The organism is Rhodococcus sp. SORGH_AS_0303 (genome assembly GCF_030819335.1).
Lineage (GTDB): Bacteria > Actinomycetota > Actinomycetes > Mycobacteriales > Mycobacteriaceae > Rhodococcoides.
On record NZ_JAUTBO010000001.1, the window covers coordinates 1903388 to 2018730 of the forward strand.

A 115343-nucleotide genomic window follows, 5' to 3' on the forward strand; every position below is an offset into this window, starting at 1 on the left:
GAGCGCAACCGGGTGTGCTCGGCGACGAGAGCGGCGGCCTCGGCTGCCGCCCCGCGAACGGAGAACGGTCCGAGCGCGCCGGGCGCCGGTGTCCGGACGATGGAGATGCGCGGGAACGCCTCGCTCGTCAGGGTCAGCCACCAGCCCTTGCGGGGGTACTTCGATCGACGGTTGTACGGGGGCGTGTGCGCACTGATGAGCCTCAGTTCGCGCACGCCGGCCTCGATGGCATGGCTGCACTCGACGTGGTCGACCCGGGTCGCGAGGGCGACCATCTCCTTCATGCGTCCGCGGGTCTCGGATCCCGTGAAGTAGTTCCGTACACGGCGGTGGAGGTTCCGTGAGGTGCCGACGTAGAGCACCTCGTCGGACGGTCCGCGGAAGAGATAGACACCGGGGGCGTGCGGAAGGCCCGCCGCGAGCGTGCGTTTGGCGCGGTGCGCCGAGGACACCGTCGGCAGGTAGTCGACGAGTTCGGCGTAGCTGTGGACGCCCTGGTTGCCCACCCGTTCGATCAGCCCGTGCAGGACGTCGACGGTGGCCCGGGCGTCGTCGAGTGCCCGGTGGGTGGGCCTGGTGGACACCTGGAAGAGGGTGGCCAGCGAGGACAGCTTGACCGACGGTGCCTCGTCGCGCGTGAGCACCCGCCGGGCGAGCGTGACGGTGCACAGCACCCGGAACGACGGCCACGCCAGATCCATTCGCGTCGCCGCCGCGCGGAGGAACGCGGTGTCGAAGCGCGCGTTGTGCGCCACCAGCACGCTGCCGCGGGCGAACTCGACGAAGGTGGGCAGGACCCGCTCGATACGAGGGGCGTCGAGAAGCATCGCACCGGTGATGCCCGTCAACGCGACGATGGCGGGCGGAATGGACCGGCCCGGGTCCACGAGCGTCGCCATCTCACCGATCACCCGGCCGCCGCGAACCTTGACGGCACCGATCTCGGTGATCGCGTCCTCGCCCGGTCGGCCTCCGGTGGTCTCGAGGTCCACCACCACGAAGGTCGTGTCCCGCAACGACTGGTCCAGTTCGTCGAATGCGAGCTGCACACCGCGTGCATGCCCCGACACCACAGTCGCCCCATCAGTCACGTGCGTCACCGTAGGTGGTCCCACCGACAGGAACCCGGTCCGTCCACGACGAGCACGCCGTGTCGGTGCACGTCGTTAGCGTCCGTTTCCGAGGCGTGATCGAGCGTCGGATCGGGTGTGATCCGGGCTGAACATCACGGCGAGAGACCGTGAACCACAATGAGACGGAGATCACATGATTGTCGATTGCGGCGAGTGCACCGTGCGCGGAGACGCGTGTTCGGACTGTGTCGTCTCGGTGTTGCTGGGGGTGCCGGGCGTGCCCGCGGCGTCGGCCGGCGGCCCGCGTGACACCCCCTTCGCCACGCGCAGAATGCGTCTCGAGCAGGACGAACAGGAGGCGATGGCCGTGCTGGCGGAGGGCGGGTTGGTGCCCCGGTTGCGGTTGGTCGGCAGAGAAATTCCCTCGCCGCAGGAGACCGGCCACGACCGACCCGCTGCGGGGCCGGAGCACGCCGCGGGGTGAGTCGGACCGTGATCGTTTCGCGACACGAGTCGGCTGGGCTCGACATCGGGGATGCCGTTTCGTAATCTTTCCGAGACATTGCGGAGTCGAGCAGAGCCACCAGGGACTGCGCCGCAAGGTCACCGCCTAATCGGCCACCTCTTCCGGGTGGTCGTACCGGGAACCCACCGTTACACCGGGGTGAATCCCGTCGCAGTCGCACCAGCGGCTCGTCGGGTAGGGCTGATCTTCCCAGCCCGAACCCGTCAGCTAACTCGGTCGGCGGATATCAGGAAGAAACGGAGCACATCTTTTCGTGGCGAAACACCGCAAACCCAGCACTGCCTCGCGGCCGGTCCGCAATGTTCTCGTCGCCGGCGCGCTCACCGCAGGCGCTGTCGCCATCCCCGCCGCCCCCGCCTTCGCGGCACCGGTGGAGATCCCCGGTATCGGCACCTTCGAGGTCCCGGACCAGATCCTGAGCCAGCTTCCCCCCATGCCGCAGGTCCCCGCGCTTCCCGGCCCGGCCGCACCGCAGTCCAGTGCCGCGCAGGTCGCCGTGCAGGCAGCCGAGAGCAAGGTCGGCGCACCGTACGTCTACGGAGCCGCAGGCCCCAGTGCGTTCGACTGCTCCGGTCTCATGAAGTGGGCGTACCAGCAGGCCGGTATCGAGCTTCCCCGCACGAGCTACGACCAGGCCGCGGCCGGCGTGCCCGTCTCGCAGGCGGATCTGAAGCCCGGCGACGTCGTGTCCTTCTACGGCGGCTCGCACTCCGGTATGTACGTGGGCAACGGCAACGTCGTCCACGCGTCCACCGAGAGTCAGCCCGTCAAGATCGCTCCGCTGTCGTCGATGCCCTTCGACGGCGCACGTCGCTACGCCTGACGCAGCGACACCGTCGCTCGACACCCTGACGCCGCACGAAACCGATCGCCCGGTCGGTTCCGTGCGGCGTCAGTCGGTGAATCCGCCGTTTTCGACGGGTTCTCGGGCTTCGTGGACAGAACCATCGTTCGCGTCGTAATCTTTCCGTGACGTCCTCGGCCATCATCCGCGCCGCCGAGCGACCCGGACTCGTCCAGATCGGAGAACCGTTCATCGTGCCGTCATCGGTCCACCCCCGCGTTCGTCCCACTTCTCGTGCGAGACTGCGTGGACTGGTGATCGCGAGTGCGATGACAGCGGCGATCGCCGTCCTCCCCGTTGGTCCCGCCGGCGCCGACCCGGTTCCCGGCGCGTCCGCCTCCGAGGCGGTCACGAAGCTCACCGATCTCTCGCGCGAGTCCGAGCAGACCACCGAGGCGATGCACAACGCCCAGATCGAGCTCGACGCGAAGCTCGCCGCCCAGCAGGAGGCGGACGCTCGACACGACGCGGACCGTGCCGCTCTCGACGCGGCCACGGCGCAGATCGACACGGTGCGGCCCGCCGTCGACAAGATCGCCCGTGCCAACTACCAGGGCGCTCGGACGAACCGGCTCTTCGCGGTCATGGTCAGTGATTCCCCGCAGCAGTTGCTCGACCAGATGTCCGCTCTCGACATCATCTCCACCGACGCGGCCGCCACCGTCGGCACGTTCCGGGAGGCCAGCGACGCCGCAGCGGCAGCCGAGGCGGCGTCACAGCAGTCCGCCGACGCGGCCCGGGTGGCCACGGAGCAGGCGAAGGCTGTCAGCGACGACCTGCAGGGCAAGCAGAGCCGTCTGCAGAGCGAGATCGCCGATGTCGTCGCCGCGTTCGGTTCGCTGTCCGACACGGAGAAGCAGGGGCTGGCCGGCGCCGCGTTCCCGCCGGGCTTCGATCCCTCCGCCATCCTCGGCGCCCTCCCGCCGGGATCGCAGGCCGGAGCACTGTCGGCCGCGTTCACGCAGATCGGCAAGCCGTACGTGTGGGGTGCGACCGGCCCGGACGGGTACGACTGCTCGGGCCTCGTGGTGTGGGCCTACAAGCAGATCGGTAAGACTCTCCCGCGGTCGAGTCAGGCGCAGGCCGCCGGCGGCACCCCCGTCGACAAGGCGAACCTCCAGCCCGGCGACGTGGTCCTGTTCTATCCCGACGCATCGCACGTGGGTCTCTACGCCGGTAACGGCAACGTGGTCCATGCATCGACCTTCGGTGTTCCCGTTCGTGTCGAGTCGATGGCATCGTGGCCCTTCTACGGCGCTCGCCGCTACTGACGGTCCGCGCCCTGGCGGCGCTGGGCCTGGTTCTCTCCCTTCTGGTGGCGTGTTCGCCGTCGGCACCCGACGAGCAGACGCCCACGACGACTGCGGGCCCGGACGCCCGCACCGTCGGTGTCACGGCACTGCTCGACTCATGGACGGCCGCACTCCGCTCCGACGACGAGGCCGCGCTGCGCGAGTTGATCGACTCCGACGCTGACCCGGGATTCGCTGATCGCGAGATCGCCCGCGCGCAGGCGCTGCGCGGTCTGCCGCTGTCCGACTTCGGCTACGAGATCACTCCGGGTCCGGAGACTCCGGTGCCGGTCGATCGGGCGGATGCACTCGCGGCCACCGAGGTGTGGGCGCCGAACGTCGCACTGCGCTACGCCTGGGCCGACGCCGACATCGGTTCCACGAGTCGCGACATCGCACTCGTCGTCGCTCGTCGGGGCGACACGTGGCGTCTGGTCTCCGATGCCGACCTGCCGCAGTACGGGCGCACCACGTGGCGTGGCCCGTGGGACTTCGGGCCGGTGGTCACGGAGCGGGTCGCCACCGGGTCGACCACGTCGCTCGTCGTGGGTCACGAGGCGCAGCGCGCCTTCATCGACGACCTCGCCGCGGAGCTGCCCTCCGCGGTGGCGGCCGTGACCGAGTTCGCCGGGCTCGGATGGTCGCGCCGCGCGGTCCTGACGGTCACCGGTTCCGATGCCGAGTTCATCAGTGCGGCAGACGGATTCACGTCCACCGATGTCGCGGCCTCGACGATCGCGGATCCGGTCCGCGGGGGCCTGGTCACCGGCCAGCGCATCGTCTTCGGCCCGACTGCGCCGGACCGGCTCACCGACTCGACCCGCCGCACCGTGCTGCGCCACGAGCTCACCCACGTGGCCATGCGCGCGGTCACCGGGGAGGACGCGCCCCTGTGGATGCTCGAGGGTTTCGCCGACTACTCGGGCTATCGAGGCTCGGGACTGTCCTTCGACGAGATCGCGCCCACCCTCGCGGCCGTGGTCCGCGCGGCGGGACCGCCCAGGGTCCTCCCGGAGGACTCGGACTTCGCCGCGGGTGGCAGTCGCGGATCGATCGCGTACGAGTCCGCCTGGTCGGTGGCCTCGTTCGTCGCCGACCGGTTCGGGGAGCCGGTGCTCCGGCAGCTGTACGACCGTTTCGCGGCCGGACCGACCGATCCCACCGTGACCGACTCGGTCTTCTCGGCCACGCTGGGCTTCGGCACCGTCGACTTCCTCGCGCAGTGGGGGCAGTGGGTGGCGGAACAGGCCGCCGGGCAGAGCTGACGGCGGTCTCCGTCTACGGTGGTCCCATGCGTCGAACGCTGCTGGTGACCAATGACTTTCCTCCGCGGCGCGGCGGCATCCAGTCGTATCTGCACACCTTCGCCCAGCTGTTGCCCGCGGACGAACTGGTGGTCTACGCACCGCGGTGGCGTGGCGACTCCCACGTGCGGTTCGACGCGGAGCAGCCCTTCGAGGTGGTGCGGCACCCGACGACGTTGATGCTTCCGACACCGGCCGTTGCCCGTCGGGCGGCCAGGCTGGTGGCCGACCGACAGTGCGACACGGTGTGGTTCGGGGCCGCTGCTCCGCTCGCCGTGCTCGGACCGCACCTGCGCCGTGCCGGAGCCGAGCGTGTCGTGGCCTCCACCCACGGTCACGAGGTGGGCTGGTCGATGCTGCCGGCGGCGCGGCAGGTGCTCGGTCGTATCGGCTCGACGGCGGACGTCGTCACCTTCGTCAGCCGTTACACGCGGGGCCGATTCGCCGCGGCCTTCGGGGCGGACGCGGCCCTCGAACACGTGCCGCCGGGGGTCGACTCGACCGTGTTCGCGCCCGACACGTCGGCACGGGAGACACTGCGCGCGCGCTACGGCCTGGGTGATCGGCCGACCGTCCTGTGCCTGTCGCGGTTGGTGCCGCGCAAGGGACAGGACATGCTGATCCGGGCGCTACCGGGGATTCGCGCGGAGATCGACGGGGCCGTGTTGGTCGTCGTCGGCGGCGGTCCGTACGGCGACACCCTGCGGGCTCTGGCGCAGTCGTGCGGGGTGGCGGATCACGTCGTGTTCACGGGGTCGGTGCCGGCCGAGGACCTGGCGGCACACCACACCCTCGCCGACGTGTTCGCCATGCCGTGTCGCACCCGCGGTGCCGGTCTGGACGTCGAGGGCCTGGGCATCGTGTTCCTCGAGGCGTCCGCGTCCGGCGTGCCGGTGGTCGCGGGCCGGTCGGGTGGAGCGCCGGAGACCGTCGTCGAGGGCGTCACCGGCACAACCGTCGACGGCACCTCGGTCGACGACGTCCGGCGCGCCGTCGTGGACGTGCTGTCCGATCGTGACCGCGCCGCGGCGATGGGGGCCGCGGGACGCGAGTTCGTCTCCACCGAGTGGCGGTGGGACGACCTCGCCGCCCGACTGGCTCACTTGCTGTAGATGGCCTCGATGTCGCTCGCGTAGGACTTCTGGACCACGGCGCGCTTGAGCTTCATCGTCGGGGTCAGCTCGCCGCCCTCCTCGGTGAAGTCCGCCGGCAGGATCCGGTACTTCTTGATGGACTCCGCGTGCGAGACCGTCTTGTTGGCTTCGGCCACGGCAGCATCGATCTCCGCGACGAGGTCGGGATCCTTCGTCAGGTCGGCGACGGTGGCGCCCTCGTCCTTGCCGTTGCGCTGCTTCCAGCCGGGGAACGCGTCGGGATCGATGGTGATGAGCGCGCCGATGAACGGCTTCTGGTCACCGACGACCATGGCCTGACCGATGAGCGCACTGGCCCGCAGCGAGTCCTCGAGGCCGGCGGGTGAGACGTTCTTGCCACCCGCCGTCACGATGATCTCCTTCTTGCGCCCGGTGATGGCGATGAAGCCGTCCTCGTCCACGGCGCCGAGATCGCCGGTGTGGAACCACCCGTCGGTCAGCGCCTCGGCGGTGGCGTCGTCGTTCTTCCAGTAGCCCTCGAAGACCACGCCGCCCTTGAGCAGGATCTCGCCGTCGTCGGCGATGCGGACGGCGTTGCCCGGCAACGGCTTTCCGACGGTGCCGATGCGCTGTTCGTCCGGCGTGTTCACCGCTGCCGCGGCGGTGGTCTCGGTCAGGCCGTAACCCTCGTAGATGGTCACACCGATGCCGCGGTAGAAGTGCGCGAGGCGCTCACCCAGCGGGGCGCCGCCCGAGATGGCGAGTTCGCACTGCCCACCGAGCGCTGCGCGAAGCTTGCCGTAGACCAGACGGTCGAACACAGCGTGCTTGGCGCGCAGCACGATCGACGGGCCACCGGTGTCCCGCGCCGCGCTGTAGGCGACGGCGGTGTCGGCGGCCGCGTCGAAGATCTTGCCCTTGCCGTCGCCGTGAGCCTTCTGACGCGCGGTGTTGTACACCTTCTCGAACACGCGCGGGACGCTGAGGATGAAGTGCGGTCGGAACGAGCCGAAGTTGTCGACGAGGTGCGGGATGTCGTGGGTGTGCCCGAGTGTCGCGCCCTGGTCGAAGGCGGCGATGGACACCGCACGTGCCAGCACGTGGGCCATCGGCAGGAACATCAGGGTGGTGCGTCCCTCGGTGAGCATGCGGCCGATGGAACTGGCGGCGATACCGCGGGACTCGGCGATCAGGTTGGAGTGCGTGAGCACGCAGCCCTTCGGCCGTCCCGTGGTGCCGGAGGTGAAGACGAGCGTCGCCGGGTCCGAGGAGCGCAGCGCCGCGACGCGGTCGGCCACCGTCGCGTCGGTGATCTGGGCACCGGCGTCGGTGAGGACGTCGATGGCGCCGGGCCGCTCGGCGGAGGCGTCGATCTGCAGTACCGTCGCGACACCCGGCAGCACGGGAAGGATGTCGGTGAGGATGTTCGTGTGGGCCACCGTCTCGGCGATCATCGCGGCGGCGCCCGAGTTCTCGAGGATCCACCGCACCTGGTCCGACGACGACGTCTCGTACACCGGAACGGTGACGGCGCCGGCGGACCAGATCGCGTAGTCGAGCAGGGGCCACTCGTAGCGGGTCGACGACATGAGGGCGACCCGGTCGCCCTGCTTGACGCCGGATGCGATGAGCCCCTTGGCCACTGCGCGAACCTGGGCCGCGAAGTCCGCTGCGCGGACGTCCGACCACCCGTCGCGGGTGGCGCGGCGGTACACCACGACGTCGGGCCGGGTCTTCTCGTGCGCGAACACGGCGTCGACCACCGACGCGTCGTCCTCGATGGTGAATGGTGCCGGGACGGTGAACTCGCGCACGGATTCCTCCGATGTCGTAGCGGTTTCGGACGAGGCTTCACAGTAATCCTGTCCATTCCCCGGATGTCACCGGCACGTGCTCCTCGACCGAGGTCGTCGACGCCGTCGACGAGGGCACGTGGGATTCTGGTCCGCATGAGCAGTGTGCAGGTCGCCGACCAGACGTTCGTCGCAGCACGGGCCGAGGACGTCGCGGCGCTCGTGTCGGACACCCGTCGATGGCGGGCCTGGTTCCCGGGTCTCACCGTCACGGTCCAGGAGGACCGGGCCGAGAAGGGTGTCCGCTGGGTCGTCGGGGGACAGCTCCAGGGAACCATGGAGGTGTGGCTCGAGCCGATGCTCGACGGCGTCGTACTCCACTACTTCCTGCACGCGGAGCCGACCGACGGAGTGCAGGAACCGTCCACCCACCGCCGACGAGTACTGGGCAAGCAGATGTCGTTCGAGATCAAGGCGCTCCTCGAGGCCGGGCGGGCGGCGGGAGAACCGCCGGTCCCGGGGCTTCGGTCCTGACTCGCGGGTACTCGCGGCGACAGGAACCGACCCCGCCGTTCGGGCGGTGCCACCGGACGGTCGATCATGTGGGTACACGGACGCCGATCAGGTGACGGCACGCGGCGCGGAGGGAACGAGTTCCATGGCAGACAAGACCACGAAATCGATCGTCGTCGGAGCGGCGCCGGACGAGGTGATGGCGGTCATCGCCGATTTCCCCAGGTATCCGGAATGGGTCACCGCGGCCAAGTCGGTCGAGATCCTCGAGGAGGGGGAGTCGGGCCGGGCTCGCCGGGTCCGGTTCGTGCTCGACGCGGGCATGGTCAAGGACACCTACGAGCTCGAGTACGACTGGCGGCCGGACGGCACCGCGGTGTCGTGGACGCTCGTCGCGGGGGAGATGCAGAAGTCCCAGGTCGGGTCCTATGTGCTCACCGAGAAAGGTGCCGGAAGCACCGAGGTGACCTACGAACTGACGGTCGATCTCGCCATTCCCATGATCGGCTTGTTCAAGCGCAAGGCGGAGAAGGTCATCACCGACACCGCGTTGAAGGAATTGAAGAAGCGAGTCGAAGGCTGAGCGATCGCGTTCCCGAGACCGCCGCGCGGATCACGTTCGTCGTCGGAGCCGGCGGTGCGGGCAAGTCCACCGTCGCCGCGGCCCTGGCCGTCGACGCACACCGCGCCGGTCGGCGTGTGCTTCTCGCGTCCGTCGACGGCGCGGATCCGTCGGACCTGGTGCCCGACGTCGCCGTCGAGGTGCTGCGCATCGACCCCTCGGCCGTTCTCGAATCGCAGTACCGCCTGCTGACCACGGCTCTGGCGATGGCCGGACGCCACGACCACGGCGCCGGTCCGACGCTGCCGGATCCCGAGGAGCTGACGTCGCTGCCGGGCGCCGAGCCGCTCACCGCGCTGCTCGAGGTGGTGCGCGTCGCCGACAGCGGCGAGTGGGACGACGTGATCGTCGACTGCCCCGGACCGATGTCCTGGCGGGAGATCGTCGCGACCCCCGGAGCTGTCGCGGGGTACGTCGAACGCATCTGGCCACGTCATGCCCGCGTCGTGGCCTCGACGGGCCAGGACGTCCGCGCGGCCGTCCTGGTGGAGCTCGTCGATCGTGTCGTGGCGGCGGCGACGTCGGTCACCGCCGTGCTCGAGGACGACGGACGGACCTCTGCGGTCGTCGTCTCGCGTCCGACCGCGCGGTCCTTCGCAACGGCGCGAGAGCTGTTGGCAGTCACCAGTTTCCACGGCGTCCGCGTCGATCGTGTGGTGGCCGTGGGGGTGATCCCGGACCTCGGGGCCGGGGCGCCGTCGTCCGTGCTGGGCACGCATCCCGGCGTGTTCTGGATGGACCGGGCGCACGCGGAGCATCGCGCGGCGCTGGCGGAGTTCCGCGGCGCGGTGGGCGACCTCCGCGTCGACGTCGTGTCGGCCCAGCCCACCGAGCCGGTAGGGTCGACTGCTCTGGGGGCCGTCGCGGCCGACCTGAACGGGCAGGTGGCGGCCGGACACGGCGGCGCGCTGCCCGCGCTGTCGCCGCGGGTGCGGCACGAGTCCGGGCAGGGCCTGGACTCGGTGTACGTGATGGACGTCCCGCTGCCGTTCGTCGACACGGACTCGGTGGCGGTGGGTCGGGTGGAGGACGACGTGATCGTGAGTGCGCAGGGCAGTCGACGACGACTGCGGTTGGCGTCTGTGCTGCGTCGGTGCGTGGTCACCGGTGCCGGCGTCGACGACGGCGTGCTGTCCGTGACCTTCGCCCCCGACCCGGCGTTGTGGCCGGAGAACCTGCAGAAGGCGGACGTACCGGGGGAGTCCGGCGATGGATGAGGGCCGGCGGGACCTGGCGGCCGAGCTCCGGGTGCTGGCCGAGTTGCTCATCGACCGGGTCGAGCCGGTGCTGCGCCGCCTCGACACCGAGGACGCGCCCGAGTGGCAGGGCTGCTCCTGGTGCCCGTTCTGCGCTCTCGCCGCTGCCCTGCGCGGGGAACGCCACGATCTGCTGACGCTGGTCACCGGTGAGATGGACGGTCTGATCGACGTGCTCCGGGACTTCCTGCAGACCCACGGTTCGGGGCGACACACGCCCGGCGACGCGGAACGAGCCGACGCGCCGGAGGGCGCTGCGCCACCCGTCGTTCGCCCCGCGAGCTATCAGCCGATTACGGTGACCAGGACGCGTGAACCCGACCCGGCACGCAGACCCGATCGCGACCGGTGACACCGGTCGCCCGCCACCACGTGAGGATGCCGCAGACGTGAGCGCCCAGTCCCGGTCCAGCCGGCCTCTGACCATCGGCATCGACGTGGGCGGCACCAGCATCCGCGCGTCGGTGGTCGACGTCGACGGTCAGGTGCTCGACTCCACCCAGGCGCCCACGCCGCAGTCCTCCCGCGCACTCGAGAACGGCATCGACCGGGCCGTGCGCGAACTCGCGAGCCGCCACGACATCGCGGCCGTCGGTCTCGCCGTCGCCGGGTTCATCAACTCCGACCGCACCGTCGTGCGCTTCGCCCCCCACCTGCCGTGGGTGAACCGCCCGGTCGCGCGGGAGATGACGGAACGCCTCGGCATCCCGGTCATCCTCGAGCACGACGCCAACGCCGCCGCGTGGGCGGAACACCGCTTCGGTGCGGCCGCGGGCGGTGGGAACGTCGTCATGATCGCGATCGGCACCGGCATCGGCGCCGCACTCCTCATCGACGGCAAGCTCTACCGCGGCAGCTACGGCATCGCGCCGGAACTCGGCCACCTGCAGGTGGTTCCCGACGGGCGTCAGTGCGCGTGCGGCAAGCGCGGCTGCTGGGAGCGCTACTGCAGCGGGACCGCGTTGGTGGACACGGCGATCGAGCTCCTCGCCGCCAACCCGCGGGGATCGACGGTGCTCGCGCGTGAGGCCTTCCTCGATCCCGGATCCCTCACCGGTCGACGCATCGCCAACGCCGCGCAGGACGGTGACCTGGTGGCCATCGAGACGATGTCCGAGTTCGCACGGTGGCTCGGCATCGGTCTGGCGCTGGTGTCGGACGTCTACGACCCCGACCGCATGGTCATCGCCGGCGGCGTCGCCACGTCGTCCGCGCTGTTCCTGGACACCGCCCGTGAGCACTACGCCGCGCAGATCACGGGCGCCGGCCACCGGCCCCTCGCCCGGATACGCGGAACCCAGTTGGGGGAGGCCGCGGGCATGATCGGCGCGGCCGAGCTGGCGCGCGTCGAGGTGGGCGCGGCACGCGCCTGACCGCCTCGGCGGAGGGATTCGTGTCCGGCCGATGGCCGGGTGATGACAGCGGTGTGAGATGTGTCCGAGCTGACGCTCGAACTGTGGCTGGTGTCATAAAGCCCCGGTACAGTTACGCCCACGAGATGTCCGAGCGGGCCGCGGGCATCGCGGTGCGGGTCGCGGGTACTTCGAGAAAGGCATGTCGGGCATGTGGTACTGGATATTCAAGTACGTCCTTCTCGGGCCGGTGTTGCAGGTGATGGGCCGTCCTCGCGTGGAGGGCCTGGAGAACATCCCCGACGACGGGCCGGTGATTCTCGCCAGCAACCACCAGGCGGTGTTCGATTCGTTCTACGCGTGCCTGGTCGTGCCGCGTCGCATCACGTTCCTCGCGAAGAGCGAGTACTTCACCGGCAAGGGCCTCAAGGGCCGCTTCCAGAAGTGGTTCTTCTCGTCGGCGGGACAGGTCCCGATCGATCGCACCGGTGCCTCCGCCGCGCAGGACGCGCTCGACGCGGGACTGCGCGTGCTGGCGAAGAACAAGGTGCTGGGTATCTACCCGGAGGGCACGCGCTCGCCGGACGATCGGCTCTACAAGGGCAAGACGGGTATGGCGCGTCTGGCTCTCGAGAGCGGCGTCCCGGTGATTCCGGTCGCGATGATCGGCACCGCGAAGATGAATCCCATCGGCTCGCGGATTCCGCGCCCCACCAAGCTCGGCGTGAAGTTCGGTAAGCCACTGGACTTCTCGCGGTACGAGGGCATGGCCGGCAACCGGTTCGTCGAGCGCGCCGTCACCGACGAGGTGATGTACGAGCTCATGAAGCTGAGTGGTCAGCAGTACGTCGACGTGTACGCGGCGAGCATGAAGAAGACGCCCGCCCCCGTGGTGGATCCGGCTCCGTCGACCGAGGCCGCGCGCATCCCCGACACCCGCGCGGGCTGAGTCAGACCGCCTCGGCGGTCACCCCCGGGCGTTCGGGACTGCGTCGATCGCGCAGCGGCACCGCCGCCACCGCGATCACGAACACCAGTCCCCACCACACGTAGGACGAGGCCTGGATCTGGTCCCACAGGGGCCAGCCCAGGCCGTTCCATCGTCCGGGCGCGAGGCGCCAGTGCGACGGATAGTGCAGCAGCACTGCGCCGATCACGGCGAGGGCCACCAGTGCGGGGGCGCGCCGCGTCACGCCGACGTGCACCAGGACCATCAGCATCGGCACCGTCCACACCCAGTGATGCGACCACGACACCGGTGAGACCAGCAGGCCCAGAGCGGCATTGACGCACAGGGCCAGCAGGTACTCGTGTGCCGCCAGAGCGCGTCGCATCGCGACGAGGGCCACCAGCCCCACGACGGCGCTGCACACTATCCAGACGATCGTCCGCGGGCCGTCCGCGAGACCCAGCCGCGCGAGCATCCCGGTGAGGGACTGGTTCGAGATGTACCCCGGCCCGCCGATGCGGTCGGAGTCGAGCAGCACCTCGGTCCAGTACTGCACCGAGTCGCGGAACGTCGCGACGAATCCGAGTGCCGTGAACCCGAGGAACGACAGGCCGGTGACCACGGCCGCCCGGTACTGCCTGCGCAGCAGGAAGTAGAGGACGAACACCGCCGGCGTGAGCTTGATGGCCGTGACGAAGCCGATGAGCAGACCGCGCGGCCACGGGGTGCGCTTCAGCAGGACGTCGAGGACGACGAGGCACATCAACACGACGTTGATCTGCCCGTAGTCGAGGGTGGACCACACCGGTTCGAGCGCGAACGCCATCGCGGTGATGCCGCCCGTGACCCACGCCGTCGTCCCGGCCGACAGGTGCACCAGAGAGCGCAGGCACACCGCCACCGTGACGGCGAGCAGGATCATCGTCATCGCCGTCATGATCAAGGAGGCCGCCGGCAGCGGGAGGACCGCCATCGGCGCGAAGGACACCGCGGCCATCGGGGGATAGGTGAACGGCAGCGGGATGTTCACCGAGGTGCGCGGCAGGACTCCGTAGAGATTCACGCCGGCGAGCAGAGCCCGGCCACCGATGCGGTACACGTCGAGGTCGAGCCGGTAGATCGCACCCCACTCCCGCAGCGGGGGCAGACCGACCACGTTGAACGCGATGCCCGCCACGAGCCCGACGCACACCGCGACCTTCGCGATCACGGCGACCGGTCGGGGCAGCGACGCCCCCGGCCCGGTGTAGGGAGGGGCGGACGGCAGAGTCCACGTCATGGTCGGGGTGGATCCTTTCGGTGACCTAGGCTCGCAGACGTGCGTTATTTCTACGACTGCGAGTTCATCGAGGACGGCCGCACGATCGATCTGGTGTCCATCGGGATCGTGGCGGAGGACGGGCGTGAATATTACGCCGTGTCCACGGAGTTCGATCCCGAGCGCGCGGGCACCTGGGTCCGCCGCAACGTCCTGCCGAAGCTCCCGCCGTTCTCGTCGCCGCTCTGGCGCTCGCGCAGCCGCATCCGCGACGACATCCTCGAGTTCGTGTCGGCGCCGCACGGCACCGTCGGACCGACCGTCGAGATGTGGGCCTGGGTGGCGGCGTACGACCACGTCGCGCTGTGCCAGCTGTGGGGTTCGATGACGGCGCTCCCGCGGATCATGCCGCGGTACACGCGGGAGTTGAAGCAGTACTGGGAGGAGCACGGGTCGCCCGCGCTGCCGCCGGTGCCGGACGACTCGCACGACGCGCTCGCCGATGCCCGGCACAATCTCGCGAAGTTCCGGGCCGTCGAGGCCGCGAGAGCGTGGTCCGGTCGGGAGTGACACACCGCTGGTCCCGGCCGTCGGAGCGGGCGACTACTCTGTACGCGTGAACTGGACTGTCGACGTTCCGATCGAACGCTTGCCCGAGCTTCCCCCGCTGCCCGAGTCGATGCGCGAGCAACTCGACGTGGCGCTGGCCAAGCCGGCGGCGCAGCAGCCCAGCTGGCCCGCCGATCAGGCGGAGGCCATGCGCAAGGTCCTCGAGAGCGTGCCGCCCATCACGGTCGCCAGCGAGGTCGAGGCGCTGTCGGAGAAGCTCGCGTCCGTCGCCCGCGGCGAGGCGTTCCTGCTGCAGGGCGGTGACTGCGCCGAGACCTTCGTCGACAACACCGAGCCCCACATCAAGGGCAACATCCGCACGCTGCTGCAGATGGCCGTCGTGCTCACCTACGGCGCGTCGATGCCCGTGGTGAAGGTCGCGCGCATCGCCGGCCAGTACGCCAAGCCCCGCTCTTCCGACGTGGACGCCCTGGGCCTGAAGTCCTACCGCGGCGACATGGTCAACTCCCTCGTGGCCGACGACGCCGTCCGCCAGCACGACCCGTCGCGCCTGGTCCGCGCCTACGCCAACGCCAGCGCCGCGATGAACCTGGTGCGCGCGCTCACCGGCGCCGGCATGGCCGACCTGCACAAGGTGCACGACTGGAACCGCGAGTTCGTGCAGAACTCGCCGGCCGGTGCCCGGTACGAGCAGCTCGCCTCCGAGATCGACAACGGTCTCAAGTTCATGGACGCGTGCGGCGTCACGGATCCGAACCTGCACCAGGCCACCATCTACGCCTCTCACGAGGCGCTCGTGCTCGATTACGAGCGCGCGATGCTGCGTCTGGACAACGACGACGAGCACGCCAAGCTCTACGACCTGTCGGCACACTTCCTGTGGATCGGCGACCGCACGCGGCAGCTGGACGGCGCGCACATCGCGTTCGCCGAGCTGGTCTCCAACCCCATCGGACTGAAGATCGGTCCCAGCACGACGCCCGAGATGGCCGTCGAGTACGTCGAGCGGCTCGACCCGACCAACAAGCCCGGCCGGTTGACGCTGATCTCGCGCATGGGCAACGGCAAGGTTCGGGACCTGCTGCCGCCCATCATCGAGAAGGTGCAGGCCACCGGTCACCAGGTCATCTGGCAGTGCGACCCCATGCACGGCAACACGCACGAGGCGTCCACCGGCTACAAGACGCGCCACTTCGACCGCATCGTCGACGAGGTCCAGGGCTTCTTCGAGGTGCACAACGAGCTCGGGACGCACCCGGGTGGCATCCACGTCGAGCTCACCGGTGAGAACGTCACCGAGTGCCTCGGCGGCGCCCAGGACATCTCGGACCTCGATCTGTCCGGACGGTACGAGACGGCCTGCGACCCGCGACTGAACACGCAGCAGTCCCTCGAGCTGGCCTTCCTCGTCGCGGAGATGCTGCGCGGCTGATCGCCGGAGCAGAACTCAGGGCAGCGCGGTCAGAGTGACCGTGCTGCCCTTCTGCACTCGGTCGCCCTGACCGGGCGACTGGGCGATGACGAGCGAGCGATCCGTCTGCGCGACCTGGCGCACCACCACGGTGAGCCCCAGGCGTTCGAGTTCCGACCGCGCCGAGCCGACGGTACGTCCGAGCATCGAGGGTACCTCCACGGCCGTCGACACCCGCAGCGTGACGGTCGATCCCGCGGTCACGGACGTGCCGCTCGCCGGGTCGGTCCCGATGACACGGCCACCGTCGACGTCCTCGTCGAAGACGGAGTCCACCGTCGCCACGGTGATGCCGACCCGATCGAGTTCTGCGCGCGCCTGCTGCTCCGTCTCGCCCCGGACGTCGGGAACGTCGACGGGGGGAGCGCCCTTGCTGGTCACCACCCGGACCTCGCTGCCCACCGGCAGGACCGTCCCGGGCGCGGGGTCGAGTGCGGCGACCGCACCGACGGGTGCGGCGCTGCTGAAGGCGTCACCGCCGTCCACGGGGACGAACGTCCGCTCCCGCAGTGCCGCCTCCACCGTGGTCGAGTCCGCGTTCCCGAGGGCCGGAACGGTGGGCCTGCCCTGAGAAACGAGAAGGGTCACGGTCTCGCCCCGGGCGATCCGTGACCCTGCGGGAGGATCGGTTCCGAGTAATCGGTCCACGGGATCGCTGTCGGTGTAGCGGCCCTCGACGGTCGCCGAGAGATCGGCCGCCTCGATGGCGGAGACGGCGGTGGATCGGTCGAGCCCGTCGATGGCCGGCACCGCGGTGAAGCGGCCGGACCCGGCCCACCAGCCGACGGTGCCGAGCAGGACCGCCACGATCACGACGATCGCGAGCCACGTGAGTGCGACTCGACGCGACCTGCGCTTGTCCGCGTCGAAGTCCGGGAACGCGAAGGCTTTCCGGTCCACCGGCTCGGCGGCGGTGGACCGCGGTTCGTCGGCGCCGCGGGGAGTCGCGGTGGTCACCATCCGCGTGTGCTGAACGCCGCCGGTGGACGGCTGCCCGCGGTCGGAGGTGGTGGAGAAGTCGTCCGCGGGGACCGACACGATCTCCGTCTCCGGAGTACGCGGAGCCTGCGGAGCGTAGGGGCGCGGAGCGTTCAGCGTCTCGGCGCTCAGATGCTCGGCCGACCGTGACGGGGACGGCACCCGGTAGTGGGGCAGAGCGAGGGTCCTGGTGACCGAGCGCACCGCGTCGCCCATCGTGCCGGCGTCGCGGAACCGCTCCTCGGGCCGCCGCGCCGTCGCGTCGCGCACCAGCGCGTCGAAGTGGGGCGGCACCCCTGCGATCACCGAGCTCGGCGGCGGAACGTCGTTCTCGATGCGCTGGTACGCGATCGAGAGAGAGGTGTCTCCCTGGAACGGCGTGCGTCCGGTCAGCAGTTCGAAGAGCAGGATGCCCGCCGAGTACACGTCGCTGCGCGCGTCGGCCGATCCGGTGGTCACCTGCTCGGGGGAGAGGTAGGCGGCAGTGCCGAGGATGACGCTGTTGGACGTCGTCGTCGACGCGGCCACGGCGCGCACCAGACCGAAGTCGGCGATCTTGACCTCGCCCGCGTCGGAGATCAGCACGTTCTCCGGTTTGACGTCGCGGTGCACGAGGCCACCGCGGTGCGCGACCGCGAGTCCGTCGAGTACGGGTTGGAGAACGGCGGCGACGGCGTGCGGGGGCATGGGACCGCGTTCGCGGAGCAACTCGCGCAGAGTGCCGCCCTCGACCAGTTCCATGACCAGGAAGGCGTGCTGACCGTCGCGACCGTGATCGTGGACGGCGACCAGACCCGGGTGGCTGAGCCGGGCGACAGCGCGCGCCTCGAACTCGAAGCGACGCACGAACTCGGGGTCGGCGGCGAACTGGGGATCCATGATCTTGATGGCCACGGGCCGGTCCAGACGCAGGTCCAGACCCCGGTAGACCGTGGACATACCGCCGCGGGCGATCGGCGCGTCGACGCGGTAACGACGGTCCAGCAGCGCGCCGAGCAGCGACGGACCTGACGTTGTCACCTGCGTCCACTCTCCTGTCGTGTTCTCGCATCGATCGATGCCGATCATCCGATGGTAGCCAGTGTGACGGATGAGGTAGCAGTCACGTGTGCGGGAACACGGCGCGGGAGGCGGGCGTCGGCGAATTGTCCTGGCGGCGGGCCGTGACTACCTTTGACCGCGTGAGTGCCATTCCCTACTGCGACGACGTCCTGCCTGCCGACGAGGCCGTGATCGCGATTCCCGACGCCGCCGAGATCATGGGCGTCCCCGTGACGAAGCTCTACCAGATGGTGCGTGAGCACAAGCTGATCGCGGTGCGCCGCGATCGAGTGGTCTCGATCCCCGCGAAGTTCGTCGGCGAGGACGGCGAGCCGATCAAGTACCTCGCCGGTGCGATCGCGGTTCTGCTCGACGGCGGCTACAACCACCCGTCGATTCTGCGGTGGCTCTTCACCCCGGACGACAGTCTGCCGGGCATGCCGGCCGACGTGCTGCGCGGCGACCACGCCCGCGAGATCATCCGCCGCGCCCAGGCCATGGCCTTCTAGCGTTCGATCGGATCAGGCGGCGCGTGACCCTGGCCGCGGGAGCCGTTCTCCGGCTCTGACGAGAAGACCCCGACCGGCCGCGGTCGCGGCGACACGAGCGCGCCGAGGAGTGCCCACGCGAGAGCGGACGGACAACGACCGGTAACCGTCGTTCTCCACGGCCTCGAGGATGTCCTGGTACAGCGCGAACGCGACCCGGATGCCCTCGCGCGCCCGCGGTTCCAGCAGGGCGATGCCGGGCTCGGCGGTGCGGTAGAGCGCGCGGGTGGTGGCGATGATGTCGGCCAGAGCGCGGCGGACCCTCGGGTCGACGGAGTCCGTGCGGCGGCACCACCACAGCAGGTCCTCGTCGACGCCGTAGGCGGTGAGCACGTCGCCGGGCAGATAGATGCGGTCGCGCGCGAGATCCTCGCCCGCGTCGCGAACGAAGTTCGTGACCTGGAAGGCCTCGCCGAGAGCGGACGCCGTCGGGCGGGCCTCCTCGACCGGACACACGGTGCCGAGGACGGGGAGCATCTGCAGCCCGATCACGGCGGCGGAGCCGTACATGTACGTCGACAACTCGTCCATGGTGGCGTAGCGATCCTTGTAGATCGCCGAGTGCGGTACGTCCATGAGCATCGACGTCATGAAGGCTGTGAAGTACTCGGACGGGATGTCGTAGCGACGTGCGGTGTCGAACAGGGCCGCCAGGATCAGCTCGTTGCGCCGGTCGGGTCCGGGCGGGACCGACGTCGGCGGGGCGATGGTCGAGGCGAGACCCTCGTTCAGTCGCTCCTCGATGCGGGTGAGCAGCGCCAGGTCGAGTGCGACCGCCGTGTCGTCGCCGCGTTCGGCGATCATGTCGACGTCGATGATGTCGTCGACCATGCGTGCGAACGCGTACAGCGCGTGCACCGCGGGCCGACGGTCGGTCGGCAGCAGGCGGGTGGCGAGGAAGTACGTCTTACCGTGTTCGGCTGCCACGTCCCGGCACAGCGCGTAGGCCTCGGGAAGATCGGTCACTCGGTCAACTCCTGGCTGGGCTGGTCCGGACGGGGCTGGTCCGGGCGGGCGGTCTCGGCGCGGACGCGCGGGGCCGGGACGAACGTGTTCTCGTGCTCCGGGTGTGTGACGGCCCGCAGGCGGAGGGGATCGACCGTCCGGAGCGACAGCGCGGCGACCACTGCGGCGAACGTCGCCAGCACGACGTGCGGGAACGTGTAGAGACCGATGGACCCGTCCGGCTGGAACACCAACATGAGCCAGGCGGACAGGCCGACCAGCACGGTCAGAGTGGTCGCCGACATGGTGAGACCCGCGGCGACGGCGAGAGGCCACGAGTAGTACCAGGGGAGAGCGGCCGGGGACAGGATCACGATGGCCACCAGCGACACGAGGATGCCCAGCAGTGCGCCGCGCTCCGAGTGGCGAGATCGCCACCACGCCGTGGCCAGGATCGCGGCCAGAGCCACCGCGCACAGCATCCTGGTCACCTCGAGCACGGGGCCGAGCCGAGCGCCCGTGAACCACCCGGTGAAGACCGTGACCAGGTGGGCGAGGATGGTCGGCAGCGAGAGCCAGTTGATGATCTTGGCCGAGCCCGAGAGCGCCGTCAGCCAGCCGATGCCGACGCCGGCCACCAGGGACGCGACGACGAACACCGCGACGAACACGGCGAAACCGATACCTGCGGTCTTCGCGAACACCAGCAGGACGTGCTGGCGTCGCGGCGGGTCACCACGCTCGGCCCGCGCCTCGTTCTCGGTGCGGAGCCGGTCGCGCTCGTGGAGCATCCAGATCCACACCAGGAAGGGCAGCGCGATGCCCGCGGTGGCCTTGATCGCCACGGCGACCGCGACGAGCCCCATCCCGGCGACGTGGTGCCGGTCGAGGACGGCGGCGATGCCGGCCGTCATGAGACCGACCATGAGCATCTCGTTGTGGACGCCGCCGATCAGGTGGATCAGGACCAGGGGATTGAGCACGGCGAGCCACAGGGCCACGGCAGGATCCGCGCCGAAGTGTCGGGCGATGCGGGGGACCGCCCACATGGTGAGGGCGAGCCCCGGCAGCATGGTCAGGCGCAGGAGCATCGTCCCGGCGATCACGTTGTCGCCCGTGAGCGAGGTGATGCCCTCGCCCAGCAGGAGGAACAGCGGGCCGTAGGGCGCGGTGGTGGTGGTCCAGACGTTGCTCACGTTGTCCAGCAGCACACCGGGATTGGCGACGGGACCGACGGCGTACGGGTCGAACCCGTCCCGGAGGAGGGCGCCCTGTGCGAGGTAGGAGTACGCGTCGCGGCTGAACATCGGGACCGCGAGCAGGAGCGGCGCGATCCAGAGCGGCACCACCCAGCGCAGCTGCCGCACCGTGGTCCGGTGACCGAGAGTGGCGCGTCCGAGACGGACCCACGCGGCGATCATGAGCAGCACGCCGATCCACACCATGACGGTCGACAACACGAGTCCGTGCCCGAAGCGGAGCCAGGACAGGTGCATCGCCTCGAGCAGCGGGTCACGACGGCGCACGGCACCCGAGCCGAAACCGCCGAAAGTGATGAGCGCGGACCCGGCCAGACCCACCAACGTGGCGCGGCCGGCGCGTCCCCCGAAGAACCGTCGTGTCGATCGCCACGACGACTCGTCGGTGGCGTCCGCGGCCCGGAGTGGGGAGGACGTCGTCATGTTCCTCCCCGGAAGACGCGACATGCCGGCGACCGTGCGGAAGCCGGGCTGAACTCACGTGAGTTTAGAGGCTCCGGACCGGAAGACGAACCGGCCCGCCGTCAGACGGCCACACGGGCCGAGCGACGCACGGACGGATCGATGCGTTCGGCGGCCAGTCGACCCGAGATCAACACCGTCGGCACACCCACTCCGGGGGTGGTCCCACACCCGGCGAGGACGACGTTGTCGATGCCCTTGACCAGGTTGCGGCGCCGGAACGGGCCGGTCTGGCGGAAGATGTGCGACGCCGAGAACGGGGTTCCCGCGACCATCCCCTGCGCGAGCCAGGTGGCCGGCGTGTCGATGTGGTCGATCTCGAGGTGCTCGGACACGCCGGTGTAACCGCGGCGATCCATCTCGAGCAGGATCTCCCGCACGTAGGGGTCGGTGATGGCGGACCAGTCCAACGGCGCGCTGTCGAGATTGGGGCAGGGCGCGAGGATCGAGATGGGCTCCTGCTCGACGCCGTCGTGCGTGACGCGCAGAGCCGGATCGGTCAGCGAGGTCCGGGTGATGAGCAACGACGGGTCCGACATGAGTGTGCCGCGCCCGCGCGAGGCGGTGAGCTCCTCGAACGTCTCGTTCCAGTTGTGCCCGAAGTCGATGACGTGGTGCGAGCGGGACGACCACCGCGCGGTGACGTCCACCGGCACGCGGCCGTGCACCACGACACAGGACGGTGACGCCCGGATCTTGCGGCGCACGGTGATGCCGGCGGTGGCGAGAAGGCGATTCGTCACCAGGAGATCCGGCGTGAGGATCAGGGAGTCGCACGTGTGCCGCTCGCCGTTCTCGGTCACCACCGCGCGAGCGCGGGTCCCGCCCTTCTCGATGGCGGCCACGCCGGTGGAGAGCAGCAGCGTGCCGCCCGCACTCACGAACGCATCGGCCATCGCGTTCGCGATCGACTGCATTCCGCCGTCCGGGAACGACACACCCAACGACGTGTCCATGTGCGAGATCGCGGAGTAGACCCCGAGAGCTTTGGCGGGCGCGACACCGGCGTAGAGAGCCTGGAAGGTGAAGATGCGGCGCAGTCGCGGGTCGTCGATGAGCTTGTCGATCCGCTTTCCGAGTTTTCCGAACCCCCCGAGACGCAGCAGGGTCAGCGTGTTCGCTCGCGCCCTGCGCTCGCCCACGAGGTCGAGCGGTGAGTCGAAGTTGTCGTCGATGTAGCGGTCGAACTCCGCGTCGAACATCGATCCGATCCACGCGCGGAGCGTGCGGTAGCGCCGAGCCTCGTCCGGCCCGCACTTCTCGCCGACCTCCGCGATCATCCGCTCGGGATCGGAGTGGACGTCGATGGTGGTGCCGTCGGCGAAACGGGTGTGGTACGCCGGATGCAACGGTGTCAGACGCAGGGGAGGCGTGGTGGACTCGCGGGTCGCACCCACCGCGGCGAGCGCCTGATCGATCAGGTCGGGCATCGTGAGAACGCTCGCGCCCGTGTCGATGCGGTAGCCCGGCGCCGCGACGGAACCCACCCGGCCGCCGACGGTGTCGGACCTCTCGATCACGGTGACCTCGCGACCGGTGCCGCGGAGGTGGAGCGCCGCGGCGAGGCCGGACAGACCGGCGCCCACGACGATCACGTGATCGGTGGGTCCGGACACGGTGGCATGCGTCATGAGGTTCTCCTGGTGGCGGTGTAGGCCATGGCCGTGAGCCGCCTCTTGGCGTCCTCGGTGACATCGGACGCGTTCAGCGCCGCCAGGGCGCTGTCGGTCAGTGTGGTGATGCGGCGCTCGACGTCGTCGACGGCACCGAGATCGATCATGTGCGCACGCAGGTCGTCGACGGCAGCCTCGGAGAGGTCCGTGCCGATTCCCGCGCGCAGAGCAGCCGCGGTGGCGGGATCGCGTTCGTCCGCCGCGTCCAGGGCTGCGGCGAGGAGCACCGTCCGCTTGCCCTCACGCAGATCGTCGCCGGACGGCTTGCCGGTCACGGACGGATCCCCGAACACTCCCAGCAGGTCGTCCCGCAGCTGGAAGGCGATGCCGATGTCCGCACCGAACGTGCTGTAGACCTCCAGCAGGTCGGGGCCGGCGCCGGCGAGCGTGCCGCCGATGAGGAGAGGGCGTTCCACCGTGTAGGCCGCCGTCTTGTAGCGGTCGATCTGGAGCGCGGCCTCGACGGAATCGTCTCCACTGGCCTCCACGGCGATGTCGAGCAGCTGTCCGCCGAGCACCTCGGTGCGCATCGCGGACCACACCGGAGCGAGGCGTGCCGACGTGGCGGAGTCCAGTGCCGCCGCGCGGACGAGATCGTCGGCCCAGCAGAGCGCGATGTCGCCCAGCAGGATCGCGACCGACTCGCCGAACTTGTCCGAGTTCCCGCGCCACCCGGCCGCGCGGTGCCGTTCGGCGAAGGTGACGTGGACGGTGGGGAATCCGCGACGGGTCGAGGACGCGTCGATGATGTCGTCGTGCACCAGCGCGCACGCCTGAACGAATTCGAGGGCGGAGCACACGTCGAGGACGGCGTCGGCCTCGGCGGCGTGCGGATCGCCGCCCGCACCCAGGAAGCCCGTCCACGCGAAAGCGGGGCGGATCCGCTTGCCGCCGCGGAAGACGAAGGAGGTGAGCTCTGCCACGGCGTCGGTGTAGATGGGACCGACCGAGTCGACCGTGGCCTGTTGCGTCGCGACGAAATCGCGCAGGGACGTCTCGACCGCATCGACGAACGTCCCCAGCGGCCACTGATCACGGTCGTCCGCGGCGGACTCCACGTCGAGCGGTCGGTGGGCGGCGGGGCTGTGCGGTGCGGCGGACAGAGTTTCCTCCGGTGTTCGGGGCGGCGGACGGTGTCCGCAGGCAGTCGGTCGGCATGCGGTCGGGTCTCGGGCGCAGCGTCCTGGCACCCCCGACTCTATCCGGGTATTCGGACACGGCGCCGGTGCGGACGACCTGGGGGCCCGAGCAGGTCGGCGCGGGAATCTATGCTGTGAGGCGTGACAGACGAATCCTCCCGCGCGCGGGTCAGCCGCACTCCGTCGGTGATCGACCGGTTGAATTCCGCGGCGCACGGGAGTGTTCCGTTCTCCGTCGAGTTCTCGCCTCCTCGCGACGAGGCCGCCGAGGACCGCCTGTGGCGTGCCGTGCGCACCTTCGAGCAGATGCATCCCGCCTTCGTGTCCATGACGTACGGGGCGGGCGGATCCACGCGTGATCGCACGGTGCGGGTCACCGGCGAGCTGGCGGAGGTCACCAACCTGCTGCCCGTGGCCCACCTCACGGCCGTGGGGCACAGCCGCACCGAGCTGCGCGCGATGGTCGGGGCCTACGCGGACCGCGGCATCTCCAACATTCTCGTGTTGCGCGGCGACCCTCCCGGCGATCCGCTGGGTCCGTGGGAGAAGCATCCGGACGGCGTCGAGTACGCGGAGGAACTGGTGCGGTTGGTCTGCGAGCTGGGCGACTTCCACGTCGGTGTCGCGTCGTTCCCCGAGGGACATCACCGCGCGCCCGATCTCGACCACGACACCCGCCATCTGGTCGCGAAACTGCGTGCGGGCGCCGAGTACTCGATCACCCAGATGTTCTTCGACGTCGAGGACTATCTCCGCCTGCGTGACCGTGTCGCCGCGTTCGATCCGGAGCAGGGCGCCAAGCCGATCATCCCCGAGATCATGCCCATCACGTCGCTGCGCAGCGTCAAGCGTGCGATGGAGCTGTCGGGATCTGCGCTGCCCGCATCCGTCGAGAAGCGCCTGTCCGCCGCGGCCGGGTCCGACCCGGACGAGAACCGGGCCGCCGTGCGCGCGGTGGGCATCGAGATCGCCACCGAGATGGGGGAGCGACTGATCGCCGAGGGCGCCCCCGGCCTGCACTTCATCACGCTGAACTTCGCGAAGGCCACCAGTGAGGTCGTCGGCAATCTCGGGCTCGCCCGCCCGGTTCCGGAGGGCACGGGTGGGATCGGTACCGGATCAGTGCCGGGTGGCCAGAACGCGCGACTTCCACACGAGAGTGCCCTGGCGGCGTCCCCGGTCCGATGAGGCCAGCAGCGCCGAGCCCGCCGCGATGGACAGTGGGTGCAGCGCCGAGGTGACGACGTCGCGGGCCAGCGAGTCGTCGCTGCCCTCCGCGCGCCGCGCAGCGATGCGCGACACCCATCCCGCCAGGTACCCGGCGACTCCCCACCGGCGGGTCGATCCGCGTGCGGCCATCGCGATCGGTGGCAGGACCCATACGGCTGTGGCGATCGCCGAGACGGCGAGAGTGCCTGCAGCGCCGCCGAACTGGGACCAGAGCCACTTCGCGTGACCGGCACGCACCTGCGCGGCGTCGGTGTACATGCGGCACGTCGCGACGCGCCCGCCGTACGCCACTGCCGTCGGGAGACCGCGGGAGCGGACGTGCCGCACCAGCGTCAGATCGTCGGCCACCGCGAAGCGTGTGCACTCGTGTCCGCCGACCACGCGGTAGGACGGTGCGTCGAGCACGAGGAACTGCCCGTTGGCCACGCCCATCGACGGCCGACGGCCTCGATTGGCGGCCCGGACGAGGAGGGTCACCGACCACGACCACGACAGCAGAGGCTGGACGACCCGCTCGATCGTCGTCACCGCCGTCTCCGCGGGCCACGGGCAGAGCATGGCCACGTCGTGCTCGCGGAGAACGGACGCGGCGGCGTCCAGTGCATCAGGATGCAATCGCACGTCCGCGTCGAGGAAGACGACGAGGGTCGGATCGGTGGTCGCGAGCGCGCGGCGGCCGAGGTCGAGGCAGGCGAGGGACTTGCCCATTCCCGGCGCGTCGGCCGGCTCGGTCGTGCGGCCCGCCAGGATCCGGAAACGCGGATCGTCACCCACGACGGCCCGGGCGACGTCCGCGGTCCCGTCGGACGAGTCGTCGTCCAGCACGAGCACGGTCATCGCGGACCGGGAGCGCTGAGCCATCAGATCCCGCAGCAGGTCGGGGAGACGGTCTGCCTCGTCACGGGCAGGAATGCAGACCGTGATGCGCTCACCGGCCCGCACCGTCGCCGCGGACGAGGGCAGCACGCGGGGTGCGGTCGCTGCGTTGATCAGGGCGATGCCCGCGGTGGCGATCGAGGCGAGAGAGCCGACTCGAACCGCGTTCCGGGCTCGGCGCCGGGCGGTCACCGGCGGCCGGCCGACTCCGCATCGCGTCGGCGTCCGCCGGAAGCGTCGCGGGCGACGTAGGCCATGCCGCCGACGATGGCCGCGATACCCACGGTGACACCGAAGACGATGCCGGCCCACCCGGCGAAGCTGCGCGTGTTCGGATCCGAGTAGCGCACCTCGGCGCGCAGGGTGCTGCGCTCGCCGGCGGGGAGCTTCCAGGACACCACGTTGTCGCCCTCGCGGGCGCCGTTGGTGGTGGTGACACGAGCGGGGAAGGCGATGGTGAACTGCACGTCGCTGCCCTCGGCGGGTACGGAGCTCAGATCGACCTGGCCGGCGAGAGTGACGAGGTCACCCGCGCGGACCAGGGACAGCTGGTAGAGGCCGACCGACTGGTCGGACAGTGCCGCGAGCTGCTGCACGTCACCGAACGTGAGGTCGCTGAACAGCGCCTCGCTGCCGACGTACCCGTCCGAGTCGTACGGCTGCACCCGGATCTTGCTGCCCAGGCTGTCGGGGACCTCCATGCCCGGTCCGGTGTCACCCTCGGCCGTCGGCACCGTCGCGGCGACGATGCGGCCGGACACCCGATCGTTCGAGGACACGCCCATGGACACCTGTGCCCGGAGGCACCCGGCCAGCAGCGGAACCGTCAGCAGGGCGAGCACGAGGACGGAGACCACGCGGCGCGGTACGGAAACGCGCGGCGACGTGCGAGGAGCAGCGGGGTGGGGCACAGCGGTCATCGTGCCAGGCCGCCGCGACACCGTCAGTGAACGGGTCGGTCAGCGCGGCGTGGCGCGTCGCGAGCGATGTCCGACCGGGGTCGGGACAGGGCGAGGAGGAAGGGGACACCGACGACGCCCATGGCGACGAGGCCGTACAGAGCGGACCAACCGAGGTCCGGCAGGAAGACCGCATGGGCGAGAGCAGAGCCGAGCCACGTCCACACGAACAGCCCCCACGGCACCAGCGGGCTCACCGTGGGCGTGCGCATCGGTGACCGCCCCAGGACCTCCATGGCGGCGGCCATGAGCGCCGCGACGAGCAGCCATCCCACATAGTTGGTCCACGGGATGCCGTCGAGCCCGGGCAGGGGAGCGAAGGGACTGCACCAGGTCCACTGACCGTCGGCCACCATCTGAGGGTCGAGATACAGATCCCACCCCACGACGCCGACGGTCGTGAGTCCCACGCGGGTGAGCACCGGTCGGCGCATCCGCTGCGCGACGACGGTGGCGGCGCACCACACCGGGTACAGGCCGGCCGTCCAGGCGAACGGAACCACCACCGGCACGTGGGCCAGGGAGGGTCCGATGCGGTCCTGCGCGTACTCGTAGCACCCGAAGGGCATGCCGGTTCGCGTGCCGATGATCTCGGCCGTCAGACCGATCCCGGCGGTGAGCAGCACCATGAGCGTGGCCCACCCGGCCCCGCGTGCGCTCGCCGCGTGCGTGACGCAGGCGGCGGCGAGCAGAGCGACGACACAGAACGTCACGGCGTCCTTGACGCCGCCCGAGACGAGCGGGTAACTGATCTGCGCGAGGACGGCCGCGACGGCGAAGCCCACCGCGACGGGTGTGGCTCGCCCCGACGCGCGGAGAGTGTCTCCCGACCTCATCGGCGGCCCGGGAGAGCGGCGCCCAGACGCGACGCCACGCGCTTCAGAGGACTGCCCGCGCGTTCGGCGATCGCGAGCCGGGCGGCACTGCGGCCGCTGGATCCGGAGACACCGCCGCCGGGGTGCATCGAGGCGCCGGTCAGGAAGAACGACGGGGCTCCGGGCACGGTCATGTCCGCGAGCGCCGGCATGGGGCGCCACATCATCATCTGGTGCAGTGACATCTCGACGTGCATCACGTTGCCCCCGACGAGCCCGAGTTCCTGTTCGAGGTCCCACGGGGACTGGGTGTGCCGTTGCAGGATGCTGTCGGCGAAGCCGGGGGCGTACTTGTCCACCTCGGCGACGATCCGATCACCCTCGAGTTCCGCCACCTCGGGGCTGCTACCTCGCCAGCTCCGACCGTCGGCCAGTCGGTACGGGTGCCACTGCGACCACAGCGAGACCTGGTGTTCGCCGGGCTTCGCGATCGACGGGTCGACCGCGCTGAAGCTCATGGCCAGCACCACCGGCGCCGGCGGGAGATCGCCTGCCGATGCCGCTCCGTGCGCCCGACGGAGCTGGGCCCGGTCGTGTACCAGCAGTTGCAGTCCGCGGCTGGACGACTCGACGCCGGGAGCGCCGGGATACTGCGGCAGCGACGACGTCGACGCGCGGACCACCATGCCGATGCCCGGCCCCACGTCGATCTGCCGTCGCCACGACTCCGTCGTCGCCGTGTCGAAACCGCCGGCGTCGAGGAGGTCGAGCGTGGTCAGAATGTGGCACCCGGCGATGACCGTGCGTGCGCGCACCTCCTCGCCACTCGCGGTGCGGACCGACCATCCGTCTCCGACACGCGTGACCGACACGACGGCGTCACCGAGGGTGACGGTGCCTCCGTCGGCCTCGATCTTAGTCTGCAGCGCGACGCTCAGCGCTCCGCTGCCGCCGACGGCGCGGCCGGGCGGGGTCGTGTGCATCAGAGCGTTGAAGGCCACCATCGGGGCCGTGCCGGGCTCGGACATCGGCGGACCGGACTGGGCGCCGAACCACGCGAGAGCCGCTTTCAGTCGCTCGCTGTCGAACCACCGGTTCAGTAGCGAGTCGCCCGACGCGAGGAACTCGCGTGACAGTGCCGCCGCACCGTCGCTCGCGTCCATGCCCCAGAAGGAGGACAGCAGAGCCCTCCCGGTGGGCGGACTCCCGAACGACGTCATGACACGTGCGCTGCGGGGCCCCCACAGTGCGACGAACGCGCGGTACGCGTCCGCGTCCTTGCGTCCGCACGCCGCCTCGATCGAGGCACAGGTGGCGTCGAGATCCACGGAGAACACGATGCCCGGCTCGTCGGTGCCGGGCGGAGGCGGCGCGAACGCCCACGGGTCGCAGTCGAGATAGCGCAGGCCGTGATCGGCGAGACGCAACTCCTCGATGATGCCGGTCTGCCGGATCATGATGTGCGCGGACGAGCCCCGATCCACCTTGTGGCCGGGGAAGCGCTCGACCGTGGAGGCCGCGCCTCCGACGACGGTGTCTCGTTCGAGGACGCGGACGGACCATCCGGCATCGGTCAGGTAGGCGGCGGAGACGAGTGCGTTGTGACCCGATCCGACGACGGCGGCATCGATCACGTGGTCGGCCCCTCTTCTGTGGTGGTGTCGGGACCGAGTCCGGTCCCGGGTGTCAGGGGTAATTCGCGGCCGAGCACCGCGAAGGGTCGGGCGTCCCCGGCGAAGTGGAATCGGCGCACGACGTCCTGGAACCCCGTCCGCCGGTAGAGACGCCATGCTCGATTGTCCTCGCCGGTGACCTCGGGGGTGGAGAGCAGCACGGAACTCTCCCGGCGGCCCGCCATGAGGGCGAGCAGGAGCCGTTCGCCGAGACGGTGCCCCTGAGCCTCGGGGGAGACGTGCAGCTCGGTCAACTCGACGTAGTCCGAGAGGACCCGCTCGGCGTTCTCGGCGGACCACCCCGCTCGTCGCATCCCGTCGCGGACCTGCTGATGCCACCACTGATGTGGCGCTCCGCGATAGCAGTAGGCGATCGCCACCAGGTGGTCGTCGTGTGAGACTCCTCCCACCGCGCCCCACCCCGGCCGCAGGATGTGCTCCGCCCACATCGGCGCCCGATGCAACTCGGTTCCGCGCGGGTAGCCCATCGCGGCGACGTAGACGGACAGGGCTTCGGTCAACCGTCGGCGCATGTCCTGCGGGGTGAGTTCGATCAGACGAATGCCCTCGTCGGAGGGGCCGCCTCGGGCGTCGTGAACGGTACTCACCTCGATCCCTCGCATCGTGTCGGACGTCCGCGCTACAGTGAAGTCATCGAACACGCGTTCGAACGAATCGACCTCGGGTCGATCGGCCCGACATCGGGTCGATCGCGCGAGACGGTCCGGAGAACATGTCCGACCTCCATGCTTACATCGCGCTCGATCGGCCCGCTCAGGGGAGTAACCGACAGGCCGACGGTGTTGAGAAGGACGTGGGACGCCGATCGGTTCACGTGTCGGAGAGGGAGGTAGCGCAATGGCTCGGAGCACGGGTGGTCACACTGCGGCACGCCGCAGCTCTGCAGACCGCACGGAGGGTGGTGAGACGATGACGAACGGCACGGTGGTCTCGTTCGACGCCTCCGCGGCGCCGTCGCGCACGCACGCCCGCGCCCGCATGTTGCTGCGTCGTGCGGACGCCATTCTCGGTGACGCGGCCGGTGCACCGTCGGCGGCCGACATGTTCCTCGAGTCCTACGTCGCCGCGTTGCGCGGTGCCGGCGCCCTGCTCGACGCGGTCGATCCGGTGCCCAAGCGTGGGGCGTCCCGCAGCGCCTGGGTGCGCATGCGGACGGCTGCGCCGGAGTTCACGGAGTGGGCGTCGTACTTCGCCGCGTATTCCACGCTGCGTGCGTCCATCGAGGCGGGCTCGGCCGATCGGCTCGACGCGGCCGAGGCGGACGAGTTCTTCTTGCAGGTGGGACGCTTTCTGCACCGCGTCGAGGACCGTGTGACCTCGCGGTCCGACGCGGTCGCGGTGCCCGCGTAGACCTGGTCGCCACCACGGAGCGACTTTTTCTCGCATACTGGTGGTGCAGGTAGGTGGCTCGCCGCCGATTCTGCTCGTATCATCGACAACAGGTAGCCGGACCGATCGGCTACCTCTCACTTCTGGCCAAGAAGTGAGAGCCACCATCCAGTGCCGGGGGAGGTACCGTGCCACTCTCCGAGCACGAGCAGCGCATGCTCGACCAGATCGAGAGCGCTCTCTATGCCGAGGACCCCAAGTTCGCGTCGACCGTGCGCGGCGGACGGATTCGAGCCGCATCCACGCGGCGTCGTTTTCAGGCCGTCGCTCTGTTCGTGATCGGCCTCATTCTGCTCATTGCAGGCGTGGCCCTCCCGTTCAAGCCCGGTGGATTCCCGATCATCAGTCTCGTCGGCTTCGTGTTCATGTTCGGCTCCGGCGTTCTGCTCTTGCTGCGCAAGCCCACCGCGCCCCAGTCCGAGCAGTCCGAGGGCGACAACCCGCCGGCACCGGGAAGCGGCCCGCGCCGTTCCGGTTCCGCACCGCGCCGAGGTCCTCGCAAGGGATTCTCCTCGCGGATGGAGGATCGTTTCAAGCGACGGTTCGACCAGGAATGAGAGAGACCGGAGCGGTCACATCGATCGCTCCGATTCTCGCGTGAGGGGCAGCACGCCTCTCACACCGATGCTGTGACACATCAGCGCGGCACCCACCACGGGTGCCGCGCTGATGCCGTTCAGGGACCCGTGGGTGTCGATCCCCCCACCGCGCCCCACCGAGGGTGGTCTCGGCCCCCGGATCCCCACCACGCCCCACCCGGCACCCCTTGCGACTCTGCCGCGCGCGGTCACCCGGGCCCGTGACGCGCGAACGTGCCGTTCGACCTCGGATTATCCGGTTCACGGGTGCCGCGGAACGGTGGGGGAACACCTCCACCACGCGCACGTGGGTCCTCCCGCTGCCGGACCGACTTCGCTGCTCTTTGTGCGTACGACCTGGCCCTTTAGTGACGAGTCACTGAAATGTTCCGCCGTGTCGATTGAATGTGGGGGAAAGTGGGGTAATGTGGCGGACAGCGGGGATCGATGGAGTCCCGCGAACTGCACGACACAGGGTCGAGGAGGTGCCGAGTGTTTCTCGGTACCTACACGCCCAAGCTCGACGACAAGTTTCGACTGACGTTGCCGGCGAAGTTTCGCGAAGACCTGGCGGGAGGAGTGATGGTGAGCAAAGGGCAGGACCACAGCCTGGCCATCTACCCCCGTGACGTGTTCGCGGAGCGGGTGGCGAAGCTGTCGAAGGCCTCGCGGTCGAACCCACAGGCGCGCGCGTACATCCGCAACCTCGCGGCCGGTACGGACGAGCAGCGGCCGGATTCGCAGGGTCGCATCACCATCGGGTCCTCGCACCGCGAGTACGCGGCGCTGTCGAAGGACTGCGTCGTCATCGGCTCGATGGATCATCTCGAGCTGTGGGACGCCGCGTCGTGGGAGCGGTACTCGCAGGAGCACGAAGAAGATTTCTCGCAGGCAGTGGACGAATCGCTCATGGACATGTTGTAGCCACACCCGGCCGGCGGCGAGTGCCGCGTGGCCTCTGCCCGAACCGGGCCTTGACGTACTTCCCCAACGCCAAGTACCGGTCGGACCCTGACGTACTTCCCCAACGCCAGGTTCCACTGTCGGACAGAGACCTCGACGCACTCACCGCTCCACCTGGCACGACACACAGCTCGAATGCGAATCAGGCGGGAGATCACCACCATGGCGGAGGACGAGCAGGCATCCGCCTCGCCTTTCTCGCACGTTCCGGTCCGTCTTCCTCGGGCCGACGAACTTCTCGGACCGGCGTTCGTCGCCGCTGCTGCGAACGACCGCGATCCCGTCTACATCGACGCCACTCTCGGCCTCGGCGGTCACGCCGAACACTTCCTCACCGCGTATCCGCGGTTGCGTCTCGTCGGTCTCGACCGCGACCCGGACGCGTTGGCCATGGCCGGAGAACGGCTGGCTCCCTTCGGTGACCGCGTCTCGCTGGTCGCGACCACGTACGACGGTATCGAGGACGCGCTGGCGTCGGTCGGCCTCGGCGCGACGGACAGCGTCGACGGGATCCTCTTCGATCTCGGCGTCTCGTCGATGCAGCTCGACTCCACCGATCGTGGCTTCGCCTACTCCGTGGACGCACCGCTCGACATGCGGATGGATCCCACGACGGGTCGGACCGCCGCGGACATCCTCAACACCGCGTCGCACGGTGAGATCGCCCGCATCCTCAGCACCTACGGCGAGGAGCGCTTCGCCGGCCGCATCGCCTCGGCGATCCTTCGCCGCCGGGAGACGGAACCGTTCGTCACCAGCGGGCCTCTCGTCGAACTGCTCTACGCGAGCATCCCGGCGGCGACGCGTCGCACCGGCGGACATCCGGCGAAGCGGACCTTCCAAGCACTGCGGGTCGCGGTGAACGAGGAACTCGACTCGTTGCGAGACGCCATCGCACCGGCTCTCGACTCGCTGGTCGTCGGGGGACGCATCGTCTTCATGTCGTACCAGTCGCTCGAGGACCGCGTGGTCAAGCAGGAGCTGACACCGCGCACCCGGTCCACCACTCCGGAGGGGCTCCCGATGGAGCTGCCGGGAAGCGGACCCGAGTTCCGGCTGCTCACTCGCGGCGCCGAGAAGGCCTCGCAGGACGAGATCGACGACAACCCCCGCGCGGCTCCGGTCAGACTGCGCGGCGCAGAACGCATTTCCAGGAGGTCGTCATGAGTGTTCCGGTGGACGTGACCGGATCGGACGGCAGCCGCCGCGCCGGGTCCTCGCTCGAGACGGTGCGCGCACCGCGGCCTCCCGCTCGCACGGGCGCGGCCAAGCGCGCGTACGACAAGCGTCGCCAGCGTGCGATGTCCCACGAGTCCGACCCGCGCGCGCATCGACCCACCCGATCCGTCGCGGCTCGGATCCCGTTCGTGGCCAGCATCATCGGGCTCCTCGCCATCGGACTCGCCTCGACACTGCTGCTGAGCACACGCGCTGCGGAGGACTCGTACCTGCTCAGTGCGGGGCGTGCCACCAACCAGGAGCTGACGGAACGGGCCGCCGCGCTGCAACGTGACGTGGAGACAGCGAACTCGGCTCCCGAGCTGGCCCGTCGCGCGACCGCACAGGGAATGATCCCGACGAAGGACGTTCCGCGACTGGTGGTCCTGCCGGACGGCGTCGTCCAGGTGATCGGTACGCCGGCACCGGCCGCCGGTCCACCGGCTCCCGACTTCGCGGCCGCCACCCCGTCGGGCGGTGCGGCGACTCCGAGTGCGCGCCCCGGGGCACCCGCGTCCGGCGGGGAGGCGCTCACACCCGTCGGGCGCCCGGGTACGTCGCCGAGTGCGTCCGCGACCCCGACCACGTCGGCACCGGCAGCATCCACCACGCCGGCCCCCACGACGTCCGCACCCGCGGCACCGACGACCACGCCAGTGCCGGAGAATGCTGCGCCGCAGCCTCTTCCGGCTCCCACCGCCGCGGTGGGCGAGCAGCAGGTACCCATCGCAGGAGGCGCTCGGTGACCACTCGACAGCCGTACCGGAGCACTGGCCGCGACCACGGCGACCCACGCGCTCGGCCGGCCACCGGGTCCGGTCCTCGCGGTCCTCGTCCGCCGCGTCGACAGGGTCCACGCAAGTCCGAGACGTTCGACTTCCGGTTCCGCTACGGCCGTTTCGCGATGTTCGCGATCCTGGGCGTCGCGACGCTGCAGTTGCTGTGGATCCAGGGCATCGACGCCCCGTCGCTGTCGGCGCAGTCGGCCAGTCAGCGCACCACCACCATCGTCGATCCGGCGACGCGAGGGTCCATCACGGACCGGGACGGCAATCCCATCGCGTTCACGATGGAGGCGAAGGCGCTGACCTTCCAGCCGCAGCGAGTGCGTGTGGAGCTCGAGGAGGCGAAGGCGAAGGACGACACGAAGCCGGATCCGGACGATCGCATCCGCGAGGTCGCTGCCGGTGTCCACGGCATCCTGGGCGACCTGGTGTCGGAGAAGGACCTTCTCGACAAGATGACCGGATCCTCGTCGTTCGAGTACCTCGTGCGCAGCATCGATCCCGCCGTCGCGGCGACCATCGCCGAGCAGTACCCCGAGGTCGGCCTCGAGCGGCAGGACATCCGCGAGTACCCGGGTGGGGCGCTCGCCGCCAACATCGTCGGGGCGACCGGCTGGGACGGCCACGGCCTGCTCGGCCTCGAGGACTCCCTCGACCCGGTGTTGGCCGGTACCGACGGCTCCCGGACCTACGACCGCGGCAGCGACGGCGCGGTGATTCCCGGTAGTTGGCGCGACCAGCAACCCGCCATCGACGGCTCGAACGTGGAGCTGACGCTCGACAGCGACATCCAGTACTACGTTCAGCAGCAGGTCCAGCAGGCCAAGGATCTGTCGGGCGCCAAGAACGCGTCGGCCGTCGTCCTGGACTCGCACACCGGCCAGGTGCTGGCCATGTCGAACGACGGCACCTTCGACCCGGCCATCGGCGTGGGCAACAACTCGCCGACGGCGCAGATGGGCAACCTCGCGGTGTCCAGCCCGTTCGAGCCGGGATCGGTGAACAAGATCGTCACGGCGGCGGCCGCCGTCGAGGACGGTCTGACGAACCCCGACGAGGTGCTGCAGGTTCCCGGCAGCATCACGATGTCCGGTGCGACGGTCAAGGACGCCTGGGATCACGGCGTCGCGCCGTACACGACCACCGGTGTGTTCGGTAAGTCCTCCAACGTGGGCACGCTGATGCTCGCGCAGCGGGTCGGCGAGGATCGCTACGCGGACATGCTGGACAAGTTCGGGCTGGGACAGCGCACCGACGTGGGCCTGCCCGGCGAGAGTGCCGGCAGTGTCCCGGCCCGCGACCAGTGGTCCGGCGGCACGTTCGCGAACCTCCCGATCGGGCAGGGCCTGTCCATGACCCTGCTGCAGATGACCGGTATGTACCAGGCGATCGCCAACGACGGCGTGCGCATCCCGCCGCGCATCGTGTCGGCGACCGTCGGCAAGGACGGTCAGCGCACCGCGGAGCCGCAGCCCGAGGGCGTGCCGGTGGTCAGTGCCGAGACCGCGCGCACCGTGCGCGACATGTTCCGGGCCGTCACGCAGAACGACACCGGCAACCAGCGCGGCACCGGTGTCGCCGCCGGTATCGAGGGATACCAGGTCAGTGGCAAGACCGGCACCGCGCAGCAGGTCGATCCGGAGTGCAAGTGCTACTCCAACTCGAACTACTGGATCACCTTCGCCGGCATCGCGCCGGCGGACGATCCGCGCTACGTGATCGGCATCATGCTCGACGCCCCGACCCGCAGCTCCGACGGATCGGGCGGGCAGTCCGCCGCTCCGCTGTTCCACTCGATCGCGTCCTGGATGCTGCAGCGTGACGCGGTGCCGCTCTCGCAGGAAGGTCGTCGGCTCCTCCTGCAGGCGGACTGATCCGACGACGGTGCAGGGCGTTCACCTGCACCGGGGCGGACTTCGCCATGGCACGTCTCGTGGCGTGCCGACTCGCCGGTAATCTGATGCGTCGGCCGCCGACCACCGGTCGGCGGCACTCGCATGTTCGGCGCCGAGGCAGTCACCGCACCGGCCCGAACACCCACCGTCCGCCCGTCACCACAGCAGAGGAGCGTCTCGAAGTGCCCAGCTCGACTCTCCGCCCGCAGCGGCCCACGGTCACGTCGGCGACCGAGCTGGCCGGAGAGATCGGTCTGCGCCACGGAGTGCTCGTCGACGGTGCGCTGGTCGACGCGACGGACGACGTCGGCGTCACGGGCATCGAACTGCGCGCGCAGAGCATCCTGGCGGGCGATCTCTTCGCGGCCCTGCCGGGCGCTCGGTCGCACGGCGCCGCCTTCGCGGGCGAGGCGCTCGAACGCGGAGCGATCGCCGTGGTCACCGACGACGAGGGTGTGGCCCTCATGATCGGTTCCGGCGTGCCCGACGGCACTGCCGTCCTGGTGCATCCGCAGCCCCGCTCGATCCTCGGCACGCTGTCCGCGGCGGTGCACGATCGGCCGTCCGACAAGATGACGGTCATCGGCATCACCGGCACCTCGGGGAAGACCACCACGTCCTATCTGGTGGAGGCGGCGCTGCGCGCTGCCGGACGCACTCCCGGGCTCATCGGCACCATCGAGACCCGTATCGGCACCGAACCGGTGCCGTCCGCGCTGACCACGCCCGAAGCTCCGAATCTGCACGCGATGTTCGCGGCGATGTACGAGCAGGGGGTGGACACGGTCGTCATGGAGGTGTCCTCCCACGCGCTGTCCCTCGGCCGGGTCGACGGCACCACCTTCGCGGTGGGCGCGTTCACGAACCTCTCGCAGGACCACCTCGACTTCCATCTCACCTTCGAGGACTACTTCGCGGCCAAGGCCCGGTTGTTCGCCGAGGACTCGCCGGTCCGCGCGGATCGCGCCGTCGTCTGCGTCGACGACCGGTGGGGCCGGCGCATGGCGGAGATCGCGGCGGCCGGGGGCCGAGCCGCCCCGCTCACCGTGGCGACCACGACCGAGGGGACGGCCTCCTGGTCGGTGACGTCCTGGTCGTCCGGGCCGGACGGCACCCAGCAGTTCGAGGTCGCCGCACGGGACACCGTCGTGTCGGCGTCACTCCGGATGCCGGGGCGCTACAACGTCGCCAACGCCGTGGTCGCCGCCGCCGTGTGCGCGGAGGTCGGGGTGGATCCGGCGGTCGCCCTCGCCGCGATGGCCGAGGTCGACGTGCCCGGCCGCATGCAGCGCGTCGAGCGTGGTCAGAACTTCCTGGCCGTCGTCGACTACGCCCACAAACCCGCCGCACTCGAGGCGGTGCTGGCCACTCTGCGCGCTCAGACCGACGGCCGCATCGCCGTCGTCGTCGGCGCCGGCGGAGACCGCGACGCCGAGAAGCGGCCGCTGATGGGCGAGGCCGCGGCGCGCGCCGCAGACCTGGTCGTCATCACCGACGACAACCCCAGATCCGAGGACCCGGCCGCCATCCGCGCGGCCGTTCGGCGAGGCGCCGACGCCGTCGGCGGTAGCGCCGAGGTGCGCGAGATCTCTCCGCGCGACGAGGCGATCCACGCCGTGGTGCAGTGGGCGAAGGACGGCGACGGGGTCCTGATCGCCGGCAAGGGCCACGAGGTGGGGCAGGACGTCGGCGGCATCAAGTACCCCTTCGACGACCGCCGTGTGCTCGCCGACGCCCTCGACCGACAGAAAGGCTCGATGTGATCCGACTGTCCCTGTCCGCCGTCGCGGACATCGTGGAGGGCACACTGCACGACGTCCCCGATCCCTCCGTGGAGATCACCGCCGGCGTCGAGTTCGACTCCCGGAAGATCACCGAGGGCGGACTGTTCCTCGCTCTGCCCGGCGAGCGCGTGGACGGCCACGATCATGCCGCCGGTGCCGTCGCCGCCGGTGCCGTCGCGGTGCTCGCAGCGCGGCCGGTGGGCGTTCCCGCCATCGTCGTCGAGCACGAGGACGGACCCGGCGCGGCCGTTCTGGACGCACTCGGGAAGCTGGCCGCGGCGTCCGTCGCCGAACTGGCCGCCGGCGATCTCACCGTCGTCGGTGTCACCGGAAGCTCGGGGAAGACATCGACCAAGGATCTGATCCGCGCGGTGCTCGAGCGTGCGGGCACCGTGGTCGCACCGCCCGGCTCCTTCAACAACGAGCTCGGGCATCCCTGGACCGTGCTGCGCGCGGACGCCTCGACACGGTTCCTCGTCCTCGAGCTGTCGGCGCGGGGACGCGGCCACATCGCCGCGCTAGCCGCGATCGCACCGCCGCGGATCGGTGTGGAACTCAACGTCGGCACCGCGCACCTCGGCGAGTTCGGCTCGCGCGAGAACATTGCCGAGGCCAAGTCCGAACTGGTGCAAGCGCTTCCGGCTGCGGAGGCCGGTGGTCTGGCGATCCTCAACGCCGATGATCCGCTGGTGGCAGCGATGGCGTCGAAGACCACCGCTCGCGTCGTCACTTACGGGTCGGACACCAGTGCCGACGTCCACGCGCTGGACGTCCGCCTCGACGAGACCGCGCGCGCGTCGTTCACCATGGTCACGCCGTCGGGGAGCGCTCCGGTGTCGCTGCTGGTCCACGGCGAGCACCAGGTGGGCAACGCATTGGCGGCGGCGGCCGTCGGCCTGGACTGCGGCATGGACGTCGAGACCGTCGCGGCCGCGCTGTCGGGCGCGGAGGCCGCCTCGGCCCGGCGCATGGACGTGCGCACGCGCGCCGACGGCGTCACCGTCGTCAACGACTCCTACAACGCCAACCCGGATTCGGTACGCGCCGCGCTGAAGGCGCTCGTCACGATGGCGCGCAGTGGCCGCGACAGGGGTCGGCGGTCCTGGGCCGTGCTGGGTGAGATGGCCGAACTCGGCGACGAGTCGGTGATCGAGCACGATCGGATCGGGCGCCTCGCGGTGCGTCTGGCCGTCAGCAAGATCATCGTCGTGGGAACGGGTCGCCCGTCGCACGGCCTGTACCAGGGTGCCGTCATGGAAGGGTCCTGGGGCGAGGAGGCCCACCTGGTTCCCGACGCCGACGCCGCGATCGCGCTGCTGCGCGACGAGGTGGAGCCGGGTGACCTGGTGTTGGTGAAGGCGTCCCAGTCGGTGGGGTTGTGGACCGTCGCGGAGGCATTGCTGAGCGAGCAGGGGGAGACTCGGTGAGACAGATTCTGTTCGCGGGCGGTATCGCGCTGGCGGTGGCGATCCTGCTGACGCCCGTGTTGATCAAGGCGTTCTCGAAGCAGGGGTTCGGCCAGGAGATTCGGGTCGAGGGTCCTGCGAGCCACCAGTCCAAGCGCGGCACGCCCACCATGGGCGGCGTCGCGATCCTCGCCGGTCTGTGGGCCGGCTACTGGGGCTCGCACCTCATCGGCATCGGCTACGACGCGGACGGGCCGTCGGTGTCGGCGCTCCTGGTGCTGGGTCTGACGACGGTGCTGGGCGTGGTGGGCTTCCTCGACGACTTCATCAAGATCCGCAAGCAGCGCAACCTCGGACTGAACAAGACGGCCAAGCTGGTGGGTCAGCTGTTCGCCGCGGTGATCTTCGGTGTCCTCGCACTGCAATTCAACGGTGCCGGCGGACTGACGCCGGGCAGCGTCCAGCTGAGCTACGTGCGCGACATCGCGACCGTCTCCATGGGCGGCATCGTCTTCATCCTGTTCTGCTACCTCCTCGTCAGTGCCTGGTCCAATGCGGTCAACCTGACCGACGGCCTCGACGGACTCGCGGCCGGATCGATGACCCTCGTGCTGGGTGCGTACACCGTCATCACGTTCTGGCAGTACCGGCAGGCGTGCACCACGAGTCCGGGACCCGGCTGCTACGACGTCCGTGATCCGCTCGACCTGGCCCTGATCTGTGCCGCTGCGGCGGGTGCGTGCATCGGCTTCCTGTGGTGGAACGCGGCGCCCGCCAAGATCTTCATGGGCGACACGGGCTCGCTCGCGCTCGGTGGCCTGCTCGCCGGCCTGTCCATCGTCACCCGGACCGAGCTGCTGATGGTCGTCATCGGTGCGCTCTTCGTGGCCGAGGCCGCGTCCGTCGTGATCCAGGTGGCGGTCTTCCGGTCGAGCCGCCGACGAGTGTTCCGGATGGCCCCGTTCCATCACCACTTCGAGCTCGGAGGATGGGCCGAGACGACGGTGATCATCCGTTTCTGGTTGTTGGCCGCCATCTCGTCGGCAGTCGGACTGGCTCTGTTCTACAGCGAGTACCTCTCGGCGATCGGCGACTGACGTGGTGTTGCACGATCCCCGCGAACCCCTCACGTCACCGCTCGACCTCCGGGGTCGCCGGGTTCTCGTCGCCGGTGGTCGGGTGTCCGGTCGCGCCGTGATTCCCGCGCTGCTCGAGGTGGGAGCCTCGGTGACGGTGGCCGACTCGGACACGTCCTCACTCGAGGCCTGCGCCGATCTCGGCGTGGACACGGTGTCGATGGACGCGATCGCCACCGACCGCGACGCGGTGGCCGAGAGCGCCCTCGTCGTCACCAGCCCGGGATTTCGCCCCGATTCGCCGTTGCTCACCACCGCGCTCACGGTCGGCGTGCCGGTGTGGGGCGACATCGAGTTCTCCTGGCGTATCGATCAGGCCGAGGTCTACGGGCCGCCGCGCACCTGGTTGGTGGTCACCGGGACCAACGGCAAGACCACGACGACGTCGATGCTCGCGGCCGTCCTCGACGCGGCGGGAGTGGCGTCCGCGGCGTGCGGCAACATCGGCGTACCGGTCGTGGACGCGCTGCGGCGCGACCCCCGGGCGGACGTGCTCGCCGTGGAACTGTCCTCCTTCCAATTGTTCTGGGCGCCGTCGGTGCGACCGGCGGCCGGAGTGGTGCTCAACATCGCCGAGGACCATCTCGACTGGCACGGCGGCATGGAGGCCTACGTCCAGGCGAAGCTCCAGGCGCTGCACGGCGACGTCGCCGTGGTGGGGCTGGACGACGCGATCGCGTCCACGCTGCGAGCGCGCGCCGCGGCTCCGATCACGGTCGGGTTCACTGCGCACGACCCCGCTGCCGGCGATGTCGGTGTCGTGGACGGCACGATCGTGGACCGTGCGTTCGGTGACGCCGAGTCGCTGGTGGAGACGGACGCCATCGAACCCGCAGGGCCCGCGGGACTGCAGGACGCGCTCGCCGCGGCGTCGCTCGCGCGCGCGGCCGGGGTCTCGGCCGAGCACATTTCGGCCGGTCTGCGGTCGTTCCGCGTCGGACCGCACCGCGCCGCCGTGGTGCGTGAGCTCGGTGGGGTGCTGTTCGTCGACGACTCGAAGGCCACCAATCCGCACGCCGCGAGGTCGTCGATCCTCGCGCACGAGCGCGTCGTGTGGCTCGCGGGCGGTCTGCTCAAGGGCGCGGAGGTCGACGATCTCGTCGCCGAGGTCGCCCCGCGGCTCGTCGGTGCCGTGGTGTTCGGCCAGGACGGCGACGTGATCGCGGCAGCACTCGGGCGACACGCGCCGGATGTGCCCGTGGATCGGGTGCCGCCGGGAGACGATGCTGGAGTGGCCGATGCGACTGATGTGACTGACGGTGACGAAGTGATGGCACAGGCGGTGCGGGCAGCCGCGCGCCGCGCCGAGCCGGGAACCACCGTGCTCCTGGCACCCTCGACCGCCTCGTTCGATCAGTTCCGGGACTACGGGCACCGCGGTGACAGCTTCGCCGCCGCCGCCGCGAGCCTCGGCCCCCACGATCTCGCTCCCACCGCCGACCACGGCACGCCGGCATGAGCCCGGCCCGCGGCGCCACGACACCCCCGTCGCGCGCCGGCGGACCCGTGACCGAGCCGGTCACCTCCGCCCGCCCCGGCCGTACGGCTCCGCGTCGACGACCCGTCCGCGCAAAATTCGAGACATGGGTGGACCGGCCCCTCGCGTCCTTCCACCTCATCGTCACCGTGGCGGCGCTGCTCACCATCCTCGGACTCGTCATGGTGCTGTCCGCGTCGTCGGTCGAGGCCTACGCCGAGGACGGTTCCGCGTACACGATGTTCACCCGGCAGGCCATCTTCACCGTGGTCGGCCTGGTGCTGTTCGTCGTGGCGCTGCGCCTCCCCATCCGGATCTTGCGCAAGATGTCGTTCCCGATGTTCGTGGTGTCGGTGATCCTGCTGGTGCTCGTGCTGATCCCCGGCATCGGAACGGTCGCGCAGGGCACCCGCGGATGGTTCACCATCGGCGGAGTCGGACTCCAGCCGTCGGAGATCTCGAAGGTGACCTTCGCCGTGTGGGGCGCGCACCTGCTGGCGTCGCGCCGGGCGGAGCGTGCCGACCTCAAGGGTCTGCTGATTCCCCTGGTGCCCGCCGCGATGGTGATCTTCTTCCTCATCGTGATGCAGCCCGACCTCGGTACCACCGTGGCCCTGGGCATCATCCTCATGGCTCTGCTGTGGTTCGCGGGTCTGCCGGTCAAGGTGTTCGGATCGGTCGTCGGCGGCCTCTTCCTGGCGGCGGTGGTGCTCGCCCTGACGGCTGGGTACCGCTCCGCGCGTATCCAGCAGTGGCTGAACCCCGGCAGCGACCCGCAGGGCACCGGATACCAGTCGCGGCAGGCGCTGTACTCCCTGGCCGACGGTGGGTTGTTCGGTCTCGGCCTGGGTCAGAGCCGAGCCAAGTGGAGCTATCTTCCCAACGCGCACAACGACTTCATCTTCGCGATCATCGGCGAGGAACTCGGCCTGGTCGGGTGCATCGCGGTCATCGGACTGTTCGGGCTGCTGGTCTTCACGGGCCTGCGCATCGCGGCGCGGGTGCCCGATCCGTTCATGAAGATCCTGGTGGCGACGTTCACTGTCTGGATCCTCGCGCAGGCCGCCATCAACATCGGCTACGTCATCGGGCTCCTGCCGGTGACGGGACTGCAGTTGCCCCTGGTGTCCGCGGGCGGAACGTCCACCGCCATCACACTTCTGGTGCTCGGGCTGCTCGCCAACATCTCGCGACACGAGCCCGAGGCGGTGGCAGCACTCGCGTCGGGTCACGACGGGAAGTTCGGCAGACTGCTCAGACTGCCGGTGCCCGAGCCCTACTCGCCGGTCAAGGCGTCGCAGGCGCGAGGCGGACCGCGTGGTCCGGGCCGACAGGGGGTGGCGGGACCCGCTGCGCGCCAGGCGTTGCCGCCACAGGCGCGACGACGCGAGTCCGAGGCCCGCGCGGCACGCCCCGCTCCCGAGCGACACACGTCCGGACGCCCGTCCGCGCGGGATCCCCGACGGGGCGCCGCGGACATGGCACGCAGCGCCGCTGCCCGCGACGCACGATCACGAGAACGGAGACATCACCGGTGACAGGCTCTTCCGGCGTGTCAATCGTCGTCGCCGGCGGCGGCACGGCGGGACACATCGAACCAGCTCTCGCGGTGGCCGACGCCCTGCGGGAGCTGGACCCGTCGATACGGGTGACGGCACTCGGAACCGAACGCGGGCTCGAGACGACGCTGGTGCCCGCTCGCGGTTACGAGTTGGCGCTCGTTCCGCCGGTGCCGTTGCCTCGCAAGCTGACCCGGTCGCTGTTCGCGTTGCCGGCGAACGTCGTGCGATCGGTCCGCGTCACGCGTGCGGTCCTGCGCGACGTCGACGCCGACGTGGTGATCGGCTTCGGCGGGTACGTCGCGCTGCCGGCCTACCTCGCCGCTCGCGGCACGGTGCCCGTGATCGTGCACGAGGCGAACGCGCGCGCCGGTATCGCGAACAAGGTGGGCGCCCGCCTGGCGACGAGAGTCCTCGCCGCCGTCGCCGGCTCCGGGATCCACGGCCGCGGGTCGTCGGAGGCCGAGATCGTGGGCATCCCCGTCCGGCCGACCATCACCGAGCTCGACCGCGCCGGACTGCGCGCCGAGGCGCGTGCGCACTTCGGACTGCCGCAGCACGGTCCCGTGCTGCTCGTGTTCGGTGGGTCGCAGGGCGCCCGATCGCTCAACCTCGCGGTGTCCGGCGCGTCGGCCGCGCTCGCGGCCGCCGGCGTGTCGGTGCTCCACGCGCACGGCCCGAAGAACACCCTCGACGTCGCCACGGCCGATCCGGACGCCCCGTACGTGGCGGTGCCGTACCTGACCCGCATGGACCTCGCCTACGCCGCCGCCGATGCCGTCGTGTGCCGGTCCGGCGCGATGACCGTCGCGGAGGTCTCGGCCGTCGGTCTGCCCGCCTTCTACGTACCCTTGCCCCATGGCAACGGGGAACAAGAACTCAACGCGGGCCCGATCGTCGCGGCCGGCGGTGGTGTCGTGATCGCCGACGCCGACCTCACGCCGGAGTTCGTGGCCACCGACGTGGTGTCGCTGCTGACCGATCCCGATCGCGTGTCGGCCATGAGTGCGGCCGCCGCGGGCGCGGGTCATCGAGGCGCCGCCGCGGAGGTCGCGCGCATCGTTCTCGAGGTCGCCGGACGAGGTGGTCGGGCATGACGCGACACACCGTCGACGCGACCCTGCCGCCCGAACTGCAGCGCGTGCACATGGTCGGCATCGGGGGAGCGGGCATGTCGGGGATAGCCCGGATCCTGCTCTCGCGCGGTGGCCAGGTGTCGGGCTCCGACGCCAAGGAGAGTCGCGGCGTGAAGGCGCTGCGCGCCCGCGGTGCCCAGATACGGATCGGGCACGACGCGTCGGCGCTCGACATGCTCGAAGGCGGCCCGACGGCGTTGGTCACGACGCACGCGGCCATCCCGAAGACGAACCCGGAGCTGGTCGCGGCCGCCGAGCGTGGTGTGCCCGTCCTCCTGCGTCCGGCCGTGCTCGCCTCGCTGATGAAGGGTTTCCGCACCGTCCTGGTGTCGGGGACGCACGGCAAGACCTCCACCACGTCGATGCTCGTCGTCGCGCTGCAGCACTGCGGTGCGGATCCGTCCTTCGCCGTGGGCGGCGAGCTGAACGAAGCGGGTACCAACTCTCATCACGGCACCGGCGAGGTCTTCGTCGCGGAGGCGGACGAGAGCGACGGGTCGCTGCTGCAGTACGACCCCGACGTCATCGTCGTCACCAACGTGGAGGCGGATCACCTCGACTACTTCGGCAGCGAGGACGCCTACGTCCAGGTGTTCGACGACTTCGCCGCTCGTCTGTCCGCCGGCGGTGCCCTGGTGGTGTGCACGGACGACCCCGGGTCGCGGGAGCTGGCGCGTCGGGTCGCCGCTAAGGCGACCGACGGTGTGCGGGTTCTGACGTACGGCTCCGAGGACGCGCAGGTCGACGGCGCCGAGCTGTCCGCGACGCTGCTCGGGTGGGAGCCCGAGGACACCGGCGGCGTGGTGCAGTTCCGGCTGGCCGGCGAGGACCGTGCCCGCACCGTGCGCCTGGGTGTGCCCGGCCGGCACATGGCGCTGAACGCGCTGGCCGCCATCGTCGCCGCGCGCGAGACCGGGGCCGGAGTCGACGAGATCATCGAGGGGCTGGCCGGGTTCGCCGGTGTGCACCGACGGTTCCAGTTGCAGGGCCGTGAGCGCGGCGTGCGCGTGTTCGACGACTACGCCCACCATCCCACCGAGGTCCGCGCGGTGCTCGGTGCCGCGGCGGACCTGGTGCGCACCGCGGACACCGCGACCCCCGGTCGCGTGATCGTCGTGTTCCAGCCCCACCTGTACTCGCGCACGGTGACCTTCGCGGACCAGTTCGCGGCCGCCCTGGATCTGGCCGACGAGGTGGTCGTGCTCGACGTCTACGGCGCGCGCGAGGAGCCGGTTCCCGGTGTCAGCGGAGCGACGGTGGCCCGGTCGGTGACCAAGCCGGTGCACTACCAGCCCGATCTGTCCGCCGTGCCGCGTCAGGTGGCGCACCTGTGTGTCGCCGGCGACATCGTGGTGACGATGGGCGCGGGCGACGTGACCATGCTGGGAAGCCAGATCCTCGACGCTCTCCGCTCCACCCCGGCGCGGCGCTGAGTTCGGGACGTGACATGGCAGGACGACAGACCGTGAACGCGCGCGGTACCGGCCGCACCCGACCCGCGGCCACACCGCGTCGTGTCGGTGCGGAGCGGTCGACGCGGTCGCGCACGTCGACGCGGGCGCCGGCGCGCGAACCGCGTGTCGGTCGCCGCGGCAAGCTGTTGATCCTTCTCGCGCTCGTCGCCTCGGTCGCCTTCGTGGCGGTGTCGTACTTCGGTCCGCTGTGGGCGGTCTCCTCCGTGCAGGTGAACGGCAACGCCGCGGTCTCGCGCGAGCAGGTCGTGCAGACGCTGCAGGTCGCGGAGGGGACACCCCTGCCGAGAGTGGACACGGATGCTGCCGCGGCGCGGGTCGCCGCCATCCCGAAGGTCGCGTCGGTCCGGGTCCAGCGCGTGTACCCGTCCACGGTGCGGGTCACGGTCGAGGAGCGCGTTCCCGTCGTCTTCTTCGACGCGGCGGACGGTACCCATCTGATGGACGCCGAGGCCGTCGACTTCGCGGTGGAACCGCCCCCGCCGGGGGTGGTGCGCATGGTGGTGGCCAGCCCGTCCTTCGGCAACCTCGAGACCCGTGCGGCCCTGTCGGTGCTCACCGCGCTGCCCGGTCCGCTGCGATCGCAGGTGGCACAGATCGACGCGCCGACCATCTCGGCGGTGTCGTTGACGTTGTACGACGGCCGGGTCGTGGTGTGGGGGAGCAGTGAGGACACGGAGTACAAGGCGTCCATCGCTCTGCCACTGCTCACTCAGCCGGGTCAGACCTACGACGTGTCGAGTCCGGATCTGCCGACCATTCGGTGACGGTGACGTCCCACATATTTTTCCTGCGCGTGTCGGCGCGCCTAATGGAACCCGCCGAGCGGTGTCTCTAGCGTTTCACCCAGTCGATCACTTGACATAACTATGAACCTATGGTTCAGGTTGAGGGTTTGCCTCGACTGCATCATGCACACCAACCACGGAAGGCGAGAGCCCATGACGCCCCCGCACAACTACCTCGCCGTAATCAAGGTCGTCGGCATCGGCGGCGGCGGCGTCAACGCGGTCAACCGCATGATCGAGCAGGGACTCAAGGGAGTCGAGTTCATCGCGGTCAACACGGACGCGCAGGCGCTGCTCATGTCGGACGCCGACGTCAAGCTCGATGTCGGTCGCGAACTCACCCGAGGCCTCGGCGCGGGTGCCGATCCCGAGGTGGGCCGCAAGGCCGCCGAGGATCACAAGGACGAGATCGAAGAGGTGCTCAAGGGTGCCGACATGGTGTTCGTCACCGCGGGCGAGGGTGGCGGTACCGGCACCGGTGGAGCCCCCGTCGTCGCGAGCATCGCGCGCAAGCTCGGCGCCCTCACCGTCGGTGTGGTGACACGCCCGTTCTCCTTCGAGGGCAAGCGGCGCGGCGGTCAGGCCGACGTCGGCATCCAGGGTCTGCGCGAGTCGTGCGACACCCTCATCGTCATCCCGAACGACCGGCTGCTGCAGCTCGGCGACGCGGCCGTCAGCCTCATGGACGCGTTCCGCTCCGCCGACGAGGTGCTGCTCAACGGTGTCCAGGGCATCACCGACCTCATCACCACTCCCGGCCTCATCAACGTGGACTTCGCCGACGTCAAGGGCGTCATGTCCGGTGCGGGCAGCGCCCTCATGGGCATCGGGTCCTCGCGCGGCGAGGGGCGCGCCATCAAGGCGGCCGAGTCGGCCATCAACTCGCCGTTGCTCGAGGCGTCCATGGAGGGTGCACGCGGAGTCCTCCTCTCCATCGCCGGCGGATCCGATCTCGGTCTGTTCGAGATCAACGAAGCGGCATCGCTGGTGCAGGAGGCCGCGCACATCGACGCCAACATCATCTTCGGCACCGTGATCGACGATTCGCTGGGCGACGAGGTGCGCGTCACCGTCATCGCCGCCGGTTTCGACGGCAGCGGTCCGGCCCGTCGCCCCATCGAGGCACCGCAGAGTCAGTCTCGCGGCGCCACCGTGGGAACGGCCCGCGCGGGCGAGACGCGTACCGAGGACGACGGTCCCGCCGTCTTCCGCGACGCGCCGTCCTCGTCTCTTCCCCCCATCGGCGAGCGCGCCGCGCGTGCCACCGGACATCCCGTCCGGGTGGAGGACGAGGGCGACGACGACGTGGACGTGCCCTCCTTCATGCGTCGGTGAGCATCTCCGACCGCGGCTACCGTGTCCGGCGCGTGACGACGTCACGCGCCGGAGGCGTGTCCGAACCGCCCTACGATTCCTTCAATCTCGGTGATCACGTCGGTGACGACCCGGCGCACGTGGAGGCCAATCGGCGTCGTCTCGCCGAGAAGATCGGTCTGTCTCCCGAGCGTCTCGTGTGGATGGACCAGATTCACGGTCGATCCGTCGCGACGGTGGACGGACCGGTCTCCGGACCGGTCGAGGCCACCGACGCCCTCGTCACCACCCAGCGCGACCTCGCGCTCGTCGTCCTGGCCGCCGACTGCGTGCCGCTCCTGTTGTCCGACGATGCCGCGGGCGTCGTCGCCGCCGTTCACGCCGGCCGCGTCGGTGCTCGGATCGGCATCGTCCCGCGCGTTCTCGACGCCATGGTGGCCGCGGGCGCCGCCGTCTCCCGGATCGAGGCGTTCCTCGGCCCGGCGGCCGGGGGAGACGACTACGAGGTGCCGCGCACCATGCAGATCGACGTCGAGACCCACCTGCCGGGCAGTGCGACGCGTACTCGCAAGGGCACACCCGGTCTCGACATCCGGGCGGGCCTGCGTCGCCAGTTGCTCGAGGCCGGCGTCGCCGGAGTGGCCGCGGATCCGCGCGAGACCATCACGGACCGTTCGCTGTTCAGCCACCGCCGGGGGTCGCCCACGGGGCGGCACGCCGGTGTCGTGTGGATGGACACGACCTCGTGACCGCGCCGGACGATCGGCGGACGTATCTCGAGGACCATCTCGCCGAGGTCCGCGATCGGCTGTCGCGCGCCTGTGCGGCCGCGGATCGCGCACCCGATTCCGTGACCCTGCTTCCCGTCACCAAGTTCTTCCCGGCCTCCGACGTCGCACTGCTGCGCGAGCTCGGGTGCACCGAGTTCGGCGAGTCGCGCGAGCAGGACGCGTCTCCCAAGGTCGCCGAGATCGGCACCGACGGTGTGCGCTGGCACATGATCGGCCGCCTGCAGCGCAACAAGGCGAAAGCTGTTGCCGCCTGGGCACATGCGATCCACTCGGTGGACACCGACCGTCTGGTCACCGCACTCGGCAAGGCGGTCGCGGGTGCGGTGGACAACGGTGACAGGACTGCGGATCTGGACGTCTACGTGCAGGTGAGTCTGGACGGTGACACGCATCGCGGAGGCGTGGACCGCGAAGACCTGGAGGCACTCACCGCGCAGGTGTCCGAGACCTCGGGTCTGCGACTCGCCGGGCTCATGGCGGTGCCACCGTTGGGTGCGGACGCCGACGCGTCGTTCGAGGATCTGCAGCGTCTTCACACGCAGGTCCTCGCCTCGCATCCGGGCGCGACCGGACTCTCGGCCGGGATGACGGGCGACCTGGAAGAGGCTGTCCGACACGGGTCCACGTGTGTGCGTGTCGGAACCGCAATCCTCGGTCCACGGCCGATAACCTCGCCTTGACGACATGAACACCATCGTCACCACGGACTTACTCCAGTCACACGAGTACCAGCCACACCGCCACGCCAGGAAGGTCGACCGATGAGCACGTTGCACAAGTTCAAGGCTTACTTCGGCATGGTCCCACTCGACGATTTCGAGGACGACTACCTCGACGACACGGATGCGCCCGTCGCATCCCGGTCGTCGCGTGGCGGATACGGAAAATCGATGGACGACCATGACTACGCCGATCGCGACTACGCCGAGCCGGCGTTCGTCGGTGGTCGCCGGGACGAGGACGACGACTACGAGCGTCCCGAGCCCCGGCACAGTGCTCGGGTGGCGCCGCTGTCGTCGCGCTCCGGTGGCGGATCCCGCTCCGGCGGCGCGATGCGTACCTCCACCCGCGGCGCCCTCGCGATGGACACTCGCATGGACCCGCACTCGGAGCTGCGTCGCAGCGAGCCCCGTCACGCCGAACCGCGCGTGTCCGACCGCCGCCAGGCCGCACTCGACGACGGGGGCCCCATGTCGACCATCACCACGCTGCGTCCGCGCGACTACAGCGAGGCGCGCACGATCGGCGAGCGCTTCCGTGACGGCACGCCCGTCATCATGGATCTGGTCGAGATGAGCAACGCCGACGCCAAGCGCCTCGTCGACTTCGCCGCGGGCCTCGCGTTCGCGTTGCGTGGTTCGTTCGACAAGGTCGCCACGAAGGTGTTCCTGCTCTCACCCGCCGACGTCGACGTCTCCGCCGAAGAGCGTCGCCGGATCGCCGAGACGGGCTTCTACAACCAGCAGTGACGTCTCACACGGCGCGGTGGGCCGGTCTCGCGGTGCGAGATGGCCTCCCCGTGTCGCGAGATGGCCTCCCCGTGTCGCGAGATGGCCTCCACGTGTCGCGAGATGGCATTGTGGTGTCGTGCGTGATCAGAAAGTTGTGTCGGTGTCGGTCTCTCCTGCGTCTCGCAGGACGGTGAGCTGAGTGTTCGCGGTCCTGTACTTCATCCTCTTCGTCTTCTGGCTGTTGCTCATCGGCCGGATCATCGTCGAGTTCATCCGTTCGTTCGCACGTGACTGGCGTCCGACGGGTGTGGTCGTGGTCGTACTCGAAGCGATCTTCACGGTCACCGATCCGCCGGTCAAGCTGCTGCGGCGCATCATCCCGCCACTGAATCTGGGCGGTGTCCGGCTCGACCTGTCCATCATGGTGCTGCTCTTCATCGTCTTCATCCTGATGCGCGTGGTGCAGGGCGTCGGCTGACGGTGAGTTCCGTCGACGGCGACAGTGTCCCGTGTGACAGAATGTTGCTCGAAGGTGCACGATGAGTGACCATCGCTCTTTGTGCGATATAACTGAATGTCCTGGTTGCCCCCACTACGGCAGCCGGGTGCCACTGCCACTGTTGATCGAACGAATGCTCGCGTACATCGCTTGTCGATGCTCCACCGCTCTCGAGACGCGTGAAGGGACCCTTCCATGCCGCTGACTCCCGCCGATGTGCACAACGTCGCGTTCAGCAAGCCGCCCATCGGTAAGCGCGGATACAACGAGGACGAGGTCGATGCATTTCTCGATCTCGTCGAACAGGAGCTGTCGCGCCTGATCGAGGAGAATGCCGACCTGCGTCAGCGGGTCGGAGAGCTCGATCAGGATCTCGCCGAGGCCAAGAGCTCGGCAGCGTCGCGTCAGAGCACCCCTGCCCCCGCGCCTGCTCCCACCCCCGCACCGGCACCGCGTCCGGAGCCCGCCAAGCCGGCACCGGTCGTCCAGGCCGCTCCGGCACCGGCTCCTGCCCCCGCCGCGGCGTCGTCCGCCGGCGATTCGAACATGCAGGCTGCGAAGATCCTGGGTCTCGCCCAGGAGATGGCCGATCGCCTCACCGGTGACGCGAAGACCGAGTCCGAGCAGCTGCTCGGGAGCGCTCGCGCCAACTCGGACCGTCTGGTCAGCGAGGCGCAGAGCCGCGCCGAGTCCCTCGTCTCCGAGGCTCGCCAGAAGGCCGACGCACTGCTGTCCGACGCACAGACGCGCTCGGAGACCCAGTTGCGCCAGGCCAAGGAGAAGGCCGACGCGCTCGAGAGCGATGCCGAGCGCAAGCACACCGAGATCATGGCGACCATCAACCAGCAGCGTTCGGTCCTCGAGGAGCGCATCGAGCGCCTCAAGACGTTCGAGCGCGAGTACCGGGTCCGCCTCAAGTCCTACCTCGAGTCCCAGCTGCAGGAACTCGACCAGCGTTCGTCCGCACTGCCGGTCGACAGTGGTCAGGATCCGTTCAGCAAGGACAACGGCCAGTCGTCGAACTTCGGACAGTCGTACGCCAAGGGCAACAACTGATCCGTCCTCGTCGAGGCTGTTCCGGGGGGGAACCAGCGGGGGGATCGAGGGTGAACGGATGAGTGCGTGCTTGTTCTGACGCTGGTTCTGGCGGGCGTCGGGTTCGCGTTACTCGTCGTCTCGCTCGTCACGGGATCCGTGGTGTGGGCCTGGGCCTGCATCGCGGTGTGTCTCGTGGGTGCGGTCCTGCTGCTCGCCGGTGCCCTCGCGGGACGGCGGCGGTAGACTGCCTCACGTCGAAGTACAGGTAGGTCCAGCGATGATCCGGCCATCACCGGGGAGCTGTCCGGAAGAACGGTCTCGGCCCGCACGGGTCGGTGCTCAGTAGAACCGGACGGGTCGAGCCCGTCACAGCTCGATCGGAGAGTGGGTCGCCTCGGCGGCCAAGCGGGGTGGTACCGCGGCTTCCGGCGCAGAGTGCCGGTCGTCGTCCCCGTGCCGCATCGAACGGGCACAGGAGCACCGCAGCCATGACCACCACCGACGACACCACGACGCCCGACGCGGGGTATCCCCGCGTCCGCTACGTCTCGGAGTCCGGCAGTCCCGATTTCCCGGCTCTCGAGCAGCAGGTCCTCGCGCACTGGGACGCGGACGGCACGTTCCGAGCCAGCGTCGACGCGCGTGCCGACGCGGATGAGTTCGTCTTCTACGACGGGCCGCCCTTCGCCAACGGCCTCCCGCACTACGGCCATCTCCTCACCGGCTACGTGAAGGACCTGATCCCGCGTTTCCAGACCATGCGCGGGCGCAAGGTGGAGCGACGGTTCGGCTGGGACTGTCACGGTCTCCCCGCCGAGCTCGAGGCGGAGAAGCAGCTCGGCATCACCGACAAGAGCCAGATCGACACGATGGGTCTGGCGGAGTTCAACGCGTACTGCAAGCAGTCCGTTCTGCGGTACACCGGCGAGTGGCGCGACTATGTCACGCGCCAGGCGCGGTGGGTGGACTTCGACAACGACTACAAGACGCTCGACCTGGACTTCATGGAGTCGGTCATGTGGGCGTTCAAGGAACTGCACGACAAGGGCCTGGTGTACCAGGGCTTCCGCGTGCTGCCCTACAGCTGGTACGAGCAGACGCCGCTGTCGAACCAGGAGACCAGGCTCGACGACGCCTACAAAATGCGTCAGGACCCAGCGGTCACGGTGCGGATGACGCTGAGCACGCCCGGCTCCCCGCTCGACGGTGCGGACGCACTGATCTGGACCACCACCCCGTGGACCGTGCCGTCCAACCTGGCGATGGCCGTACGCCCCGACATCGACTACGTGCAGATCGAGGACGGCGCGGGCGGCCGTGTCGTGCTCGCCCGAGATCGGGTGTCGCACTACGCCCGTGAGTTCGGCGACGAGCCCGTGGTGGTGTCCGAACACACCGGTGCCGATCTGATCGGTCTCGCCTACGCGCCGCCGTTCGATTTCTTCCTCGGTCACGAGAACAGTCACCGTGTGCTGTCGGCCGACTACGTGACCACCGACTCCGGTACCGGAATCGTCCACCTCGCACCGGCTTTCGGTGAAGAGGACATGGACGTCGCCACGGCCAACGGCATCGAGGTGGTGCAGCCGCTCGATGCGGGCGGCAAGTTCACCGCGATGGTGCCGCCGTACGAGGGGCTGATGATCTTCGATGCCAACCCGGTGATCATCAAGGACCTCAAGGCGTCGGGAAAGCTGGTGCGGCACGAGACGATCGAGCACTCGTACCCGCACAGCTGGCGTTCGGGTCAGCCGCTGATCTACATGGCGGTGCCGTCGTGGTTCGTCTCCGTCACCAGTTTCCGCGACCGGATGGTCGAGCTGAACCAGGACATCACGTGGGTGCCCGAGCACATCCGCGACGGCCAGTTCGGCAAGTGGCTCGAAGGTGCGCGTGACTGGAACATCAGCCGAAACCGGTACTGGGGCAGCCCCATCCCGGTGTGGGTGTCGGACGACCCCGCGTACCCGCGCACCGACGTGTACGGCAGTCTCGACCAGATCGAGGCGGACTTCGGCGTCCGTCCGAACGACCTGCACCGGCCGTTCATCGACGAGCTGACCCGTCCCAACCCGGACGACCCCACGGGCCGGTCCGTCATGCGTCGAGTCCCCGAGGTACTGGACTGCTGGTTCGAGTCGGGCTCGATGCCGTTCGCCCAGGTGCACTACCCGTTCGAGAACGCCGAGTGGTTCTCCACGCACAACCCGGGCGACTTCATCGTCGAGTACAACGGTCAGACGCGTGGGTGGTTCTACACCCTCCACGTCCTGGCGACGGCGCTGTTCGACCGGCCCGCCTTCCGGACGGTCGCGGCACACGGCATCGTGCTGGGCGAGGACGGGCTCAAGATGAGCAAGTCCAAGGGCAACTACCCGGACGTCAACGAGGTGTTCGACCGCGACGGCTCCGATGCCATGCGGTGGTTCCTCATGTCGTCCCCGATCCTGCGGGGCGGCAACCTGATCGTCACCGAGCAGGGCATCCGCGAGGGTGTGCGGCAGGCACTGCTGCCGATGTGGAACGCGTGGAGTTTCCTGCAGCTGTACGCGTCGAAGCCGGGGACGTGGCGGACCGATTCCACCAACGTGCTCGATCGCTACATCCTGGCCAAGTTGGCCGAGACCACGCGCGTCATCACCGAGGCGTTGGAGGCGGTCGACATCGCGGGGGCGTGCGACGAGTTGCGTCAGTTCTGCGACGCGCTGACCAACTGGTACGTGCGGCGTTCGCGTCAGCGCTTCTGGAACGAGGACGCCGACGCGATCGACACTCTGCACACGGTGCTCGAGGTGCTCACCCGCGTCGCGGCCCCGATGCTCCCGCTCGTCAGCGAGGTCGTCTGGCGGGGACTCACCGGTGGGCGCTCCGTGCATCTCGCGGACTGGCCGGTGGTCGGTACCGAGTTGCCGGCCGATCCCGAGCTGGTCGCGGCGATGGACGAGGTCCGCACCGTCTGCGGCGCGGCACTGTCGCTGCGCAAGGCGAAGAACCTGCGCGTCCGCCTGCCGCTGCAGGAGCTCACCGTCGCCGCCGACGACGCCGAGCGGCTGCGCCCGTTCGCGGACCTCATCGCCGACGAGGTGAACGTCAAGCGTGTCGATCTCACCGAGAACGTCGACGTGCACGGCCGTTTCGAGCTCGTCGTCAACGCCCGCGTGGCCGGTCCGCGTCTGGGCAAGCAGGTGCAGGCGGTCATCAAGGCGGTCAAGGCAGGGGAGTGGAGCGAGACCGACGGCGTCGTCACGGCAGCAGGTCTCGAGCTGCTGCCCGAGGAGTTCACCCGGCGCCTGGTCGCGGCGGAACCGGAGTCGACGGCGGCGCTCCCGGGCAATGCCGGGCTGGTCGTGCTCGACTCGGAGGTCACCGAGGAGCTCGAGGCCGAGGGGTGGGCCAAGGATCGCATCCGCGAGTTCCAGGACGCCCGACGCTCCGCGGGTCTGGACGTGTCCGACCGCATCGCGGTGACGGTCGACGTTCCCGCCGAGCGCCGGTCCTGGTTCGACACGCACCGCGATCTCATCGCCGGCGAGATCCTGGCCACCGATCTGCAGGTCGGCGATCCGGGTTCGGCAGCAGTCGATCTCGGCGACGGAGTGCGGGCATCGCTGGTGAAGGCCTGACGGTGTGAGCGGCGGGTCGGCCGAGCGCAGCAGACGCTGGGTGTTGCATCTCGACATGGACGCGTTCTTCGCGTCGGTCGAGCAGCTCACCCGGCCGACGCTGCGGGGCCGACCCGTGCTCGTCGGCGGTGGCGGTGGTCGAGGCGTCGTGGCGGGATGCAGCTACGAGGCACGCGTGTTCGGTGCCCGGTCGGCGATGCCGATGCACCAGGCTCGACGACTCGTCGGATCCGGTGCGGTGGTGGTGCCGCCCCGCGGCAAGGTCTACTCGGCTCTCTCCACCGTCGTCTTCGACACCGTGCGGCGCGTCGTGCCGGTGATCGAACAGCTCTCGCTCGACGAGGCGTTCGGTGAGCCCGCGGAGTTGGCGGGAGCGACCGTCGCCGAGGTGGAGGAGTTCTGCGCCGCGCTGCGTGCGTCAGTCCTGGACGCGTCCGGGCTCGTCGCCTCCATCGGAGCAGGAGCGGGCAAGCAGATCGCGAAGATCGGCTCGGGTCTCGCGAAGCCGGACGGCATCCGGGTGGTCTCTCCGGCGGACCAGGCCGCTCTCCTCGAGACTCTGCCGGTGCGGAAGTTGTGGGGCATCGGGCCGGTGGCCGAGGACAAGCTCCGCCGACTGGGAGTGCACACGGTCGGTGCATTCGCCGCGATGCCGGAGGCGGAGGCCGCGTCCGTACTCGGTTCCGCCGTCGGCCCCAGCCTGCACCGTCTCGCACGTGGTCTCGACGATCGACCCGTGGCGGAACGCGCCGAGTCCAAACAGGTCAGTGCCGAGACCACCTTCGCCACCGACATCGTCGACATGGCCGGGTTGCGATCCGCCATCGTCGCCAGCGCGGAGGCCGCCCACACCCGATTGACGAAGGACGGGCGGGCGGCCCGCACCGTCGTCCTCAAGCTCCGCAAGTCCGACATGAGCATCGTGACCCGTTCGGCCACACTGCCGTACGCGACGGTCGATCTGGCGACGATCGTGGCCACCGCGCAGCGGCAGGCTCTCGATCCGCGCGAGCTCGGCAGTATCCGACTTGTGGGCGTGGGCCTCGCCGGGCTGTCGACGGTCCGGCAGGAGTCGCTGTTCCCCGAACTCGACCAGGAGGGCCTCGACGTCGACTCCTCGGTCACCGCGGCCGAGCCCGCGCCGGTCGTCACGAGCGACGTCCTGCTCTGGCGGCCGGGGCTCGACGTCCGACACGACGAGTACGGCCACGGGTGGGTGCAGGGCGCAGGGCACGACGTGGTGACCGTGCGGTTCGAGACGCGGAGCACGGGCCCCGGGGTGGCGCGGACCTTCTCCGGAGACGACGAGCACCTCGCGGTGGCGGATCCGATGGACAGTCTGGCCTGAGGCTCACCGATCGAGTCCTGTGACCCATCCGCGGGGCGCGCACCGCCGAATACGCGTGACTGCGGCGTCTGTCGCCGCACCCGTACGACGAGGAGTGCCCGTGCCCGGCACCGAGTTCACGCTGCGAGCCTCGCTCCCATGGTGAGCGATCAGCGGCACCCGCTAGCGGGTCTGCGCGGAGCCGAGTGGGTCGCCGTCTGTGCAGATCTCCTGCACGCGGACGGAGCGACCGCAGTACTCACCTCCGCGCACGCCCCGGACAGCAGGCGCGTGCTGTACCCGACCGCCCACGATGCCGTGCAACTGGCGGATCTGCAGTACCTCCTGGGCGAGGGACCCCACGCGGAGACGATGGCGGACGGTCGGATGCACAGTGTGTCGGTCGACTCGGCGGCGGATTGCGCGCGATGGCCCCTGCTGGTCGACTGTCTCATCGAGTCTGGGGTGCGATGGGTCCGGACCGTCGCGCTCGGAACAGCCAGCCGGGTCGGCACCCTGCAGTGCCACGGACGCGGTCCCCTCGGCACACCCGACGAGAGGACCGTCGCGGCGGTGGGCAGACTCGCCGATGTGCTGGGCGACGAACTGGTCACCTCCGGCCTGGCAGGCGTACCGGCGGATCCGGGCGGTGAGTGCGACCTGATCGACGCGGCCATCGGTGTCCTGGCCGGTCGTCACCGGATCGACGCGCCCGCGGCGTCGGCCGTGCTGCGGGCGGCGGCGTTCGCGGCGGATCGCACGGTGGCACTCCAGGCCCGAGCCGTTCTCGGCGTCTGAGCGGTGTGTCGGCAGCATCTGTCGACGCCCGGGACGACACGAGGAGGTTTCGGCGTCCGAACTGCTCGTCGTGACGGTCTTCCGGCGCTCGTTCCTTCCGTGTCTTCGGCGTTACCGGTGACATGCGGGAAATGCGTTCGTGCAATTGTGATGTGTGCGAACAAGTACTGTCACCCGACATTTCCGTCCGTTACTGTGACCGAGTCCACTGACCTTCGGGGAAAGGCTCGTCATGAATGTCAGACTTCTCGCTCGGGCGTGTGCAGCGGCGTCTGTCGCCGCTGCGGCCCTGGTCGTTCCCAGCGCTGTGGCCACCGCGGCGCCGTGTACGGACGTCGACGTCTCGTTTGCACGCGGGACCGGTGAACTGCCCGGACTCGGCATCACCGGTGGACCTTTCACCAGCAGTGTCACCTCCACGCTCGCCGGACGGTCCGTCAGCACCTACGCCGTGAACTACGCTGCCGACTTCTCGCAGGCCAGCGCCGGGCCCGGCTCGCGTGACCTGGTCGCGCACATCACCTCCGTCGCAGCAGCATGTCCTGCAACGCAATTCATCATCGGTGGGTACTCACAGGGTGCCACTGTGGTCACCAATGCCGTGGGTCTGCGCACCCCGAGCAGTCTCACCGGTTCCGTGCTGCCCGCCGGCGTCGCCGACAGGGTCAAGGCCGTCGTCGTGTTCGGCAACCCGTTCGGTCTGACCGGGAGGACCATCGAGTCGGCGAGCGGAACCTACGGCCCGCGCGCCCGCAGTTTCTGCAACTTCGGAGACCCGGTGTGCCAGATCGGCGGATTCAATTCCTTTGCGCATCTCACCTACGCGAGCAATGGCAGCGCGGGTCAGGGTGCGACATTCGCAGCCTCCCGAATCAGCTGAATCGCTCATTGTTCGACTGATCGGAGCTCGGTGGACTGAATGTGCGCGGTGCATGCAGGTTCGGCGTCGAACCCGGCATCCTCCACCCGGCCAGGGGTTCGCCCCGTGCGCAGCGCGCGGTGTTCTGCGCAGGATGCAGAGTGCGCGCTACCCCGTGCGGTGCGCGCGGCGGCCACCGCGCCGGCCGACGCCGCCCACCCTGTGACCCCTCTCGAGGGCGCGACGAGCTTTACCGTTTCCTCAGAACTGGTCGGTAAGGTCTGGCCCGACGCTCGACACCGAGTCAACTCACGAGATGTAAGGACGTACACGTGAAGCTTCCCCGTACCGGACGCGCACTGGTGGCAGGCATGGCAGTCGCCGCCGCCCTGACGATGACGGCGTGCAGCAGCGGCGAGGACGGCGGCACCACCGACGCCACCACGTCGGCAGCCACCACCTCCAGCGCAGTTGCCGAGGCACCGTCCGATCTCCCCCCGGTTCCCACCGCCGAGGAGCTGAACACGCGCCTGCAGGAGAGCCTCGATCCCAACGTGCCGCTCGAGCAGAAGGTCCAGTACGTGCAGGGCGCGGAAGCCGATCCGGAGCTCATCAACAAGGTCGCCGAGGCCGCTCGCGTGAACAACGCGAAGATTCAGGTCCTCGACGTGACCGATCTGGGCGACGGCACGCTCAGCTCCAACGCCACCATCGATCTCGGTGGCCAGGTCAATCCGCTCCAGGTCGCCTACGTGGCCGAGGACGGGGAGTGGAAGCTGTCGAAGGACAACGCTTGCGCGATCGTGTCGCTGGCGCAGCTGACCTCGCCTGCCTGCACCGCCTGACACCGCAGTACCGACCACACGACGCCGGCATCACCTTCGGGTGGTGCCGGCGTCGTCGTGTCTCAGCGCAGCCGGTCGGCGGCGGTGCGCGCGAGCGTCCGCACCAGGTCGGGGTCGACGGGCTCGGTCCCGGTGGCCACCAGTTGGCTCAGGGTGGATCCGGAGACGGTGAGGATCGCGTCCGTCGTCAGGGACACGCCGTCGCTGCTCACCGCGAGTCGCACCGCCACGGAGGCGTCGCCGATCGGGGCGACGTCGGTGAGCAGGGTCGAGGAGCCGACGCGGTAGTCCACCCGCACACCGTCGGCGTCCGTGCCGCTGAAGGTCGCGCATCGTGTGAGCGAGTCCTGCACGGCCGCGAACGCGGTGAGGGCGCCGGGACCGTCGTGGCTCGCGGCGTCCTGGTCGATCGACGAGAAGTCGGGTCCGCCGTAGGAGACGGATGCGGCGCTGATGACGCCGGGCACCTGGGTGGCGATGGGCGCCAGCACCGCGGCGCACTCGGCGGGGTCGGTGCTCGACCGGTCCTCGGCCGTCGCGCCCGGAGCGCTGGGGTCCAGCGGAGGCAGGTCGTAGCCGGTGTAGCCGGGTGGGAGGTCGGCGATGCTCAGGAGCCGACCGGCGAGCAGAGCGTTGTCGGTGATCGGGCCGGTGCCGGTGGCCGACGGCGGAGGGACCGGAGTGAAGGCGGGGAGCTCGACGGTGGGCGCCTCGGGCGTGGCCTCGCTCGGCGTGTCGCCGACGTCCCGACCGGTGCCGCATCCGACGAGCACCACCGCGAGCGCTGCCGTGACCGCGCCCAGTCGTCTCAACTCCACGTCACCGTGTTGCTGGTGGTCTGCTTCAGCGTCGTCTGGCTGTTGGCGTCCCGGTAGACCTGGTCGCCGCCGACGGCGACCGTGCCGCCCAGGGGAAGCGGCTTGGACGGATCGATCCGCAACTGCCCCTGGCCGGTCATCACGAACGACTCGATGTTCAGGGTGCCCTGCTCGTCGGGCAGCTGCCAGATCGGTTCCTCCGGCGACTGGGTCACGGCGACGTCGACCGTCGCGACGCCGTCGTCGAACGAGGTGAGTGTCGCCGTCGTCGTCTGCAGCAGCGAGATCCCGCTGACGACCTCCTGGGTGACGGTCCATCTCGCGCCGACGCCGATGGGCTCTGCCGGGAACGGGACGGCGCGGTACACCGCCTGGGACAGCGCCTGCTCGACGGCTGATCGAGCGATGTCCCGGGCGTCCGGCGACGGATCGATGGTGAGTGCGGTGACGGCACCCGACGGCGTGGTCGCGAAGCCTGCGGACGATCCCGCGGTGGGCCCGAGGCTCGCCTGCAGGGTGGCGTCCGACGTGGTGGCCGCACCGAGTGTCATGTCGACCTGGAGTCCGTCGGACCCGGCCGCCGAGCGTGAGGTCGCCGTCATCGGCAGCGTCAGCGGCGGGGTCGAGAAGTCCTGCGACTCGGCAGCGTCGATCTGCTGGCTGATGGTCGACTCGGCCACGAGGGTCGCGGTCTGCTCTGCTTCCGACGGGGTCGCGGTGACGACGGTCCGCGGCTCGGCTCCGGCATCGACCAGCGTGGTGGTGACGGCGGAGACCGGGAGAGTGACCGCGGACGTGCTGGGGGTCAGCTCCTCGGTCGCGGGTACGTCGGTGTCGGTCCCGCACGCCCCGAGCGAGAGGACGACGGTGACCGCTGCCGCGGCGACGAGGGTGGTGGAGCGTCGGCGGGGTCGTGTCGAGAGCAGTGTCACGCGCCCGAGGTTAGCGTCGGATCCTGAGCGGCCGGTGAGCGGTGAGGGCAGGTAGTGGACAATGGTGGGGTGACCGACGTGGAGAATCCGGACCGACCCCTGGCCCGACGTACCCGACGGCTGTTCGCTGTCGCGGCGGTCGTGCTCGCCCTGGACCTGCTCACGAAGATCGTCGCGGTCGCCGTCATCGAGCCCGGTCGACCGATCGAGATCATCGGTGACACCGTCACCCTCCGCATGGTGCGCAACGCGGGCGCGGCGTTCTCGATGGCCACGGGCATGACCTGGCTGTTGACGCTGGTGGCCGTCGCCGTCGTGGTGGGTGTGATCCGCATCGGACGCACTCTTCGCTCCGGCTGGTGGGCCGTGGGCCTCGGCCTGGTGCTGGGCGGCGCGCTCGGCAATCTGATCGACCGATTCTTCCGCTCGCCCGGCCCGCTGCAGGGTCACGTCGTGGACTTCGTGTCCATCGGCTGGTGGCCGGTCTTCAACGTCGCCGATTCCTCCATCGTCTGCGGGGCCGTCCTGCTGGTGATCATCACGCTGTTCGGGATCGAGCCGGACGGGACTCGCCGTGCCGACGACAAGGGTGACGACCCCGCGGTGACCGAGAGCGCAGCGGCGACGGAGTCGGAGAAGAAGGCGTGAGGGAGACACGGTCGATGCCCGTTCCGGACGGGCTCGACGGCATGCGCGTGGATGCGGGACTGGCTCGGCTGCTGGGGTTGTCGCGGACCGTCGTCGCGACCCTCGCCGAGGAGGGCGCCGTCCAGGTCGACGGTTCCACTGTGGCGAAGTCCGACCGTCTCGGCGGCGGCACGTGGCTCGAGGTGGAACTGCCCGAGCCCGCGCGTCCGTTGACCATCGAGGCACAGCCGGTGCCGGGCATGGAGATCCTGTACTCGGACGACCACATCGTCGTCGTGGACAAGCCGGTCGGAGTGGCCGCGCACGCGAGCGTGGGCTGGACGGGACCGACGGTGATCGGTGGTCTCGCGGCCGCTGGATTCCGCATCTCGACGTCCGGGGTCCACGAGCGTCAGGGCATCGTGCACCGTCTCGACGTCGGGACGTCCGGCGTGATGGTGGTGGCCACGTCGGAGCATGCGTACACCGTGCTCAAGCGCGCGTTCAAGGAGCGCACCATCGACAAGCGCTATCACGCTCTGGTGCAGGGACATCCGGACCCGAGCAGCGGAACCGTCGATGCGCCCATCGGACGACACCGCAGCAACGACTGGAAGTTCGCCGTCACGGCCGACGGCAAGCCCAGCATCACCCACTACGACACGGTCGAGGCGTTCCAGGCCGCGAGCCTGCTGGACGTGCACCTCGAGACCGGGCGCACTCACCAGATCCGGGTGCACTTCTCGGCGCTGCGGCATCCGTGCTGCGGTGATCTGACCTACGGTGCCGATCCGCGCCTGGCCGAACGACTCGGCCTCGAACGCCAGTGGCTGCACGCCCGCGCACTCGGGTTCACTCATCCCGGTGACGGCCGCTACGTGGAGTTCTCGAGCCCGTACCCGGCGGATCTGCAGCACGCACTGGACGTGTTGAGAGCGGGCTGAGACGCGTGCGCGCCGTGTCCGCGGCGTCGGTCGTCGCGTTGATCGTCGCGGTGCTCGTGCTCGGTGTCCTCGACCCGGTCCGTGGTTCGTCGGTTCGCACCGATGCCCTCGGTCCCGACAACGACGAGACCGCCGCGCAGTACGTGGCCCGGGTGGACCCGCCCTCCGGCGACGGAGATCGGTGGGCGCTGGTGTCCTTCACCCGGTCGATGCGTGCCGACGAGATCGCGCCCACCGTCGACGGAATCAGGGTCTCGGTCGTCTATGCGCACGTGCCGATCGACCGCGTGCAGACCCCGCTCGTGGTGGTCCCGGTGCCGGACACCGACTCCGTGCTCGCGTCGTCCGTCCGTCTCGCCGCCGGCCTCGTTCCGCCCGGACGTGACGAGCGCGGGACGGCGATCGCGACGGTGGTGCGCGCACGCCTGCAGGCCGACTGTGACTGCGCCGCTGGAGTTCTGGTACGTGCGAGTGTTCCGGAACTCGCCGCGCTCGCGGGCCTGGACGGCATCCGCGCGGTCGAGGCATTGCCGGGGGACGCGGTCTACGGCCGGTTCGCGGTGGCACCGCTGTATCCCGAACGCGACGGCGACGCGGTGCAGCCCGACGACGGCCCGGTTCCCGCCTCCTGACCTCAGGACCCGAGTAGGCCGAAACCGAGCACCGCCGAGTCGTCCGCCCAGTCCAGATCGTGAATGCGGATCCCGCCCATCTCGTTGCCGCCGACGGTCGTGACCGTGTCCCCGTCCACCGCGACCACGATGTTCGTGTGCTGGCCGACGAGCAGATCCCCGACGGGCCCACCCGACTCGTACAGGACGACGTCGCCGACCGCGGGGGAGTGGTCGCCGACCGGCGCGAAACGGCCCTGTTCCTGGTAGTACTCCGTCAACGTGTAGACACCGGGAATGCGCCACCCACCCGAGTGCGGATTGGTGAACGGCTGTCCGGCCTGGCGCATCACGTGACTGACGAAGTCGGCGCACCAGGCCTCGTCGACGCCCTCGGAGTAGAACGTGGCGGGACGGGGATCGCGATACTCACGCTCCACCACCTCGAGCACACGCTGCTGCGCAGGGGACAGGGACGCGTCGGCCGCGGGGAAGTCGGCGGTGTCCCACGGGTACCACCGCTCGGGCGCGGTCCACAGCACCGCCGCGACGGCGACCACCGCGAGGGCGACGACGCCGGCGACGGTACGGCGGACGCGGGTGCTGGTGGGCATGCCTCGACGCTACCGAGCCGGGTCTCCGTGGTCAGGATCGCGGCGCCGATCTTCACGGAACCCTCACATGATGGACTGGGGACATGAGACGTGTGGGGCGCCGACATCTGATCCGTGCCGTCGGCGGGTCCGCCGCCGCGGTGCTCGTCGTCGTGCTCGGATCGGCGGCGTGGGTCGCCGCCTCGTCCCACGGTCGGCTGTACACGGCGGACACCGCGCCGCGCGCTCCCGTCGCCATCGTGCTGGGCGCTCGGGTCCAGGAGGGCGAACCGTCGTCGTTTCTCGCCGGTCGTCTCGACGCGGCACTCGATCTGGTGCGTCGCGGTACCGTGCGCGCACTTCTGTTGTCGGGCAACGCCGCCGGCACATCGGGTGACGAGGTGGAGGTGATGACGCGCTACCTGGTGCGCCGCGGCGTCGATCCCGACCGCATCGTGGCCGACCCGTACGGTCTGACGACCCACGACACGTGTCGACGCGCCGTGACGACGTACGGAGTGTCGACGGCCCTGATCGTCAGTCAGGACACCCATGCCGCACGTGCGGTGGCCCTGTGCCGAGCTGCGGGGATCGATGCCGGCGGTGTCGTCGCTTCCTGTGACTGCTCCCGGCGCTCGCTGCTGCGGCAGTTCGTACGCGAGATGCTCGCGCGTCCCAAGGCCGTGCTGGACGTGCTCCGCGGCTCCGCGCCCGCGGTGCAGTCGCCACCGACCGACGCGGTGCGCCGCGCCGTCGAGATCGGCTGACCCGAGTCACTCGGATCACCTCGAGCCCCACCCTGTTCGCACCGTCGCACCGCGAGCAGTCTGGAGGCCCGAGCGCGAGTGTTCCTGTCGCGATGCTTGCGGCGACAGCGCCGGCGCATCGAGCTCAGTCCGTTCGTCTCGCGGACGACGTCGTTGCGCGGCTTCGTGTTCGACGTGGCGACCGGTGCGCTGCGTGAGGTTCAGCCGGCCTGATCGAGCGTGTCGGTCAGCCTGCGCTGCCGCGGCGGGCCTTCTCCAGCGCGGCCAGTGTCGACATGACGGTGGCGCGCTGACGTTGCAGGTCGCTGAGCCGGGCACGCGCGGGCAGACCCGACGACGCCTCGGCGTCGGCGATGCCGGTCTCGATGGCGGTGAGCTGCTCGAGCAGACCGGTCACGCGATCGGCGAGCACGGCGACGTCCACCGTGCTGACGGCACCCGACGGAGCGGAGGACGACGAGCGGGACGGGGTGGTGCGGACGGCGGCGGACGCACCGGCGCGGGCCGAGGCCTTCCGGACGTCGGCGGCCGCGGGACGCTTCGGCAGGCGGACCCGGTCGAGAGCGGCACGCGCACTGCGAGCCGCGGTGCGGTGCTCGAGCTCCTCGTCGTCGTCGGACGTCACCGCGCCGCCCAGGGGACGCAGGCCGTACATGCCGATGAAGCGACGCGCCGCGTCGATCGTGTTCTCGTGTTCACGGCACTCACCGCACCGGGGCTCGTCCCGGTAGATCTCGATGTCGGTCCGGCTGCCGCACCACACGCAGCCGCCGGGACTCCACCGCCGGGTGACGGGGGTGTCGTCCGCAGCGGTGTCGTGGGGTGAGGTGGTGGTCATCGTGGAGGAGGCGCCGGAGCCGAGATTTCGATCGTCGATCACGTCGAACCAGCGTAGTGCACGACACGAGGCCCGAGGAGCGGGAGCGGCTGTCGCCTCGTGCTTTTCGCGTCGTCGGTGACCAACGTCATGACACACCCGGCTCCGCTCGGTCGTGTCATCGGCGTGTCGCATCAGCAGACTCGTCGGTCTTCCCCCGGGGCTCCCGACCGTCCATACTCGGCAGTCGTGAGCACACTCGAAGTCACGACCGTCGCCGACGGCGTGCACGTCGCGTTCGGGCCGGACGTCAACTGGACACTGGTGGTCGACGGCGAGGACGTGACGCTGGTCGACTCGGGATATCCGCGGTACGTCGGTGCGGTCGTCGAATCGCTCCGTCGTGTCGGTCGGCGTCCGGAGGACGTGCGGGCGATCCTGCTGACACACGCGCACATCGACCACATCGGCGGTGCCGGCCACTTCGCCTCGACCTACGGCACGCCGGTGCTCACCTCGGACACCGAGGCGCGGCATGCCCGACGTGAGTATCTCGAACAGGCATCGCCGCTCGACGTGGCGCGTAACGTCTGGCGGCGCGGTGCGCTCGCATGGACGGTGCGCATCGCTCGCGCGGGCGGAACCGAATGGGGCGCCGTCGCCGACGCCGAGGGGTTCGACTCGGTCGTCGGATCCGTGCCGGGTGGGCCGCTGGACCTGCCGGGCGGGCCGGTGCCGCTCGACAGTTCGGGTCACACGTCCGGTCACACCGGGTATCACGTGCCGGGTGCGGGGGCCGTTCTGTCCGGTGACGCTCTGGTCACCGGACACGCTCTGAGCGTTCGGACCGGACCGCAGATGCTGCCGCCCCTGTTCGCGCACGACCGGCCGCGGGAGTTCGACGCGCTCGACGCCTTCGTCGGCCTGGACGCCGACGTCCTGATTCCCGGACACGGGGGAGTGCATCGCGGGTCCGTCGACGACGCGGTGCGGCGGGTACGGTCCGCACGCGCCTGAGTCGACTCCGGGTCAGCGGGGTCGCCGAATGCGGATGGGGCCCTTCGCCGTCGACGGGTCGACCACGTTCCCGCCCTGCGTGATCTCCGCCTCGCCCGCGGCGACGAGGCGGCGGGCGGCGCGGCGGACGGGTTCCATCAGGGGGCGCCAGTCGTCCGGCGCCACGTCGCGAGCCACGTCGGAGGGGCAGATCGACGAATCGCGGGCGCGACTGTCGAGCAGCCGCCGGATCGCGTCCTCGAGGCCGTCGTCGGCTCCCGCGGAGCCGGTGCGTCGGCACGCGTCGCTGCAGTACTTCACCGAGTCCCAGTCGCGTTCCCACTTCTTGCGCCACTCGATCCGTCGACCGCAGACGGCGCAGGTCTTGTCCGCCCGAGCCTCGGCCTCGCCGCTAGGCGCCTTCTTCCTGTGTGCCACCTCGTCGATTGTGCACCGCTCGGGGATAGCGTGAGCGCGTGCGCAGTCTCACGTCCTCTCTCGGCTCCCGGCGCGGTGGAGCTCCCCGGTCGTCCTCCAGCGTCGGCATGGCCAGCGGTGTCGGTGCGTACGGACTGTGGGGACTGTTCCCGGCCTTCTTCGGCGTGCTGTCCTTCGCCGGACCCGTCGAGGTCCTCGCGCACCGCATCGTGTGGACATTGGTGCTCATGCTCGTCGTCCTGGCGGTGTTGGGACGACTGTCCACGCTGCGCGGTCTCCCGGCGCGCACGTGGGGTGTGGTGGCGTTGTCGTCGGCGTTCATCTCGATCAACTGGGGCGTCTACATCTTCGCGGTCTCGCAGGACCGTGTGGTCGAGGCAGCCCTCGGATATTTCGTCAATCCGCTCGTCAGTGTCCTGCTCGGCGTCGTGGTGTTCCGGGAGCGGTTGGGCCGTGCGCAGATCGCGGCCCTCGCGCTGGCCTTCGTCGCGGTGGTCGTGCTCACCGTCGACTACGGACGGCCTCCCGTCATCGCCCTCACCCTGGCCTTCTCGTTCGCGCTGTACGGCGTCATGAAGAAGGTGGTCCGGCTCGAACCCACCACGTCGCTGACCGCGGAGGGGCTCGTGGGGGCGCCGATCGCGATCGGTTACCTGGTGGTGCTGGGCGTCACCGGGGGAGCGAGCGCCCTCTCGCTCGGGGTGCCGCACGCCCTGCTGCTCGTCCTCGCCGGGCCCGTCACCGCACTGCCGCTGCTGCTGTTCGGGGTTGCCGCGCAGAAGCTGCCGTTGGTCACCCTCGGTCTGCTGCAGTACCTGACACCGGGCCTGCAGCTCGCGTGGGGAGTGCTGGTGCTGAACGAGGACATGCCCGCGTCGCGGTGGATCGGTTTCGCGCTCATCTGGTGCGCGCTGGCGATCTTCACGGTCGACTCCGTGCGGCGTCTGCGGGCGCATCGCGTGGCGTCGGTGCCGGTCGAGGCGGCGTCCGCGGACACCCCGCGCTAGTCCTCATCCGTCACAGTCGTCACACGCCGCGTGTGCGGAGAATGTTGTCGGCCCGACGACCTAGAGTGGCCCCCGTGTCGGACTTCGTTCATCTCCACAATCACACCGAGTACTCCATGCTGGACGGGGCGGCGAAGATCGCGCCGATGTTCGCGGAGGCCCAGCGCCTGGGGATGAGCGCGGTCGGGATGACCGACCACGGCAACATGTACGGGGCCAGTGAGTTCTACAACGAGGCCAAGAAGGCCGGGGTCAAGCCCATCATCGGGATCGAGGCCTACATCGCGCCGGAGTCCCGTTTCAACAAGAAGCGCGTGCTGTGGGGAGACCGCAGCCAGAAGTCGGACGACGTCTCGGGCAGCGGCGCGTACACGCACATGACGATGGTGGCGGAGAACGCGACGGGTCTGCGCAACCTGTTCAAGCTGTCGTCCCTCGCGTCCACCGAGGGTCAGCTGGGCAAGTGGGCGCGCATGGACGAGGAGATCATCGCCAACCACGCCGAGGGCATCATCGCCACCACCGGTTGCCCGTCCGGCGAGATCCAGACCCGGCTTCGTCTGGGCCACGAGCGTGAGGCGCTCGAGGCGGCGGCCAAGTGGCAGGAGATCTGGGGCCCCGACAACTTCTTCCTCGAACTGATGGACCACGGTCTGTCGATCGAGCGGAGGGTGCGAGAAGGACTGCTGCGCATCGGGGAGCAGCTCGGCATCCCGCCGCTCGCGACCAACGACTGCCACTACGTCACCAAGGACGCGTCGGTCAATCACGAAGCGCTGCTGTGCATCCAGACCGGTAAGACGCTGAGCGATCCCACCCGGTTCAAGTTCGACGGCGACGGCTACTACCTCAAGTCCGCGGAGGAGATGCGCGCCCTCTGGGACGACGAGGTGCCCGGCGCGTGCGACTCCACGTTGCTCATCGCCGAACGCGTCCAGTCCTACGACGAGGTGTGGGAGCACCGCGACCGGATGCCGGTGTTCCCGGTGCCGGAGGGCTACACGCAGGGCACCTGGCTCCGCAAGGAGGTCATGGACGGCCTGCACCGCCGCTTCCCCGACGGTCCGACGGAGGAGTACCTCTCCCGTGCGGACTACGAGATCAGCGTCATCCTCGAGATGGGCTTCCCTGCCTACTTCCTCGTCGTCGGTGACCTAATCAACCACGCCAAGGAGGTCGGCATCCGCGTCGGCCCCGGTCGAGGTTCGGCGGCCGGGTCGCTCGTCGCCTACGCGATGGGCATCACCAACATCGACCCGCTCCCGCACGGTCTGCTGTTCGAGCGGTTCCTCAATCCCGAGCGCGTCTCCATGCCCGACATCGACATCGACTTCGACGATCGCCGACGCGGCGAGATGGTGCGCTACGCCACCGAGAAGTGGGGCAGTGATCGTGTCGCGCAGGTGATCACGTTCGGCACCATCAAGACGAAGGCCGCCATCAAGGACTCGGCCCGCGTGCAGTTCGGGCAGCCGGGCTTCGCCATCGCCGACCAGATCACCAAGGCACTGCCCCCGCCCGTGATGGCGAAGGACATCTCGGTCGCGGGCATCACCGATCCGACGCACGAGCGGTACAAGGAGGCCACCGAGGTCCGCTCGCTGATCGACTCGAACCCCGACGTCGCGAAGATCTACCAGACCGCCAAGGGTCTCGAGGGGCTGATCCGCAACGCCGGCGTCCACGCCTGCGCGGTCATCATGTCCTCGGAGCCGCTGACCGACGCCATCCCGGTGTGGAAGCGTCCGCAGGACGGCGCCATCATCACCGGCTGGGACTACCCGTCCTGCGAGGCCATCGGCCTGCTGAAGATGGACTTCCTGGGGCTGCGCAACCTCACGGTCATCGGTGACGCCATCGACAACATCAAGGCCAATCGCGGCATCGACATCGATCTCGACGCCCTGCCTCTCGATGATCCGGCGACGTTCGAACTGCTCTCGCGCGGAGACACTCTCGGCGTGTTCCAGCTCGACGGCAGCGCGATGCGGGACCTGCTGCGCAAGATGCAGCCCACCGGATTCGAGGACATCGTCGCCGTCCTGGCGCTCTACCGGCCCGGTCCGATGGGCATGAACTCGCACAACGACTACGCCGATCGCAAGAACGGTCGTCAAGAGGTCAAGCCGATTCACGCGGAACTCGAGGAACCGCTGAAGGTCATCCTCGGCGAGACGTACGGCCTGGTGGTCTATCAGGAGCAGATCATGCAGCTGGCGCAGAAGGTCGCCGGCTACTCGCTCGGCCAGGCCGACCTGCTGCGGCGCGCCATGGGAAAGAAGAAGCTGTCCGAGCTGGAGAAGGCGTACGCCGGATTCCGCCAGGGCATGCTGGACAACGATTTCTCCGAGGCCGCCATCAAGGCGCTCTGGGACACCGTGCTCCCGTTCGCCGGCTACGCGTTCAACAAGTCGCACTCGGCGGGGTACGGGCTGGTGTCCTACTGGACGGCGTATCTCAAGGCCAACTACCCGGCCGAGTACATGGCCGGACTGCTCACCAGTGTCGGCGACGACAAGGACAAGGCGGCGATCTATCTCGCCGACTGCAGACGGCTCGGCATCACCGTGCTGCCGCCGGACGTCAACGAGTCCGAACTCAACTTCGCCTCGGTGGGCGAGGACATCCGCTTCGGCATGGGCGCGGTGCGCAACGTGGGCGCCAACGTCGTGGCGTCCATCATCTCGGCGCGCAAGGAGAAGGGGAAGTTCACCGACTTCTCCGACTACCTGGCCAAGATCGATGCGACTGCCTGCAACAAGAAGGTCACCGAGTCTCTCGTCAAGGCCGGTGGTTTCGATTCGCTGGACCATCCACGCAAGGGTTTGATGCTGATCCACGCCGACGCGATCGACTCGGTGCTGGGCACCAAGAAGGCGGAGGCCATCGGCCAGTTCGACCTGTTCGGCGGCGTCGACGCCGACGAGTCCATCACCTCCGTCTTCAACGTGAAGATCCCGCCCGAGGAGTGGGACAGCAAGCACCGTCTCGCGTTGGAGCGGGAGATGTTGGGGCTGTACGTGTCCGGGCATCCGCTGAACGGAGTCGAGCACGTGCTCGCGGCTCAGTCGGACACCGCCATTCCCACGATCCTCGAGGGCAGTCTGAAGGACGGCACGCAGGTCACGGTGGGCGGCATTCTGGCCTCGGTCAACCGACGGGTGAACAAGAACGGTCTGACCTGGGCGTCCGCCCAGCTCGAGGATCTCACCGGCGGTATCGAGGTGCTGTTCTTCCCGCAGGCGTACTCCGTGTTCGGTGCGGACGTCGCCGAGGACGCCGTGGTGCTGGTGAAGGCCAGGGTGTCGGCTCGGGACGATCGGATCTCGCTCATCGCGAACGACATCGCGGTTCCCGATCTGTCGTCCGTCGGTGTCGCCAAGCCCGTCGCCGTCAGCTTGCCGACGCGTCAGTGCACCGCGGACAAGGTCGGGGCGCTCAAGCGGGTGCTGGCCAGCCATCCCGGTACCACCGACGTGCACCTGCGCCTCATCAGTGGCGACCGGGTCACCATGCTCAAGGTGGACGAGAAGCTGCGCGTCACACCGTCGTCGGCGCTGATGGGCGATCTCAAGGCGCTGCTCGGACCCGGCTGCCTCACCGTCTGACGACGGCCGACCGCTCGACGGCTGCCGCGAGGTAGGCATCGGGCTCGACGCCGAACGGGTTGTCCCGCAAGCCCTCCGCGATGACGTCGCGGTAGCGGTCGGCCGGCACTCCGCGTTCTCGCACGTGGCTCGACGTCAGAGTCATCGCCGGGACGCCGTCGATGTCGTCCAGGCGCAGCGCCGCGTCGTACTTGCCGCGGTGCGGCTCGGGCGACACCTCGACCGGCAGCAGCGCCCACGCTCCCGGCCGTGTCGGTAGGGACGCGCGGACGTCGAGTGTCTGCTCCGTCTGCGCGTTCTCCACCGTCGAGATGTGGTCGAGGGCGGCCCAGTCGAGCAGGTAGGCGCGGGCGATGCTGTCGGAGTCGGGGGAGGGTGTGAGCGAGAGGAACGCGGACGCTCCGGTCCACCGGGCCGAGACGCCGGCGAAGTACACCGCATGCGGCACGGTGATCCACCGGTGTTCGCGAGGAAGCGAGAGTGTCCGCGGGGCGGCGTGCGCACCGAATCTGCTGTCGGCCGCGGAGCCGCCCAAGTAGGCGTCGAGGCGTGCGGGCAGGGTGTTCGAGCCGTAGCCGACGTACCAGACGAGTTCGTGACTGTTCACAGGGACGGACGGTACCGTCGGATCGTCACGTCGAACTCGACCGAGAGGGATGATCCCATGATCACGAACTTCATCAACGCCGTGCTCGAACTCGTCGGTGGCATCGCCGCCGGAAGCAGCGGTCTCTACCTGGCCCCCGGTGTCCTGCCGTTCGGTTCCTGACATACGGCCGGACCACACGAACGCCGACGGGGCGCCCACGTGGAGTGGGCGCCCCGTCGGCGTCTGTCCGTGATCAGTGTCGGGTGCGGAACCGCTCGGTCGCGCCGAGGGCCCACCACAGCGTCACGCCGACAGCGGCGGAGGTGAGGACAGCCGTCTGCATGCTGACTGTCAGTGCGAGAGCGGCGAAGAGGATGACGGCGACCATGATGCTCTCGAGCTTGTAGAGCGGCCAGTCGGTGCCGGCCACGTCCACGGTACGAACGCTCGTCGAGTGCCGCGGGCGTGTGAACTGCAGGTCGACCGTGGTCATATTCGCCTCCCGAACCATTCGTGTTCCGTGTGCCGTGCGTTGGTCCCCAGGCTACACGTACATGGAAGTTAGGGCGACCGAAACCTCCTGATCACCCTGCGGATGGTTGCCGGAGACCGCCGAGGTGTGTGTACTGGGATCATGCCGCTGCACGGAGAGTACGAGCCGAGTCCGTCCACCTGGGCCGCCGATCAGGCCGACCTGTACGAGAGCTCGGGAGGGACCGAGGGCACCGAGATGCGGGGGATGCCCGTCATCCTCCTCACGACCATCGGGAACAAGACGGGCAAGCTCCGTCGGACCCCTCTGATGCGCGTGGAGCACGACGGTGCGTACGCCGCCGTCGCGTCGCTCGGCGGCGCGCCGAAGCACCCCGTCTGGTACTTCAACGTGCTCGCGAACCCCCACGTCGAACTGCGGGACAAGACCGAGAAGTGGGACATGGTCGCGCGCGAGGTCCACGGCGAGGAGAAGGCGCAGTGGTGGGAGCGCGCGGTCGCGGCCTACCCCGACTACGCGGACTACCAGAAGAAGACCGACCGCGAGATCCCTGTCTTCGTGCTCGAGCGGGCCTGAGCGCAGATTCGTCACCCCCGCCGGCGGCCGCTCCGCAGGTGAGGGTGGGTCGGTGGTCGTCGCACCACCGTGGCAGCATGTCCGTGTGACCGAGACGACGAGCCGTACCGACGCCGCTGCGCCGACCGCAGACGACATCGATGCCGCGGCCGTCCGGCTGCGGGACGTGGCCACCCGCACCCCGCTCGAGTTCTGCGAGCGGTTGTCCGAGCAGACGGGTGCGCGGATCCACCTCAAGCGCGAGGATCTCCAGCGCGTGCGCTCGTACAAGTTGCGCGGCGCGTACAACCTCATGCTGCAACTCGACGACGACGAGCGTGCGGTCGGTGTCGTGGCGGCGAGCGCCGGCAATCACGCGCAGGGTGTCGCGTTCGCGTGCCGGGCGCTCGGCATCCGCGGTCGCATCTACGTGCCGACCAACACCCCGAAGCAGAAGCGCGATCGCATCGCCTTCCACGGCGGCGACATGGTGCAGGTCATCAGCGTCGGTTCCACCTTCGATGCGGCCGCGGCGGCCGCCCTCGCCGACGTCCGCACCACCGGGGCCACCATCGTGCCGCCGTTCGACGACCCGAGAACCGTGGCGGGACAGGGAACCATCGCCGCGGAGATCCTGGAGCAACTCGGTGCCGCTCCGGACGTCGTCGTGGTCGCGGTGGGCGGTGGTGGGTGCATGACGGGCATGTCGGCGTACCTCGCCGAGCGGTCGCCGAACACCTCCGTCGTCGGTGCGGAACCCACCGGCGCCGCATCCATGGCGGCGGCGCTCATGGCCGGCGGCCCCGTCACACTCGACGAGATCGACCCGTTCGTCGACGGCGCCGCCGTGCGCCGGATCGGCGATCTCCCGTACCGGGTCGTGTCGTCGCTCGGCGCGACCGTCGCCTCGCATGCCTCGGTGACGGTCGGTGCGGGCCACGACGGACGCGGGTCGGTGGTGGTCACGCAGGTGGACGAGGGTGCCATCTGCACCGCGATGCTGGATCTGTACCAGAGTGAGGGCATCATCGCCGAACCCGCCGGAGCGCTGTCGGTGGCCGCGCTGTCGCAGATCGACATCCCGGCCGGCTCGTCCGTCGTGTGCCTGATCTCGGGCGGTAACAACGACGTCTCGCGCTACGGGGAGATTCTCGAACGGTCGCTCGTGCACAAGGGGCTCAAGCACTACTTCCTCGTCGATTTCCCGCAGGAGCCGGGCGCACTGCGCACGTTCCTCGACGTCGTTCTCGGTCCGGAGGACGACGTGACGCTGTTCGAGTACGTCAAGCGCAACAATCGCGAGACGGGTGCCGCGCTGGTGGGTATCGAGCTCGGTTCGGCCGCGGGCCTGTCGTCCCTCCTCGAGCGGATGGAGACGTCGCCGATGCACGTCGAGCATCTCGAGCCAGGGTCTCCCGCATACCGCTACCTGACCTGAGTCATCCGGCCGACCCCTGACCGCTCGGGTCGACACTGCTCGAACCGCCACCGAGGAGCCGTTCGACCACGTCACGGTGCAGGTCGGGCGGTGTGTGGGGGAGGCCGAGCAGCGCGGCGAGATAGATGCCGTCGCCCACCAGCCGCACGATCTCGGCCTGCACCGGATCGGTCACCTCGCGCTGCAGCGCGCGGTCCCACATGCCCATGACGTCGATGACGGCCTGCTGCACCTCGCCGGGTCTGCCGTCGATGCTGCGCAGCGCGGCGAGAGTGGAGCGGTAGAGCGCCACCTCCTCGGCGGACGAGGCGTCCGGTGGCTGGAGATACCACTGCGCCAGCGAGGTGCCGGCGGCCTCCGCCTCGACGCGTTGGACGTCGGATCGTTCACCGAGGCGACGCACCAGCGCGGCCATCATCGCGTCCTTGCTGGGGAAGTGGTACAGCAGACCGCCTTTCGAGACGCCGGCCCGAGAGGCCACCGCCTCGAGGGTGGCCTTGTCCGTGCCGTCGTCGAGGAGCAGCGTCTCGAGGGCGTCCAGGATGCGGTCGCGTGTGTCGGCTGCCATGACACGCACTGTACCGGCCGGACGGTTGTTGCTACGCTGTCGGTGTCCGTCGACTGTACCGTCCGGACGGTAAACGAAAGAGGTGCCTCGTGTCCGTGTCCCCGGCAGCGTCCGTGCAGCCGAATCCCGACGATCTCGTACCGGCCGGCGCCACCCGCCGCGACTGGCTCGGTCTGGTGGTGCTGGCCGGTGCCGTGATGCTCATCGCCGTCGACGGCACCGTCCTCGACATCGCGCTGCCGTTCCTCAGCGCGGATCTCCGCCCGAGCAGCACCGAGCTGCTGTGGATCATCGACGTCTACTCGTTCGTCCTCGCCGGCCTGCTGGTCACCATGGGCACCGTCGGCGACCGCATCGGACGACGGCGGTTGCTCCTGATCGGCGCGGTCGGTTTCGGGCTGTCCTCGGTGCTCGCCGCCTTCGCGGTCGACCCCGCGATGATGATCGCGGCCCGTGTGCTGCAGGGCATCTCGGGTGCCACGTTGATGCCCGCCACCCTGGGCCTGATCCGCACGATGTTCCAGGTGCGCCGTGAACGCACGCTCGCGATCGGTGTCTGGGGTGCCATGGCCGGCGGCGGCGCGGCGGCGGGTCCTCTGGTGGGCGGGTGGCTTCTCGAGCACTTCTGGTGGGGCTCGGTCTTCCTGATCAACGTGCCGATCATGATCGCGCTGGTCGTCGTGGGTCCGTTCACCATCCCGGAGTCCAAGGATCCGGAACCGGGCCGATTCGACGTACCCAGCGCCGCGCTGTCGATCCTGGCCATCGTTCCCGTCGTCTACGCGATCAAGGAGACCGCGGCTCACGGGCCGCACCCGTCGATGATTCCGGTCGCGCTGGTCGGTCTGGCCGCGGGCACCGTCTTCGTCCGCCGGCAGGGCCGACTCGCCGCTCCGATGATCGACCTGACGCTGTTCGCGCAGCGTCGCTTCGCGACGGCCGTCGCGACGAACCTGCTGTCCGTCTTCGCGCTCGCGGGAGTGCTGTTCTTCGGCTCGCAGTACCTGCAGTCGGTTCTCGGCACGTCCCCGCTGGAGGCCGGTCTGATCATGCTGCCGGGAACGGCGACGAGCATCGTCGCGTCGCTCGCCGCCGCACATCTCGTACGCCGCTGGGAGGCGGGCACCGTTCTCGCCGTGGGACTCGGGGTCTCCGCGGCGGGGGCACTGCTCCTGACACGTCTCGGTCAGACCGACGGCATCCCCGTGTTCATGGCGTCGTTCGTCCTGGTCGGTGTCGGCGCGGGCCTCGCGCTGACGCTGACGTCGGATCTGGTGGTCGCCTCGGTTCCCGCGCCGCGCGCCGGCGCAGCGTCCGCAATCTCCGAGACGGCGTACGAACTCGGGATCGCCCTCGGCGTCGCGTTGCTCGGTTCGGTGGTGATGGCCGTGTTCCGTGGCGGTATCGACACGTCGGCGCTCGACCCGGACACCGCGTCGGGTGCCCGCGAGACCATCGGCGAGGCGGTCTCGCTCGCGCGGACGCTACCGGCGGAACTCGGTGACGCTCTGACCAGTTCGGCCGGCGCCGCCTTCGTCGACGGGATGCACGTCGCGGCGGTGGCCACCGCGATCGTGCTCGCCGCCAACGCTCTCCTCGTGGCTCTGGCTCTGCGTGGCTCGGACGCCGGCGACGCGCGGGCCGAGCCGGAAAGTCACTCCAGCAATACTCACTCCAGCACGACGAAGGAGTGACCCGGAACGGTCGTCGCCGACGCGGTCGCGTTCGGCGTCGGCTCGTCCCACCACAGCAGCGGTGAGCCGCCCACCGGCACTGTCACCGGCGAGTCGGTGAGGTTGCACGCGATGCTCAGACCACGGCCCGCGGTGGGGTGCGCCCGGTGGATCACGATCCATCGGGCGTCCTCGTCGTAGTCGACGTGCACGCCGGTCAACCACGGGTTCGTGATCTCGGTGCGCTGGGCGCGCAACGCCAGAAGTGCTCGGTAGCAGTCGAGTACGCGGGCGTGATCACCCTCGGTGACCTCGTCCCAGTTCAGCTTCGAGTTCTCGAACGTCGCGGGATCCTGCGGGTCGGGGATGTCCTCGCTGTCCCACCCGTGGGACGCGAACTCGGCCTTGCGGCCCTTCGCGGTGGCCTCACCCAGCTCGGGTTCGGGATGGGAGGTGAAGAACTGGAACGGGGTGGAGGCGTCGAACTCCTCACCCATGAAGAGCATCGGGGTGAAGGGGGACAACAGGATCAGCGCCGCCTTGACCGCCAGCTGCCCCGGCGTGAGTGAGAAGCCGGGACGATCGCCGATTGCGCGGTTGCCCACCTGATCGTGCGTCGTGGTGTACGCGACGAGCGAGCTCGCCGGGAGCACCCGTCGGTCCAGGGGTCGACCGTGCACGCGGCCACGGAAGGTCGAATACGTCCCGGCGTGGAAGAAGCCCTGCGTGATGGTGGTCGCGAGGCACTGCATCGAGCCGAAGTCACCGAAGTAGCCCTGACGTTCGCCGGACACCGCTGCGTGCACGGCATGGTGGACGTCGTCGTTCCACTGGGCAGTGAGGCCGTACCCGCCGCCCGCCCGGGGAGTGATGAGCGTCGGGTCGTTGAGGTCACTCTCCGCGACCAGGCTCAGGGGTCGACCGACGTGCGCCGACAGAGCCTCGGTCTCCACGGCGAGCTGCTCGAGGATGTGGGTGGCCGTGGTGTCGGCCAGGGCGTGCACCGCATCGAGACGGAGCGCGTCCACGTGGAACTGCTCGAACCACCGCAGTGCGTTGTCGATGATGTAGCGACGCACCGTGTCCGACTCCGCGCCGGCCACGTTGACCGTCTGTCCCCAGGAGTTCGCACCCTCGGACATGTACGGGCCGAACTTCTCGAGGTAGTTGCCCGACGGACCCAGGTGGTTGTAGACCACGTCGAGCGTGACGGCCAGCCCCCGGGCGTGGCAGGCGTCGACGAACCGCTGGAAACCCTCCGGACCGCCGTAGCCCTCGTGGACGGTGTACCAGAGGACGCCGTCGTAGCCCCAGTTGTGTGTCCCGTTGAAACCGTTGACGGGCATGACCTCCACGAAGGTCACGCCGAGGTCGACGAGGTGATCGAGTCGGTCGATCGCCGCGTCGAACGTCCCCTCCGCGGTGAAGGTGCCGATGTGCAGTTCGTACAGCACGCCGCCCGCCAGCGGGCGACCCGTCCACGCGTCGTCGGTCCACGCGAAGGTGTCCGCGGAGTACAGCGCCGACGCCTCGTGCACGCCGTCCGGCTGCCGCGGCGAGCGCGGATCCGGGATCACCGCATCGTCGTCGTCCAGCACGAAGCCGTACCGGGCACCGTCGGCGGCGGGCACCTCGGCGCTCCACCACCCGTCCTTCTCGGTCATCGGGTGCAGGTCGCCGTCGAGGTGCAGTCGGACCCGCTCGGGTGTGGGTGCCCAGACCGCGAACGTCCGGGGTCCAGTGGTGCGGGAAGCGGCGCGAACCGGAGTGCTCATGGACGCATCCTTACCCAGTAGCCGGGCCACCGACACCGGACCGGCGGGGGAGTTGCACCACACCCGGGTCGTCGGGTTCTGTCGCGGTGGTCGCGGTGAGTGCATGCTGGTGGTGTGGACGACGACATGCACGCCCGGTCCGACGACATCTACGAGCTCCCGATGTTCCCGCTCGGCTCGGTGGTACTTCCGGGGGACGACGTGCCGTTGCACGTGTTCGAGCCCCGCTACCGCGCGATGGTGCAGCACTGCCTGGACACCGAGTCGCACTTCGGGGTGGCGCTCATCGAGCGAGGCCACGAGGTCGGCGGCGGGGACGTGCGCGGCGTGGCCGCAGTGTCGACCCGGATCGACCGCGCCCTCCCCACACCGGACGGGCGCTTCGTGCTCGAGTGCCGCGGAGTCGACCGGATCCGCGTGCTGGAGTGGCTGCCGGACGATCCGTACCCGCGGGCGCGTGTCACCGCCTGGCCCGATCTCCCGGCGGGCGACGAGTCGCTGGACGAGGTGTACGACCTCGTGCAGGAGCGCACCGACCGGTTGTTCGAGATCCTGACCGGCATCGCACGCTCGCGCGATCTGCCCACACCCGAGGCGCCGCGTGTCGACGCGGACGGAACGCGCTCCGTCGCCGAGGTCTGGGAATTCGCGTCGTCTCTGCCGCTCGGCTCGTCCGATCGCGCGAAGGTGCTCGCGGCGGAGACGGTCGGACGACGACTCCACGTCCTCGCGACCGCCCTCGAAGACGTCATCGCGATCGCCGAGTTCTCCGCGCTGCCCGATCTCTGACCGTCCGACGACGCGGTCGGGGTCTCGATCCGACAGTCGTGGTCCGCGGTCGTTGCTCGCCCACTAGGGTTCTCGGGGCGGGGGTACGCAATCGACACAGGAGGACCCGAGTGGCTCACGAGCGAGCGGGACAACGGGCACAGGCATCGGATCTGGTCGATCTGTCGCATCTGGTGACGGCCTACTACAGCGTGAAGCCGGACGTCGAGAATCCCGATCAGCAGGTGGTCTTCGGTACCTCCGGACATCGTGGATCGTCCCTGGACGGCGCCTTCAACGAAGACCACATCGTGGCCACGACACAGGCCATCGTGGAGTACCGGTCCGCGCAGGGCACCACGGGACCGCTCTTCCTCGGTCGCGACACCCACGCGCTCTCCGAGCCCGCGTGGGTCACCGCCGTGGAAGTTCTCGCGGCCAACGACGTTGCGGTGCTGGTGGATTCGGCAGACCGCTACACGCCCACCCCGGCGGTGAGCCACGCGATCCTGCGTCACAACGCCTCGGGTCCGTCGGCGCTCGCGGACGGCATCGTCGTCACGCCGTCCCACAACCCGCCGCGCGACGGCGGTTTCAAGTACAACCCGCCGAACGGTGGACCCGCCGACAGCGACGCCACCTCCGTGATCGCGGCGCGCGCCAACGAGATCCTGCGCTCCGGTGTGTCGTCCGTGAAGCGCGTGTCTCTGGCGTCGGCACTGGCCGGGTCCGTGCAGAAGTACGACTTCCTCACCAGGTACGTGGACGATCTCCCGTCCGTCGTCGACATCGATGCCATCCGGTCCGCGGGTGTGCGCATCGGCGCCGATCCGCTGGGCGGTGCGAGCGTCGACTACTGGGCGGCGATCGCCGAGCGACACCGCCTCGATCTGACCGTGGTCAACCCGCTCGTCGACGCGACATGGCGGTTCATGACCCTGGACACCGACGGCAAGATCCGGATGGACTGCTCGTCGCCCAACGCGATGGCGTCGTTGATCGGCGCCCGGCACGACTACGACGTGTCGACGGGCAACGACGCCGATGCGGACCGGCACGGCATCGTCACCCCCGACGGCGGACTGATGAACCCGAACCACTACCTCGCGGTGGCGATCGACTACTTGTTCTCGCACCGGCCGGGATGGCCCGCCGAGGCGGCGGTCGGCAAGACCCTCGTCAGTTCCTCGATGATCGACCGCGTCGTGGCCTCGCTCGGTCGCACCCTGCTCGAGGTGCCCGTGGGGTTCAAGTGGTTCGTGCCCGGTCTCGTCTCCGGTGAGATCGGGTTCGGCGGCGAGGAGAGCGCCGGCGCCTCGTTCCTGCGGACGGACGGATCCGTCTGGACCACCGACAAGGACGGCATCATCCTGGCCCTGCTCGCCTCCGAGATCACCGCGGTGACCGGGAAGACACCGTCGACCCGCTACCGGGAGCTCACCGAGCAGTTCGGTGACCCGTCCTACGCACGCACCGATGCGCCCGCGACGCGCGAGCAGAAGGCCGTGTTGGCGAAGCTGTCGGCGGAGCAGGTCACCGCGACCACCCTGGCGGGGGAGGACATCACCGCCACGCTCACCTCGGCTCCCGGCAACGGGGCGGCTCTGGGCGGACTCAAGGTCACCACGGACAGCGCCTGGTTCGCCGCTCGGCCGTCGGGTACGGAGGACGTCTACAAGATCTACGCCGAGTCCTTCCGCGGTGCGGATCACCTCGCCGAGGTGCAGAGCGCCGCACGCGATCTCGTGTCGTCCGTCCTGACCGGGGAGTGAGCGCCGCAGCAGGGGCCGGTGCCGGGACGCGGGGGACCGCCCCCGATCCCACCCGCGACATCTGGATCCTCGTCTCGGCCGCGTTCGTCATCGCACTCGGCTTCGGCATCGTCGCGCCCGCGCTCCCGGGGTTCGCGCTCGCCTTCGGGGTCGACGAGTTCGCGGTCACCGTCATCATCAGTGCCTTCGCGGCGACACGGCTGATCTTCGCGCCCGCCAGCGGATCGCTCGTGCAGCGCATCGGCGAGCGCCGGGTCTACCTCACCGGTCTCGTCGTCGTCGCGGTGTCGACCGGGTTGTGCGCACTGGCCCAGACGTACTGGCAACTCCTCCTCTTCCGGTCGCTCGGCGGTATCGGGTCCACCATGTTCACCGTGTCCGCGCTGGGACTGCTCATCCGGATCGCCCCGCCCGATCGCCGCGGGCGCGTCTCCGGCATGTACGCGTCGAGCTTCCTGGCCGGCACAGTCCTGGGCCCGTTCGTGGGCGGCATCGTGCTCGGTGTCGGAGGTCTGCGGGCGCCGTTCGTCTTCTACGCCGTGACGCTGGTCGCGGCCGCCGCCGTCGTCGCGGTGGGCCTACGAACACCCGCCGCGACCACGGAGGCCGATCGGGACGCGGCGGTCGTGCTGCGGTTCGCCGACGCCCTGCGCTCCCCGACGTACCGGTCGGCCCTGCTGTCCAACTTCGCCAACGGATGGGCGGTGTTCGGCGTGCGCACGGCCATCGTGCCGCTGTTCGTCGTCGCCGCGCTCGGACGCAGCGATTCCATGGCCGCCGTGGCCCTCGCGGTGTTCGCGGTGGGCAACGCGGTGGTGTTGGTGCCGGCGGGGCGATGGTCCGATCGGTACGGGCGCAAGCCGTTCCTCGTCGCCGGGCTCCTGCTGTGCGGCGCATCGACCGCGACCATGGGCATCTCGGGATCGACGGAGGTGTTCCTCGTGATCACCTTCGTCGCCGGGCTCGGGTCCGGGCTGATCACGCCGACCCAGCAGGCGGCGGTGGCCGACATGATCGGCTCGCGCGCCCGCGGAGGCCCCGTCCTCGCCGCATTCCAGATGGCCATGGACGTGGGCTCGGTCATCGGGCCGCTGGTCGCCGGTGTACTCGTGACGGAACTCTCCTACGCGGCCGCGTTCGGGACCTCGGGCGCCATCCTGCTGATCGCCGCGGTCGGTTGGATGGTGGTACCCGACACGCGGTCCGGGCGGGTGTCGCTGACCGGGAAGCCCAGCGCGGTGACGATCGATCCGGACGGCGACTCAGGCGGTGCCGACACCGATGAGGGATCCGACGGCGTAGGTCGCCGCGACGGCGAGTGAGCCGAACAGTAGTTGGCGGAGCGCTCCGACGACGGTCGACCGCGAGGTGAAGTGCGCGGCGAGCGCGCCCGCGATCATGAGGCCCACGGCGCCGCACGCGAGCCCGAGGGCGAGGACGTCCGATCCCAGCAGGAACGGTATGAGCGGAATGATCGCGCCGATCGAGAACAGGACGAAGGACGAGCCGGCCGCCACCCACGGTGACGGCTTCTCGGTGGGGTCGACACCCAACTCCCGCGAGATGTGCAGATCCACGGCACGATCGGCGTCCGTGTGGATCTCGCGCGCGGCGACCGTGGCCGTCTCGGTCGACATGCCCATGTCGGTGAGCATGCCCACCAACTCCGCCTGTTCGGCCTCCGGGTACTTCGTGAACGCGGCGCGCTCGGTGGTCACCTCGGCATCGATCTGCTCGTTCTGGGTGGACACGGACGTGAACTCGCCGAGTGCCATCGAGAACGCTCCCGCGACGAGGCCGGCGATGCCGCTGAGGACCAGCGTGTGCGTCGAGACGCCCGCACCGCCGACTCCCGCGATGAGCGAGGTGTTGGTCACCAGTCCGTCCATGGCCCCGAACGTGGCGGCCCGGAGCCAGCCTCCCGAGACGTCGGCGTGTGTGTGATCGATGTCGTGGGGCAGGCCGGGCCCTCCCTCGACGGGCACGGCGGACGCCTGCGGATCACGGGGCTCGATGTGGGTCACGGGGCGAATGTACGCGCGCCGGAACGTCTCTACCAGCAAGCATTGGCATACCTGACATCCAGTTCTCAGCACACTGTCAGTCGCGCGTGACACAGTATTCGCGTGAATGCCTCGAAATCGTCGTCATCGAAATCGTCGAGCAAGTACACGCCACAGAAGTCGTCGAGCACGTCGACCTATGTTCTGGGCGGTCTCGCTCTCCTGGTCATCGCGGCCGTCGTCATCGGCGGAGTGTTGTGGCAGAACTCCCGCAGCCAGCCGCGCGCCGACGGATACGGGTCCGTGCAGAATGCGGCGGTCACCTCCTCGGTCGACGACGACGGCGTGGTGCGGCTGGGTCTCCCGGAGGCGACACGCACGGTCGACATCTACGAGGACGCGATGTGCCCGTACTGCGCCGAGTTGGAGAACACCTACGGCCAGGAACTCGCGCAGAAGATCGACGAGGGCACCATCGCGGTGCGCTATCACATGCTCGACTTCCTGAATCAGTTGTCGCCCAGCGGTGACTACAGCACCCGTGCGGCCGCCGCATCGCAGTGCGTCGCCGCCACGGGCGACGGGCCCGCCTACTCAGCATTCCACTCGGCCCTGTTCTCGCCGGACTTCCAGCCGGAGGAGAAGGGCAGCGCGGACCACACCGCCGACGAGCTCGCCGCCCGCGCCACGGAGGCGGGAGCCTCCGACGAGGCGGCACAGTGCATCACCGACGGAACGCGAGTGGCGGACGCCGCCACCGACGCTGCGACGGGAAGCGCGGCGCTCGCAGCTGCCGGCGCGCGAGGCACTCCCACCGTCATCGTGGACGGCGCGATCGTCGACACCACCACCAACTCCGCCTGGGTGTCCGATCTCGGCTGACGCTGATTTGGACCTCGTCGAACCGATGGTGTAACTTCGGTCGAGCGTTCTTCGAGCGGTGCGAAACACTCTTTCTCACGGTCAGAAGAGCACGGGGCTATGGCGCAGCTGGTAGCGCACCACACTGGCAGTGTGGGGGTCAGGGGTTCGAGTCCCCTTAGCTCCACCGAGTAACAGCTCCACCGAGTAACAGCTCCACCGAAGTTGGCAGACACGCGAAAGGCCCCGTACCGGTCAGGTACGGGGCCTTTCGCGTGTGATGTGGTGTCAGTGCGCTGCGTCGTACGCGCTCTGCACCTCGGAGGGAATGCGCCCGCGGCTCGACACCGTGAATCCCGCGTCCACGGCCCATTCGCGCACGGCCCTGGTCTGTTCGGGACTGCGTCGTCCCATCGGCTTCGTGCTGCGTCGTCCGCTGTGCGTTCCGGCCGACACCTTCGCCGCGTGCTCGATGTAATAACCCAGAACACGTCGGAACTCGGCGGCATTGTCGGGCCCGAGGTCGATCTCGTAGTGCGTGCCGTCGACCGCGAACGTGATGTGTTCGCCGTCGTCCTCGAGAGGTGTTCTGTCGATGTCGTCGACCAGCTGAACAACGACCTTCTTCGCCATGTCTTCTGCTTTCGTCGCTGAGCTCGGTTAATCACGCTTTGCCGAGACCATACCGTGTGAACCGCCCTTCCAATTCGGTCGGGGGCGCCGCGATACACGTCATTTTCTCGGGGCGCGGAGCCATTGTGCACGGATATCGCGATTCACGCTGTCCGGACTCGCGAACGGTCACGACGGGGTCACGGACGGCTACCGATCATCACACGTTCAACCAATTCGCCGTGCCATTCTTGGAAATCGCGAGAACATCGTGTCGGCGCACGTGCGCCGAGGTGGGAAGTGGGGCGTATGCGATCGTCGGTTGCACGACACTGTGGTGTCTCGATCCTCGCGGTCGCACTGGTCTTCGTGGCCGTCCCGCCGGGGGCCGCTGCGATCCCGGTGACACCGGACGCACCGCTCGCGGGCACCGTGATCTTCCTCGATCCCGGACACCAGGGAACGGGCCACGGGGAGAACCTCGCAGCGCAGGTGGACGACGGCCGGGGCGGTACGAAGGACTGCCAGACGAGCGGGATGACGGCGCTCGGCGGAACGCCGGAACACACCATCGTCTGGGACGTGTCGCAACTGGTGGCCTCGCGCCTCGAGAGTCTGGGTGCCGAGATCGTGCTGAGCCGGCCGGACGACACGGGATGGGGTGGGTGCATCACCGACTGTGCGCGGGCGGCGAGTGCATCGGGCGCCGCGGTGGCGGTGAGTGTTCACGCCGACTCCACCTCACTCCGGTCCGACGACGCGCATCACGGATTCCACGTCATCGTCCCGGCGCTGCCGGTGCCGTCCGCCGACGTCGACGAGGTGCAGTCCGGTGAGGGACGGCGTGCATCCACCGCCATGCGGGACGCGTACGAGCGAGCCGGATTCACACCGGCGAACTATGCGGGGGTGGACGGGCTGCAGGTGCGATCCGACGTGGCCGCCCCCGCTCTCACGACCGTCCCCGTCGTCTTCCTCGAGATGGGCAACGGGTCGAACCCGTCGGATGCCGCCGAGCTCGAGAGTGCCGAGGGTCGCGCGTCCCATGCGGCGGCGATCGCGACCGGGATCGTCGATTTCGTGGCGGGAAGGCCGGAGGCCGGTCGGTAGGGACGAACAGGTGGGGCCGGAGCCGGCTGACGTACCCTGACGCGGTGTCTCGCAGCGCTGTTCCGGTCGTTCTCGTCGCCGGGTACCTCGGATCCGGTAAGACGACGTTGCTCAACCATCTCCTCCGCCGCAATCACGGCATTCGAATCGGTGTGGTGGTCAACGACTTCGGCGCCGTGGACATCGACTCGATGCTGGTCGCCGGGCAGGTCGACTCGATGATCACCCTGGGCAACGGCTGTCTGTGTTGCGCCGTCGACACCGAGGATCTCGACGAGATGTTCGGAGCCCTCACCGCGACCAGTGCCGCCGTCGACGCGATCGTCGTCGAGGCCAGCGGTGTGGCGGAGCCACGTGCTCTCATCAGGATGGTCGTCGCGAGCACCGACTCGCGGATCCGGTACGGCGGCATGGTGATGGTCGTGGAGGCGCTGCACGTACTCGAGTCGACGGCCCGGCACCAGCACCTCGCTCAGCATCTCGGACTCGCCGACCTGGTGGTGGTGAACAAAGCGGATGCGGTGGGACCCGGACGCATCGACGAGGTGCTCACGCTGGTGCGCGACGCGGCTCCCCCTGCCCCGACGGTGGTGACGTCGCACGGAGCCGTGGACGTGTCGCTCCTTCTCGATCCGCCGGAGCGCCCCGACGACGGGCCCCGGCAACTCGCGCTCGACGATCTGTTGCGGGAGCAGGACGATCCTCACGACCACCTGCACGCGAGTTACGAGACGTTCAGCGTCGAGACCAGCGACTGCCTCGATCCGCGGGCGTTCTTCGAGTTCCTCGAGAACCCGCCGCCGGGGCTGTACAGATCCAAGGGATTCGTTCGATTCGGCCGTGGCGCGGCGCGATTCGTCGTCCAGACGGTCGGCGTCCACATCGACGTCGAGACCGCCTCGTCCCGTGGAGACACCGCGCTGGTCTTCATCGGCTCGGGACTCGACGTCGCGGCGGCGCGTGCCCGGATCGAGGCGATGATCCGCACCGAGAGTGCGACCGACGCAGAATCACTCGTGGTGCACAGGTTCCTGCGCACCAGCGACCGCTAGAGCCCCACCCACTCGCTGGTGCCGCCGGGGAACTGCTGGCGCTTCCAGATCGGCACCTCGGTCTTGATGCGATCGACCAACGCCTGCAACGCTGCGAATGCTTCGGCGCGATGGGGAGACGCGACCGCGGCGACGAGAGCGGTGTCACCGATCGTCAGGTCGCCGACGCGATGCACGGCCGCCGTCGGCAGGCCGGACGACGCGGCCGCGTCCTCGCAGCAGCGACGCAGGAACTTCTCGGCGTCGGGGTGGGCTCGGTATTCGAGTGCCGACACCGACTCGCCGTGGTCGTGGTCGCGGACGACTCCCCAGAACACCAGCACGGCACCGTGTTCGGGACCCGAGACGGCGTCGGAGACCTCCGCCGGATCGATCGGATCGCTCGAGATCCGGGCGAGAACCGTTGTCATTCGTGAGCACCGCCTCCGCGTACCTGGGCGACGAGATGGTCCACGATCGGATCCAGCACCGTCAGTCCGTCCTTCACTCCGCCGGGTGATCCGGGCAGGTTCACGATCACTGTCTTCCCAGCGACGCCCACCAACCCGCGGCTGATCGAGGCGTGCACGGTGGCTGCCAGTCCCGTACGTCGGATCTCCTCCGCGACGCCGGGTAGTTCGCGGTCGAGCAGTGGCCGGGTGGCGTCGGGTGTGGCGTCGGTGGGGGAGACGCCCGTGCCGCCGGTGCTGATGATCAGGGCGGGTCCGCCGGTGAGGGCGTCTCGTAAGCCCGCGGCCACGTCGGCGTCTGCCACCACGAGAGGCCCCCGAACGTCGAAACCGCGGTCACCGAGCCACGACACGATGCGCGGTCCCGTGGTGTCCTCGCGCGTCCCGGCTGCGCCGCCGGTGGACGCGACGACGACGACCGCAGTTCGATCACCGAGAGGCGTTGCTGTGGAGGAGGTGTCGGGCTGGTGGTCGTCGCGCGTCCACACGCCGCGCTTGCCACCCTCCTTGCGGATCAGACGCACCGACTCGATCGACGCTGCCGGATCCACGGCCTTGACCATGTCGTGCAGCGTGAGCCCGGCGATGGACACCGCCGTCAGTGCTTCCATCTCGACGCCCGTCCGCCCGGTCGTGACGGCTGTGGCCTCTATCGTGATCGTGTCGTCGGTGAAGCCGAAGGACACCGCGACCGAGGACAGCGGAAGCGGATGGCACAGCGGAATGAGATCGGACGTCCGCTTCGCTCCGGCGATGCCGGCGATGCGCGCGGTCGACAGGACATCGGCCTTCGGCATGCCGTCGGCACGCACCAGGGCGATCACGTCCCGAGTCGTCCGCAGGGACCCGGCGGCGACCGCGGTGCGCGTGGTCTCGCTCTTCCCGCTGACGTCGACCATGCGGGCCCGGCCGTCGGAGTCCAGGTGCGAGAGCCCTGTGGAGGAACTCCCGGATGAGTGCGCAGCGAATGAATCGTTCACAGCGGCCACACTCGCACATTGTTGCCCGCGGGCACCTCGACGGTGTCCGCGGGGACGTCGACCAAAACATCGGCGGCGGCCATCGACACCACCAGGTGCGACCCCGGTCCGGACGACACCACGACGCCGGTCTCCGTGAGTCGGCCCCGCAGGAACTGACGCCGTCCGGGCAGGGATCGGACTGCCTCGTCGGCGATGCGCTCGGTGACGGTCGGGTCGGGGAGGCCCGAGAGCCTCCGGATCGCCGGACGGGCGAAGACGAGGTAGGACACCAGGGTGCTCACGGGATTGCCGGGGAAGCTGATCACCGGGGTGCCGTCGAGGTCGGTCCACCCCTGTGGCCCACCGGGCTGCATCGCGACGTGGGTGAAGGTTCCCCCGCGGGGGCCGAGCACGTCCCGGACCACCTCGAAGTCTCCCATCGACACACCCCCGGAGGTGATGATCACGTCCGCGTTCTCGGCGGCCTCGGACAGCATCGCGGAGAACTCGGCGGCGGTGTCGGTACTGCGGCCGCGGAACGTCACCACGGCCCCGTCCGCGGTCACCGAGGTCGCGAGCGTGAGACCGTTCGAGTCGTACAGCTGACCGGGTCCGAGTGCACTGCCCGCCTCGACGAGTTCGGCGCCGGTCGCGATGACCGCGACCCGCAGCCGGGGGCGGACGGTGACGTCGGATCGGCCGACGGCCGTGAGAGCGCCGAGGTGACGGGGGCCGAGCGTCGTGCCGGCTGTGACGACGACCGACCCCGCCGCGATGTCGCTGCCCTGCTCCCGCACGTACTCACCCGAGCGCCGTGAGCCGAGGACGCGGACACCGTCCCCGTCCATCTCGGTGTCCTCGACGGGGATCACCGCGTCGGCGCCCTCGGGTACCGGAGCGCCGGTCATGATCTTGCGTGCCGTGCCCGACCGATGCCGTTCGTCCCCGGCGTCGCCGGCGGCGAGAACACCGGTGACCGGCAGTGTGACCGGTACGCGGGCAACCGATTCCGCGTCGACCGCGTATCCGTCCATCTGGGAGTTCCGGAAGTTGGGGACGTCGATGAGGGCCTCGATGTCCGCGTGCGTCACGCGGCCGAGCGCATCGGTGAGCGGAACCGTCTCCGGGGGGCGAGCGGACCACGCGCGGGTGATCATCTCGTCGATCCGAACGGCGTGATCCTCGACCGAGCGTGCAGACGTCGTGTGCGCATGGCCCATGCGGTCATCCTAGAGCGGGAATGAGGACGGTCGGGTTCCCGTTGCCCGGAACGGGCATACTGACGTGAACGGCGAGTGGAGGTGATCGAATGACGACGGTGAGCATGGGAATTCCCAGCCTGCCCGGTGTCGTGCGCGCGCCGTCCGCCCTACCGCGTCCGCAGGACATGATGGTCGGCCGTCCGGACGTTCCGCACCTGCTGGACAGTTTCGGTCGCATCGCGCGGGACCTGCGCATCTCGGTCACCGAGAAGTGCTCGCTGCGATGCACCTACTGCATGCCGGCCGAGGGGCTGCCGAACCTGGAGTTCGAACAACTGCTCACCGCGCAGGAGATCGCCCGCCTCGTCGGCGTCGCCGATCGACTCCTCGGGGTGCGCGAGGTCCGCTTCACCGGCGGCGAGCCGTTGGTCCGCAAGGACATCGTGGACATCATCGCCCTGACCTCTCAGCACGCACCCGGTGTCGAACTGTCGATGACCACCAACGGTATCGGCCTCGAACGCCGAGCGGAGCGTCTTCGCGAGGCGGGTCTGACCCGGGTCAACGTCTCTCTCGACACGATCGACCGCGAGCACTTCGCATCGTTGACCCGGCGGGACCGGTTGCCCACGGTGCTCGCCGGTATCGACGGTGCCCTGGCGGCCGGTCTGACGCCGGTCAAGATCAACGCCGTTCTCATGCGCGAGACTCTGCACGGCGCTCAGGACCTGGTGCAGTGGTGCCTGGACCGAGGTGTCGATCTGCGGTTCATCGAGCAGATGCCGCTCGACGCCGACCGGGAGTGGGCCCGTTCGACGATGGTGTCGGCGGCGGAACTGCTCGATCTGCTCGGGGAGCGGTTCACGCTCACCGAGATCGGGCGCACCGATCCGTCCGCGCCCGCCGAGGAGTGGACCGTGAACGGTGGCCCCGCCACGGTGGGCATCATCGCCTCGGTGACCCGGTCCTTCTGCGCCGACTGCGACCGGACCCGGTTGACGGCGGAGGGGACCGTGCGGTCCTGCCTGTTCAGCGACTCCGAGACCGATCTGCGGGTGGCGTTGCGCGGGGGTGCGACCGACGAGGAGATCGCGGACCTCTGGCGTGGAGCGATGTGGAACAAGTGGGCCGGCCACGGGATGGAACGTGAGGACTTCGTGCCGCCGGAACGCTCGATGGGTGCCATCGGTGGTTGAGTCCGTGACTGTGGACGTGCGGTACTTCGCGGGGGCCGCGGACGCTGCGGGCACCACCCGGGAGTCGTACGACCTGAGGGTCGGCGCGACCGTGGCGGACGTGAAGTCGGCGCTGCGTGGACGCCACGGGCAGAAATTGAATCGTGTGCTGGACGTGGCGGTGTTCCTCATCGGCGACGAGATGGTCCGCGACGAGGCCTACCCCGTCGGTTCCCGGATCGACGTCCTCCCGCCCTTCGCCGGCGGCTAGAGATGGCGTTCGTCAAACGGCGTGAGGACGCGCATCCCGACTTCTTCGCCGCCGAAGCTGCAGGTCTGCGGTGGCTCGCCGACGGGGGAGCGCCGACGGTCGACGTCCTCGAGGTCGCGGCCGACCACATCGTTCTCGAACGCCTCGACTCCGTCCGGCCGACGCCGGACGCTGCTCGCCGCTTCGGCGCACTGCTCGCCCGCACCCACGACAGCGGTGCCCCCCGGTTCGGCTCGCCGCCTGCAGGTTTCGACGGAACGCTGTTCATCGGATCGCGCACCATGTCGTCGGTGGAGCACGACCGCTGGGGTGAGTTCTACGCGCAGGAACGGGTGCTGCCGTATCTCCGCGTCGCGGTCGACGCCGGCACGGTCACGCGGGACGAGGCCGACCTCGTGGAGCGTGCCTGCTCCGTCGTCGCGGACGGGTCGTTCGACTCGACCGACCCTCCGGCGCGTCTGCACGGCGACCTGTGGACCGGCAACGTGCTCTGGACGCGCGGCGGCGTGACGGTCATCGACCCCGCGGCGCACGGCGGACACCGCGAGACGGACCTCGCGATGCTGTCTCTCTTCGGCTGTCCGCACCTCGAGCACCTTCTCGACGGCTATCAGGAGCAGCACGCGCTCGCTCCGGGTGCCGAGGAACGGGTGCCTCTGCATCAGCTGCATCCCCTCGCCGTGCACGCGGCGGGTCACGGCCGGAGCTACGGCGTGGCACTGGCCGACGCCGCGACGCGAACCCTCGCGCTGGCCTGAGATCAGGCGGAGGCGATGCGGCGGGCGAGATCCTCCCAGCCGCCGGCGAGGCGCTCGGTGGTCATTCCGGCGTCGCGTTGCAGGTGCAGCACCAGAGTGGCCTCGAGCGGGGCGAGCAGCGCGTAGGCCAGCAACGTGACATCGCCCGACACGCCGATCTGCCGCAGCAGTGTGCTCACGTGGGTCAGGCCGACGGCGTGGGCGGGCGCGGAGAAGCGCGAGACGGGCGAGTTCTCGGCTGCCCGCAGCACCTCACCCTGCACGGCGACCAGGTCGAGGCGGGCACGGCCGAACGCGACGAGTCGATCGAGCGGTGGTGCGCCGGGGCCCAGCGGGGGAGGACCGAAGAGGAAGGCCTGTTGGAGTTCGGTCTCGGTGTGGTCCAGAAGAGCGAACATCAGACCCGCACGACTGCCGAACCGACGGAACACGGTGCCCTTGCCCACACCTGCGCGGGCTGCCACGGCGTCCATGGTGACGGAGTCCGCTCCGCGCTCGTCGACCAGCCCGATCGCGGCGTCGAGGAGCAGACGGCGGTTGCGCGCGGCGTCGCAGCGCTCGCTGTCGTCGGCCGCCATCGGCAGAGGGGCATGTGTCACACCGTCAGGATAGCGCGTCACGGAAGAAAGTGGACTACGGTCCGGTTGTAGATCACGGACACACTTCGTCGAAAGGACCCACCCATGAGCCGCGTCATCGCACTCGTCGGCAGCCTCCGCGCCGCCTCCATCACCCGTCGTCTCGCCGAGACCGCCGCGTCCGTCGCACCCGAGGGCGTCGAGGTCGTCATTCACGAGGGCCTCGGAGGCCTTCCGTTCTACAACGAGGACATCGACACCCCCGAGTCGGTCGCCTCGCTCGACACCGTGACCGCTCTGCGCGCGGCCGTCCAGGACGCCGACGCCGTGTTGCTGCTCACGCCCGAGTACAACGGCACCATCCCCGCAGTACTCAAGAACGCCATCGACTGGCTCTCCCGCCCCTACGGCAGCGGCGCCATCTCCACCAAGCCGACCGCCGTCATCAGTTCCTCGCCGAGCTCGAACGGCGCCCGGTGGGCCAAGGAGGACACGGAGAAGGCGGCGCGGATCGCCGGCGCGAGCGTGCTCGACGACGTCGATCTCGCCATCGGTGGCGTGGTGGCCGCGATCGACGGGGGCCATCCCCGTGACAACTCACAGATCGCCGCGGACATCGCCGAGGTAGTCACGGCGCTCACCCGCGCGGAGCTCGTCGACGCCTGAGGCTCGAGGCCCCGTCCGCAGCGCGGTCTCGCGACGCGCCCGAGGGGTCGCGACACGCCGGAGTTTTCCGGGTCCGACCAGGTAATTCCACCAGTGTCATTACAAAGTGTGGTGTTGCCTTGCACTGTCGGACACTAGGTGTAGTGTCTTGAACACCGAGAGGCCACAACGGCTCGAGGCCCGCATCACCCCCTTTTCGGAGGGGTGGATGCGGGTCCGGCCCGGTCTCTCGGACACGTTGTCAGTGGTGTGCACGGCAGAGTCGGCGGGTCTCGCTTTCTCCAGTGCGATCCCACAGCAGCAGTGCAGGACAGCTCTCGGGCGAACAGCGAGCGCATCCGGACACAGGATGCGGAGAAGAGGATTCATGAGCGCCACCACCGTCACCGTCTACACCAAGCCCGCCTGCGTGCAGTGCAAGGCCACGTACCGCGCTCTCGACAAAGAGGGCATCGAGTACGACGTCATCGACATCTCGCAGGATCCCGAGGCACGTGACTACGTCATGGCGCTCGGCTACCTGCAGGCACCTGTCGTCGTCGCAGGCGAGGACCACTGGTCCGGCTTCCGTCCCGACCGCATCAAGACCCTCGTCACCGCCGCTGCCTGAAGCGCGTCCGCCGCGCCTTCCGACGAGGAGGCCGGCTCGGGTGAGTTCCCGACTCACCGCTGACGGCCGACCCACCCGGTCCGCGCCGTCGCGAATGTCGAAGAAGTGCGCAGAGTCGGCGGAGGATGGAGCATCGTGTCCGAATCGCTGGTCTACTTCTCGAGCGTCTCGGAGAACACCCACCGGTTCGTGGAGAAGCTCGAGATCCCCGCGACGCGCATCCCCGTTCGCTATCCCCGCGACGACGTGGAGATCGACCGTCCGTACGTCCTGATCCTCCCGACCTACGGCGGCGGCACCACCGCGCTGGGGCGCGACACGAGTTACGTCCCCAAGCCCGTCATCCGGTTCCTCAACGACGAGCACAACCGGTCCCTCATTCGCGCCGTCATCGCCGCGGGCAACACCAACTTCGGCGATTCGTACTGTTTCGCCGGGGACGTGGTCTCGGCAAAATGTCAGGTCCCGTTCCTCTATCGCTTCGAAGTCATGGGTACCCCGGAGGACGTGGAGCGGGTCCGCACCGGACTCGCCGAGTTCTGGGACCGGCTCGACGCGACCTGCACCATCTGATCGTCCGCACCAGTACCGCCCATCATCGATCTCAGGAGTACGCACATGGCACCGACCATCACCGACTCGTCTCCCGCCGTGTCGCGCCGTGACGACTCGGAGCTCGACTATCACGCTCTGAACGCGATGCTCAACCTGTACGGGCCGAACGGCGAGATCCAGTTCGAGAAGGACCGGGACGCCGCGCGGGCGTACTTCCTGCAGCACGTCAACCAGAACACGGTCTTCTTCCACAACCTCGACGAGAAGCTCGACTACCTGGTGGAGGAGAACTACTACGAGGCAGAGGTTCTCGACCAGTACTCGCGATCCTTCGTCAAGGGTCTGATCGAGCACGCCTACTCCAAGAAGTTCCGGTTCCCCACCTTCCTGGGTGCGTTCAAGTACTACACGTCCTACACACTCAAGACGTTCGACGGGAAGCGCTACCTGGAGCGCTTCGAGGATCGGGTGTGCATGGTCGCGCTGACGCTTGCCGCCGGCAACGAGACTCTCGCGACCGACCTGGTCGACGAGATCATCGCCGGCCGCTTCCAGCCGGCAACTCCCACGTTCCTCAACTCGGGCAAGAAACAGCGCGGCGAGCCCGTCTCCTGCTTCCTCCTGCGCATCGAGGACAACATGGAGTCCATCGGTCGCTCCATCAACTCGGCACTGCAGCTGTCCAAGCGTGGTGGCGGAGTCGCGTTGCTGCTCAGCAACATTCGTGAATCCGGTGCGCCGATCAAGCGCATCGAGAACCAGTCGTCGGGCGTCATCCCCATCATGAAGCTGCTCGAGGACTCGTTCTCGTACGCGAACCAGCTCGGAGCGCGGCAGGGCGCCGGCGCGGTGTACCTGCACGCGCACCACCCGGACATCTACAAGTTCCTCGACACCAAGCGCGAGAACGCCGACGAGAAGATCCGCATCAAGACGCTGTCCCTCGGCATCGTCATCCCGGACATCACGTTCGAGCTGGCGAAGAAGAACGAGGACATGTACCTCTTCTCGCCGTACGACGTCGAGCGCATCTACGGCAAGCCCTTCGCCGACGTGAACGTCAGCGAGACATACCACGAGATGGTCGACGACGCACGCATCCGTAAGACGAAGATCAAGGCGCGCGAGTTCTTTCAGACCCTCGCCGAGCTGCAGTTCGAGTCGGGCTACCCGTACATCATGTTCGAGGACACGGTGAACCGGGCAAATCCCATCGAGGGCAAGATCACGCACTCGAACCTGTGCTCCGAGATCCTGCAGGTCTCGACGCCGTCCACGTTCAACGAGGATCTCTCGTACAGCCATGTGGGCAAGGACATCTCGTGCAACCTGGGTTCGCTGAACATCGCGAAGACCATGGACTCGCCCGACTTCGCGCAGACCATCGAGGTCGCCATCCGCGGCTTGACGGCCGTGTCGGACCAGACCCACATCTACTCGGTGCCGTCCATCGAGCAGGGCAACAACACCTCGCACGCCATCGGCCTCGGCCAGATGAACCTGCACGGCTACCTCGCTCGTGAGCGCATCCACTACGGCAGCGAGGAGGGTGTCGATTTCACCGACATCTACTTCTACACCGTGCTGTTCCATGCGCTGCGGGCCTCGAACCGTCTGGCGAAGGAGCGCGGCAGCTACTTCGGAGGCTTCCCGCAGTCCAAGTACGCGTCGGGCGAGTTCTTCGACAAGTACACCGAGCGCGCCTGGGAGCCCAAGACAGCGCGTGTCCGAGAGTTGTTCTCCCAGTCGGGAATCAGCATCCCGACGCAGGACGACTGGGTCGAGTTGAAGGCATCGGTGCAGCAGCACGGCATCTACAACCAGAACTTGCAGGCCGTCCCGCCGACCGGCTCCATCTCGTACATCAACTACTCCACCAGTTCCATCCACCCGGTGGCGTCGAAGATCGAGATCCGCAAGGAAGGCAAGATCGGCCGCGTCTACTACCCGGCGCCGTACCTGACCAACGACAACCTGGAGTACTACCAGGACGCGTACGAAATCGGCTACGAGAAGATCATCGACACGTATGCGGCAGCGACGCAGCACGTCGACCAGGGCCTGTCCCTCACGCTGTTCTTCAAGGACACCGCGAGCACCCGCGACATCAACAAGGCGCAGATCTACGCGTGGCGCAAGGGAATCAAGACGCTGTACTACATCCGGCTGCGCCAGATGGCCCTTGAGGGGACCGAGGTGGAGGGTTGCGTCAGCTGCATGTTGTGACCTGACAAAGATGTGAGGGGCCGGGCACTGTCATGCCCGACCCCTCTAGCCCCAGCGAACTGAGACCACCCTCTAGGGATCTCAAGGTTACAGGAGCAGACTTCCGGCACGCCGTCGGGCCTCCTGCTGGGGCGCAACCTCCCCTGGAGGTGAGCCTTATGGCTCGATCGGTAAGTAGAAGTGCTGGCACGGGCCGTTTCGTCAGTCGAGCGGCCGCCGCGCGGTGGCCGTCGAAGACGACGACCGAACGCGTCGGAAAGGGAACGTCCAACGGCACGTCGGTCAGCAGGTCGGCATCAACCGGAAGGTTTGTGACCGAGTCGACTGCTAGGCGAAATCCCGACGGAACGATCACCCAGCGCGTCTAACGCCGGTGAAGGCGGTGACGAAGCAATCGCTTCGTCACCGCCTTCTTTGTGTTGCAGGCATTTTCGCGCTTTCTGGCTTAGTCGAAGACTACTTAATTCATGGGCCCAGCCTGACGCAGATTACGTGGCTGTGAGCTACCCTGAAGTTGTACCCGTTCAAGCTCCCGCGACATGCGTGTGGAGACTTTGCAAGATCTAGTGCCGTCCGTGCAACGCACGCCAGTGATTCGCCTAGATTGTTGTAGCGGACCCCGATACTCGCTCACACATACGATGGGGATGAAATGACGGTCGCACGGAACGCTCCCAGCCCGGCTGGTGTAACGCCGCTCAAGCTCATCGATCGCGTCTCCGCGATCAACTGGAACCGCGTCGTCGACGACAAGGATTCCGAGGTCTGGGATCGGCTCACCAGCAACTTCTGGCTGCCCGAGAAGGTGCCGATCTCGAACGACATCCCGTCCTGGGACACGCTGACGGACCACGAGAAGCAGCTCACCATGCGCGTCTTCACGGGTCTGACGCTGCTCGACACGATTCAGGGCACCGTCGGCGCCGTGTCGCTCATCCCGGACGCCATCACTCCGCACGAGGAGGCGGTGTACACCAACATCTCGTTCATGGAGTCGGTGCACGCCAAGTCCTACTCGTCGATCTTCTCGACGCTGTGCTCCACGCGCGACATCGACGATGCGTTCCGCTGGTCGGAGGAGAACCCGAATCTCCAGCGCAAGGCGTCCATCGTCATGGACTACTACAAGGGCGACGACCCGCTCAAGCGCAAGGTCGCCTCGACCCTGCTCGAGTCGTTCCTTTTCTACTCGGGCTTCTACCTGCCGATGTACTGGTCCTCGCGGGCCAAGCTCACCAACACTGCCGACCTCGTGCGCCTGATCATCCGCGACGAGGCCGTGCACGGGTACTACATCGGCTACAAGTACCAGCGCGGACTCGAGACCCGCTCGCCGGCCGAGCGCGAGGAGCTGAAGAACTACACGTTCGATCTGCTCTTCGAGCTGTACGAGAACGAGACCGAGTACACGCAGGACCTCTACGACGAGGTCGGCCTCACTGAGGACGTCAAGAAGTTCCTGCGCTACAACGCGAACAAGGCGCTCATGAACCTCGGCTACGAGGGCCTGTTCCCGAAAGACGAGTGCGACGTCAACCCGGCCATCCTGTCGGCGCTCTCACCCAACGCCGACGAGAACCACGACTTCTTCTCGGGTTCGGGCAGCTCGTACGTCATCGGCAAGGCAGTCAACACCGAGGACGACGACTGGGACTTCTGACCCACCTCACCTCACGGCACCGTCCGCATTGCGGGTGGTGCCCTGAGTCATGTCTGGTGAGCACGTCTCGAGTGCGAGGTGCTTCGGTTCCCGCAAACCGCTTCGGTTGTAGCAGGAGCGGGTTGCGGAAACCGGAGCACGTGCGCCGTTGCGCCCTCCTGCAACGGTTGTAGCCACCTTCACCGGTTGTGACCGGTGAAGGTGGCCGAAATCGGTGAGGGTGTGCGGGCGCGCCGGACACTGAGCAGCGGTGCACACAGGACGCGGCAGGACGGCACGGTCCGGCGCCACCTACCGCCGGAACCAGGCCTCCGGGCCGTGGTCCAGCGCCTTCGCGATGCGGAGAGTCGAGGTGTCGGTGATGTCCGCGGGCAGCGCATCGCGCGCGAACCACTGCACGTCGAGGTTCTCGTCGTCCGCGACCCGCGCCTCGCCGGCGACGTACCGGGCGAGGAAGCAGACGTCGAGGTACTGGGTGCGGTCGCCGTTCGGGTAGACGATGGGCTCGGTGACGTCGACACTCGTCAACCGCACGAGCTCGGCCGTCACGCCCGTCTCCTCCAGGATCTCCCGGAGGGCGGCCGGTCCGGGTTCCTCGCCGGGCTCGAGGACGCCGGACACCACGGCCCAGAGCTCGTTGTCCTTGCGACGCGTCAGCAGCAGCCGATCGTCGGCGTCGAGCACGACGGCACTGACACCGGAGAGCCAGAGCGGATCGTGATCGATCTTGGCGCGCAGGGTGGTGATGAACTCGGGTATCGGCACTCCCGGAACGCTACCGCCGACGCGTCAGACGTAGCCGTTCAGCGTGTTCGACACGTCGGTGAGGACCGCGCCCGCAGCCACGAGGCCCTCGCCCGACCACACCGTGTCGTCGACGCTGAACACGCGACTGTCCGTCGCGGCGCCGAGGTCCTTCCAGGCGTCCGAGTCCATGACCTCGGTGCCGCGTTCCAGCCCCGCCTGTCCGTCGAACATGACGTAGATCAGGTCGCCCTCCGCGTCGGACAGATCGTCCTGCGGGAGTGCGCGGGTCTCGCCTAGCTGAGGCCCCGGTCGTCGCACGCCCGCCTGCGCGAGTACCTGCCCCGCGAAGCTGTCGTCGCCGAGCAGTTGTGTGCCGTCGGCGCCGAAGCGCACGAGAGACGCCTCGGTGATGCGGGAGTTCTGCTCGCGGCCCACGGTCTCGGCGCGTGCGCGGTACTGCTCCGTCGCACGGGTGGCGGCGTCACGTCGTCCCATCGCCGCGGCCGCGAGCGTGGACCGTTCGAGCCACGACGACGACGCGCGCGTGAGAACGGTCGGGGCGATGCCGTCGAGTTGCGCGGTGACGGCGGGGTCGAGGGCGTCGCCGCCGATGATGACGTCCGGAGCCAGTGCTCGGATCGCGTCGACGTCGGGGGAGCCCTCGGGTCCGACGCCGGCGATCTCGGCGATGCCGGTGCCGAGGTAGTCCGGGCGCAGCAGGCCGGACGGGGGAGCGGTGGGAGCGAGCGGCGCCGTGGGTGCGCCGACGACGCGCTCCCAGGTGCCGACGGCGCACGACGCGTCGAGTGCCGTCATGGTGAGAACCACGACACGTTGCGGATCGGCGGGCACCGTGGTCGCACGGCCGCTGCCGACGACGAGCCGGGTGTCACCTTGCTGACCGACCGAGTCGACCGGCTGCGGGAGCGCGCACAGGCCGGCGGTGTCACGTTCGATGCCGACGACGCCGGCTCCGGCCACGTTCGTGGTGGTCCGCACAATGGTGGAGGCGTCGTCACTCGAGGTGTCGCCGCAGGCAGAGAGGGCGAGCATCGCGGGAATCGTCGCGAGGGCGACGACCGATCGAGCGTGACGACGAGAGCGATCCGACATGGCCGAGACCTTACGGGCAGTCCGGAAGCCGGTCGCTCGGCGAGTGGCGGGCAGGCCGTGCTCCGGTCGTGGAGGCCTTCGGAAGAGGGCCTCCCGCGGGCCGGAAAATGCGACACCCGGGTGGAAGTACGACACTTCGTAGGACCCGTGCCGCAGTTCGTGTGTCATGGGGTTACGATCCATAGAGCGCACGAATTTCATGCGTCCACCTCGGGCACGGGGAGACGCGCTTTCAGGAGGATCAGTGACTGCCCTAGCGCCCCAGCCAGTCCCCGAGCTGACGGCTTCACGGCCGTACCCGCCCCGTATGGGGCCCAAGGGATCGTTCATCCACAAGATGGTGACGACCACCGATCCGAAGACGCTCGGGATCATGTACATGGTCACGTCGTTCGGCTTCTTCTTGTTCGGTGGCGTCCTCGCACTGCTCATGCGTGCGGAGCTCGCCCTCCCGGGCATGCAGTTCCTGTCGAACGAGCAGTACAACCAGCTCTTCACCATGCACGGCACGATCATGTTGCTGCTGTACGCGACGCCCATCGTGTTCGCGTTCGCCAACTACATCCTCCCGCTGCAGATCGGTGCGCCCGACGTGGCGTTCCCACGTCTGAACGCGTTCAGCTACTGGCTGTACCTGTTCGGCGCACTCATCGCCTCGGCGGGCTTCATCACCCCCGGGGGCGCTGCAGACTTCGGCTGGACGGCCTACACGCCGCTCACCGACGCCGTGCACTCGCCGGGCGTGGGCGCGGACTTCTGGATCATGGGCCTCGCGCTCTCGGGCCTCGGCACCATCCTCGGTGGCGTGAACATGATCACGACGGTCATCTGCCTGCGTGCCCCGGGCATGACCATGTTCCGGATGCCCATCTTCACCTGGAACATCTTCGTGACGATGATCCTCGTGCTGCTCGCCTTCCCGCTGCTCACCGCGGCACTGCTGGGACTGGCGGCCGACCGACACCTGGGTGCGCACCTGTTCGATCCGGCCACGGGCGGTGTGTTGCTGTGGCAGCACCTGTTCTGGTTCTTCGGTCACCCCGAGGTGTACATCATCGCGCTGCCGTTCTTCGGCATCGTGTCGGAGATCTTCCCGGTCTTCTCCCGTAAGCCGCTGTTCGGTTACACGGGCCTGATCTACGCCACCATCGCCATCGCGGCGCTGTCCATCGCCGTGTGGGCCCACCACATGTACGCGACCGGTGCGGTGCTGCTGCCGTTCTTCTCCTTCATGACGTTCCTCATCGCCGTCCCGACGGGTGTGAAGTTCTTCAACTGGATCGGCACGATGTGGAAGGGCCAGCTGACGTTCGAGACGCCGATGCTGTTCTCGGTCGGCTTCCTGGTCACGTTCCTCTTCGGTGGTCTGTCCGGTGTGCTGCTCGCCAGCCCGCCCATCGACTTCCACGTCACCGACTCCTACTTCGTGGTGGCGCACTTCCACTACGTGCTGTTCGGCACGATCGTGTTCGCGACCTACGCCGGTATCTACTTCTGGTTCCCGAAGATGACGGGCCGGATGATGGACGAGGCTCTCGGCAAGTGGCACTTCTGGGCCACCTTCGTCGGCTTCCACGCCACGTTCCTGGTGCAGCACTGGCTCGGCGCCGAGGGATTCCCGCGTCGCTACGCGGACTACCTCCCGTCCGACGGCTTCACGGTGCTCAACTCGATCTCGACGGTCGGTGCCTTCGTCCTCGGCGCCTCGACGCTGCCGTTCCTCTGGAACGTCTTCAAGAGCTACCGCTACGGCGAGGTCGTCACGGTCGACGATCCGTGGGGCTACGGCAACTCCCTGGAGTGGGCGACCAGCTGCCCGCCGCCGCGCCACAACTTCGTGGAGCTCCCGCGCATCCGCTCCGAGCGCCCCGCGTTCGAGCTGCACTACCCGCACATGGTCGAACGCATGCGAGACGAAGCGCATGTGGGACCGGGCCACGGTGGAGGCAAGACCACCGAGGTGCTCGAGCAGGCACGCCGCGCGCCGATCGCGACCAGCGATCACGAAGGTTCGGGCGACCGCGACAAGTAGTCCTCTCGTTCCACGACCGTTCCAGCGACGAGCCCCTCTCCTCACGGTGAGGGGCTTTTCGTGTGACAAGGAGATACCTCGATGGTGGAGACACCACCCCCGCCGACGTCCGTGCTCGTGACGGTCACCGGCGGTGACAAGCCCGGTGTCACATCCGTGCTCTTCGCCTCGCTGGCGCGACACGACGTCAGCGTCGTGGACGTGGAGCAGGTGGTCATTCGCGGTCGCCTGACGCTCGGTGTCCTGGGCAGTTGCCCCGGGGACGTCGAGAGTTTGCAGGAGCACCTCGAGGAGGCCATGGGCACGGTGGGTGTCCACGTCGACGTCGAGGTCGGGGGAGCGCACGGTCGTTCGCCCCTCTCCACCCACGTCGTCGTCGTGTTGGGACGGCCCGTCACCGCGCGAGCCATCAGCGTGCTGTCGAGCGAACTCGCGCGACAGGGCGCCAACATCGACTCGATCCGCGGTATCGCCGACTACCCGGTGACGGGACTCGAGCTGTTGGTCTCGGCCCGTCCGCAGGAGGAGGGCGGGCTGTCGAGCGACGAGGCCGACGAGGCGTTGCGGTCGGCGCTCGCGACCGTGGCTGCCGGAGTCGGTATCGACGTCGCCGTCGAACGGTCCGGACTGGCTCGTCGAGCGAAGCGCCTCATCGTGTTCGACGTCGACTCGACGCTGGTGCAGGGCGAGGTCATCGAGATGCTCGCGGCGCGGGCCGGAGTCGAGGACGAGGTCCGAGCCGTCACCGAGGCGGCCATGCGAGGCGAGATCGACTTCGCGGAGTCACTGCACCGTCGAGTCGCGACCCTGGCCGGGTTGGACGCATCGGTCATCGACGACGTCGCCGAGGATCTCGAGCTCACGCCGGGCGCGCGCACCACCATTCGGACGTTGCGACGACTCGGCTATCACTGCGGCGTGGTGTCGGGCGGTTTCCGGCAGGTGATCGAGGGCTTGGCGCACGAGCTCGAACTGGACTTCGTGAAGGCGAACACCCTGGAGATCGTCGACGGCAAGCTCACCGGGCGCGTGATCGGCGATGTCGTCGATCGCGCGGCGAAGGCGGTGGCGCTGCGCCAGTTCGCCTCACAGGTCGGCGTGCCGATGGAGCAGACGGTGGCGGTCGGCGACGGTGCCAACGACATCGACATGCTCACCGCGGCGGGTCTCGGCATCGCCTTCAACGCGAAGCCGGCGCTGCGCGAGGTCGCGGACGCGGCGCTGTCCTATCCGTTCCTCGACGCGCTGCTCTTCGTCCTCGGTGTCACCCGCAGTGAGATCGAGGCCGCCGACTCCCTCGACGGCGGGGTTCGCCGCATCCCCATCCCGTGATCGACGAGGGTCCCCTGGAGGACGTCCGGCCGTCCACCCTCGAGGAGCGCCACGCGGTGCTGGTGGCCGGGACGAGTGCGGCCGGTTCCTACGGCTCGCGAGTCGATCCGCCCGATCCTGCCGACGTGCGCGCGATGCCGCTGGTGCTCCACATCCCCAAGGTCGATCCGCCGGCCCGGTCCGACCTGCTGGCCGCGGCGGCGTCCGCGACGCTGCAGGTGTGCCTGGACGAGCGCATCGCCCCGGGCGGTCCCTGGCACGAGGAGTACACGGCGTGGCTGGGTGCGCGGATCCGCAAGGTGTCCCGTCGCGCGCGGGGCGCGCAGTGGACGGCGGCGCAGGAGGTGGACGGCGTGACCGTCGACGTGGGCGGGGCGTCGGCTCGGGCCTATGTGCCGTGCCGTGTGGGTGATCTGGACCCGAGGCTGCGCAAGCTCCAGGTGGGAGGCACCGACCTGCCGGCCGACGACCCGGGATCGCACGCCGAGGGTGCCGTGCGGCTCTGGGTGGACGCGGAGCTCGAGATGACCGTCGGCAAGACCGCCGCCCAGGTGGGACACGCCGTGATGCTCGCTGCCGGTGCCATGACGGTCGAGGACGTCCGGGCGTGGCAGGACGCGCAGTGGGCCGTCAGCGTCCGTGATGCCGATGCCGAGACCTGGTCTCGCCTCGTGGCCGAGTGCGAGCGCGGCACCGCCGTCGGCGTGCGGGACGCGGGTTACACGGAGGTCGCCCCCGGGTCGATGACCGTGATCGCCGAGCTGGACGTCCCGCGCACCGCCTGAGTCAGGACGGGATCGTCGAGATGTAGACGAGCACGATCGGACCGGCCACTCGGACGGTGCTTCCCGCGGTGACGGGCGACGCGTCCACCGGTCGACCGTCGGGTGTCGCGGAGTCGAAGACGGGAACGTAGCCGGGAGCCTCGTTCGGCCCGTGTCGACGGTGATCGGGGAGGACGATGTTCGCATCGCCTCCCGAGTGCACCACCAGCAGAGCCGAATCGAAGGTCTCCGCCTCGACCCCTGCGTGTCGGAGCGCGGGGATGCGCACGTCGGATCCGTCGACCCAGGCCTGCAGGGTACGGGCGTGATCGTCGTTCCACCGATCGCCGACGATCTCGGCCCCGTCGTGGTCGAACCACATGAGATCCGGTTCGCCGCTGGGTGTGTCACGACCGGCGAAGAACTCCTGTTGGCGCAGAACGGGTGCCGATCGACGCAGCCGCAGTGCTCGTCCCAGAGTCGCCGTCAGGGCGTCGTCCCGTCTCGACCAGTCGATCGCGTGCGCATCCGCGGCCGATGTTCCCTGCGGCACGCAGTAGGCATTGTTGTTGCCGTGCTGCGTGTGTCCCAGTTCGTCGCCGGCCAGGAACATGGGTGTCCCGGTGGACAGGGCCAGGGTCGACAGCAGCGCACGCACGTGTCGATCGCGCGCCGCGAGCACGGCGGGGTCCTCGGTCTCGCCCTCGACGCCGTGATTCACCGAGAGGTTGTTGTCGGTGCCGTCGCGGTTGGACTCGCCGTTGGCCTCGTTGTGCTTGGCGGTGTAGGACACCAGGTCTCGCGCGGTGAAGCCGTCGTGAGCGGTGACGAAGTTGACGGACGCCCACGGCCTGCGTCCGGTCGGCGCGAACAGATCCTCGGATCCCGCGAGGCGGGACGCCAGCTCACGCACACCGCCGTGCCCGGCGAAGAAGCGGCGCAGCGTGTCTCGGTAGCGGTCGTTCCACTCGCTCCACACGCCGCCGAACCCGCCGACCTGGTACCCGGGCCCGGTCGCGTCCCACGGCTCGGCGATCAGCTTGGCACGGCACAGGATCGGGTCGGCGGCGATGGCGCTCAACATCGGGGCGTGCGGATCGAAGCGCCATCCGCCCGGCCTGCCCAGAGTGCTGGCGAGATCGAAGCGGAAGCCGTCGACCCCCAGTTCGGTGACCCAGTACCGCAACGAGTCGCAGACCATCCGGACGACGGCCGGGGACGCGGCGTCGACGGTGTTGCCGCATCCCGTCAGATCGATGTCGTGACCGCGGGCGTCCAGCAGGTAGTACCCGCGCGCGTCCAGGCCGCGCCACGAGAGGGAGGGGCCGTCGACACCGCCCTCGCAGGTGTGGTTGTAGACGACGTCGAGGATCACCTCGATACCCGCCTCGTGCAGCGTGTCCACCATCGTGCGGAACTCGGTGACCTCGGCGCCGGGGACCGAGGCGTACGACGGTTCGACGGCGAAGTACGAGCCGGTGCTGTAGCCCCAGTGGTTGCGCATCCCTCGGGCGCGCACACCGGGTTCGGTGAGGCACGCGTGCACCGGAAGCAGTTCCACCGCCGTCACACCCAGCGTACGAAGGTGCTCGAGCACCGCAGGGTGAACGAGTCCGAGGTAGGTGCCGCGTAGATTCTCGGGGACGTCCGGATGGGCACCGGTGAACGACCCGACGTGCACCTCGTACACGACGGTGCGGTCCCAGTCGGTCTCGAGTCGCGGTGCGTCCGAGGCCGCCAGGGGAGCGGTGACCACTGCGAGGGGAGCGTGTCCCAGCGAGTCGACCGTCGACTGCGGTCCGAACGGGTCGTCGCGATACGGCAGGAGGGCTCGCGCGTCGCCGAGGCTGCCGACGATGCGCCGTGCGTAGGGGTCGAGAAGAATCTTGTTCGGATCGAACCGGTGACCGGCCTCGGGATTCCACGGTCCGGAGACGCGGTAGCCGTAGACGGATCCGACGCCGGCCTCGGCGACCACACCGTGCCAGATGCCGTACGTGCGCTGGGTGAGGAGGTGACGCGACTCCCGTGAGTCGGGGCCCGACCCGTCCACCAGACACACCTCGACGGCGTGCGCGTCGGGTGCGTGCACGGCGAAGCAGACGCCGCCCTCCACGGGGTGGGCGCCCAGCGGGAAGGGCCTGCCCGACGCGGCGGCGGACTTCGGTGAGTTCTGTTCGTGCGACACGCGTGCTGATCCTGCCGTGGATGCACCCCGCGCGTGCGGGAAGATGGAAGGCGTGTCCTCTCCTGACCCAGACCTGCTCGTCGAACTCGCCGATGTCTCCGTCGTCCGCGGAGGGACGACCCTCGTCGGCCCCGTCTCCTGGAACGTGGAGCTGGACGAGCGGTGGGTGGTCCTCGGACCGAACGGTGCGGGCAAGACCACGCTGCTGCGCGTCGCCGCGGCGGAGATCTACCCGACCTCCGGCACCGCGCACGTGCTCGGCGAGACGCTCGGGCACGTCGACATCTCGGAACTCAAGCCGCGCATCGGCCTGTCGTCCTCTGCTCTCGCCGGACGCATCCCGTCCGACGAGGTGGTGGCCGATCTGGTCGTGTCGGCGGGGTACGCGGTGCTCGGTCGCTGGCGTGAGAAGTACGACGAGGTGGACGACGAGCGTGCGGTCGACATGCTCGAGACGGCCGGTATCGAGCATCTCGCTCGCCGGACCTTCGGGACGCTGTCCGAGGGCGAACGCAAGCGTGTCCTGATCGCCCGCGCTCTGATGACGGACCCCGAGTTGCTGCTGCTCGACGAGCCGGCCGCGGGTCTCGACCTCGGAGGCCGCGAGGATCTCGTCGCCATCCTCACCGACCTCGCACTCGACCCCGACGCCCCCGCGACGGTGCTGATCACGCACCACGTGGAGGAGATCCCACCGGGCTTCACCCACGCGATGCTGCTCAAGGAGGGCGGAGTCGTGGCGCAGGGTCTCATCGACGACGTCATCACGGAGGAGAACCTGTCCACCGCGTTCAGTCAGGCCATCGCCCTCGAGCGCACCGACGGGCGCTTCTTCGCGCGGCGCAAGCGGTCGCGGTCGTCCCATCGGCGAGCGCGGTGACCGAACCGGTCGCGCTGCGGGACGCCTCCACCGTCATCCTGCTGCGCGATGCGCCGGCAGGGCTCGAGGTCTTCCTGCAGCGGCGAGTCGGACGGATGGCGTTCGCCGCCGGCATGACGGTCTTCCCGGGCGGCGGTGTGGATCCGACCGATCGCACGCCCGCGGACGGGGAGGACCGGTGGGCCGGCCCGTCACCCGCGTGGTGGGCGGTACGGTTCGGCACCGACGACGACGCCGCGGCGCGGGCCCTGGTGCTCGCCGCGGTGCGCGAGACCTTCGAGGAGTGCGGTGTCCTGTTCGCCGGGCCCGACGCGCACACCGTCGTCGCGGACACGTCCGATCACGCCGACCGGCGTCGTGCCGTCGAGAAGCACGAGATCTCTTTCGGTGAGTTCCTGGCCGAGACCCGACTGGTGGTGCGCTCCGATCTGCTGCGCCCGCACGCCCGTTGGATCACGCCCGAGGGCGAGACGACCCGTCGGTACGACACCCGCTTCTTCGTCGCGGCGCTCCCGTCCGGGCAACGTCCCGACGGCGAGACGTCCGAGGCCGTCGACGCCGCGTGGGTGCGGCCCGCGGATGCCCTCGACGAGTTCCGTCGCGGCGACCGCATGCTGATGCCGCCCACCTGGGCGTGCCTGCGGCATCTCGCCGGTCACGGGTCGGTGGCCGAGGCCATGGCCGCAGAGGCCGATCTGGCGCCGGTGCAGCCCGTCATCAGCGGATCGGGTGGATCCGTGCGGGTGAACTTCGACGGCGCCGACGAGTATCGCGCCGACCTCCCCCCACGCACCGAGCGGACGTCGAACAGCTAGCGTGCTGGCCATGGCTGAATTCGTGACTCTCGACTTGACCGACGGCATCGGCACCATCCGGCTCTCCCGGCCGCCGATGAACGCTCTGAACCGCCAGGTGCAGGGTGAGCTCCTCGAGGTGTCGCGGGCCGCCGCCGAGGATCCGGATGTCAAGGCGGTCATCGTGTACGGCGGTGAGAAGGTGTTCGCCGCCGGCGCGGACATCAAGGAGATGGCGGAGATGTCCGCGGGTCAGATGACCGACGCGATCGGCGCTCTGCAGGCCGGTCTCGGAGCGATCGCGTCCATCCCGAAGCCCACCGTCGCCGCCATCACCGGATACGCCCTCGGCGGCGGTCTGGAGGTCGCCCTCGGTGCCGATCGCCGCATCGCGGGCGACAACGCGAAGCTCGGCGTCCCCGAGGTGCTGCTCGGCGTCATTCCCGGCGGTGGCGGCACCCAGCGACTCGCCCGGCTGATCGGCCCGAGCCGCGCGAAGGACATGGTGTTCACCGGCCGTTTCGTCGGGGCCGAGGAGGCGCTTGCCGTCGGTCTCGTGGACGAGGTGGTGGCCCCCGATGCCGTGTACGAGGCGGCGCGCACGTGGGCCGGTCAGTTCGTCCGCGGTGCCTCGCGCGCCCTCGCCGCAGCCAAGGCGGCCATCGACGAGGGTCTGGACACCGACCTCGCGACGGGCCTGAAGATCGAGGCGCACGTCTTCGCCTCGCTGTTCGGTACCGAGGACCGCGCGATCGGCATGGCGTCGTTCCTCGAGAACGGCCCGGGCAAGGCCGACTTCACCGGCAACTAGCCTCCCGCACTCGTTCAGATAGGGTTCCCTTCCATGACCGCTCGTGAACCGCACACCGACACCGCCGCCTCGACCGCACCGTCGGATCCGGCGCCGCGCCCGCACGCGAGTGCCGAGGAAGTGCAGGCCGCACGGTCGGACACCAAGCTGGCCCAGGTGCTCTACCACGACTGGGAAGCGGAGACCTACGACGACAAGTGGTCGATCTCCTACGACCAGCGCTGCATCGACTACGCCCGCGGCCGTTTCGACGCGGTGGCCGGATCCGAGGCCCTGCCGTACGGTCGCGCGCTGGAACTGGGCTGCGGTACCGGCTTCTTCCTGCTCAACCTCATGCAGAGCGGCGTCGCCGCGACCGGGTCGGTCACGGACCTGTCGCCGGGCATGGTCAAGGTCGCGCTGCGCAACGCCGAGAACCTGGGCCTCGACGTGGACGGCCGCGTCGCCGATGCCGAGACCATCCCGTACGAGGACGACACGTTCGATCTCGTCGTCGGTCACGCGGTGCTGCACCACATCCCGGACGTGGAGCAGTCTCTGCGCGAGGTGCTGCGCGTGCTCAAGCCCGGCGGCCGGTTCGTGTTCGCGGGCGAGCCGACGACGGTGGGCAACTTCTACGCGCGGTGGCTGGGGCGTCTCACGTGGGAGGCCACGACCCGCACGACGCGGTTGCCGTTCCTCGCGGACTGGCGTCGCCCGCAGCAGGAGCTGGACGAGTCGTCCCGTGCCGCGGCACTCGAGGCCGTCGTCGATCTGCACACCTTCGACCCGACGGAGCTCGAGAACATCGCCGTCGCCGCGGGTGCGGACGACGTGCAGGCCAAGACCGAGGAGTTCGCCGCAGCGCTGCTGGGCTGGCCGGTCCGCACCTTCGAGGCGGCGGTGCCGGCGGAGAAGCTGGGTTGGGGCTGGGCGAGGTTCGCGTTCAACGGCTGGAAGTCACTGTCCTGGCTCGACGAGAACGTGCTGCACCACGTCGTGCCCCGTGGCTACTTCTACAACGTGATGATCACGGGCACGAAGCCGGACACCGGCGCGCTCTGACGCGTCGGTGGGATACTCGTTCGACCTCGACGACGTCGAGTACCTGGCCGGGGCGTCCGACGCGCTGGCCGCGGTCGGTGACCGTGCGCTGACACCCGCCACGCTGGTCTCGGACATCGGCCGGATCCGCAGCGCCTTCGGTGACCGCGCCGCCGCGCTGATCGAGACGGTCACCCTGCGCCGCAAGGCCGCGACCAAGCTGCCGTTCGCCGGAACGTGGTTGGTCACCGACGACGCGGTGCAGCAGGCCACCACCGAACAGGTGTCCCGGCACCGGGCCGAGCGGCTGCGCGGACGTCGCATCCACGACGTCACCTGCTCGATCGGCACCGAACTGCACACCCTGCACTCGGTCGCGGACATCGTGGTGGGCAGCGATCTCGATCCGGTGCGGTTGGCCATGGCACGACACAACGTTCCCGACGTGGCCGTGCTGCGTGCCGACGCGGTGGTCCCCACCACGCGCGGCACCGTCGTCGTCGCCGACCCCGGCCGCCGCGCCGGCGGCCGCCGCCGTCACGACCCCGCAGCCCTCGAACCCCCGCTTCCGGACCTCCTCGACGCCTATGCCGGCCGCGACCTGGTGGTCAAGTGCGCACCGGGTCTCGACGTCGACCGTCTCGACCTCACGAGCCGACACACGCGGGCCGAGGTCGAACTCGTCTCCCTCGACGGCGCCGTCCGCGAGGCGTGCCTCTGGCTGGGGGAGGTGGCGGACCCCGCTGTGCGTCGCCGTGCGACGGTGCTCCGGTCGGACGGTTCCGTGTGGGAGGTGACGGACGCCGACTCGGACGCCATCGACGACGATCGTGCCCCGGGCAGGTACATCGTCGATCCCGACGGCGCCGTCGTGCGGGCCGGTCTCGTGCGCCACTACGCCGCGAGACATGGACTGTGGCAACTGGATCCACGCATCGCGCACCTCACGGGAGACGCGATACCGGAGGGGACGACGGGCTTCGAGATCCTCGACAGGTTGCCCTTCACCGAGAAGGTGTTGCGCAAGCGGCTCGCGGAGCTGGGATGCGGGTCGCTCGAGATTATCGTCCGTGGCATCGACGTCGATCCTGCGTTGCTGCGCCCCCGGCTCGATCTCCGGGGCACCGTGCCGCTGGGGCTCGTGATCACCCGGATCGGGCGCTCGGGGGTGGCCTTCGTGTGCGGGCCGCGCACCGGGCCTCAGCGGAACGAGTAGAGGGATCCCAGCGCGGTCGGGACGACCACCTCGCCGTCCGAGCCGACGACGACTCCGGGGCTGTAGCCCTCGGCGCCGGGGAGCGCGTCGGTGTCGACCGTCTCGCCGGTGGCCGTGTCGAAGGTGACGAGTGCGAGCCCGTCACCGTCGCCGACCACCGTGTAGCCCGTGGTGCCACCCGCCAGTGCGGAGGAACCCTGTGTCACGAGATCTGGCCGCTCCCACACCGTTTCGGGTCGCTCGCCCGCATCGCGGATCGCCCGCAGATGCGACCCCGCGCCGCCCGCGGGGACGATGGTGCCGTCCGCAGCGACGGATACACTTCCTGCCGCGCGGTCACCGACGAAGTAGGACCAGATCTCGGAGCCGTCCTCGGTGGAGTACGCCCGCACGGTGCCCTCGACGTCCGTGAGGTACACGCGGTCACCGTCGGGTGACACCACGGGGCTCGATGTCACGGCGGCGGGAAGCAGGGGCGACGACCACGCCTCGGTGAGCCCGGGGGAGTCCCCGCCGGTATAGGAGAGCGCCACGAGCTGGGGAGCGATGGCGCCGGCGCGCCACAGGACGAGGTAGACGGTCGAGGACTCCAGATCGACGGCCGGTGCCGCCGCGACGGCGCAGTCCGGCCCACCGCCCAGGCAGGCCAGCAGACCGTCGTCCGCGGGCCGCAGCGTGGTGTTCGGCGCGTCCAGGGGCGTGGGATTGGGGTTCAGGTCCAGTACGGGTGCGACCGCGTTCCCGGTCTGGTTGCTCAGCACGTTGATCTGACCGAACTGGGTGACCACCAGGACGTTGCCGTCGGGCAGGAACTGCGGGGTGCGCGGTACCCCGTAGACCGGTGTGCGCCAGCGCAGTTGACCGTTCTGGTTGATCGAGCTCATGCTGCCGTCGTCACCGGCGTAGAGGTTGGACGCCGAGTCGGCGACCGCGGTCGACGAGACGCCGGAGGGTCCGAGCGAGTTGCAGAACCGCTTGCGTCCGGTCTCGCCCTGGAACGATCCGAGCGCGCAGCCGGCGTCTCCGGTCATCGTCACCGTGATCTGACCGTTGGGCGCGACGGAGGGACGTGTGGACGTGGGAGCGCCGAGAGGGCGGGTCCAGTCGAGAGCGAGGGAGCGACTGCCCTCGGTGGTCACGGAGGCGGAGTTGTGGGCGTCGGCGAGACCGCCGCGCCAGCCCTCGTCGCCCAGGATGTCGATGGGCCCGGAGTCACTGCCACAGGCCCCGAGGGCGAGGGCGCCGACCGCGAGGAGAGCGGCACCGGCTCGACGAGTGCGCACCGAGGTACGCGGGTTCTCGTCGTGCATGCACTCTCCTGATGTCGGGTGATCGGCTCGCACGAGACTAACGGCTGAAACGATGCGTCACGGTTCCGACCCCCGGTGGTCGGCCCCCGGGTTCCCTGCGGCGGCGCCGACAGTAATGTGCCGCCCATGACCAGCATGTGGAACGCGCCGTTGCGCACCCGGTGGCGAGGATCGCGGCGACGTGACCCCGACCAGGCGCGCTTCCTCACGCTCGCGTCGCTGCGCTGGGTGATCGGCCACAAGGCGTACACGCCCTGGTACCTGGTGCGGTACTACCGCCTCGCGCGTTTCAAGGCCGCGAACCCGCACGTGGTGCTGCGCGGAATGGTGTTCCTCGGCAAGAACGTCGAGATCCACGCGACGCCCGAGCTGGCGCGACTCGAGATCGGTCGCTGGGTGCACATCGGTGACGGTAACGCGATCCGCTGCCACGAGGGGTCGCTGCGCATCGGTGACAAGGTGGTGTTCGGCAAGGACAACGTCGTCAACACCTATCTCGACATCGAGATCGGTGCGTCCACCCTCGTCGCCGACTGGTGCTACATCTGCGATTTCGATCATCGGACCGAGGACATCACGGTGCCGATCAAGGATCAGGGCATCGTCAAGTCGCCGGTGCGGATCGGCCCGGACACGTGGATCGCCGCGAAGGTGACCGTGCTGCGGGAGACCGTCGTCGGTCGCGGCTGCGTCCTGGGCGCGCACGCGGTGGTCAAGGGTCACGTGCCCGACTACGGGATCGCGGTCGGCGCACCCGCACGAGTGGTCCGGAACCGTCGCACCGACTGGGAGGCCGGCGCGGAGGACCGCGCGGCGTACGTCGCCGCACTGGAGGACATCGCCCGCAAGAAGTCGCTCGGGAGCGAGTGACTCAGTCCCGTTCGGGCAGTGGACGTTCGCTGATCGTGGGCCTGCCCAGCGGAAAGCGCACCCGGCGCTTCGCGGTGGAGTAGACCGTGGCGGTCTCGCGGGCCACGGAGTGCCAGTCGAAGTCGGACGTGAGTCGCGCACGTGCCGCGTCACTCCGGGTACGTGCCGCAGCGGGGTCGTCGAGTGTGCGCCGCACCGCCGTCGCCAAGGAGCCGACATCGCCGGGAACGAAGGACATCCCGGTGACGCCGTCGACGACGGCTTCGCCCAGGCCGCCCGCGGTGGAGGCGACGAGCGGTGTGCCGGCCGCGGCGCCCTCGAGGGCGATGATGCCGAAGGGCTCGTATCGACTCGGCAGCACCAGCGCGTCCGCCCGGTGCAGATGCCCGAGAACGCCGTCGTGGCCGAGGGATCCGACGAACGTCACCGCCCGGCGCACCCGGTGCACACGCGCCAGATCGACGAGGTGGTCGAGCTGGGTCCCGTCGCCGACGACGGTGAGCGTGGTGCCGGGGTGCGTCCGTCGGACACGCGGGAGTGCCGCTATCAGATCCTGCACCCCCTTCTCGTACTCCAACCGACCCACGAAGAGCAGGGACGGGGCGCCGGTGCGCGCCGCGCGAGGACGGTACGTCCAGGTCCGGGTGTCGATGCCGTTGCGTATCACGTGGACCGGGGACGGAAGCGGACCGAAGAGGCGGACCACCTCGTCCTCCATTCCCGCGGAACACGTGATGACGGAATCGGATTCGTGCGCCAGCCACCATTCCACGGAGTGCACCTGGCGGTTCACGCGGCCGGAGACCCATCCGCTGTGGCGTCCGGCCTCCGTCGCGTGGATCGTCGAGACCAGCGGGACGTCGTAGTACTCGGCGAGCGCGATCGCCGGGTGCGCCACCAGCCAGTCGTGGGCATGGACGACGTCGGGAACCCACCCCTCGCCGATGCCGGGCTTGGAGAGTGCGAGGCCGGCGCGCACCATCGCGTGACCCATCGCGAGCGTCCACTCCAGCATGTCCACTCCGAAGGTGAAGTGCGCCGGATCCTCGGCCACGGCGACGACGAGCACGCCCTCGGCGACCGAGCTCACGGTGGGGTGGGTCGCCGCGTCGGAACCCGTGGGGCGGCGGGAGAGGACCACCACCTCGTGTCCGGCCGCGGCCAGTTCCACCGCGAGATGGTGGACGTGGCGACCGAGGCCGCCGACCACCACGGGCGGGTACTCCCACGAGATCATCAGGACCTTCACGCCCGCACCTCCCGACCCGTCGGTTGCAGACGCCGCGCATCGAGGTCCGGGAACAGATCGTCCGCCTGGTTCCACCCGGATGCAAGGTCGGCGGCTCGTGCGTGATGCCCGTGCACGCGGGCGTCGGCGATCTCGCGCACCGCGTGAGCGTGCTTGTGGGCGCGGTCGCGGGCGTACTGCGCGGCCGAGTCCTTGCTCACCATGAAGGCCCAGTCGCTCGAGACGGTGAGCATCGTCTCGCGCAGTATCTGGTCCGCGACACGGTCTCGCAGACCGCCGGGGGGTGCCGCGTCGACGGCGTCGAGCGCGGTGGCGGTGACCTCGGCGTTGAGATCGACCAGGTCGCAGACGGGATCGCCCGCCCACACCCGCCAGTCCTTCCCGCTGCCCCAGGAGGTGTCCGGGAGTTCGACGGGGTCACCGACGTAGCCGTCTCGCTTCGCGCCCGCGAGTGTCCCGACGCGGATGCCGGCCTCGGGGAGCGCACGCAGGATGCCGGCCAACCATGCCGGACCCTCGTGCCACCAGTGTCCGAAGAGCTCGGTGTCGAAGGCGGCGACCACCAGTGCCGGGGACCCGCGTGCGCGCGTGTTCGGAGCGCATCCGGCGGCGAACCACGTCGACGAAGTCCTCGACGTGCGAGCGGACGGCTGCTGCGGCGCGCTCCGGTTCGTACGGTGCCTTGTCCGGGCCCGCGACGCTTCTGCCGGTGACCCGGGACGGCTTCAGCCCGGTGTCGTGGTCGTAGGTGTGGAAGTCGCGGTACGCGGAATGACCGGGATAACCGGACTTCGGTGACCACACGCGA

The 115343-nt window shown here is 69.3% G+C and carries 107 protein-coding genes, 1 tRNA gene, 3 pseudogenes and 1 riboswitch (2 of these 112 running past the window's edge); of the genes and pseudogenes, 76 read left to right on the forward strand and 35 right to left on the reverse strand.

The genetic code is table 11. The features are described 5' to 3' along the window. Positions 1-1091 carry the 5' portion of a DEDD exonuclease domain-containing protein gene (locus tag QE449_RS09015; protein ID WP_231476318.1) on the reverse strand. Its footprint begins 652 nt before the window's first position, so only the first 1091 of its 1743 coding nucleotides appear in the window; the start codon lies at positions 1089-1091; the stop codon falls past the left edge of the window. Between the two features lie 175 nt (positions 1092-1266). Here QE449_RS09015 and QE449_RS09020 point away from each other — a divergent pair, with 175 nt between their 5' ends. The 5 genes from QE449_RS09020 (at position 1267) to QE449_RS09040 (ending at position 6151) form a co-directional block, all read left to right on the forward strand. Continuing rightward, positions 1267-1557 carry a hypothetical protein gene (locus QE449_RS09020; RefSeq protein ID WP_307108677.1) on the forward strand — a complete coding sequence of 97 codons (291 nt, stop codon included), beginning with the start codon at positions 1267-1269 and terminating at the stop codon, positions 1555-1557. Between the two features lie 113 nt (positions 1558-1670). Further along, a riboswitch (cyclic di-AMP (ydaO/yuaA leader) is annotated at positions 1671-1836 on the forward strand. 16 nt (positions 1837-1852) lie between these two features. Next, a complete protein-coding gene (locus tag QE449_RS09025; protein WP_027505820.1) occupies positions 1853-2422 on the forward strand; it encodes a C40 family peptidase in 570 nt (189 codons plus the stop codon). Between the two features lie 290 nt (positions 2423-2712). Then, positions 2713-3714: a C40 family peptidase gene (locus QE449_RS09030; RefSeq protein WP_307109697.1), complete on the forward strand. Its 1002-nt coding sequence runs from the start codon at positions 2713-2715 to the stop codon at positions 3712-3714. Further along, positions 3684-5000, forward strand: coding sequence for a hypothetical protein (locus QE449_RS09035; protein ID WP_235578979.1), 1317 nt, complete (start codon positions 3684-3686; stop codon positions 4998-5000). The genes QE449_RS09030 and QE449_RS09035 overlap by 31 nt, the downstream gene beginning before the upstream one ends. Before the next feature lie 26 nt (positions 5001-5026). Then, positions 5027-6151: a glycosyltransferase family 4 protein gene (locus QE449_RS09040; RefSeq protein WP_307108678.1), complete on the forward strand. Its 1125-nt coding sequence runs from the start codon at positions 5027-5029 to the stop codon at positions 6149-6151. On the opposite strand, the gene QE449_RS09045 is transcribed toward QE449_RS09040, so the two are convergent. Continuing rightward, positions 6139-7947 carry a long-chain fatty acid--CoA ligase gene (locus tag QE449_RS09045; protein ID WP_285185486.1) on the reverse strand — a complete coding sequence of 603 codons (1809 nt, stop codon included), beginning with the start codon at positions 7945-7947 and terminating at the stop codon, positions 6139-6141. The two genes, QE449_RS09040 and QE449_RS09045, sit on opposite strands and share 13 nt — an antisense overlap. 135 nt (positions 7948-8082) lie before the next feature. Here QE449_RS09045 and QE449_RS09050 point away from each other — a divergent pair, with 135 nt between their 5' ends. The 6 genes from QE449_RS09050 to QE449_RS09075 all read left to right on the forward strand — a co-directional run bounded on the left by QE449_RS09050 (position 8083) and on the right by QE449_RS09075 (position 12618). Continuing rightward, on the forward strand, positions 8083-8460 hold the full coding sequence (locus tag QE449_RS09050) for a hypothetical protein (RefSeq protein WP_027505825.1): 378 nt from the start codon (positions 8083-8085) through the stop codon (positions 8458-8460). 124 nt (positions 8461-8584) lie between these two features. Continuing rightward, positions 8585-9022 (forward strand): SRPBCC family protein, encoded by a 438-nt coding sequence (locus tag QE449_RS09055; protein ID WP_027505826.1) that lies wholly within the window; start codon positions 8585-8587, stop codon positions 9020-9022. A gap of 29 nt (positions 9023-9051) precedes the next feature. Then, complete coding sequence (locus QE449_RS09060) at positions 9052-10278, forward strand: ArsA family ATPase (protein WP_268788588.1); 1227 nt, start codon at positions 9052-9054, stop codon at positions 10276-10278. Continuing rightward, positions 10271-10669 carry a hypothetical protein gene (locus tag QE449_RS09065; RefSeq protein WP_307092422.1) on the forward strand — a complete coding sequence of 133 codons (399 nt, stop codon included), beginning with the start codon at positions 10271-10273 and terminating at the stop codon, positions 10667-10669. Before QE449_RS09060 ends, QE449_RS09065 begins: the two co-directional genes overlap by 8 nt. Before the next feature lie 37 nt (positions 10670-10706). Then, positions 10707-11690, forward strand: a complete 984-nt coding sequence (locus QE449_RS09070) for an ROK family protein (RefSeq protein WP_027505827.1) — start codon at positions 10707-10709, stop codon at positions 11688-11690. A 190-nt stretch (positions 11691-11880) separates the two neighbouring features. Then, positions 11881-12618: a 1-acyl-sn-glycerol-3-phosphate acyltransferase gene (locus QE449_RS09075; protein WP_027505828.1), complete on the forward strand. Its 738-nt coding sequence runs from the start codon at positions 11881-11883 to the stop codon at positions 12616-12618. Between the two features lies 1 nt (position 12619). Here QE449_RS09075 and QE449_RS09080 read toward each other — a convergent pair whose 3' ends face one another. After that, positions 12620-13897: a glycosyltransferase 87 family protein gene (locus tag QE449_RS09080; protein ID WP_307108679.1), complete on the reverse strand. Its 1278-nt coding sequence runs from the start codon at positions 13895-13897 to the stop codon at positions 12620-12622. Between the two features lie 39 nt (positions 13898-13936). Here QE449_RS09080 and QE449_RS09085 point away from each other — a divergent pair, with 39 nt between their 5' ends. Both QE449_RS09085 and QE449_RS09090 read left to right on the forward strand, forming a co-directional pair. Beyond that, complete coding sequence (locus tag QE449_RS09085; RefSeq protein ID WP_027505830.1) at positions 13937-14446, forward strand: polyadenylate-specific 3'-exoribonuclease AS; 510 nt, start codon at positions 13937-13939, stop codon at positions 14444-14446. A gap of 46 nt (positions 14447-14492) precedes the next feature. Further along, complete coding sequence (locus QE449_RS09090) at positions 14493-15878, forward strand: class II 3-deoxy-7-phosphoheptulonate synthase (RefSeq protein WP_027505831.1); 1386 nt, start codon at positions 14493-14495, stop codon at positions 15876-15878. Between the two features lie 15 nt (positions 15879-15893). Here the strand turns inward: QE449_RS09090 and pknB are convergent, their stop codons facing one another. After that, positions 15894-17915, reverse strand: a complete 2022-nt coding sequence (gene pknB / locus QE449_RS09095) for a Stk1 family PASTA domain-containing Ser/Thr kinase (RefSeq protein WP_307108680.1) — start codon at positions 17913-17915, stop codon at positions 15894-15896. Positions 17916-18076: 161 nt separating this feature from the next. Here pknB and QE449_RS09100 point away from each other — a divergent pair, with 161 nt between their 5' ends. After that, positions 18077-18445, forward strand: coding sequence for an Rv2175c family DNA-binding protein (locus tag QE449_RS09100; RefSeq protein ID WP_027505833.1), 369 nt, complete (start codon positions 18077-18079; stop codon positions 18443-18445). Positions 18446-18457: 12 nt separating this feature from the next. Here QE449_RS09100 and QE449_RS09105 read toward each other — a convergent pair whose 3' ends face one another. The 4 genes from QE449_RS09105 to QE449_RS09120 all read right to left on the reverse strand — a co-directional run bounded on the left by QE449_RS09105 (position 18458) and on the right by QE449_RS09120 (position 23881). Beyond that, positions 18458-19450: a phytoene/squalene synthase family protein gene (locus QE449_RS09105; protein WP_285185473.1), complete on the reverse strand. Its 993-nt coding sequence runs from the start codon at positions 19448-19450 to the stop codon at positions 18458-18460. After that, a complete protein-coding gene (locus QE449_RS09110) occupies positions 19447-21111 on the reverse strand; it encodes an alpha-(1->6)-mannopyranosyltransferase A (RefSeq protein WP_222630569.1) in 1665 nt (554 codons plus the stop codon). Before QE449_RS09110 ends, QE449_RS09105 begins: the two co-directional genes overlap by 4 nt. Before the next feature lie 101 nt (positions 21112-21212). Next, positions 21213-22781 carry a phytoene desaturase family protein gene (crtI, locus tag QE449_RS09115; RefSeq protein ID WP_307108681.1) on the reverse strand — a complete coding sequence of 523 codons (1569 nt, stop codon included), beginning with the start codon at positions 22779-22781 and terminating at the stop codon, positions 21213-21215. Next, entirely contained in the window at positions 22778-23881 is a 1104-nt protein-coding gene (locus tag QE449_RS09120; protein ID WP_197027790.1) for a polyprenyl synthetase family protein, read from the reverse strand. The genes crtI and QE449_RS09120 overlap by 4 nt, the downstream gene beginning before the upstream one ends. A gap of 222 nt (positions 23882-24103) precedes the next feature. Here QE449_RS09120 and QE449_RS09125 point away from each other — a divergent pair, with 222 nt between their 5' ends. Continuing rightward, positions 24104-25150 carry a methylenetetrahydrofolate reductase gene (locus QE449_RS09125; RefSeq protein WP_081821267.1) on the forward strand — a complete coding sequence of 349 codons (1047 nt, stop codon included), beginning with the start codon at positions 24104-24106 and terminating at the stop codon, positions 25148-25150. Here the strand turns inward: QE449_RS09125 and QE449_RS09130 are convergent. From QE449_RS09130 to QE449_RS09150, 5 genes are read right to left on the reverse strand one after another with little or no spacing between them, the layout of a single operon-like run. Beyond that, positions 25082-26260 (reverse strand): glycosyltransferase family 2 protein, encoded by a 1179-nt coding sequence (locus QE449_RS09130; protein ID WP_056445607.1) that lies wholly within the window; start codon positions 26258-26260, stop codon positions 25082-25084. The two genes, QE449_RS09125 and QE449_RS09130, sit on opposite strands and share 69 nt — an antisense overlap. Next, on the reverse strand, positions 26257-26988 hold the full coding sequence (locus tag QE449_RS09135) for a hypothetical protein (RefSeq protein ID WP_056445605.1): 732 nt from the start codon (positions 26986-26988) through the stop codon (positions 26257-26259). Before QE449_RS09135 ends, QE449_RS09130 begins: the two co-directional genes overlap by 4 nt. A gap of 23 nt (positions 26989-27011) precedes the next feature. Next, positions 27012-27863, reverse strand: coding sequence for a carotenoid biosynthesis protein (locus tag QE449_RS09140; RefSeq protein WP_056445602.1), 852 nt, complete (start codon positions 27861-27863; stop codon positions 27012-27014). Further along, positions 27860-29476: an NAD(P)/FAD-dependent oxidoreductase gene (locus tag QE449_RS09145; RefSeq protein ID WP_307108682.1), complete on the reverse strand. Its 1617-nt coding sequence runs from the start codon at positions 29474-29476 to the stop codon at positions 27860-27862. The genes QE449_RS09140 and QE449_RS09145 overlap by 4 nt, the downstream gene beginning before the upstream one ends. Then, positions 29473-30048: an N-acetyltransferase gene (locus tag QE449_RS09150; protein WP_261781437.1), complete on the reverse strand. Its 576-nt coding sequence runs from the start codon at positions 30046-30048 to the stop codon at positions 29473-29475. The genes QE449_RS09145 and QE449_RS09150 overlap by 4 nt, the downstream gene beginning before the upstream one ends. 397 nt (positions 30049-30445) lie before the next feature. On the opposite strand from QE449_RS09150, the gene QE449_RS09155 reads away from it, so the two are divergent. From QE449_RS09155 to QE449_RS09280, 26 genes are all read left to right on the forward strand, one after another. Beyond that, positions 30446-30886 carry an SAV_6107 family HEPN domain-containing protein gene (locus QE449_RS09155; protein ID WP_235578980.1) on the forward strand — a complete coding sequence of 147 codons (441 nt, stop codon included), beginning with the start codon at positions 30446-30448 and terminating at the stop codon, positions 30884-30886. 167 nt (positions 30887-31053) lie between these two features. After that, positions 31054-31482 (forward strand): DUF3040 domain-containing protein, encoded by a 429-nt coding sequence (locus QE449_RS09160; RefSeq protein ID WP_027505840.1) that lies wholly within the window; start codon positions 31054-31056, stop codon positions 31480-31482. Between the two features lie 513 nt (positions 31483-31995). Next, entirely contained in the window at positions 31996-32427 is a 432-nt protein-coding gene (gene mraZ, locus QE449_RS09165) for a division/cell wall cluster transcriptional repressor MraZ (RefSeq protein WP_027505841.1), read from the forward strand. Between the two features lie 201 nt (positions 32428-32628). Next, entirely contained in the window at positions 32629-33633 is a 1005-nt protein-coding gene (rsmH, locus tag QE449_RS09170; protein WP_222631424.1) for a 16S rRNA (cytosine(1402)-N(4))-methyltransferase RsmH, read from the forward strand. After that, on the forward strand, positions 33630-34430 hold the full coding sequence (locus QE449_RS09175) for a hypothetical protein (protein ID WP_307108683.1): 801 nt from the start codon (positions 33630-33632) through the stop codon (positions 34428-34430). The genes rsmH and QE449_RS09175 overlap by 4 nt, the downstream gene beginning before the upstream one ends. Then, positions 34427-36343, forward strand: a complete 1917-nt coding sequence (locus QE449_RS09180; protein WP_307108684.1) for a penicillin-binding protein 2 — start codon at positions 34427-34429, stop codon at positions 36341-36343. Before QE449_RS09175 ends, QE449_RS09180 begins: the two co-directional genes overlap by 4 nt. 203 nt (positions 36344-36546) lie before the next feature. Continuing rightward, the gene (locus QE449_RS09185; RefSeq protein WP_307108685.1) at positions 36547-38127 is read left to right on the forward strand and encodes a UDP-N-acetylmuramoyl-L-alanyl-D-glutamate--2,6-diaminopimelate ligase; all 1581 of its coding nucleotides are present in this window, start codon (positions 36547-36549) and stop codon (positions 38125-38127) included. Beyond that, the gene (murF, locus tag QE449_RS09190; RefSeq protein WP_027505846.1) at positions 38124-39575 is read left to right on the forward strand and encodes a UDP-N-acetylmuramoyl-tripeptide--D-alanyl-D-alanine ligase; all 1452 of its coding nucleotides are present in this window, start codon (positions 38124-38126) and stop codon (positions 39573-39575) included. Before QE449_RS09185 ends, murF begins: the two co-directional genes overlap by 4 nt. Then, positions 39572-40651 (forward strand): phospho-N-acetylmuramoyl-pentapeptide-transferase, encoded by a 1080-nt coding sequence (gene mraY, locus QE449_RS09195; RefSeq protein WP_027505847.1) that lies wholly within the window; start codon positions 39572-39574, stop codon positions 40649-40651. Before murF ends, mraY begins: the two co-directional genes overlap by 4 nt. Before the next feature lie 7 nt (positions 40652-40658). Continuing rightward, complete coding sequence (gene murD, locus QE449_RS09200) at positions 40659-42149, forward strand: UDP-N-acetylmuramoyl-L-alanine--D-glutamate ligase (RefSeq protein WP_307109698.1); 1491 nt, start codon at positions 40659-40661, stop codon at positions 42147-42149. Next, the gene (gene ftsW / locus QE449_RS09205) at positions 42146-43705 is read left to right on the forward strand and encodes a putative lipid II flippase FtsW (protein WP_307108686.1); all 1560 of its coding nucleotides are present in this window, start codon (positions 42146-42148) and stop codon (positions 43703-43705) included. The genes murD and ftsW overlap by 4 nt, the downstream gene beginning before the upstream one ends. Continuing rightward, on the forward strand, positions 43702-44823 hold the full coding sequence (gene murG, locus QE449_RS09210; protein WP_307108687.1) for an undecaprenyldiphospho-muramoylpentapeptide beta-N-acetylglucosaminyltransferase: 1122 nt from the start codon (positions 43702-43704) through the stop codon (positions 44821-44823). Before ftsW ends, murG begins: the two co-directional genes overlap by 4 nt. Next, positions 44820-46295, forward strand: a complete 1476-nt coding sequence (gene murC / locus QE449_RS09215; protein ID WP_307108688.1) for a UDP-N-acetylmuramate--L-alanine ligase — start codon at positions 44820-44822, stop codon at positions 46293-46295. The genes murG and murC overlap by 4 nt, the downstream gene beginning before the upstream one ends. Positions 46296-46309: 14 nt before the next feature. Beyond that, complete coding sequence (locus tag QE449_RS09220; protein WP_082544518.1) at positions 46310-47101, forward strand: cell division protein FtsQ/DivIB; 792 nt, start codon at positions 46310-46312, stop codon at positions 47099-47101. Between the two features lie 174 nt (positions 47102-47275). Continuing rightward, positions 47276-48457 carry a cell division protein FtsZ gene (gene ftsZ, locus QE449_RS09225; RefSeq protein ID WP_027505852.1) on the forward strand — a complete coding sequence of 394 codons (1182 nt, stop codon included), beginning with the start codon at positions 47276-47278 and terminating at the stop codon, positions 48455-48457. 2 nt (positions 48458-48459) lie between these two features. Beyond that, positions 48460-49185, forward strand: a complete 726-nt coding sequence (pgeF, locus tag QE449_RS09230; RefSeq protein WP_027505853.1) for a peptidoglycan editing factor PgeF — start codon at positions 48460-48462, stop codon at positions 49183-49185. Next, positions 49182-49907 carry a YggS family pyridoxal phosphate-dependent enzyme gene (locus QE449_RS09235; RefSeq protein ID WP_222645408.1) on the forward strand — a complete coding sequence of 242 codons (726 nt, stop codon included), beginning with the start codon at positions 49182-49184 and terminating at the stop codon, positions 49905-49907. Before pgeF ends, QE449_RS09235 begins: the two co-directional genes overlap by 4 nt. Before the next feature lie 81 nt (positions 49908-49988). Continuing rightward, on the forward strand, positions 49989-50696 hold the full coding sequence (locus QE449_RS09240) for a cell division protein SepF (RefSeq protein WP_027505855.1): 708 nt from the start codon (positions 49989-49991) through the stop codon (positions 50694-50696). Positions 50697-50877: 181 nt separating this feature from the next. Next, on the forward strand, positions 50878-51156 hold the full coding sequence (locus tag QE449_RS09245; protein WP_027505856.1) for a YggT family protein: 279 nt from the start codon (positions 50878-50880) through the stop codon (positions 51154-51156). Positions 51157-51372: 216 nt separating this feature from the next. After that, positions 51373-52233, forward strand: a complete 861-nt coding sequence (locus QE449_RS09250; RefSeq protein WP_027505857.1) for a DivIVA domain-containing protein — start codon at positions 51373-51375, stop codon at positions 52231-52233. Positions 52234-52299: 66 nt separating this feature from the next. Continuing rightward, the gene (locus QE449_RS09255; RefSeq protein WP_027505858.1) at positions 52300-52458 is read left to right on the forward strand and encodes a hypothetical protein; all 159 of its coding nucleotides are present in this window, start codon (positions 52300-52302) and stop codon (positions 52456-52458) included. A gap of 245 nt (positions 52459-52703) precedes the next feature. Continuing rightward, the gene (ileS, locus tag QE449_RS09260; protein WP_307108689.1) at positions 52704-55838 is read left to right on the forward strand and encodes an isoleucine--tRNA ligase; all 3135 of its coding nucleotides are present in this window, start codon (positions 52704-52706) and stop codon (positions 55836-55838) included. A 55-nt stretch (positions 55839-55893) separates the two neighbouring features. Next, a complete protein-coding gene (locus QE449_RS09265) occupies positions 55894-57186 on the forward strand; it encodes a DNA polymerase IV (protein ID WP_373428381.1) in 1293 nt (430 codons plus the stop codon). Positions 57187-57324: 138 nt separating this feature from the next. After that, positions 57325-57963 carry a hypothetical protein gene (locus QE449_RS09270; protein WP_307108690.1) on the forward strand — a complete coding sequence of 213 codons (639 nt, stop codon included), beginning with the start codon at positions 57325-57327 and terminating at the stop codon, positions 57961-57963. Positions 57964-58195: 232 nt separating this feature from the next. Next, complete coding sequence (locus tag QE449_RS09275) at positions 58196-58843, forward strand: cutinase family protein (RefSeq protein ID WP_307108691.1); 648 nt, start codon at positions 58196-58198, stop codon at positions 58841-58843. 311 nt (positions 58844-59154) lie between these two features. Beyond that, the gene (locus QE449_RS09280) at positions 59155-59667 is read left to right on the forward strand and encodes a hypothetical protein (RefSeq protein ID WP_027505863.1); all 513 of its coding nucleotides are present in this window, start codon (positions 59155-59157) and stop codon (positions 59665-59667) included. Positions 59668-59729: 62 nt separating this feature from the next. Here the strand turns inward: QE449_RS09280 and QE449_RS09285 are convergent, their stop codons facing one another. Together QE449_RS09285 and QE449_RS09290 are read right to left on the reverse strand one after the other, a co-directional pair. Beyond that, a complete protein-coding gene (locus QE449_RS09285; protein ID WP_307108692.1) occupies positions 59730-60485 on the reverse strand; it encodes a hypothetical protein in 756 nt (251 codons plus the stop codon). After that, positions 60476-61417 carry a hypothetical protein gene (locus QE449_RS09290; RefSeq protein WP_027505864.1) on the reverse strand — a complete coding sequence of 314 codons (942 nt, stop codon included), beginning with the start codon at positions 61415-61417 and terminating at the stop codon, positions 60476-60478. The genes QE449_RS09285 and QE449_RS09290 overlap by 10 nt, the downstream gene beginning before the upstream one ends. Before the next feature lie 69 nt (positions 61418-61486). On the opposite strand from QE449_RS09290, the gene lspA reads away from it, so the two are divergent. Genes lspA through QE449_RS09305 form a run of 3 tightly spaced genes read left to right on the forward strand, consistent with a single transcriptional unit; the run spans position 61487 to position 63620 of the window. Beyond that, complete coding sequence (gene lspA / locus QE449_RS09295) at positions 61487-62065, forward strand: signal peptidase II (RefSeq protein WP_231476321.1); 579 nt, start codon at positions 61487-61489, stop codon at positions 62063-62065. Further along, complete coding sequence (locus QE449_RS09300; protein WP_027505865.1) at positions 62062-62988, forward strand: RluA family pseudouridine synthase; 927 nt, start codon at positions 62062-62064, stop codon at positions 62986-62988. Before lspA ends, QE449_RS09300 begins: the two co-directional genes overlap by 4 nt. A gap of 5 nt (positions 62989-62993) precedes the next feature. Further along, complete coding sequence (locus tag QE449_RS09305) at positions 62994-63620, forward strand: hypothetical protein (RefSeq protein ID WP_307108693.1); 627 nt, start codon at positions 62994-62996, stop codon at positions 63618-63620. Positions 63621-63622: 2 nt separating this feature from the next. Here the strand turns inward: QE449_RS09305 and QE449_RS09310 are convergent, their stop codons facing one another. Then, on the reverse strand, positions 63623-64213 hold the full coding sequence (locus tag QE449_RS09310) for a CHAP domain-containing protein (protein WP_222630607.1): 591 nt from the start codon (positions 64211-64213) through the stop codon (positions 63623-63625). Positions 64214-64305: 92 nt separating this feature from the next. Here QE449_RS09310 and QE449_RS09315 point away from each other — a divergent pair, with 92 nt between their 5' ends. Both QE449_RS09315 and QE449_RS09320 read left to right on the forward strand, forming a co-directional pair. Beyond that, positions 64306-64959 (forward strand): vancomycin high temperature exclusion protein, encoded by a 654-nt coding sequence (locus tag QE449_RS09315; RefSeq protein WP_373428383.1) that lies wholly within the window; start codon positions 64306-64308, stop codon positions 64957-64959. 114 nt (positions 64960-65073) lie between these two features. Then, positions 65074-65172, forward strand: a pseudogene (locus tag QE449_RS09320) (carbonic anhydrase); the annotation flags it as partial. Positions 65173-65185: 13 nt separating this feature from the next. On the opposite strand, the gene QE449_RS09325 reads toward QE449_RS09320, so the two are convergent. Beyond that, on the reverse strand, positions 65186-65839 hold the full coding sequence (locus tag QE449_RS09325) for a hypothetical protein (RefSeq protein ID WP_307092468.1): 654 nt from the start codon (positions 65837-65839) through the stop codon (positions 65186-65188). Between the two features lie 186 nt (positions 65840-66025). Between QE449_RS09325 and QE449_RS09330 the strand changes: the two genes are divergently transcribed. Then, positions 66026-66793 (forward strand): MBL fold metallo-hydrolase, encoded by a 768-nt coding sequence (locus QE449_RS09330; RefSeq protein ID WP_307108695.1) that lies wholly within the window; start codon positions 66026-66028, stop codon positions 66791-66793. 12 nt (positions 66794-66805) lie between these two features. Here QE449_RS09330 and QE449_RS09335 read toward each other — a convergent pair whose 3' ends face one another. Together QE449_RS09335 and QE449_RS09340 are read right to left on the reverse strand one after the other, a co-directional pair. Then, positions 66806-67093 carry a DUF3253 domain-containing protein gene (locus tag QE449_RS09335; protein ID WP_269320100.1) on the reverse strand — a complete coding sequence of 96 codons (288 nt, stop codon included), beginning with the start codon at positions 67091-67093 and terminating at the stop codon, positions 66806-66808. Then, a pseudogene (locus QE449_RS09340) lies at positions 67076-67210 on the reverse strand (DUF2256 domain-containing protein); the annotation flags it as partial. The gene QE449_RS09335 and the pseudogene QE449_RS09340, both read right to left, overlap by 18 nt. Positions 67211-67317: 107 nt before the next feature. On the opposite strand from QE449_RS09340, the gene rarD reads away from it, so the two are divergent. Continuing rightward, positions 67318-68217, forward strand: a complete 900-nt coding sequence (gene rarD, locus QE449_RS09345; protein ID WP_307097397.1) for an EamA family transporter RarD — start codon at positions 67318-67320, stop codon at positions 68215-68217. 41 nt (positions 68218-68258) lie between these two features. After that, a complete protein-coding gene (gene dnaE, locus QE449_RS09350) occupies positions 68259-71825 on the forward strand; it encodes a DNA polymerase III subunit alpha (RefSeq protein WP_373428279.1) in 3567 nt (1188 codons plus the stop codon). Here the strand turns inward: dnaE and QE449_RS09355 are convergent. Together QE449_RS09355 and QE449_RS09360 are read right to left on the reverse strand one after the other, a co-directional pair. Continuing rightward, positions 71815-72432, reverse strand: a complete 618-nt coding sequence (locus tag QE449_RS09355; protein ID WP_307108697.1) for a hypothetical protein — start codon at positions 72430-72432, stop codon at positions 71815-71817. The genes dnaE and QE449_RS09355 overlap by 11 nt on opposite strands. Positions 72433-72667: 235 nt before the next feature. Continuing rightward, a complete protein-coding gene (locus QE449_RS09360; RefSeq protein WP_027505874.1) occupies positions 72668-72907 on the reverse strand; it encodes a hypothetical protein in 240 nt (79 codons plus the stop codon). A 141-nt stretch (positions 72908-73048) separates the two neighbouring features. Here QE449_RS09360 and QE449_RS09365 point away from each other — a divergent pair, with 141 nt between their 5' ends. Further along, on the forward strand, positions 73049-73483 hold the full coding sequence (locus QE449_RS09365) for a nitroreductase family deazaflavin-dependent oxidoreductase (RefSeq protein ID WP_027505875.1): 435 nt from the start codon (positions 73049-73051) through the stop codon (positions 73481-73483). An 85-nt stretch (positions 73484-73568) separates the two neighbouring features. Next, complete coding sequence (gene ilvA, locus QE449_RS09370) at positions 73569-74900, forward strand: threonine ammonia-lyase IlvA (protein ID WP_027505876.1); 1332 nt, start codon at positions 73569-73571, stop codon at positions 74898-74900. Position 74901: 1 nt separating this feature from the next. Here ilvA and QE449_RS09375 read toward each other — a convergent pair whose 3' ends face one another. Continuing rightward, complete coding sequence (locus tag QE449_RS09375; protein ID WP_027505877.1) at positions 74902-75468, reverse strand: TetR/AcrR family transcriptional regulator; 567 nt, start codon at positions 75466-75468, stop codon at positions 74902-74904. 89 nt (positions 75469-75557) lie between these two features. Here QE449_RS09375 and QE449_RS09380 point away from each other — a divergent pair, with 89 nt between their 5' ends. Continuing rightward, positions 75558-77162: an MFS transporter gene (locus QE449_RS09380; RefSeq protein ID WP_231476325.1), complete on the forward strand. Its 1605-nt coding sequence runs from the start codon at positions 75558-75560 to the stop codon at positions 77160-77162. On the opposite strand, the gene treZ is transcribed toward QE449_RS09380, so the two are convergent. Further along, complete coding sequence (gene treZ / locus QE449_RS09385; RefSeq protein ID WP_307108698.1) at positions 77138-78916, reverse strand: malto-oligosyltrehalose trehalohydrolase; 1779 nt, start codon at positions 78914-78916, stop codon at positions 77138-77140. The two genes, QE449_RS09380 and treZ, sit on opposite strands and share 25 nt — an antisense overlap. Positions 78917-79030: 114 nt before the next feature. Here treZ and QE449_RS09390 point away from each other — a divergent pair, with 114 nt between their 5' ends. The 3 genes from QE449_RS09390 (at position 79031) to QE449_RS09400 (ending at position 82778) form a co-directional block, all read left to right on the forward strand. Next, positions 79031-79705 (forward strand): LON peptidase substrate-binding domain-containing protein, encoded by a 675-nt coding sequence (locus QE449_RS09390; protein ID WP_056445535.1) that lies wholly within the window; start codon positions 79031-79033, stop codon positions 79703-79705. A 110-nt stretch (positions 79706-79815) separates the two neighbouring features. Beyond that, entirely contained in the window at positions 79816-81456 is a 1641-nt protein-coding gene (gene pgm, locus QE449_RS09395; protein WP_307108699.1) for a phosphoglucomutase (alpha-D-glucose-1,6-bisphosphate-dependent), read from the forward strand. Then, on the forward strand, positions 81453-82778 hold the full coding sequence (locus QE449_RS09400; RefSeq protein ID WP_081821272.1) for an MFS transporter: 1326 nt from the start codon (positions 81453-81455) through the stop codon (positions 82776-82778). The genes pgm and QE449_RS09400 overlap by 4 nt, the downstream gene beginning before the upstream one ends. Here QE449_RS09400 and QE449_RS09405 read toward each other — a convergent pair. Continuing rightward, complete coding sequence (locus QE449_RS09405; RefSeq protein WP_373428384.1) at positions 82719-83471, reverse strand: VIT1/CCC1 transporter family protein; 753 nt, start codon at positions 83469-83471, stop codon at positions 82719-82721. The genes QE449_RS09400 and QE449_RS09405 overlap by 60 nt on opposite strands. A 111-nt stretch (positions 83472-83582) precedes the next feature. Here QE449_RS09405 and QE449_RS09410 point away from each other — a divergent pair, with 111 nt between their 5' ends. Both QE449_RS09410 and QE449_RS09415 read left to right on the forward strand, forming a co-directional pair. Further along, positions 83583-84341 carry a thioredoxin domain-containing protein gene (locus QE449_RS09410; protein ID WP_027505882.1) on the forward strand — a complete coding sequence of 253 codons (759 nt, stop codon included), beginning with the start codon at positions 83583-83585 and terminating at the stop codon, positions 84339-84341. A 93-nt stretch (positions 84342-84434) separates the two neighbouring features. Next, a tRNA-Ala gene (locus QE449_RS09415) sits at positions 84435-84507 on the forward strand. 101 nt (positions 84508-84608) lie between these two features. On the opposite strand, the gene QE449_RS09420 is transcribed toward QE449_RS09415, so the two are convergent. After that, the gene (locus QE449_RS09420; RefSeq protein ID WP_027505883.1) at positions 84609-84953 is read right to left on the reverse strand and encodes an Lsr2 family protein; all 345 of its coding nucleotides are present in this window, start codon (positions 84951-84953) and stop codon (positions 84609-84611) included. 288 nt (positions 84954-85241) lie between these two features. Here QE449_RS09420 and QE449_RS09425 point away from each other — a divergent pair, with 288 nt between their 5' ends. Together QE449_RS09425 and QE449_RS09430 are read left to right on the forward strand one after the other, a co-directional pair. Next, positions 85242-86042, forward strand: a complete 801-nt coding sequence (locus QE449_RS09425; protein ID WP_373428280.1) for an N-acetylmuramoyl-L-alanine amidase — start codon at positions 85242-85244, stop codon at positions 86040-86042. 44 nt (positions 86043-86086) lie between these two features. Beyond that, the gene (locus QE449_RS09430) at positions 86087-87094 is read left to right on the forward strand and encodes a GTP-binding protein (RefSeq protein WP_307108700.1); all 1008 of its coding nucleotides are present in this window, start codon (positions 86087-86089) and stop codon (positions 87092-87094) included. On the opposite strand, the gene QE449_RS09435 is transcribed toward QE449_RS09430, so the two are convergent. Genes QE449_RS09435 through glp form a run of 3 tightly spaced genes read right to left on the reverse strand, consistent with a single transcriptional unit; the run spans position 87091 to position 89725 of the window. Next, the gene (locus tag QE449_RS09435) at positions 87091-87504 is read right to left on the reverse strand and encodes a molybdenum cofactor biosynthesis protein MoaE (RefSeq protein ID WP_204868029.1); all 414 of its coding nucleotides are present in this window, start codon (positions 87502-87504) and stop codon (positions 87091-87093) included. The two genes, QE449_RS09430 and QE449_RS09435, sit on opposite strands and share 4 nt — an antisense overlap. Next, positions 87501-88523 (reverse strand): bifunctional molybdenum cofactor biosynthesis protein MoaC/MoaB, encoded by a 1023-nt coding sequence (gene moaCB, locus QE449_RS09440; RefSeq protein WP_307108701.1) that lies wholly within the window; start codon positions 88521-88523, stop codon positions 87501-87503. The genes QE449_RS09435 and moaCB overlap by 4 nt, the downstream gene beginning before the upstream one ends. Continuing rightward, entirely contained in the window at positions 88520-89725 is a 1206-nt protein-coding gene (gene glp, locus QE449_RS09445; RefSeq protein WP_307108702.1) for a gephyrin-like molybdotransferase Glp, read from the reverse strand. Before glp ends, moaCB begins: the two co-directional genes overlap by 4 nt. Positions 89726-89814: 89 nt before the next feature. Here glp and moaA point away from each other — a divergent pair, with 89 nt between their 5' ends. Genes moaA through QE449_RS09460 form a run of 3 tightly spaced genes read left to right on the forward strand, consistent with a single transcriptional unit; the run spans position 89815 to position 91911 of the window. Continuing rightward, complete coding sequence (moaA, locus tag QE449_RS09450) at positions 89815-90903, forward strand: GTP 3',8-cyclase MoaA (protein WP_307108703.1); 1089 nt, start codon at positions 89815-89817, stop codon at positions 90901-90903. Positions 90904-90907: 4 nt separating this feature from the next. Beyond that, entirely contained in the window at positions 90908-91153 is a 246-nt protein-coding gene (locus QE449_RS09455) for a MoaD/ThiS family protein (RefSeq protein ID WP_307108704.1), read from the forward strand. A gap of 2 nt (positions 91154-91155) precedes the next feature. Then, entirely contained in the window at positions 91156-91911 is a 756-nt protein-coding gene (locus QE449_RS09460; RefSeq protein WP_307108705.1) for a fructosamine kinase family protein, read from the forward strand. A 2-nt stretch (positions 91912-91913) separates the two neighbouring features. On the opposite strand, the gene QE449_RS09465 is transcribed toward QE449_RS09460, so the two are convergent. Then, a complete protein-coding gene (locus QE449_RS09465; protein WP_222649253.1) occupies positions 91914-92510 on the reverse strand; it encodes a TetR/AcrR family transcriptional regulator in 597 nt (198 codons plus the stop codon). Between the two features lie 84 nt (positions 92511-92594). Here QE449_RS09465 and QE449_RS09470 point away from each other — a divergent pair, with 84 nt between their 5' ends. The 5 genes from QE449_RS09470 to nrdF all read left to right on the forward strand — a co-directional run bounded on the left by QE449_RS09470 (position 92595) and on the right by nrdF (position 98206). Then, the gene (locus QE449_RS09470) at positions 92595-93155 is read left to right on the forward strand and encodes an NAD(P)H-dependent oxidoreductase (protein WP_027507049.1); all 561 of its coding nucleotides are present in this window, start codon (positions 92595-92597) and stop codon (positions 93153-93155) included. A gap of 367 nt (positions 93156-93522) precedes the next feature. Next, a complete protein-coding gene (locus QE449_RS09475; protein WP_027507048.1) occupies positions 93523-93765 on the forward strand; it encodes a redoxin NrdH in 243 nt (80 codons plus the stop codon). Positions 93766-93900: 135 nt separating this feature from the next. Beyond that, positions 93901-94338: a class Ib ribonucleoside-diphosphate reductase assembly flavoprotein NrdI gene (gene nrdI / locus QE449_RS09480; RefSeq protein WP_037187075.1), complete on the forward strand. Its 438-nt coding sequence runs from the start codon at positions 93901-93903 to the stop codon at positions 94336-94338. 45 nt (positions 94339-94383) lie between these two features. Further along, complete coding sequence (gene nrdE, locus QE449_RS09485) at positions 94384-96546, forward strand: class 1b ribonucleoside-diphosphate reductase subunit alpha (protein WP_027507046.1); 2163 nt, start codon at positions 94384-94386, stop codon at positions 96544-96546. 652 nt (positions 96547-97198) lie between these two features. Next, on the forward strand, positions 97199-98206 hold the full coding sequence (gene nrdF, locus QE449_RS09490; protein WP_027507045.1) for a class 1b ribonucleoside-diphosphate reductase subunit beta: 1008 nt from the start codon (positions 97199-97201) through the stop codon (positions 98204-98206). Between the two features lie 291 nt (positions 98207-98497). Here nrdF and QE449_RS09495 read toward each other — a convergent pair whose 3' ends face one another. After that, the gene (locus QE449_RS09495; protein ID WP_307108706.1) at positions 98498-98971 is read right to left on the reverse strand and encodes an NUDIX domain-containing protein; all 474 of its coding nucleotides are present in this window, start codon (positions 98969-98971) and stop codon (positions 98498-98500) included. 24 nt (positions 98972-98995) lie between these two features. Continuing rightward, positions 98996-100066: an ABC transporter substrate-binding protein gene (locus QE449_RS09500; RefSeq protein WP_027507043.1), complete on the reverse strand. Its 1071-nt coding sequence runs from the start codon at positions 100064-100066 to the stop codon at positions 98996-98998. Between the two features lie 244 nt (positions 100067-100310). On the opposite strand from QE449_RS09500, the gene ctaD reads away from it, so the two are divergent. From ctaD to QE449_RS09515, 3 genes are all read left to right on the forward strand, one after another. After that, on the forward strand, positions 100311-102098 hold the full coding sequence (gene ctaD / locus QE449_RS09505) for a cytochrome c oxidase subunit I (RefSeq protein ID WP_027507042.1): 1788 nt from the start codon (positions 100311-100313) through the stop codon (positions 102096-102098). Between the two features lie 81 nt (positions 102099-102179). Then, positions 102180-103430 carry a phosphoserine phosphatase SerB gene (serB, locus tag QE449_RS09510; RefSeq protein ID WP_027507041.1) on the forward strand — a complete coding sequence of 417 codons (1251 nt, stop codon included), beginning with the start codon at positions 102180-102182 and terminating at the stop codon, positions 103428-103430. Beyond that, a complete protein-coding gene (locus tag QE449_RS09515) occupies positions 103427-104215 on the forward strand; it encodes a peptidyl-tRNA hydrolase (RefSeq protein WP_373428281.1) in 789 nt (262 codons plus the stop codon). The genes serB and QE449_RS09515 overlap by 4 nt, the downstream gene beginning before the upstream one ends. A gap of 1 nt (position 104216) precedes the next feature. Here the strand turns inward: QE449_RS09515 and glgX are convergent, their stop codons facing one another. Then, positions 104217-106382: a glycogen debranching protein GlgX gene (glgX, locus tag QE449_RS09520; protein WP_307108707.1), complete on the reverse strand. Its 2166-nt coding sequence runs from the start codon at positions 106380-106382 to the stop codon at positions 104217-104219. Between the two features lie 43 nt (positions 106383-106425). Here glgX and QE449_RS09525 point away from each other — a divergent pair, with 43 nt between their 5' ends. From QE449_RS09525 to QE449_RS09545, 5 genes are read left to right on the forward strand one after another with little or no spacing between them, the layout of a single operon-like run. Then, positions 106426-107262: an ABC transporter ATP-binding protein gene (locus tag QE449_RS09525; protein WP_027507055.1), complete on the forward strand. Its 837-nt coding sequence runs from the start codon at positions 106426-106428 to the stop codon at positions 107260-107262. Then, the gene (locus tag QE449_RS09530; protein WP_027507038.1) at positions 107259-108077 is read left to right on the forward strand and encodes an NUDIX domain-containing protein; all 819 of its coding nucleotides are present in this window, start codon (positions 107259-107261) and stop codon (positions 108075-108077) included. The genes QE449_RS09525 and QE449_RS09530 overlap by 4 nt, the downstream gene beginning before the upstream one ends. Positions 108078-108087: 10 nt before the next feature. After that, on the forward strand, positions 108088-108867 hold the full coding sequence (locus tag QE449_RS09535; RefSeq protein WP_027507037.1) for an enoyl-CoA hydratase/isomerase family protein: 780 nt from the start codon (positions 108088-108090) through the stop codon (positions 108865-108867). Positions 108868-108900: 33 nt separating this feature from the next. Further along, a complete protein-coding gene (locus tag QE449_RS09540) occupies positions 108901-109911 on the forward strand; it encodes a class I SAM-dependent methyltransferase (RefSeq protein WP_027507036.1) in 1011 nt (336 codons plus the stop codon). 7 nt (positions 109912-109918) lie between these two features. Then, entirely contained in the window at positions 109919-111106 is a 1188-nt protein-coding gene (locus tag QE449_RS09545) for a class I SAM-dependent methyltransferase (protein ID WP_307108708.1), read from the forward strand. Here QE449_RS09545 and QE449_RS09550 read toward each other — a convergent pair. Continuing rightward, the gene (locus QE449_RS09550) at positions 111091-112416 is read right to left on the reverse strand and encodes a PQQ-binding-like beta-propeller repeat protein (RefSeq protein WP_307108709.1); all 1326 of its coding nucleotides are present in this window, start codon (positions 112414-112416) and stop codon (positions 111091-111093) included. The two genes, QE449_RS09545 and QE449_RS09550, sit on opposite strands and share 16 nt — an antisense overlap. Positions 112417-112542: 126 nt before the next feature. Between QE449_RS09550 and QE449_RS09555 the strand changes: the two genes are divergently transcribed. Beyond that, positions 112543-113286, forward strand: a complete 744-nt coding sequence (locus tag QE449_RS09555; protein ID WP_027507033.1) for an acyltransferase — start codon at positions 112543-112545, stop codon at positions 113284-113286. A gap of 1 nt (position 113287) precedes the next feature. Here QE449_RS09555 and QE449_RS09560 read toward each other — a convergent pair whose 3' ends face one another. Continuing rightward, complete coding sequence (locus QE449_RS09560) at positions 113288-114535, reverse strand: glycosyltransferase family 4 protein (RefSeq protein ID WP_027507032.1); 1248 nt, start codon at positions 114533-114535, stop codon at positions 113288-113290. Next, positions 114532-115343, reverse strand: a pseudogene (locus tag QE449_RS09565) (1,4-alpha-glucan branching protein domain-containing protein); it runs 698 nt beyond the window's last position. Before QE449_RS09565 ends, QE449_RS09560 begins: the two are co-directional and overlap by 4 nt.

What these genes read in the sequence shown, in the direction of transcription:
- QE449_RS09055 (WP_027505826.1), top strand. Translation starts at nt 8,585, where the DNA reads ATGGCAGACAAGACCACGAAATCGATCGTCGTCGGAGCGGCGCCGGAC.
- QE449_RS09500 (WP_027507043.1), bottom strand. Translation starts at nt 100,066, where the DNA reads ATGTCGGATCGCTCTCGTCGTCACGCTCGATCGGTCGTCGCCCTCGCG.
- QE449_RS09555 (WP_027507033.1), top strand. Translation starts at nt 112,543, where the DNA reads ATGACCAGCATGTGGAACGCGCCGTTGCGCACCCGGTGGCGAGGATCG.
- glp (WP_307108702.1), bottom strand. Translation starts at nt 89,725, where the DNA reads ATGGGCCATGCGCACACGACGTCTGCACGCTCGGTCGAGGATCACGCC.
- QE449_RS09360 (WP_027505874.1), bottom strand. Translation starts at nt 72,907, where the DNA reads ATGACCACGGTCGACCTGCAGTTCACACGCCCGCGGCACTCGACGAGC.
- QE449_RS09240 (WP_027505855.1), top strand. Translation starts at nt 49,989, where the DNA reads ATGAGCACGTTGCACAAGTTCAAGGCTTACTTCGGCATGGTCCCACTC.
- rsmH (WP_222631424.1), top strand. Translation starts at nt 32,629, where the DNA reads ATGGCGGAGGACGAGCAGGCATCCGCCTCGCCTTTCTCGCACGTTCCG.
- murC (WP_307108688.1), top strand. Translation starts at nt 44,820, where the DNA reads ATGACGCGACACACCGTCGACGCGACCCTGCCGCCCGAACTGCAGCGC.
- QE449_RS09470 (WP_027507049.1), top strand. Translation starts at nt 92,595, where the DNA reads ATGAGCCGCGTCATCGCACTCGTCGGCAGCCTCCGCGCCGCCTCCATC.
- QE449_RS09270 (WP_307108690.1), top strand. Translation starts at nt 57,325, where the DNA reads ATGGTGAGCGATCAGCGGCACCCGCTAGCGGGTCTGCGCGGAGCCGAG.
- QE449_RS09110 (WP_222630569.1), bottom strand. Translation starts at nt 21,111, where the DNA reads ATGACGACGTCCTCCCCACTCCGGGCCGCGGACGCCACCGACGAGTCG.
- QE449_RS09425 (WP_373428280.1), top strand. Translation starts at nt 85,242, where the DNA reads ATGCGATCGTCGGTTGCACGACACTGTGGTGTCTCGATCCTCGCGGTC.
- QE449_RS09080 (WP_307108679.1), bottom strand. Translation starts at nt 13,897, where the DNA reads ATGACGTGGACTCTGCCGTCCGCCCCTCCCTACACCGGGCCGGGGGCG.
- QE449_RS09540 (WP_027507036.1), top strand. Translation starts at nt 108,901, where the DNA reads ATGACCGCTCGTGAACCGCACACCGACACCGCCGCCTCGACCGCACCG.
- QE449_RS09220 (WP_082544518.1), top strand. Translation starts at nt 46,310, where the DNA reads ATGGCAGGACGACAGACCGTGAACGCGCGCGGTACCGGCCGCACCCGA.
- QE449_RS09155 (WP_235578980.1), top strand. Translation starts at nt 30,446, where the DNA reads ATGACGAACGGCACGGTGGTCTCGTTCGACGCCTCCGCGGCGCCGTCG.
- dnaE (WP_373428279.1), top strand. Translation starts at nt 68,259, where the DNA reads ATGTTGTCGGCCCGACGACCTAGAGTGGCCCCCGTGTCGGACTTCGTT.
- QE449_RS09535 (WP_027507037.1), top strand. Translation starts at nt 108,088, where the DNA reads ATGGCTGAATTCGTGACTCTCGACTTGACCGACGGCATCGGCACCATC.
- nrdE (WP_027507046.1), top strand. Translation starts at nt 94,384, where the DNA reads ATGGCACCGACCATCACCGACTCGTCTCCCGCCGTGTCGCGCCGTGAC.
- QE449_RS09375 (WP_027505877.1), bottom strand. Translation starts at nt 75,468, where the DNA reads ATGGCAGCCGACACACGCGACCGCATCCTGGACGCCCTCGAGACGCTG.
- QE449_RS09550 (WP_307108709.1), bottom strand. Translation starts at nt 112,416, where the DNA reads ATGCACGACGAGAACCCGCGTACCTCGGTGCGCACTCGTCGAGCCGGT.
- QE449_RS09475 (WP_027507048.1), top strand. Translation starts at nt 93,523, where the DNA reads ATGAGCGCCACCACCGTCACCGTCTACACCAAGCCCGCCTGCGTGCAG.
- ftsZ (WP_027505852.1), top strand. Translation starts at nt 47,276, where the DNA reads ATGACGCCCCCGCACAACTACCTCGCCGTAATCAAGGTCGTCGGCATC.
- QE449_RS09420 (WP_027505883.1), bottom strand. Translation starts at nt 84,953, where the DNA reads ATGGCGAAGAAGGTCGTTGTTCAGCTGGTCGACGACATCGACAGAACA.
- moaA (WP_307108703.1), top strand. Translation starts at nt 89,815, where the DNA reads ATGACGACGGTGAGCATGGGAATTCCCAGCCTGCCCGGTGTCGTGCGC.
- QE449_RS09135 (WP_056445605.1), bottom strand. Translation starts at nt 26,988, where the DNA reads ATGACCGCTGTGCCCCACCCCGCTGCTCCTCGCACGTCGCCGCGCGTT.
- QE449_RS09175 (WP_307108683.1), top strand. Translation starts at nt 33,630, where the DNA reads ATGAGTGTTCCGGTGGACGTGACCGGATCGGACGGCAGCCGCCGCGCC.
- treZ (WP_307108698.1), bottom strand. Translation starts at nt 78,916, where the DNA reads ATGAGCACTCCGGTTCGCGCCGCTTCCCGCACCACTGGACCCCGGACG.
- QE449_RS09150 (WP_261781437.1), bottom strand. Translation starts at nt 30,048, where the DNA reads ATGCGCCGACGGTTGACCGAAGCCCTGTCCGTCTACGTCGCCGCGATG.
- QE449_RS09460 (WP_307108705.1), top strand. Translation starts at nt 91,156, where the DNA reads ATGGCGTTCGTCAAACGGCGTGAGGACGCGCATCCCGACTTCTTCGCC.
- QE449_RS09525 (WP_027507055.1), top strand. Translation starts at nt 106,426, where the DNA reads ATGGAAGGCGTGTCCTCTCCTGACCCAGACCTGCTCGTCGAACTCGCC.
- rarD (WP_307097397.1), top strand. Translation starts at nt 67,318, where the DNA reads ATGGCCAGCGGTGTCGGTGCGTACGGACTGTGGGGACTGTTCCCGGCC.
- QE449_RS09040 (WP_307108678.1), top strand. Translation starts at nt 5,027, where the DNA reads ATGCGTCGAACGCTGCTGGTGACCAATGACTTTCCTCCGCGGCGCGGC.
- QE449_RS09030 (WP_307109697.1), top strand. Translation starts at nt 2,713, where the DNA reads ATGACAGCGGCGATCGCCGTCCTCCCCGTTGGTCCCGCCGGCGCCGAC.
- QE449_RS09050 (WP_027505825.1), top strand. Translation starts at nt 8,083, where the DNA reads ATGAGCAGTGTGCAGGTCGCCGACCAGACGTTCGTCGCAGCACGGGCC.
- QE449_RS09250 (WP_027505857.1), top strand. Translation starts at nt 51,373, where the DNA reads ATGCCGCTGACTCCCGCCGATGTGCACAACGTCGCGTTCAGCAAGCCG.
- ileS (WP_307108689.1), top strand. Translation starts at nt 52,704, where the DNA reads ATGACCACCACCGACGACACCACGACGCCCGACGCGGGGTATCCCCGC.
- QE449_RS09020 (WP_307108677.1), top strand. Translation starts at nt 1,267, where the DNA reads ATGATTGTCGATTGCGGCGAGTGCACCGTGCGCGGAGACGCGTGTTCG.
- QE449_RS09265 (WP_373428381.1), top strand. Translation starts at nt 55,894, where the DNA reads ATGGACGCGTTCTTCGCGTCGGTCGAGCAGCTCACCCGGCCGACGCTG.
- QE449_RS09275 (WP_307108691.1), top strand. Translation starts at nt 58,196, where the DNA reads ATGAATGTCAGACTTCTCGCTCGGGCGTGTGCAGCGGCGTCTGTCGCC.
- nrdF (WP_027507045.1), top strand. Translation starts at nt 97,199, where the DNA reads ATGACGGTCGCACGGAACGCTCCCAGCCCGGCTGGTGTAACGCCGCTC.
- QE449_RS09075 (WP_027505828.1), top strand. Translation starts at nt 11,881, where the DNA reads ATGTGGTACTGGATATTCAAGTACGTCCTTCTCGGGCCGGTGTTGCAG.
- QE449_RS09310 (WP_222630607.1), bottom strand. Translation starts at nt 64,213, where the DNA reads ATGCCCACCAGCACCCGCGTCCGCCGTACCGTCGCCGGCGTCGTCGCC.
- ftsW (WP_307108686.1), top strand. Translation starts at nt 42,146, where the DNA reads ATGAGCCCGGCCCGCGGCGCCACGACACCCCCGTCGCGCGCCGGCGGA.
- QE449_RS09065 (WP_307092422.1), top strand. Translation starts at nt 10,271, where the DNA reads ATGGATGAGGGCCGGCGGGACCTGGCGGCCGAGCTCCGGGTGCTGGCC.
- QE449_RS09140 (WP_056445602.1), bottom strand. Translation starts at nt 27,863, where the DNA reads ATGAGGTCGGGAGACACTCTCCGCGCGTCGGGGCGAGCCACACCCGTC.
- QE449_RS09365 (WP_027505875.1), top strand. Translation starts at nt 73,049, where the DNA reads ATGCCGCTGCACGGAGAGTACGAGCCGAGTCCGTCCACCTGGGCCGCC.
- serB (WP_027507041.1), top strand. Translation starts at nt 102,180, where the DNA reads ATGGTGGAGACACCACCCCCGCCGACGTCCGTGCTCGTGACGGTCACC.
- QE449_RS09435 (WP_204868029.1), bottom strand. Translation starts at nt 87,504, where the DNA reads ATGACAACGGTTCTCGCCCGGATCTCGAGCGATCCGATCGATCCGGCG.
- crtI (WP_307108681.1), bottom strand. Translation starts at nt 22,781, where the DNA reads ATGACGCATGCCACCGTGTCCGGACCCACCGATCACGTGATCGTCGTG.